General features: G+C 64.4%; 94 protein-coding genes, 6 tRNA genes, 1 other RNA gene and 3 pseudogenes (1 of these 104 only partly in view). 58 read left to right on the forward strand and 46 right to left on the reverse strand.

Going from position 1 to position 91,281, the window contains the following annotated elements; all coding sequences use genetic code 11:
* The 4 genes in view from HK353_RS06570 to HK353_RS06585 are tightly spaced (each overlapping or abutting the next) and all read left to right on the forward strand, a layout consistent with a single transcriptional unit that may run on beyond the window.
* On the forward strand, nucleotides 1–137 hold the 3' portion of the coding sequence (locus HK353_RS06570; RefSeq protein ID WP_173154111.1) for a monovalent cation/H+ antiporter subunit D family protein. Its footprint begins 1,381 nt before the window's first position; 137 of the gene's 1,518 nt are visible here — the last part of the coding sequence; its start codon lies beyond the left edge, outside the window; its stop codon occupies nucleotides 135–137.
* Nucleotides 137–511, forward strand: coding sequence for a Na+/H+ antiporter subunit E (locus tag HK353_RS06575; protein ID WP_173154437.1), 375 nt, complete (start codon nucleotides 137–139; stop codon nucleotides 509–511). The genes HK353_RS06570 and HK353_RS06575 overlap by 1 nt, the downstream gene beginning before the upstream one ends.
* Nucleotides 508–768 (forward strand): monovalent cation/H+ antiporter complex subunit F, encoded by a 261-nt coding sequence (locus tag HK353_RS06580; RefSeq protein WP_173154114.1) that lies wholly within the window; start codon nucleotides 508–510, stop codon nucleotides 766–768. The genes HK353_RS06575 and HK353_RS06580 overlap by 4 nt, the downstream gene beginning before the upstream one ends.
* On the forward strand, nucleotides 768–1,157 hold the full coding sequence (locus tag HK353_RS06585; protein ID WP_173154117.1) for a cation:proton antiporter: 390 nt from the start codon (nucleotides 768–770) through the stop codon (nucleotides 1,155–1,157). The genes HK353_RS06580 and HK353_RS06585 overlap by 1 nt, the downstream gene beginning before the upstream one ends.
* Before the next feature lie 45 nt (nucleotides 1,158–1,202).
* Here the strand turns inward: HK353_RS06585 and HK353_RS06590 are convergent, their stop codons facing one another.
* Both HK353_RS06590 and HK353_RS06595 read right to left on the reverse strand, forming a co-directional pair.
* A complete protein-coding gene (locus HK353_RS06590) occupies nucleotides 1,203–1,925 on the reverse strand; it encodes an alpha-ketoglutarate-dependent dioxygenase AlkB family protein (RefSeq protein ID WP_173154120.1) in 723 nt (240 codons plus the stop codon).
* Between the two features lie 82 nt (nucleotides 1,926–2,007).
* Nucleotides 2,008–3,219: an NAD(P)/FAD-dependent oxidoreductase gene (locus HK353_RS06595; RefSeq protein WP_173154123.1), complete on the reverse strand. Its 1,212-nt coding sequence runs from the start codon at nucleotides 3,217–3,219 to the stop codon at nucleotides 2,008–2,010.
* A 162-nt stretch (nucleotides 3,220–3,381) separates the two neighbouring features.
* On the opposite strand from HK353_RS06595, the gene HK353_RS06600 reads away from it, so the two are divergent.
* The 3 genes and pseudogenes from HK353_RS06600 to HK353_RS06610 all read left to right on the forward strand — a co-directional run.
* Nucleotides 3,382–3,454, forward strand: a tRNA-Ala gene (locus tag HK353_RS06600).
* 115 nt (nucleotides 3,455–3,569) lie between these two features.
* The gene (locus HK353_RS06605) at nucleotides 3,570–3,926 is read left to right on the forward strand and encodes a DoxX family protein (RefSeq protein ID WP_245395829.1); all 357 of its coding nucleotides are present in this window, start codon (nucleotides 3,570–3,572) and stop codon (nucleotides 3,924–3,926) included.
* Nucleotides 3,927–4,128: 202 nt separating this feature from the next.
* Nucleotides 4,129–4,443, forward strand: a pseudogene (locus tag HK353_RS06610) (family 1 glycosylhydrolase); the annotation flags it as partial.
* Nucleotides 4,444–4,555: 112 nt separating this feature from the next.
* Here HK353_RS06610 and HK353_RS06615 read toward each other — a convergent pair.
* From HK353_RS06615 to HK353_RS06630, 4 genes are all read right to left on the reverse strand, one after another.
* Complete coding sequence (locus HK353_RS06615; protein ID WP_173154126.1) at nucleotides 4,556–5,098, reverse strand: YdeI/OmpD-associated family protein; 543 nt, start codon at nucleotides 5,096–5,098, stop codon at nucleotides 4,556–4,558.
* A 112-nt stretch (nucleotides 5,099–5,210) separates the two neighbouring features.
* The gene (locus tag HK353_RS17425; protein ID WP_173154129.1) at nucleotides 5,211–6,743 is read right to left on the reverse strand and encodes a 3-hydroxyacyl-CoA dehydrogenase NAD-binding domain-containing protein; all 1,533 of its coding nucleotides are present in this window, start codon (nucleotides 6,741–6,743) and stop codon (nucleotides 5,211–5,213) included.
* A complete protein-coding gene (locus tag HK353_RS06625; RefSeq protein WP_173154132.1) occupies nucleotides 6,740–7,651 on the reverse strand; it encodes a beta-keto acid cleavage family enzyme in 912 nt (303 codons plus the stop codon). The genes HK353_RS17425 and HK353_RS06625 overlap by 4 nt, the downstream gene beginning before the upstream one ends.
* Nucleotides 7,648–8,655 carry a TetR family transcriptional regulator C-terminal domain-containing protein gene (locus HK353_RS06630; protein WP_173154135.1) on the reverse strand — a complete coding sequence of 336 codons (1,008 nt, stop codon included), beginning with the start codon at nucleotides 8,653–8,655 and terminating at the stop codon, nucleotides 7,648–7,650. Before HK353_RS06630 ends, HK353_RS06625 begins: the two co-directional genes overlap by 4 nt.
* Before the next feature lie 193 nt (nucleotides 8,656–8,848).
* Here HK353_RS06630 and HK353_RS06635 point away from each other — a divergent pair, with 193 nt between their 5' ends.
* Nucleotides 8,849–10,222 carry a pyridoxal phosphate-dependent decarboxylase family protein gene (locus HK353_RS06635; protein ID WP_173154138.1) on the forward strand — a complete coding sequence of 458 codons (1,374 nt, stop codon included), beginning with the start codon at nucleotides 8,849–8,851 and terminating at the stop codon, nucleotides 10,220–10,222.
* A gap of 59 nt (nucleotides 10,223–10,281) precedes the next feature.
* On the opposite strand, the gene yczE is transcribed toward HK353_RS06635, so the two are convergent.
* The gene (gene yczE / locus HK353_RS06640) at nucleotides 10,282–10,977 is read right to left on the reverse strand and encodes a membrane protein YczE (RefSeq protein WP_173154141.1); all 696 of its coding nucleotides are present in this window, start codon (nucleotides 10,975–10,977) and stop codon (nucleotides 10,282–10,284) included.
* A 108-nt stretch (nucleotides 10,978–11,085) separates the two neighbouring features.
* Between yczE and HK353_RS16970 the strand changes: the two genes are divergently transcribed.
* The 6 genes from HK353_RS16970 to HK353_RS06665 all read left to right on the forward strand — a co-directional run bounded on the left by HK353_RS16970 (nucleotide 11,086) and on the right by HK353_RS06665 (nucleotide 16,560).
* Nucleotides 11,086–11,670 carry a GntR family transcriptional regulator gene (locus HK353_RS16970; RefSeq protein WP_245395830.1) on the forward strand — a complete coding sequence of 195 codons (585 nt, stop codon included), beginning with the start codon at nucleotides 11,086–11,088 and terminating at the stop codon, nucleotides 11,668–11,670.
* 37 nt (nucleotides 11,671–11,707) lie between these two features.
* Complete coding sequence (locus HK353_RS16975) at nucleotides 11,708–12,601, forward strand: aminotransferase-like domain-containing protein (RefSeq protein ID WP_342589833.1); 894 nt, start codon at nucleotides 11,708–11,710, stop codon at nucleotides 12,599–12,601.
* 13 nt (nucleotides 12,602–12,614) lie between these two features.
* Nucleotides 12,615–13,394: a YggS family pyridoxal phosphate-dependent enzyme gene (locus HK353_RS06650; protein ID WP_173154144.1), complete on the forward strand. Its 780-nt coding sequence runs from the start codon at nucleotides 12,615–12,617 to the stop codon at nucleotides 13,392–13,394.
* 122 nt (nucleotides 13,395–13,516) lie between these two features.
* A complete protein-coding gene (locus HK353_RS06655) occupies nucleotides 13,517–14,434 on the forward strand; it encodes an arsenic resistance protein (protein WP_173154147.1) in 918 nt (305 codons plus the stop codon).
* A gap of 32 nt (nucleotides 14,435–14,466) precedes the next feature.
* The gene (locus HK353_RS06660) at nucleotides 14,467–15,924 is read left to right on the forward strand and encodes a DNA-3-methyladenine glycosylase 2 family protein (RefSeq protein WP_173154150.1); all 1,458 of its coding nucleotides are present in this window, start codon (nucleotides 14,467–14,469) and stop codon (nucleotides 15,922–15,924) included.
* Between the two features lie 63 nt (nucleotides 15,925–15,987).
* Nucleotides 15,988–16,560, forward strand: coding sequence for a methylated-DNA--[protein]-cysteine S-methyltransferase (locus tag HK353_RS06665; RefSeq protein ID WP_281063451.1), 573 nt, complete (start codon nucleotides 15,988–15,990; stop codon nucleotides 16,558–16,560).
* A 103-nt stretch (nucleotides 16,561–16,663) separates the two neighbouring features.
* On the opposite strand, the gene HK353_RS06670 is transcribed toward HK353_RS06665, so the two are convergent.
* Together HK353_RS06670 and HK353_RS06675 are read right to left on the reverse strand one after the other, a co-directional pair.
* Nucleotides 16,664–16,736, reverse strand: a tRNA-Ala gene (locus HK353_RS06670).
* Nucleotides 16,737–16,922: 186 nt separating this feature from the next.
* Nucleotides 16,923–17,150, reverse strand: a complete 228-nt coding sequence (locus tag HK353_RS06675; RefSeq protein ID WP_173154154.1) for a hypothetical protein — start codon at nucleotides 17,148–17,150, stop codon at nucleotides 16,923–16,925.
* 863 nt (nucleotides 17,151–18,013) lie between these two features.
* On the opposite strand from HK353_RS06675, the gene HK353_RS06680 reads away from it, so the two are divergent.
* Together HK353_RS06680 and HK353_RS06685 are read left to right on the forward strand one after the other, a co-directional pair.
* The gene (locus HK353_RS06680) at nucleotides 18,014–18,919 is read left to right on the forward strand and encodes a universal stress protein (protein ID WP_173154157.1); all 906 of its coding nucleotides are present in this window, start codon (nucleotides 18,014–18,016) and stop codon (nucleotides 18,917–18,919) included.
* 1 nt (nucleotide 18,920) lies between these two features.
* Nucleotides 18,921–19,796 carry an alpha/beta fold hydrolase gene (locus tag HK353_RS06685; RefSeq protein ID WP_342589834.1) on the forward strand — a complete coding sequence of 292 codons (876 nt, stop codon included), beginning with the start codon at nucleotides 18,921–18,923 and terminating at the stop codon, nucleotides 19,794–19,796.
* Between the two features lie 94 nt (nucleotides 19,797–19,890).
* On the opposite strand, the gene HK353_RS06690 is transcribed toward HK353_RS06685, so the two are convergent.
* A complete protein-coding gene (locus tag HK353_RS06690) occupies nucleotides 19,891–20,121 on the reverse strand; it encodes a hypothetical protein (protein WP_173154163.1) in 231 nt (76 codons plus the stop codon).
* A gap of 72 nt (nucleotides 20,122–20,193) precedes the next feature.
* Nucleotides 20,194–20,613 (reverse strand): phage holin family protein, encoded by a 420-nt coding sequence (locus HK353_RS06695; RefSeq protein WP_173154166.1) that lies wholly within the window; start codon nucleotides 20,611–20,613, stop codon nucleotides 20,194–20,196.
* A 252-nt stretch (nucleotides 20,614–20,865) separates the two neighbouring features.
* On the opposite strand from HK353_RS06695, the gene HK353_RS06700 reads away from it, so the two are divergent.
* Both HK353_RS06700 and HK353_RS06705 read left to right on the forward strand, forming a co-directional pair.
* Nucleotides 20,866–22,176, forward strand: coding sequence for an MFS transporter (locus HK353_RS06700; protein ID WP_173154169.1), 1,311 nt, complete (start codon nucleotides 20,866–20,868; stop codon nucleotides 22,174–22,176).
* A 147-nt stretch (nucleotides 22,177–22,323) separates the two neighbouring features.
* On the forward strand, nucleotides 22,324–23,793 hold the full coding sequence (locus HK353_RS06705) for a peptide MFS transporter (RefSeq protein ID WP_173154173.1): 1,470 nt from the start codon (nucleotides 22,324–22,326) through the stop codon (nucleotides 23,791–23,793).
* 338 nt (nucleotides 23,794–24,131) lie between these two features.
* Here HK353_RS06705 and HK353_RS06710 read toward each other — a convergent pair whose 3' ends face one another.
* On the reverse strand, nucleotides 24,132–24,989 hold the full coding sequence (locus tag HK353_RS06710; RefSeq protein WP_425350539.1) for a CPBP family intramembrane glutamic endopeptidase: 858 nt from the start codon (nucleotides 24,987–24,989) through the stop codon (nucleotides 24,132–24,134).
* Nucleotides 24,990–25,100: 111 nt separating this feature from the next.
* On the opposite strand from HK353_RS06710, the gene HK353_RS06715 reads away from it, so the two are divergent.
* Together HK353_RS06715 and HK353_RS06720 are read left to right on the forward strand one after the other, a co-directional pair.
* Entirely contained in the window at nucleotides 25,101–26,318 is a 1,218-nt protein-coding gene (locus tag HK353_RS06715) for a molybdopterin molybdotransferase MoeA (RefSeq protein WP_173154176.1), read from the forward strand.
* A gap of 32 nt (nucleotides 26,319–26,350) precedes the next feature.
* Complete coding sequence (locus tag HK353_RS06720; RefSeq protein ID WP_173154179.1) at nucleotides 26,351–27,565, forward strand: ThiF family adenylyltransferase; 1,215 nt, start codon at nucleotides 26,351–26,353, stop codon at nucleotides 27,563–27,565.
* 32 nt (nucleotides 27,566–27,597) lie between these two features.
* Here the strand turns inward: HK353_RS06720 and HK353_RS06725 are convergent, their stop codons facing one another.
* Together HK353_RS06725 and moaA are read right to left on the reverse strand one after the other, a co-directional pair.
* Nucleotides 27,598–27,843, reverse strand: a complete 246-nt coding sequence (locus HK353_RS06725; protein WP_173154182.1) for a MoaD/ThiS family protein — start codon at nucleotides 27,841–27,843, stop codon at nucleotides 27,598–27,600.
* A complete protein-coding gene (gene moaA, locus HK353_RS06730; protein WP_173154185.1) occupies nucleotides 27,844–28,932 on the reverse strand; it encodes a GTP 3',8-cyclase MoaA in 1,089 nt (362 codons plus the stop codon).
* Between the two features lie 41 nt (nucleotides 28,933–28,973).
* Between moaA and HK353_RS06735 the strand changes: the two genes are divergently transcribed.
* The 13 genes from HK353_RS06735 (at nucleotide 28,974) to gluQRS (ending at nucleotide 40,523) form a co-directional block, all read left to right on the forward strand.
* Complete coding sequence (locus HK353_RS06735) at nucleotides 28,974–30,182, forward strand: molybdopterin molybdotransferase MoeA (protein ID WP_245395832.1); 1,209 nt, start codon at nucleotides 28,974–28,976, stop codon at nucleotides 30,180–30,182.
* Complete coding sequence (moaC, locus tag HK353_RS06740; RefSeq protein ID WP_173154449.1) at nucleotides 30,179–30,649, forward strand: cyclic pyranopterin monophosphate synthase MoaC; 471 nt, start codon at nucleotides 30,179–30,181, stop codon at nucleotides 30,647–30,649. Before HK353_RS06735 ends, moaC begins: the two co-directional genes overlap by 4 nt.
* A complete protein-coding gene (locus tag HK353_RS06745; RefSeq protein WP_173154188.1) occupies nucleotides 30,646–31,077 on the forward strand; it encodes a molybdenum cofactor biosynthesis protein MoaE in 432 nt (143 codons plus the stop codon). The genes moaC and HK353_RS06745 overlap by 4 nt, the downstream gene beginning before the upstream one ends.
* On the forward strand, nucleotides 31,074–31,475 hold the full coding sequence (locus tag HK353_RS06750) for a TOBE domain-containing protein (protein ID WP_173154191.1): 402 nt from the start codon (nucleotides 31,074–31,076) through the stop codon (nucleotides 31,473–31,475). Before HK353_RS06745 ends, HK353_RS06750 begins: the two co-directional genes overlap by 4 nt.
* A 95-nt stretch (nucleotides 31,476–31,570) precedes the next feature.
* A complete protein-coding gene (gene modA, locus HK353_RS06755; RefSeq protein WP_173154194.1) occupies nucleotides 31,571–32,323 on the forward strand; it encodes a molybdate ABC transporter substrate-binding protein in 753 nt (250 codons plus the stop codon).
* A gap of 2 nt (nucleotides 32,324–32,325) precedes the next feature.
* Nucleotides 32,326–34,059 (forward strand): ABC transporter permease, encoded by a 1,734-nt coding sequence (locus HK353_RS06760; protein ID WP_173154210.1) that lies wholly within the window; start codon nucleotides 32,326–32,328, stop codon nucleotides 34,057–34,059.
* Nucleotides 34,060–34,087: 28 nt separating this feature from the next.
* Nucleotides 34,088–35,779, forward strand: coding sequence for an AMP-binding protein (locus HK353_RS06765; protein ID WP_173154212.1), 1,692 nt, complete (start codon nucleotides 34,088–34,090; stop codon nucleotides 35,777–35,779).
* Between the two features lie 127 nt (nucleotides 35,780–35,906).
* Entirely contained in the window at nucleotides 35,907–36,656 is a 750-nt protein-coding gene (locus HK353_RS06770; RefSeq protein ID WP_173154215.1) for an amino acid ABC transporter ATP-binding protein, read from the forward strand.
* Nucleotides 36,657–36,701: 45 nt separating this feature from the next.
* Nucleotides 36,702–37,601 (forward strand): glutamate ABC transporter substrate-binding protein, encoded by a 900-nt coding sequence (locus HK353_RS06775; protein WP_173154218.1) that lies wholly within the window; start codon nucleotides 36,702–36,704, stop codon nucleotides 37,599–37,601.
* A 70-nt stretch (nucleotides 37,602–37,671) separates the two neighbouring features.
* The gene (locus tag HK353_RS06780) at nucleotides 37,672–38,334 is read left to right on the forward strand and encodes an amino acid ABC transporter permease (RefSeq protein WP_173154221.1); all 663 of its coding nucleotides are present in this window, start codon (nucleotides 37,672–37,674) and stop codon (nucleotides 38,332–38,334) included.
* Nucleotides 38,331–39,173, forward strand: a complete 843-nt coding sequence (locus HK353_RS06785) for an amino acid ABC transporter permease (RefSeq protein ID WP_173154224.1) — start codon at nucleotides 38,331–38,333, stop codon at nucleotides 39,171–39,173. Before HK353_RS06780 ends, HK353_RS06785 begins: the two co-directional genes overlap by 4 nt.
* Nucleotides 39,174–39,267: 94 nt before the next feature.
* Nucleotides 39,268–39,588 (forward strand): GNAT family N-acetyltransferase, encoded by a 321-nt coding sequence (locus HK353_RS06790; RefSeq protein ID WP_173154227.1) that lies wholly within the window; start codon nucleotides 39,268–39,270, stop codon nucleotides 39,586–39,588.
* Entirely contained in the window at nucleotides 39,585–40,523 is a 939-nt protein-coding gene (gluQRS, locus tag HK353_RS06795) for a tRNA glutamyl-Q(34) synthetase GluQRS (RefSeq protein WP_173154230.1), read from the forward strand. Before HK353_RS06790 ends, gluQRS begins: the two co-directional genes overlap by 4 nt.
* A gap of 44 nt (nucleotides 40,524–40,567) precedes the next feature.
* Here the strand turns inward: gluQRS and HK353_RS06800 are convergent, their stop codons facing one another.
* Together HK353_RS06800 and HK353_RS06805 are read right to left on the reverse strand one after the other, a co-directional pair.
* Entirely contained in the window at nucleotides 40,568–41,779 is a 1,212-nt protein-coding gene (locus tag HK353_RS06800) for a glycosyltransferase (protein ID WP_342589844.1), read from the reverse strand.
* Nucleotides 41,780–42,691 carry a DMT family transporter gene (locus tag HK353_RS06805; protein ID WP_342589836.1) on the reverse strand — a complete coding sequence of 304 codons (912 nt, stop codon included), beginning with the start codon at nucleotides 42,689–42,691 and terminating at the stop codon, nucleotides 41,780–41,782.
* Nucleotides 42,692–42,947: 256 nt separating this feature from the next.
* On the opposite strand from HK353_RS06805, the gene HK353_RS06810 reads away from it, so the two are divergent.
* Nucleotides 42,948–43,020: transfer RNA gene (locus HK353_RS06810), tRNA-Asn, on the forward strand.
* A gap of 110 nt (nucleotides 43,021–43,130) precedes the next feature.
* Nucleotides 43,131–43,373, forward strand: a complete 243-nt coding sequence (locus HK353_RS06815; RefSeq protein ID WP_173154233.1) for an LLM class flavin-dependent oxidoreductase — start codon at nucleotides 43,131–43,133, stop codon at nucleotides 43,371–43,373.
* Nucleotides 43,374–43,417: 44 nt separating this feature from the next.
* On the opposite strand, the gene HK353_RS06820 is transcribed toward HK353_RS06815, so the two are convergent.
* Entirely contained in the window at nucleotides 43,418–43,807 is a 390-nt protein-coding gene (locus HK353_RS06820; RefSeq protein ID WP_042529932.1) for a heavy metal-responsive transcriptional regulator, read from the reverse strand.
* A gap of 106 nt (nucleotides 43,808–43,913) precedes the next feature.
* On the opposite strand from HK353_RS06820, the gene merA reads away from it, so the two are divergent.
* Both merA and HK353_RS06830 read left to right on the forward strand, forming a co-directional pair.
* The gene (gene merA / locus HK353_RS06825) at nucleotides 43,914–45,338 is read left to right on the forward strand and encodes a mercury(II) reductase (RefSeq protein WP_061225165.1); all 1,425 of its coding nucleotides are present in this window, start codon (nucleotides 43,914–43,916) and stop codon (nucleotides 45,336–45,338) included.
* A gap of 49 nt (nucleotides 45,339–45,387) precedes the next feature.
* Nucleotides 45,388–45,690, forward strand: coding sequence for a hypothetical protein (locus tag HK353_RS06830; protein ID WP_081275423.1), 303 nt, complete (start codon nucleotides 45,388–45,390; stop codon nucleotides 45,688–45,690).
* A gap of 18 nt (nucleotides 45,691–45,708) precedes the next feature.
* On the opposite strand, the gene HK353_RS06835 is transcribed toward HK353_RS06830, so the two are convergent.
* The 7 genes and pseudogenes from HK353_RS06835 to HK353_RS06865 all read right to left on the reverse strand — a co-directional run bounded on the left by HK353_RS06835 (nucleotide 45,709) and on the right by HK353_RS06865 (nucleotide 51,871).
* The gene (locus HK353_RS06835) at nucleotides 45,709–46,596 is read right to left on the reverse strand and encodes an ABC-2 transporter permease (protein WP_038989747.1); all 888 of its coding nucleotides are present in this window, start codon (nucleotides 46,594–46,596) and stop codon (nucleotides 45,709–45,711) included.
* A 412-nt stretch (nucleotides 46,597–47,008) separates the two neighbouring features.
* Nucleotides 47,009–47,470, reverse strand: a pseudogene (locus HK353_RS17565) (relaxase/mobilization nuclease domain-containing protein); the annotation flags it as partial.
* Nucleotides 47,467–47,682, reverse strand: coding sequence for a hypothetical protein (locus HK353_RS17570; RefSeq protein ID WP_173154239.1), 216 nt, complete (start codon nucleotides 47,680–47,682; stop codon nucleotides 47,467–47,469). The gene HK353_RS17570 and the pseudogene HK353_RS17565, both read right to left, overlap by 4 nt.
* A gap of 369 nt (nucleotides 47,683–48,051) precedes the next feature.
* Entirely contained in the window at nucleotides 48,052–49,473 is a 1,422-nt protein-coding gene (locus HK353_RS06850) for a Rep family protein (protein WP_173154242.1), read from the reverse strand.
* A 318-nt stretch (nucleotides 49,474–49,791) separates the two neighbouring features.
* Nucleotides 49,792–50,040: a hypothetical protein gene (locus HK353_RS06855; RefSeq protein ID WP_173154245.1), complete on the reverse strand. Its 249-nt coding sequence runs from the start codon at nucleotides 50,038–50,040 to the stop codon at nucleotides 49,792–49,794.
* Nucleotides 50,040–50,252 (reverse strand): hypothetical protein, encoded by a 213-nt coding sequence (locus HK353_RS06860; protein WP_053446998.1) that lies wholly within the window; start codon nucleotides 50,250–50,252, stop codon nucleotides 50,040–50,042. The genes HK353_RS06855 and HK353_RS06860 overlap by 1 nt, the downstream gene beginning before the upstream one ends.
* A 182-nt stretch (nucleotides 50,253–50,434) precedes the next feature.
* Entirely contained in the window at nucleotides 50,435–51,871 is a 1,437-nt protein-coding gene (locus tag HK353_RS06865) for a recombinase family protein (protein WP_173154248.1), read from the reverse strand.
* Nucleotides 51,872–51,908: 37 nt separating this feature from the next.
* Between HK353_RS06865 and HK353_RS06870 the strand changes: the two genes are divergently transcribed.
* From HK353_RS06870 to HK353_RS06885, 4 genes are all read left to right on the forward strand, one after another.
* Nucleotides 51,909–52,697, forward strand: coding sequence for an LLM class flavin-dependent oxidoreductase (locus HK353_RS06870; RefSeq protein ID WP_173154251.1), 789 nt, complete (start codon nucleotides 51,909–51,911; stop codon nucleotides 52,695–52,697).
* 92 nt (nucleotides 52,698–52,789) lie between these two features.
* Nucleotides 52,790–54,211, forward strand: a complete 1,422-nt coding sequence (locus tag HK353_RS06875) for an MFS transporter (protein ID WP_173154460.1) — start codon at nucleotides 52,790–52,792, stop codon at nucleotides 54,209–54,211.
* Between the two features lie 120 nt (nucleotides 54,212–54,331).
* On the forward strand, nucleotides 54,332–55,615 hold the full coding sequence (locus HK353_RS06880) for an EAL domain-containing protein (RefSeq protein ID WP_173154254.1): 1,284 nt from the start codon (nucleotides 54,332–54,334) through the stop codon (nucleotides 55,613–55,615).
* A 92-nt stretch (nucleotides 55,616–55,707) separates the two neighbouring features.
* Nucleotides 55,708–55,781, forward strand: a tRNA-Ile gene (locus HK353_RS06885).
* Between the two features lie 95 nt (nucleotides 55,782–55,876).
* Here HK353_RS06885 and HK353_RS06890 read toward each other — a convergent pair.
* Together HK353_RS06890 and HK353_RS06895 are read right to left on the reverse strand one after the other, a co-directional pair.
* Nucleotides 55,877–56,185, reverse strand: a complete 309-nt coding sequence (locus tag HK353_RS06890) for a hypothetical protein (protein ID WP_173154257.1) — start codon at nucleotides 56,183–56,185, stop codon at nucleotides 55,877–55,879.
* 42 nt (nucleotides 56,186–56,227) lie between these two features.
* Nucleotides 56,228–56,377, reverse strand: coding sequence for a hypothetical protein (locus HK353_RS06895; protein WP_173154260.1), 150 nt, complete (start codon nucleotides 56,375–56,377; stop codon nucleotides 56,228–56,230).
* A 158-nt stretch (nucleotides 56,378–56,535) separates the two neighbouring features.
* Here HK353_RS06895 and HK353_RS06900 point away from each other — a divergent pair, with 158 nt between their 5' ends.
* Nucleotides 56,536–57,027, forward strand: a complete 492-nt coding sequence (locus tag HK353_RS06900) for a DUF3145 domain-containing protein (protein WP_173154463.1) — start codon at nucleotides 56,536–56,538, stop codon at nucleotides 57,025–57,027.
* A gap of 315 nt (nucleotides 57,028–57,342) precedes the next feature.
* On the opposite strand, the gene HK353_RS06905 is transcribed toward HK353_RS06900, so the two are convergent.
* From HK353_RS06905 to aceE, 6 genes are all read right to left on the reverse strand, one after another.
* The gene (locus HK353_RS06905; RefSeq protein ID WP_173154262.1) at nucleotides 57,343–58,587 is read right to left on the reverse strand and encodes a beta-ketoacyl-[acyl-carrier-protein] synthase family protein; all 1,245 of its coding nucleotides are present in this window, start codon (nucleotides 58,585–58,587) and stop codon (nucleotides 57,343–57,345) included.
* A gap of 67 nt (nucleotides 58,588–58,654) precedes the next feature.
* Nucleotides 58,655–58,906 carry an acyl carrier protein gene (locus tag HK353_RS06910; RefSeq protein WP_025776743.1) on the reverse strand — a complete coding sequence of 84 codons (252 nt, stop codon included), beginning with the start codon at nucleotides 58,904–58,906 and terminating at the stop codon, nucleotides 58,655–58,657.
* Nucleotides 58,907–59,025: 119 nt separating this feature from the next.
* Nucleotides 59,026–60,027, reverse strand: a complete 1,002-nt coding sequence (locus HK353_RS06915) for a beta-ketoacyl-ACP synthase III (protein ID WP_173154265.1) — start codon at nucleotides 60,025–60,027, stop codon at nucleotides 59,026–59,028.
* Between the two features lie 18 nt (nucleotides 60,028–60,045).
* Nucleotides 60,046–60,951, reverse strand: a complete 906-nt coding sequence (locus HK353_RS06920; protein ID WP_173154268.1) for an acyltransferase domain-containing protein — start codon at nucleotides 60,949–60,951, stop codon at nucleotides 60,046–60,048.
* Between the two features lie 34 nt (nucleotides 60,952–60,985).
* Nucleotides 60,986–62,206 carry a PucR family transcriptional regulator gene (locus tag HK353_RS06925; RefSeq protein WP_173154271.1) on the reverse strand — a complete coding sequence of 407 codons (1,221 nt, stop codon included), beginning with the start codon at nucleotides 62,204–62,206 and terminating at the stop codon, nucleotides 60,986–60,988.
* Nucleotides 62,207–62,332: 126 nt separating this feature from the next.
* Nucleotides 62,333–65,095, reverse strand: a complete 2,763-nt coding sequence (aceE, locus tag HK353_RS06930; RefSeq protein ID WP_173154274.1) for a pyruvate dehydrogenase (acetyl-transferring), homodimeric type — start codon at nucleotides 65,093–65,095, stop codon at nucleotides 62,333–62,335.
* 293 nt (nucleotides 65,096–65,388) lie between these two features.
* Between aceE and HK353_RS06935 the strand changes: the two genes are divergently transcribed.
* The 3 genes from HK353_RS06935 to HK353_RS06945 all read left to right on the forward strand — a co-directional run bounded on the left by HK353_RS06935 (nucleotide 65,389) and on the right by HK353_RS06945 (nucleotide 66,765).
* The gene (locus tag HK353_RS06935; protein WP_139467151.1) at nucleotides 65,389–65,832 is read left to right on the forward strand and encodes a DUF3052 domain-containing protein; all 444 of its coding nucleotides are present in this window, start codon (nucleotides 65,389–65,391) and stop codon (nucleotides 65,830–65,832) included.
* Nucleotides 65,829–66,296: a redoxin domain-containing protein gene (locus HK353_RS06940; protein WP_173154277.1), complete on the forward strand. Its 468-nt coding sequence runs from the start codon at nucleotides 65,829–65,831 to the stop codon at nucleotides 66,294–66,296. The genes HK353_RS06935 and HK353_RS06940 overlap by 4 nt, the downstream gene beginning before the upstream one ends.
* Nucleotides 66,297–66,360: 64 nt before the next feature.
* Entirely contained in the window at nucleotides 66,361–66,765 is a 405-nt protein-coding gene (locus tag HK353_RS06945) for an HIT family protein (RefSeq protein WP_173154280.1), read from the forward strand.
* Between the two features lie 15 nt (nucleotides 66,766–66,780).
* On the opposite strand, the gene HK353_RS17435 is transcribed toward HK353_RS06945, so the two are convergent.
* The 3 genes from HK353_RS17435 to HK353_RS06955 form a co-directional block, all read right to left on the reverse strand.
* A complete protein-coding gene (locus HK353_RS17435) occupies nucleotides 66,781–67,098 on the reverse strand; it encodes a TipAS antibiotic-recognition domain-containing protein (RefSeq protein ID WP_342589845.1) in 318 nt (105 codons plus the stop codon).
* The gene (locus HK353_RS17440; protein WP_342589841.1) at nucleotides 67,007–67,210 is read right to left on the reverse strand and encodes a MerR family transcriptional regulator; all 204 of its coding nucleotides are present in this window, start codon (nucleotides 67,208–67,210) and stop codon (nucleotides 67,007–67,009) included. The genes HK353_RS17435 and HK353_RS17440 overlap by 92 nt, the downstream gene beginning before the upstream one ends.
* Nucleotides 67,211–67,281: 71 nt before the next feature.
* Nucleotides 67,282–68,463 carry a trans-sulfuration enzyme family protein gene (locus HK353_RS06955; RefSeq protein ID WP_173154283.1) on the reverse strand — a complete coding sequence of 394 codons (1,182 nt, stop codon included), beginning with the start codon at nucleotides 68,461–68,463 and terminating at the stop codon, nucleotides 67,282–67,284.
* A gap of 109 nt (nucleotides 68,464–68,572) precedes the next feature.
* Here HK353_RS06955 and HK353_RS06960 point away from each other — a divergent pair, with 109 nt between their 5' ends.
* Both HK353_RS06960 and HK353_RS06965 read left to right on the forward strand, forming a co-directional pair.
* Nucleotides 68,573–69,049: an Lrp/AsnC family transcriptional regulator gene (locus tag HK353_RS06960; RefSeq protein ID WP_173154286.1), complete on the forward strand. Its 477-nt coding sequence runs from the start codon at nucleotides 68,573–68,575 to the stop codon at nucleotides 69,047–69,049.
* 17 nt (nucleotides 69,050–69,066) lie between these two features.
* Nucleotides 69,067–69,495, forward strand: a complete 429-nt coding sequence (locus tag HK353_RS06965) for a DUF1801 domain-containing protein (RefSeq protein WP_173154289.1) — start codon at nucleotides 69,067–69,069, stop codon at nucleotides 69,493–69,495.
* Between the two features lie 28 nt (nucleotides 69,496–69,523).
* Here the strand turns inward: HK353_RS06965 and HK353_RS06970 are convergent, their stop codons facing one another.
* The gene (locus HK353_RS06970) at nucleotides 69,524–70,114 is read right to left on the reverse strand and encodes a DUF2249 domain-containing protein (protein ID WP_342589842.1); all 591 of its coding nucleotides are present in this window, start codon (nucleotides 70,112–70,114) and stop codon (nucleotides 69,524–69,526) included.
* Nucleotides 70,115–70,236: 122 nt separating this feature from the next.
* Between HK353_RS06970 and HK353_RS06975 the strand changes: the two genes are divergently transcribed.
* Nucleotides 70,237–70,584, forward strand: coding sequence for a cupin domain-containing protein (locus HK353_RS06975; RefSeq protein WP_173154294.1), 348 nt, complete (start codon nucleotides 70,237–70,239; stop codon nucleotides 70,582–70,584).
* A gap of 134 nt (nucleotides 70,585–70,718) precedes the next feature.
* Here the strand turns inward: HK353_RS06975 and HK353_RS06980 are convergent.
* A tRNA-Val gene (locus HK353_RS06980) sits at nucleotides 70,719–70,792 on the reverse strand.
* Between the two features lie 94 nt (nucleotides 70,793–70,886).
* Nucleotides 70,887–71,384: a TetR family transcriptional regulator gene (locus HK353_RS06985; RefSeq protein WP_173154297.1), complete on the reverse strand. Its 498-nt coding sequence runs from the start codon at nucleotides 71,382–71,384 to the stop codon at nucleotides 70,887–70,889.
* Nucleotides 71,385–71,466: 82 nt separating this feature from the next.
* Between HK353_RS06985 and HK353_RS06990 the strand changes: the two genes are divergently transcribed.
* Nucleotides 71,467–71,543: transfer RNA gene (locus HK353_RS06990), tRNA-Pro, on the forward strand.
* Between the two features lie 309 nt (nucleotides 71,544–71,852).
* Here the strand turns inward: HK353_RS06990 and HK353_RS06995 are convergent.
* Nucleotides 71,853–73,319 (reverse strand): uracil-xanthine permease family protein, encoded by a 1,467-nt coding sequence (locus tag HK353_RS06995; protein WP_245395834.1) that lies wholly within the window; start codon nucleotides 73,317–73,319, stop codon nucleotides 71,853–71,855.
* A gap of 316 nt (nucleotides 73,320–73,635) precedes the next feature.
* Here HK353_RS06995 and HK353_RS16985 point away from each other — a divergent pair.
* Nucleotides 73,636–73,827, forward strand: a pseudogene (locus HK353_RS16985) (biotin synthase BioB); the annotation flags it as partial.
* A 282-nt stretch (nucleotides 73,828–74,109) separates the two neighbouring features.
* On the opposite strand, the gene HK353_RS07000 reads toward HK353_RS16985, so the two are convergent.
* Entirely contained in the window at nucleotides 74,110–75,651 is a 1,542-nt protein-coding gene (locus tag HK353_RS07000; RefSeq protein ID WP_173154300.1) for a fatty acyl-CoA synthetase, read from the reverse strand.
* A gap of 117 nt (nucleotides 75,652–75,768) precedes the next feature.
* Here HK353_RS07000 and HK353_RS07005 point away from each other — a divergent pair, with 117 nt between their 5' ends.
* On the forward strand, nucleotides 75,769–76,623 hold the full coding sequence (locus HK353_RS07005; protein WP_173154312.1) for a Nif3-like dinuclear metal center hexameric protein: 855 nt from the start codon (nucleotides 75,769–75,771) through the stop codon (nucleotides 76,621–76,623).
* A gap of 14 nt (nucleotides 76,624–76,637) precedes the next feature.
* Nucleotides 76,638–77,366 (forward strand): zinc ribbon domain-containing protein, encoded by a 729-nt coding sequence (locus HK353_RS07010; RefSeq protein WP_173154315.1) that lies wholly within the window; start codon nucleotides 76,638–76,640, stop codon nucleotides 77,364–77,366.
* Nucleotides 77,367–77,423: 57 nt separating this feature from the next.
* Here the strand turns inward: HK353_RS07010 and HK353_RS07015 are convergent, their stop codons facing one another.
* Nucleotides 77,424–78,200 carry a peroxide stress protein YaaA gene (locus HK353_RS07015; RefSeq protein WP_173154318.1) on the reverse strand — a complete coding sequence of 259 codons (777 nt, stop codon included), beginning with the start codon at nucleotides 78,198–78,200 and terminating at the stop codon, nucleotides 77,424–77,426.
* Between the two features lie 141 nt (nucleotides 78,201–78,341).
* On the opposite strand from HK353_RS07015, the gene rnpB reads away from it, so the two are divergent.
* Nucleotides 78,342–78,710: RNase P RNA component class A (gene rnpB, locus HK353_RS07020), an RNA gene on the forward strand.
* Nucleotides 78,711–78,738: 28 nt separating this feature from the next.
* Here rnpB and ppgK read toward each other — a convergent pair.
* Both ppgK and map read right to left on the reverse strand, forming a co-directional pair.
* Nucleotides 78,739–79,572 carry a polyphosphate--glucose phosphotransferase gene (ppgK, locus tag HK353_RS07025; RefSeq protein WP_173154321.1) on the reverse strand — a complete coding sequence of 278 codons (834 nt, stop codon included), beginning with the start codon at nucleotides 79,570–79,572 and terminating at the stop codon, nucleotides 78,739–78,741.
* A gap of 1 nt (nucleotide 79,573) precedes the next feature.
* On the reverse strand, nucleotides 79,574–80,482 hold the full coding sequence (gene map, locus HK353_RS07030) for a type I methionyl aminopeptidase (protein ID WP_173154324.1): 909 nt from the start codon (nucleotides 80,480–80,482) through the stop codon (nucleotides 79,574–79,576).
* Nucleotides 80,483–80,607: 125 nt separating this feature from the next.
* Here map and HK353_RS07035 point away from each other — a divergent pair, with 125 nt between their 5' ends.
* A complete protein-coding gene (locus tag HK353_RS07035; RefSeq protein ID WP_173154328.1) occupies nucleotides 80,608–81,333 on the forward strand; it encodes a FadR/GntR family transcriptional regulator in 726 nt (241 codons plus the stop codon).
* Nucleotides 81,334–81,410: 77 nt separating this feature from the next.
* On the opposite strand, the gene ald is transcribed toward HK353_RS07035, so the two are convergent.
* A complete protein-coding gene (gene ald, locus HK353_RS07040; RefSeq protein WP_173154331.1) occupies nucleotides 81,411–82,529 on the reverse strand; it encodes an alanine dehydrogenase in 1,119 nt (372 codons plus the stop codon).
* Nucleotides 82,530–82,847: 318 nt separating this feature from the next.
* On the opposite strand from ald, the gene HK353_RS07045 reads away from it, so the two are divergent.
* From HK353_RS07045 to HK353_RS07055, 3 genes are read left to right on the forward strand one after another with little or no spacing between them, the layout of a single operon-like run.
* Nucleotides 82,848–83,051, forward strand: coding sequence for a hypothetical protein (locus HK353_RS07045; RefSeq protein WP_101547427.1), 204 nt, complete (start codon nucleotides 82,848–82,850; stop codon nucleotides 83,049–83,051).
* A 4-nt stretch (nucleotides 83,052–83,055) separates the two neighbouring features.
* Nucleotides 83,056–84,414, forward strand: coding sequence for a type I glutamate--ammonia ligase (gene glnA, locus HK353_RS07050; protein WP_173154334.1), 1,359 nt, complete (start codon nucleotides 83,056–83,058; stop codon nucleotides 84,412–84,414).
* Nucleotides 84,414–87,455: a bifunctional [glutamine synthetase] adenylyltransferase/[glutamine synthetase]-adenylyl-L-tyrosine phosphorylase gene (locus tag HK353_RS07055; protein WP_173154336.1), complete on the forward strand. Its 3,042-nt coding sequence runs from the start codon at nucleotides 84,414–84,416 to the stop codon at nucleotides 87,453–87,455. Before glnA (HK353_RS07050) ends, HK353_RS07055 begins: the two co-directional genes overlap by 1 nt.
* A 73-nt stretch (nucleotides 87,456–87,528) precedes the next feature.
* Here the strand turns inward: HK353_RS07055 and HK353_RS07060 are convergent, their stop codons facing one another.
* Both HK353_RS07060 and glnA (HK353_RS07065) read right to left on the reverse strand, forming a co-directional pair.
* On the reverse strand, nucleotides 87,529–88,995 hold the full coding sequence (locus HK353_RS07060; protein WP_173154339.1) for a mycothione reductase: 1,467 nt from the start codon (nucleotides 88,993–88,995) through the stop codon (nucleotides 87,529–87,531).
* 150 nt (nucleotides 88,996–89,145) lie between these two features.
* Nucleotides 89,146–90,570, reverse strand: coding sequence for a type I glutamate--ammonia ligase (glnA, locus tag HK353_RS07065; protein WP_173154342.1), 1,425 nt, complete (start codon nucleotides 90,568–90,570; stop codon nucleotides 89,146–89,148).
* A 143-nt stretch (nucleotides 90,571–90,713) separates the two neighbouring features.
* Between glnA (HK353_RS07065) and HK353_RS07070 the strand changes: the two genes are divergently transcribed.
* On the forward strand, nucleotides 90,714–91,154 hold the full coding sequence (locus HK353_RS07070) for an RDD family protein (protein ID WP_173154345.1): 441 nt from the start codon (nucleotides 90,714–90,716) through the stop codon (nucleotides 91,152–91,154).
* Nucleotides 91,155–91,281: the final 127 nt, after the last annotated feature.

A 91,281-nucleotide genomic window follows, 5' to 3' on the forward strand; every position in this document is an offset into this window, starting at 1 on the left:
TGGTGCCCGCCACGATCATGATCGGGCTGTCCGTTGCGCTCTTCTGCTTCCCGGAGCCTCTGCTCGCCCTCACGCATCGGGCAGCCGAAGGTCTGCTCGATCACAGTGACTACATCGAGGCGGTGATGGCACCGTGATGCGAGTCATCCACGGCATCTCATACGTCGGCTTCATCGTCTGGGCGATCATCACGGGCTCGGCGACCATCATCTCCCGACTCTTCCGCAGGGACTACGCCCAGCCGATGATCGTCGAACTGCCGATGCGCTGCGCCACCGACCTCGAAGTCACGCTCTTCGCATCGTCGATCACCATCACTCCCGGCACCCTGGTGACAGCGATCGCCGCCGGCACGTCGACGACCCCGCCGGTGATCTTCGTCCACGCTCTGTTCGAGGAGTCGGAGGAATCCGCTCTCGACGGACTCATCGATATGGAATCCCGACTGCTGTCCATGACCCGCGGACGAGCACCGGGGCCACACGCCGATCCGCAGGGAGGCCGCCCGTGATCGTCATCGCAAGCATCTGTGCGGTCATCCTCGCCGCCGCCATCATCATCGGCCTCATCCGCGTGCTCACTGCTCGCGATCAGGGCTCACGCGCGGTGGTCTCGGACCTCATCTACTTCTCGGCGATCGCCATCGTCACCATGCTCGGCATCACCGTGTCCTCGTCGATCGTCCTCGATGTGGTCTTCCTGTCGTCCATGGTGGGCATCCTCGCCACGATCGCTCTGTCCCGGATCCTCACGAGGGGGCACCGCTGATGAATGAAGCACTCGCCACCACCCTCGTCGGGATCTTCGGGATCACCGGCTCCCTGCTGCTGCTCGGCTCCGCTCTGGCGATGTTCAGGGTCCGTGATGCCCTGTCTCGGATCAATGTGTTCTCTCCGGCCACCGGACTGGGCATGCCGTTCATCGTCATCGCGGCCTTCATCTACGACCTCTACGCGTCCGGGTTCTCCTGGAGTTCGCTGATTATGGCGGTCATCGCCGTGCTGTGCCTGATCATCGTGTCCTCGGTTGCGAGCAACACCCTGGCCAGGTCGGTGGTGCTGTCCGGACAGCCGGTGTTCCGGAAGACGTCACCGAATCGGCTGGCAGCGCCGCCCGAAGGGGTTGTCGACATCGACCCCGACGCGAAGGACTCCTGAGCCGACTCAGTCAGTTGGGTCTGCCCGGCCATTGATCACGTGAGCTCAGTTCCGTCCGGTCGTGCGCATCGTGATGTTGATCCTGCCCCCGCCGAGGTGGTTCAGCCGTCCCGCATCCGGTGCAGTTCCCGGCTGGATCGACCTGACCCCGTGGTAGGCGAAGCGGGCAGGACCGCCGAAGACGAAGGCGTCACCCGAGGCCAATCGCAGATCCTCGAAGGGACGGTTGCGTGTCTCCGTGTTCCCGAACCGGAAGAGGCACGTATCGCCCAATGACAAGGAGACGACAGGGGCAGGATCGAATTCGTCCTTGTCTTGGTGCATACCCATCTTCGCGTGCTCGTCGTAGTAGTTCACGAGGGCCACATCCGGGTGGTAGTCGGCGGGGTCGAATCCCCACGCGGCGGCGGTACCCGGGGCGAGATCCGGTGCGGCCTCGACGACCGCTGCTGTGGACTGCAGAACCTGGCGGCCCAGACGGGTCATCCAATCGGGGAAGGGCAGCACCACCTTGTCGTTGACGTCGACGCCGCGGCGGTCGTAGCGCCCGGGCTGCCAATGCCAGCCCAGCCCGATCGTCGTGACACTCATCGGATGCCCTGCGATCGTCGTCGCATGGGGAGGAACCGGACCGGACTGCCAATCGGCATAGCGGGCGATGATCCACTGCTGCGCCTCGGCGCTGAGGAAACCCGGTACCCAGACCGCGCCGGGGGCGACTATTCTCGGTCGGCGGTCGAAGGCCTCATCGGCGAAGAGCGAATCCATGTCTACCAGGATGCCAGAGCGGGATCTAGAATGATCACGAGACCCGAGGAGACACGATCGGCGAGTCCGCGAGCCCTCGGCTTCAGAGCTCGTCGACGGGCACCTGTTCGTCGGCGAGACGGTCGGCGCTGACTTCCTTGCCGATGAGGGCGCGGAGCTCGTCGCCGTAGTCCCAGACATTGACGTTCATGGCCGCGGTGACCTTGCCGCCTCGGTGCCAGAAGACGATGAATTCGCCGCTGGACTTGTCGCCGCGGATGACGACGTCGTCCTCGGATCCGCCTCGACCGACGTATTCCATGCCGAGGTCGAACTGGTCGGTGTAGAAATACGGCTGCCAGTCGCAGAACTTGGTTCCGCCGCTGATCGTCGAGGCTGCGACCGCGGCCTGGCGAACTGCATTGTCCCAGTGCTCGACGCGCAGACGTTCACCGCGCAGAACGTTCTTCGCGTTCGCGATATCGCCGATGGCAAGGATGCTGCCATCAGAGGTGCGCATCCGTTCGTCGACGATCACGCCGTTCTCGGTCGTCAAACCCGCCGAGGAGGCCAGATCGACGGCGGGATCCGCGCCGATTCCGATGACGACGAGATCGGCGGGAACACTTCCGGCAGACGTTTCGACGGCCTCGACAGCGGAGTCACCGGTGAAGGCTGTCGTGTCCGCGTTCTTGAGGAAGTTCACTCCGTTCTTTCGGTGCAGGTCTTCGAAGTACTCTCCGAGCTCCTGCCCGAGGACACCGGAGAGTGGGGGAGCATCGGTGTGGAGGATGACCGTGACATCGCAGCCGTGAGATTTCGCTGCGGCCGCAACTTCGAGGCCGATCCAGCCGCCGCCGATGATCGCGACTTTCTTGCCCTCGCCGAACTGGGACCGGATGGCCACTGCATCCCCGGCGTCGCGGAGAGTGTGGATGTTGCCCAGTTGAGCGCCGGGGACATCGAGAGTTCGGGGCACCGATCCGGTCGCGAGGATCACCTGACCATAGGACAGGTCACCGCCGTCGTCGAGAGTGAGGGTCTGAGCATCTGTGTCGACCGCGGTCACCGAAGTGCCGAACAACGTCTCGACGTCGTGGGCCGAGTACCAGTCTTCTCCTCGGAGGGCCGAGTCGGCGGGATCCGAACCCTCGATCATCACCTTCTTCGACAGGTCCGGGCGGTAGTACGGAGCCGCGGGATCGGTGCCGACGAGCGCGATCCGAGCGGTGTAACCGGCATCCCGCAGCGATTCGACCACGGTGCCTCCTGCCAGGCCTGCGCCGATGACGACTGTTCCGAATTCTTCTGCCATTGTCGGTCCTTTCGTAGAGGGGACTCTCTTTCGAGAGTACTCGCCGAGTTCAAGTGGCTCCACCGGGCCCGCCCCAGGTGACACACTGTGCCTTACGAGGTCCCATACCGCTCGTGCGATTTTGATCAAGGGCAGGGGGCAGGCGTAAGCTGAAGTCGAAAAGGGGCTATAGCTCAGTTGGTAGAGCGTCTCGTTCGCAATGAGAAGGTCAGGGGTTCGATTCCCCTTAGCTCCACCCATCTCTCCGTCGACTCGTTCGAGGCCGAACACTGCGTTGGACCTCATGCAATCGAAGCCGGACGTCGGGTCAGGCGGCGCGTCGAAGCGAGCAGAGTCAGGACGGACGTGGAATGAAGACGAAGACGGCGATCATGACCGGCGTCCTGGGCCTTGCCGGGGTTGCCCATTTCGCCCGACCCAAGCTCTTTGACTCCATCGTCCCGCCTCGGTTGGGCAATCCACGTTTCTGGACCATAGCCAGCGGCGTCGCCGAACTCGGTTGTGCAGGGCTGTTGGCCAACTCGGCCACCCGACGCCTCGGCGGTGTCGCTTCTGCCGCGCTCATGGTCGGCGTCTTTCCGGCCAACATCTACACAGTGGTCAAGCAGTGGGACAATCCGAAGGGCCGAGCCATCGCCTGTGCGAGACTGCCTCTGCAGATCCCGCTCGTGTGGGCGTCGGCGGCGATTGCCGCCGATGCCGACTGATTCTCTTCCTGCACACCCGATCCTCCCGCCGCGATCAGTCCTGAGCTGACAGTTCGCGACGCCCCTGCGCGCCGCCCGTCGTCCTCGCATAGCGAAGACCTGGCTGCAAGGTTCCGCATCATCTGTTGCAGGCCCTCACCAACAGTGACATATTCGACTCATGGTGGGGAATCTTCCAAGCAATGTCGAGACTTTGGCCGGAATGCACTTCTCTGCGGCCACAGCTGCCTTCCAGATCGTAGGGGCGCGCAGCGCAGATGGTCGCGGCCGCAGCATGTGGGATGACTTCGTAGACACGCCCGGCAACATCACCGACGGCAGCACGGCCGAACCCGGTTCCGATAGCTACCGCCGCCTCGATGACGACGTCGCGATGCTTGCCGACCTCGGTGTCGACCGGTACCGGTTCTCCATCTCCTGGACCCGTGTCATTCCGAATGCCGGGACGGACGCCTCGGTGAATTCGGCGGGGCTCGACTACTGCGACCGCCTTGTCGACGGACTGCTCGCCGCCGGGATCACACCCGAACCGACTGAGGCTGACTGTGCACCCGTCACGCGCCGTGCTGCGGGCTCCGCAGCCGGACTGACGGGCGCCGGGCGGGTGAGTCGGTCGAATGGTTCCTGGCTCAGGCCAGCCCGAGCAGCTTTCCGCTCTTCGACAGTTCCGGGTCCGTACATGAGGACAGATCGAAGCAGCAGGGACGACGTTTGCCGGACTCGAGCTTCGAGATTGCGACGTCGACACGGCGTGCCCGTGTATCGGCGTTCTTCGTCGACTTGATCCAGCGCACCCATTCCCACCGGGCCATCGGGGTCAGTCCGGCCCAGACATCGTCGAGATCACCGGGGCCGTCGAGAGCCGCACGGAGGTCCGAGGGAACCTTCACCTCCGGCCAGTTCTTCGTCGGCGTCAGGCCGACCTCGATCCCCGCTCCTTCTCTCTTCCCAAGCTTCTCCCACTGGTCGTCATCGAGACTGATCCAATGACCGCGACGTCCGTCGGGTTCGATGACAGTGCTGAATTCGCTGCCATCGAGGGTGCCCGTGACTGCGACCTGTCCGCGTGAGGGCAGCTGATCGCTGGCATCCTGAGGCAGGCGCAGAATTGGCCGGTCGTAGAGCAGCTCGGCGTTCGCAGTGAAAGTGACGTCGACAGTCGTGGCGGTCATGGTGACTCCTCATAGTACGGATGCTCGGCTCGGGGCACTCGGCTTCTGTTGAACCAATGACTTTCAGAATAGTGGCACGAGGCGGTGCCGGCTTCTTGATTCCTGACGTATCTCAGCCGATCGCCCGACCGACCCAATCAGGGCGCTCCATGTCGATCTGTGAGATCCGTTCCGCCACGCTGTCCGGGAAGGGCACGACTCGATCCTTCGCCTGGTCGACGTGGAGGGCCATGATCTCTTCGGTTGATACGAGCCGGTCACCGACGTACATCTCATAGGCCAGGTGCAGCTTCTTCTCAGCGGCACTCACGAGGTGCGGGACGACGGTGAGCCTATCGCCGAGGGTCGCCTCGGCGAGGTAGCGGATATGGGATTCGACGGTGTACAGGGACGCCTTCGCGCTTTCCCGGTAGGCGGCATCGAGGCCGAGCTGATCCATCACCTGATCGGTCGCGAAACCGAACACGAGGACATAGAAGGCCTCGGACATGTGCCCGTTGTAATCGATCCACTCGGACACGACCTCGGTGCTGTACGTGCTCAGCTTCGACGCCGAGGCGGTCCACGCCGGCGATGCAGATGCTGGGGGAGCGGCGACAGAGGGTGGGGGAGAGACCGCCGGGCCTTCTGCCGACTCACCGCCGACGGAGCCAGCCGTGGTGGGGGCCAACTGGTCGGTGAGCCGACGCAGGGCGATGATTCCGGCATCACGATGCGCCACGAGGTCGGCGATGGAGCGGTCACCGGCCTCGATATCGCAGCCGGCCACGACATCATCACGCAGCCGTTGACTGAGCTCCGGGGCGGTCAGCCGCGTCCACGGAGACTTCAGTGAGGGGCCGAAATGGTCGAGCATATGCGCCATTCCGCCCTCGCCGCCGGCGAGGTGGAAGGTGAGCATCGGTCCCTGGAACGGCCACCGCAGACCGGGGCCGTCGGTGATCGAGCGGTCGATCTGCTCGACCGTGGCCTCTCCCTGGTCGACCATGTACAGGGCCTCGCGCCACTGAGCCTCCTGCAGACGGTTGGCGATGAAGCCCGGCACTTCGCGGTCCATGCGGATGACGGACTTGCCGATATGGCTGAAGAAGCCGGCCGCCCAGTCGACAGCGGCAGCTGAGGTGGACTGGCCGCCGACGACCTCGACCAAGGGGATGAGGTAGGGCGGGTTGAACGGGTGGCCGACGACGAGTCGTTCGGGGTGGGTCGCCTCGGTGGCCATTTCGGTCATGCTGTACCCCGAGGTCGACGAGCTGATCACGATATTCGGCGGGCAAGCCGCGTCGACCTGGGCGAGCAGTCCGCGCTTGAGCGCGAGGTCCTCCGGTGCGGACTCCTGGACGAATCCGGTGCCGGCGACCGCCTCAGCGAGGTCGGTGTGGATCGACCAGGCGGTGCGGTCGGCTGACTCGACCATGTCGAGTTCGGCCAGGGCCGGCCAAGCCGCATCGAGGAGGCGCGCGAATTTCTCGCCGGCGTCCGGAGCCGGGTCCCAGATCTTCACCCGGTAGCCCTGTGCGAGGAAGTATGCGGCCCAACCGCCGCCGATCGTCCCAGCGCCGACGCAGGTAACGGTGTCGATCGCGTCGAAGCCGATGAACTCCGGCGTGTCGGAAAGGGGCGCGGCGGGGGTGGAGTCGTTCACAGCTCGCCTCCGGTGATGGTCGGTGTCTGCACGCGCAGATCGAGGATCTCGCGGGCCTCGTCAGGAGTGGCCACGGATGCGCCGAGGCCGGTGATGATGTCGACGGCGCGAGCGGTGAGGTCGGCGTTCGTGGCCTTGACGCCCTTGGACAGGTAGAGGTTGTCCTCGAGCCCGACGCGGGCGTGACCGCCGGCGAGCACGGAGTGGGCCACCCACGGCAGTTGGTTGGCGCCGATGGCGAAGGACGTGAACTGCGCACCTTTGGGCAGCATGTTCACCATTGCAGCCAATAGGCCAGGGTCGGCTGGAGCACCGTAGGGGATGCCCATGCACAGCTGGTACAGGGGCGGAGCGTCGATGAGTCCCTCCTCGACCAGCACATTGGCGAACCACAGATTTCCGGTGTCGAAGATCTCCAGCTCGGGACGCACGCCAAGGGTCTGGATGCGCTTCGAGCCTTCGCGGAGCATGTCGGGGGTCGAGACGTAGAGGTTCGACCCTTCGCCGAAGTTGAGGCTGCCGCAGTCGATCGTGCAGATCTCGGGCAGCAGCTCCTCGACGTGGGGGAGACGGTCGAGGGCGTTGATGAGGTCCGTGCCGGGCATCGTGGTCAGCGGATCCTGTGGGTCGATGACGAGGTCGCCGCCCATTCCGGCGGTGAGGTTGATGACCGGGTCGACATCGGAGGCGCGGATGCGGCGGACGACTTCGCGGTAGTAGGCGACCTCCCGTGAACCCTGTTTGGTCTCGAGGTCGCGGACGTGGATGTGGACGACCGACGCCCCGGCTCGGGCAGCCGCGATGGCATCGTTCGCGATCTCTTCGGGGCTGACGGGAACGTGTTCGCTCTTGCCGGTGGTGTCTCCAGCTCCTGTGACGGCACAGGTGAGGATAACCTTGCGGTTCATAATGACTCCTTCAGTCGTTCGGCGGATGTGGCGGTTGTGGGTTCTGTGTCGGTCGTGGGTTGTTCTGCGGCGGACGGCGCGGCTGCTGTGCTCGCAGCGGTCGACGTGGATGCTGCCTGCGACGGATGCATGATGGCGCGATCGAGATAGGAGTGCAGACGCTGGGAAAAGACCTCGGTGTCCATCACTCCGGTGAGCACCTTGATGCCGAGGCCGTCGAGAAGGGAGGTCAGCTCATCGGCCATGGCGCGCGGATCGCCGGCTCGGAAGCAGCCGGTCCGCTGACCGTCCTCGATCGTGGACTGAACGGTGCGCGACCAGCGTTCGTAGCTGGGCGGATAGTTCGTCAGTGTCGAGCCTTCCAGGGCCATTCGGGCCCAGGCCTGCAGCCAGATCGACCATTCGCCGCGTTCCGTGCGCCCCAGCGGCGACTGCAGCTTCAGCAGGCGTTCGAGCCTCTGTGCAGGGTCCGCAATGTCATCGAGCCACGCGATCTGGCGGTCGAAGGCGAGTTTGACCGAATAGTCGAGAGCGGCATCGAAGAGGTCGGATTTGTTCGCGAAGTAGTAGTGGATGCTCGGGGCTGAGACTCCGGAGACGGCCGCGATATCGGCGATGCGCACGTCGTCGAAGCCGTGCCGGCCGAACAGCGTCCATGCCGCCTCGGCGATGCTGCGTTTAGGATTCGCATCCTCGTCGCCGCCTGGAACGGTCGCCGTATTCGGCGGAGGCGCGGAGACCTGTGACTCGTCGCCGAGCAGCCACCGTACGGTCACGCCGGTGGCGGTGGCGACGCCGAGGAGCTCATCGGCGGTGAAGCGGCGGCGACCTGACAGTGCCTTGGACAGCTTCGTCTCGTCGATGCCGATCGCCGAGGCGATCTTGCGCTGCTTCAATCCGGACCGCCGGATGGCGTCCCGGACGCGGAGTCCGGTGGCCTCGGAACCCTTGCCGACCGTGCCGCGGGTATAGTCCCCGGAGTCGGTCGTCTGTCCACCTGTCATGGCCCCGAAGCTACCTCAGCCACGAGCATGTTCGCAAGTAAACATGAATAGGAATCAAAACTTGCGATTGGTGTTCGTGGAGGGGAAGTCGTGTCTATCCGAATCATCCGAGGCACCACAAATCGGTTCTATGCGGTTAGTCTCGTAATCGGTGGGCGATCCCCATCACCATCGACCGCGCCGAGGAGCCCCAATGACCGACAGTCTTCATTCCCGCATGCACGTTGTCTCCGATGAGACCCGAAACCTTGTCAACCTCGTGCTCGAGTACTCGCGTCGCCGGACTTTGGCCGAGGACACTCCGCTCGACCATCCCACGTCCGAACCCGAGCTGCGTCGACTGGCCGGTCCCACCGTCACCGAGGAGGGGCTGGGGTCAGCTCGGGCGCTGGCGATCTTCGAACACATCTTCGCTCCCGCCTGCATCTCCACCGACCATCCGAAGTACCTCTCGTTCATTCCCAGCGCCCCCACGAAGGCGGCTGTGGCCTTCGACCTCGTCGTCTCCGCCAGTGCCCTCTACGGCGGTTCGTGGCTTGAAGGTGCCGGAGTCGTCCACGCCGAGAACGAAGTCCTGCGCTGGCTGGCGGGAGAATTCGGGCTGCCCGCAGGAGCCGGGGGAGTCTTCGTCCAAGGCGGCACGATCGGCAATCTCTCCGCGCTCGTCGCCGCCCGCAACGCACAGAAAGAGAAGCTCGGTGAGACTCGGCCGGGACGCTGGGTGATCGTGTGCAGCGCCGAAGCCCACTCCTCGGTCGCTTCCGCAGCCGAGGTCATGGATGTCGAAATCGCCCCGGTGGCCACCGGCGAGGACGGTATCCTGCGACCCGACGGCGTGCGTGAGGCCCTGCTCGAACACGGGGACGCTGTGATTGCGGTGGTCGCCACCTCGGGGACGACGAACTTCGGCACCATCGATGACATCGCCGGCATCGCCGCTCTCAAGGACGAATTCGACTTCTGGCTCCACATCGACGGTGCCTACGGTCTGGCCGCGATGCTCTCACCGCAGGCACGCCACAAGTTCGCCGGAGTGGAGAAAGCCGATTCGCTCATCGTCGACCCCCACAAATGGCTCTTTGCCCCCTTCGACGCCTGTGCGCTCATCTACCGCGATCCGAATTCGGGACGGCGAGCGCACACGCAGAAGGCCGAATACCTCGATACGCTCACCGACGCCCAGGATTGGAGCCCATCGGACTTCGCCATCCAGCTCACGCGGCGGCCGCGCGGGCTGCCGCTGTGGTATTCGCTGGCGAGCTATGGTGCCGAAACGTATCGGGAGGCGATCGGCCATTCGATCGATCTTGCTCGTGAGATCGCCACGGAGATCAAGCATCGTGAGCGTCTGCGGCTCGTGCGCGAACCCGAACTCTCGGTCGTCGTGTTCGAACGCGACGGATGGCAGCGGTCGGACTATGACGCATGGTCGGATCGTCTGCTCGAGGACCAGCGCGCCTTCGTCGTCCCGAGCTCGCACCAGGGGCGGCCGAATGCCAGATTCGCGATCGTCAATCCGCTGACGACGTTCGACGATCTCACCGACATCCTCGATTCGATGGAGTGACGGTTGCGTCTGGGGTCGATCTCACCCTGAACTGAGCCTCATTCGGGGGACACGGTGCCTCATTCCTCGGGGGCATCCTCGGCGGCGTTGGTCGAGGTGGGGCGGGGACGGAGTTCGACGGTGAACGTCGGCAGCAGCAGTTGGGTGATCGGGCCGATGCCCAGCGCATAGAGGACCGTGCCGATGCCGACGACCCCGCCGAGCAGCCAGCCGACGGCGACGACGGTGACTTCGATGAGGGTGCGCACCAGTCGGATCGAGCGGCCGGTGACCCGGGAGATCCCAGTCATCAGACCGTCGCGGGGACCCGGTCCGAATTGGGAGCCGATGTACATCGCCGAGGCGGCCCCGTTGAGGATGACGCCCGTGACCATGAGCGCGATGTTCCATCCGAGCTCTTCTGGCCGGGGCAGGAACAGGCGGGTGAGGTCGAGCGCCGGCCCGACGAGGAGCGCGTTGAGGATCGTGCCGATGCCCGGCTGCTGGCGCAGGGGGATCCAGATGAGCAGTACGAGGAACGCCAGAATGGTGACGATGGTCCCGAAGGTCAGCGGCACTTGGTTCTGGATGCCGGAGTGGAGGACGTCCCACGGCATCATGCCCAAACCGGCATTGACCATCATCGCCATCGAGGCACCGAAGAGGTAGAGGCCGAGGATCAGCTGGGGGAGACGACGCCACAGCCGTCCGCCGCGCAGCTGTGCGATGGGACCGACGTTGGCCAGCTGACGCTTCGGGGCTCTCATCTTCGTCATGCGGTGGCTTTCTGAGGAGTGCGATCACAGGGACAGATCCATCTTGACCCAAATTGGTCTTGTGCGAAATAGCCACTTGCTGGAAAGCGGTCACATGAGGTCAGAATCATGAGCACACCGGTCCTGGGAGCCAAACGACTCATCGGCATCATCGGAGACGGACCGTGGAAGGCGCCCGTATACGAATCGCTGGCAGCTGCGGTGGCCGCGGCGATCACCGACGGCCGGCTCCCGGTCGGCACGAGGCTGCCGAGCGAGCGCGAACTCGCAGCCGCGTCCGGTCTCTCGCGCACGACGACGGGACGGGCCTACGCCCAGCTGCGGGAACAGGAATACATCCCCACTCGCCGAAGCTCCGGCAGCATCGTTCAGCTGCCCAGTGTCCCCGGCGGGCGCATCGACCACCTGCTCTCACCCGCCGGCGGCGACGAGTCGGAGGTCGACCTCACCTGCACCGCTCCGGTCGCACCTCCGGATATCCTCGACGCCTACGACCGGGCACTGTCACGTTTGGGTGCCTACCTGCCCGGCACCGGGTACTATCCTTCCGGGCTGCCGGTGCTGCGGGAGATCATCGCCGATCGCTTTACCCGGCGGCGCCCCGACCGACCCCGATCAGATCCTCATCACCTCCGGGGCCCTCGGCGGTGCAGCCATCGCGGTCCGCGCCCTCCTCGACGTCGAACCCGATGAGTCCGCGCGCCTCGGCGGGGCACGGTCGACCTCGCGGGTGCTCATCGAAAGCCCCACCTATCCGAATGCGATCGCCACACTCGAAGGCGCGGGCGCCGCTCTCGTGACCTACCCCCTCGAGTTCGGTACTCAGGGGCACCATTGGGACATCGACGCCATGGAGCAGCTGATGGGACAGACGCGTCCGCGCAGCGCCTATCTCATCCCCGACTTCCACAATCCGACCGGCGCACTGCTGCCCGATGCCCAGCGCAGTGAACTCGCGGAGGCTCTTCGTCGGCATCGAGTCGTCCCCGTCTTCGACGAATCCCTCGTCGAACTGGGACTCGAGGACGGCAGGATGGCCACCCCGATGTCCGCGCTGATCACGGACTCGGTGACAGTGGGCAGTGTGAGCAAGATCTATTGGGGAGGCCTGCGCATCGGATGGATGCGCATTCCCCGCCACCGGATGGGTCATTTCGCGTCCTCCCGGCTCGGACTCGACCTGGGAGCACCGGTCCTCGAACAGCTCGTCACAGTCGAACTCATGAGCAATCACGATGGTGTCGTCGCCGACTGCCGCTCCCGACTCAGAGCCGCCCGCGACCTGCTCGCCGCACAGGTGAGGACATGGCTGCCCGAGTGGAAGCTCATCGTCCCATCCGGTGGAATAGCGCTGTGGGCCGAACTGCCGGAGGCACGTTCCGGGGTGCTCTCGATCGCTGCCAGAAACCATGGTCTCCGTCTCGTCGCAGGGCCGAACTTCGCCCCCGCCGGTGGACTGGATCGGTGGGTGCGCCTGCCCTATACGGTGACGGAAAGCGAACTGCAGCAGGTGGGGCCGCGACTGTCCGCAGCCTGGGAGGAAGCCACGTCGATGATCGGCGTGGACCGACCGACCTGGCCCGCATCGTGGCGTGAACACCACGGGAACGCGGGGAAAACCTGAGTACGATGACCGTATGGGAGACGACAGCGGACTCAGTCAAGATGAGCAGTATTCGACGGCGACGACCGTCGGGGAGTTCCGAGCCAATATCGCCGAGGTGGAGCGCCGAATCGCCGCTGCGGCCGAGCGCGCCGGTCGGGACCGGGCCGACATCGAGCTGCTTCCGGTGAGCAAGACCGTACCCCAGGAACGCATCCGCCTCGCGGTTGCCGCCGGTTGTGCGAAGTTGGGTGAGAACAAGGTTCAGGAGGCCCACCGCAAATCCGAGGAGATGGCCGATCTCGACATCGATTGGGCTGTGATCGGACACCTCCAGTCGAACAAAGCCAAGGACGTGGCGAAGTTCGCCAGCGAATTCCAGGCGCTCGACCGACTCAAGGTCGCCAGAGCCCTTGACCGTCGGCTCGAAGCGGAAGGACGCTGCCTCGATGTGTACGTCCAGGTCAATACTTCCTCGGAAGACTCCAAATTCGGCATGCCGCCGGAAGAGCTCCTCGACTTCCTCAAGGAGGTGCGAGCATTCGATACGCTCAAGGTCCAGGGGCTGATGACGTTGGCAGTCTTCTCCTCGGACATCGACCGTGTCCGTCCCTGCTTCCAGCTACTGCGCGGTCTGCGCGACCAGGTTCGCGAGACCGATCCTGACCTTCTCGGACCGGGGCGGCTGTCGATGGGCATGTCCGGTGACTTCGAAGTGGCCATCGAAGAGGGCGCAGACTGCGTCCGTGTGGGTCAAGCCATCTTCGGTCGACGAGCGCTGCCGGACTCCCACTACTGGCCCGAAGCCGACTGATCGGCCGATCGACTGTGCCTCCTTCCCTCCCGGAATCCGGACGTGACAAGCCGTCGGCTCAGACGAGTTCGGACGCCGTTCGAAGCCCCTCGACACAGACGCTCTGGTGGTTCGGCGGTGCCGTGCTCGGTGTCATCCTCGGTGCCGGAGTCTCCGGATTCGCCGCTCTGGCCGAAAGCGCCCTGACGCCGTGCCTCATCGCTCTGCTCTTCCTCACGTTCCTCGACATCCCCTTCGAAACGGGCCTGCGTGCGGTTCGCGATCTGCCTCTTCTTGCCGTGACGGCGGCGTTGAACTTCCTCATTGTCCCGCTGGTCGTCGCCGGTCTCATATCGGTCTTCGACATTGCTGATCCGCTGCTGCCGGCTGTGCTCATCGTGCTGCTGTGTCCCTGCATCGACTACGTCATAGCGTTTACGCGCGCGGCCGGAGGCGCCGCCGATCGGCTGCTGATGCTCACTCCTGTGCTCATGATCGCTCAGCTGCTGTTGCTGCCAGTGATGCTGTGGGCGGTCACTGGAGAGCGGCTGAGCATCGATCTGCCTGTTCGCCCACTCGTCGGCGCACTGGTGCTGTTCATCATCATTCCCCTTACGGCTGCCGTCGTCGTTCGTCGCCTTGCCCGTCACACGCCACGATTGGAACGACCCCTCGCCGTGAGCGCGCGTCTGATGGATCCGGTCATGACGCTGACGCTGCTCGTCATCGCTGCCTCGGTCACCCCGAGGATCGCCGGTTCCGCCGGACAATTGGGGACCGTGGCCGTCGTCTTCTTCGTCTTCGCCGTCTTGATGACCATGATCGGATGGGGCGTCACCCGGACTCTGCACATCGGTCCGCAGCGATCGCGTGCTGTGATCTTCTCCGCCGTCACGCGCAATTCCCTGGTCATGCTTCCGATCGTTCGAGCGATCACCGGGGAGGGCATCGGCCCTGCAGGGGTCGTGACGCAGACCCTCATCGAGCTTCTTGTCCTGATCGTCCTCGTGCGCGTCCTCCCTCTTCTGGTGCCAGCCACTGCCGTGACCGAAAACCGCTAGTAATGGTTCTCCTCGGAGCGGACAATGGAACTATGCTCACCTCCGACCAGTGCTATCAGGCAGTCACTTCCCGCGACCGCCGCTTTGATGGAATGTTCTTCACCGCGGTGCGTACCACCGGGATATTCTGCCGTCCGTCGTGTCCGGCGAGGACTCCGCTGCGGGAGAACGTGGACTTCTTCGTGACCGCGGCGGCCGCAGCAGATGCGGGTTTTCGGGCCTGCCGACGGTGCCGCCCGGACGCCAGTCCGAATTCGCCCCAATGGGATACCCGCGGAGACGTCGTGGCCCGAGCCATGCGCCTCATACGCGACGGCGCCGTCGACCGCGGGGGAGTCGCAGCCCTCGCCGCCGAACTCGGGTACAGCACTCGCCAACTCGGGCGCCTCATCCATTCCGAGCTCGGTGCCGGACCTCTGGCGCTGGCTCGCACCGAAAGGGTACGAACCGCCAGGACGCTCATCGAGGCCACCTCGATGCCGATGAGCGAGATCGCCTTCGCCGCCGGCTTCTCCAGTATCCGACAGTTCAACGACACCTTCCGCGCGATGTATTCGATCAGCCCACGACAGCTGCGCAGAGACGGTGCCGAACATTCGGTGACCGACGAAGTCGTGCTCCGGTTGGCGTATCGCCCGCCGTTCGACTTCGCGCATCTGCTCGTGTACCTCGAGGCAAGAGCCGTTGCTGGGATCGAGAACGTCTCGGACGGCGCTTATACCCGGTCGATGTGGCTGGCTCACGGTCCCGCCGTGATCACGGTGAGGCAAGGGGACGGGGACTGCGTTGACTGTCGTCTCCGTTTGGCCGACACCCGGGACCTCGGCAGTGCCGTCGCACGGGTCCGGCGCCTCTTCGACCTCGACGCCGACCCCGTGGCGATCGCCGATACACTGCGGTCGGCGGGGTTGCGCCGCCCCGTCGACGAACATCCGGGACTTCGTTCGCCGGGCCACAGTGACCCTGTCGAACTGGCTCTGCGGACAGTCCTCGGACAGCAGATCTCCTTGGCCGCCGCCCGCACCCATCTGGAACGCCTCGTCGCAGGTGTTGGAGAATCACTGCCGGAGGAGCTGAGCTTCGGCGGAGTCGACAGGGTCTTTCCCACCGCCGAGGCGATCGCCGCTGTCCCCGCATCCGAGTGGGCGTTGCCTTCGAGTCGGATCAGGACGATTCAGACACTGTCGCAGGCGTTGGCCGAGGGCAGTGTGGACCTCGGCGCGGGCAGCGACCGCGAGGAAGCGAGCCGGAATCTGCTGGCACTGCCCGGAATCGGTCCGTGGAGCAACGGCTATATCCGGATGCGCGCCCTCGGAGATCCCGACGTCTTCATGGACTCAGACCTCGGCGTGAAGAAAGCCATCGCCGATCTCGATGCGAGTTCAGCGGCACCTGTCGATTGGAAACAGGTCGCCATGAACTGCAGTCCCTGGCGCTCCTACCTCAACCACCTGCTGTGGGCACATCACGCCCGCAGCCCAGCAGCCTGACCGACCGACATCGAGCAACGAATGAATCGATCCATGACTCACCCACACGAAGGACACGCAGACATGACCACGCCGACGACGACCCAACCCGACACCGCACGGAAGTTCACCGATGCCATGGAGCTGCCGACCGCCTCGGCGCCGGTATATACGACGATCCTCGATATGGACCTGGGACCTCTCCTGCTCACCTCGGATGGGACCCACCTCACCGGGCTCTATCTCGAGGTCTCCGAGGCGATCGATGCTCGACTCGACAGAACGTTCGGAGTCGAACCGACTCCGGCAGGCGACCTGGAGATCTTCCACCGCGCTGAGGCACAGCTGGGGGAGTACTTTTCAGGCCGGCGCACACAGTTCGACCTGCCGTTGGCGGCAAAGGGAACGGAATTCCAACGCTCGGTGTGGCAGGCGCTGACACAGATCCCCTACGGCAGCACAGCAGGTTACGGTGAGCTGGCCGAGATGCTGGGACGACCCGGCGCGGCACGTGCTGTGGGGGCCGCCAACGGAAAGAACCCCATCAGCATCATCGTGCCCTGCCACCGAGTCATCGGAGCAGACGGATCCCTGACCGGCTACGCATGGGGAGAAGAAAAGAAACGCCATCTCCTCACCCTAGAAACCCGCCCCTAATTGCTACCTGACGGGGGCCCAGCAACCTGGCGCGAGGTAGCTGGGCCCCCGTCAGGTAGCAAGAAGGGCGGGGATCCTTGTTTGGATCCCCGCCCTTCAGCGGTGGAGGTAAGGGGATTCGAACCCCTGACCTTCTCCATGCCATGGAGACGCGCTACCAACTGCGCCATACCCCCGCTTGCTTGATCAATATTACCCACCTGCGGGTGAGAGACCAAATCGGCGGAGAGTGACGCTCGCCACAAGGGCGGGAATGCTGGAACCCCGTGTTCAGGCACTGATCGGAAGTGACCCCGCGGCCCGAGTCCCATGAACTCGGGCCGCGGCGAGTCAGCTATCCGCCGAGGATTCTCCACGGTGGATCAGATGAACGGCCGGACCTGGCTGAGGTAGCGCACGATATCCCGCTCGCGCAGTTCACGTACGCGCTGCTCGCGAGCGTGTTCGCGCAGGCGAGCCTGCTGACGACGGGTCGCCCTCAGGCGGCGGGACTCAGGTGTTGGGGCTGGGCGGCGCGCCCACCGGATGAGCTTCATTCCGGTGCTCAGGGCCCAGCGTCGTGGATAGGTGAATGGGAATGTGGTGGACACAATTCTTCCTCGTGGTTTTCGGGCAGGGGATATCCGCAAATGGGCAGGAGATATCCCGGAATGACGGTCAGATAAACAATTGCCGAAAAAGCCGTGACAATGACAATGAATCGCCCGTATAAGGGTGCATATGATGAAGGCGGCTAAATGCCAATATGGCTATAGGTCATTGAGATGACAGTTTCACTGAGACGGCGACGGAATTCTATGGCGATGAATCCGAGCCGTTCGACCGCATAGCGGAAGTCGCCCGGTGGTGCGGCGCTCACTAGCGAATGCAGCGGATCGGACCGAACTCAATGATGTCGGCGTGAAGCGGCCGGATCAGTTGAGGCAACTTGCGGTGCTACAGCACAGCACGGATGCCGAAGGTGATCTGGACACAAGCCAGGCGTGAAGAATGCCGGATATCAGGCAACCGGTGGCTCAGAGGACAACGGTGGCCGGAAGCCAACCGGTGGAAAAGACGTGGGAGACGGCTGTGTCAGCCGACGAGTCCTTGTCCGCCAATCGGGCAGGCAGCGCATTCATGCCAAGGCGTTCGAAGGTCAGGGCCTGCAAGAAAATTCATCATCGTAACTGCTCTCCTTTCATGGTCGTGGATCTCGTGGGGACGGCGTCAACGTCCGCTGTTGTCAAAGTGCAATCAGGGTGGTGTCTGCGAATCCGTAATTGCACTGTCGAATTTAGCACAGCTTTCATTGCGTGTGGGAGTTTTGTTCATTATTTTCGCAAATATTTTCACTTCCCCTGTTCGGGTTTGAAAGACGGTTCGTGAAAACTGTTGGTCGAAGCGCTGTTTGGGCCGACGTAGAATCAGAGGGGACGTGCATCAGTCGGACACGCAGCTTGAGGAGTTGAGGATGTCAGAGACCGCCACCACCAGACGTCTGGTCGTCGGATACATCGCCACCGATCGGGGCCGGGATGCCATCTCGCTGGCCATTTCGATCGCGCGGTCCATCGACGTCGAACTCGTGGTCACCATCGTCCGTCCGGAATCATCGACGATTCTGGCCGGCAGCGCCGTACCCAGGGACGGGGCCGGGATCGTGGCCCAGCAGATCGACGACTGGCTGGACGAAGCCCTGGCACTCATCCCCGATGACATCCGCGCCAGAGGCTGCATCCACGTCGCCTCGAACGAATCCAAGGGCCTCATGGAGGTAGCCGAGCAGGAAGGCGCACTGGGCATCATCATCGGCGCACGGGCCACCACACTGATGCGCCAACTGCGCATCGGCACGGTCGCTTCGTCGCTGCTGCACTCGTCGACGGTACCCGTCGTGCTCGCCCCCTCGGGCAGATCCGACATCGGGCCGATCTCGCGCGTGACCGCACTCTACGGTGCTCGCCCAGGTGCTTCGTCACTCATCGGAGCGGCCATCGAATCGGCTGTCGCACTCGGAGTCGATCTCAGACTGCTGTCCCTGATCGAGAACGACGGACTCTATGAAGACGAAGTCGCCGAGATCACCGAATTCGCCGAACAGTACGGCGGAGCGGTGCTGGCAGACCAAGCCTCGGAGATGCTGGCCTCGGGCCGTGCGACCGTGAGGACCAAGGCCGGAGCCGATATCGAAGAAGCCGCCGAAACCATCGACTGGCAGCCCGGCGATCTTGCGTTCATCGGCTCGAGCCGCCTGGGCCGCGGCGGCACGGTGGCGATCGGTGCGCGAGCCCGCCGCCTCCTGCGTGTTCTGCCCGTTCCGGTCGTGGTTGTGCCCCGCCGTGCCGCGAGTCGACTGCACACCACCGAAACCGACTGAGGTGCGGATACGAGAATCACAGCGGACCGACATCCGGCTGGGCTCCCACAGCACGGCCGCGTGGAACTATCCGGGTGACCGGCGTCGGCGTCCGCTGCTGATGGTGCATGGCTTCCGTGGGGACCACCATGGAATGGATCTCATCGCCGGCAGCATCACCGACCGCGAGGTGATCGTGCCCGACCTGCCCGGGTTCGGGCTCACGGCTCCGCTGGGCTCGGGTTCGTCGCTCTCTGCCTTCGTCGATCATCTCCTCGCTCTGCTCACTGAGGTGGGCAGGCAACGGGGCGTGACACCGATCCTGGTGGGGCACTCCTTCGGATCGATCCTGGTCAGCCACCTAGCGGCCTCCCACCGGGACGTCATCGACGAACTCGTACTCATCAATCCGATCACCAGCCCCGCCCTCGAAGGACCCGCGCGCTTCCTCACCGCGGTCACCCGCGCCTACTATGCCCTCGGCGCGCGGCTGCCCGAACGAGTCGGTCGCTCCCTGCTGAGCAACCGCGTGATCGTCCGCGCCATGAGCGTGGCCATGGCCACGACCCGCGATCCCGGCCTGCGTTCGTACATCCATGATCAGCATTCGCGGCACTTCTCGTCGTTCGCCGACCGCACGTCCCTGTCAGAGGCCTTCGCGACGTCCGTCGCGCACACCGTCACCGAGGTGGCCGACCACCTGAGTATGCCCACGCTCGTCATCGCCGGCGATCAGGACGCCATCGCCCCGATCGGCCCGACCCGGGCGTTCGTGGAGAAGCTCCCCGACGTCGAATTCGTGGAACTAGATGGGGTGGGCCACCTCGTGCACTATGAACGGTCGGAGGAAGCCGCCTCGGCGATCATGGATTTCTGCCACCGGCGAATCGACCGGTGATTCAGCGCGTGACAGGCCGAAGGCAGATACGGTGAATCGACGAAGGGCCGCTGCGCATCAGCGCAGCGGCCCTTCTCTTAAACCGTGTTGGAGATCAGCGGCGGGAGTCGCGTGCCCAGCGGTAGAGGATCGGCACGAGGAATGCGAAGCACGACGCGAGCAGACCACCCCAGAACACCCAGAATTCGGTTCCCTCAGGCGACGAGAACGAGGCTCCGAAAAGGTAGAGACCGAACAGGAAGAGCGCGAAGGCAAAGACGAAGACGATGACATCGGCGAACGATGCTGAATTGCGGGTTCTCTTCGGTGCAGCGATATCGGACATGGTCTCCTCCGGCGATGTTTCTGGTGGTCAGCTGACTCTCAGCAACAGTCTACATCGCGTAGAGGACTTTGCTCATCCCCGGTCGTGGTCGGCGCTTCGCTCCGGGACCAGCCAACCGAGCAGTGCGGAGACGATCGAGACGATGATCGCGGCGAAGATGGCGGAGAAGAAGAACGAATCGATGGTGAACTCGAACGGCGTGAACCCGCTGAGCCAACTCGTCAGCGCGAGCATGATCGCGTTGATGACGATGGAGAACAGTCCCAGGGTCAGACACGTGATCGGGGCCGAGACGAAGCTGAGGATCGGTTTGATGAAGGCATTCGCCAGCCCGAAGATGAGACCGATGACGAGGTAGGAGATGATCATCGCCGGAATGGTTCCGGCCTGCTCCTCGACGACCCGATTCCCTGTGATCGTCACACCCGGCAGAATCCAGGCGGCCACCCAGATCGCACAGGCGTTGACGATGACGCGAGACAAGAAGTTCATAGCCGTCATCCTCGCAGACCGATCTGCGTTCTTTCTGAGTCGAGGATGGGAATGAGGTCCGTGCCATGGTGATCAAACTCAACGTCGCTTGGTGCACTGGCACTCGAATCGGATCGCCAAACACAGTAGCCTGAAGGTGAACCCCTCGGTTCGACTTTCTCAGACCAACAGCGTGCACCTACCGAGTGATTTGATCCAGGTCACCACGGCGGCACGACCTCCCGGACGAGCGGGAGCAGAAACTGGATTGATATGACAGACAGCGACATACCCGCCTCGGCTCGGCGCACCACCGCGCAGCAGTCCTCACCGACTCTGTTCTCGGCAGTCGGCCGCAGCTACTTCCCGATAGCGTTCGTCGCGCGCATGCCGTTCGCCATGATCGTCGTCGGTGTCCTCACCCTCGTCGTGGCCGGCCGCGGATCGCTCAGCCTCGGCGGAATCAACTCCGCCATGGTCGGACTGGGCACCGCCCTGTTCGGGTCCTTTATCGGGGCCGCCGCCGATCGCTGGGGACAGCGCTACGTGCTGCTCGTCGCCGGGATCCTCAACTGTGCGGCGTTGACCTTCATGGCATGGGTCGTCTTCAGCCCGCTGCCGGATTTCGTCGTGTTCATCGCAGCCTTTGCGATCGGTGCCACCTCACCTCAGGTCGCGCCGATGTCGCGGTCTCGCATCGTCGACATCGTCATGTCTGTGCTGCCCTTGGCGAGGCGGCCGAAGGTGCTCAATGCCACGATGGCCTACGAATCCGCCGCCGACGAGGTCATCTTCGTATTCGGGCCCTTCCTCGTCGGACTTCTGGCGACTTTCTTCACACCGGTCGCGCCCATCATCGGAGCGATTGTGATGACGCTCGTCTTCGTCTCCGCCTTCGCGCTCCACCCGACGGGGCGGGCGCGGCAGACAGGGACGTCGAGCAGGCTCGGCGAGCGTGCTCCGGCCATGGACATGTTCACCGCCGGTGTCTTCGTCATCATCCTCGGCGTCTTCGGCGTCGGGATGGTGTTCGGATCTACGCTCACTGCGCTCACCGCGCTGACCAACGATATCGGCCGACCGGAGGAAGCCGGTCTCATCTACGGAGTCATGGGCATCGGCTCTGCGGTGCTGGCGATCTCGGTGGCGCTGTTCCCCTCTGCGTTCGCGCTGTGGGCGCGACTGCTGTGCTTCGCGCCCATCCTGGTCGCGGGATCGGTCATCCTCGCGTCGACGGAGTCGATGCCGATCATCGTCATGGCGCTGCTGCTCATGGGCACGGGAATCGGTCCGAGCCTCGTCACCCTCTTCAGCCTTGCCGCCGAACGCGCGCCGCTCGGTCGGTCGGCGACGGTGATGTCGATGGCGGGATCGGCGATCATCGTCGGCCAATCGGTGTCCTCGGCGATCAACGGAATCCTCGCCGAGGATCAGGGAACGGCCGTGGCGATGGCCGTCCCGGTGGCCGCCTCGGCGATCGTCCTGTGTGCCGGTGTCCTCAATCTGTTCGTCGGAAGGCGCCGCGATCGGAACCCTGACAAGCCGACACGGCAGCGCGTCAACGGAGCCGAAGAAGAGATCTGAATCACTCCGACTTTCCGCTTTTCGGGACGTCGTGTCCCAGGCATTGCCAGGTATGACCACGGCAAAACCGAGGAGTAGGATGTCCGCTGGTCCATCGTGAAGTGCGCCACGGATCGTGGCCTCTCACACCACTACGGAAAGCACACAATGTCTTCAAGCACCTCGACGACCGAGGCCGTCCGCAGCGATACCCGCTTCTTCGGACACCCTCTGCCGCTCATGCAGCTGTTCAGCCTGGAACTGTGGGAGCGATTCTCCTACTACGGGATGAATGGCATCCTTGCCCTCTACCTCTACTTCAGCGTCACTGACGGCGGCATGGGGATGGAGCAGGGTACGGCATTTGGGATCGTCGGTGCGTATGGCGGCGCGGTCTTCCTCGCCACGATCCTCGGCGCCTGGGTCGCCGACCGGCTGGCGGGAGCGGAGAAGGTCCTCTTCTACTCAGCCGTCATCATCATGGTCGGTCACATCTGCCTGGCTTTCATCCCCGGCTTCGGGGGAGTGGCGGTCGGCCTCATCCTCGTCGCCCTCGGATCCGGCGGTCTCAAGGCGAACGCCTCGGCACTGGTCGGTGAACTCTACGAAGAGAAGGACCCGCGTCGTGACGCCGGCTTCACCATCTTCTACATGGGCGTGAACATCGGAGCCTTGTTCGGACCGCTCATCACCGGTCTGCTGCAGTCGAACATCGGCTTCCACTTCGGATTCGGGGCCGCCGCGGTGGGCATGGCACTCGGTCTCGTCATCTACCTCACCGGCCGCAAGAATCTGCCGCCGGAGTCGCGCGTCGCGGTCAACCCGCTGCCGAAGAACAAGCTCTACCTCTTCATCGTGGCCGTCGTGGTCGTCATTCTGCTCGCCGTCATTCTGTGGATGACGAAGATCGCCAACCCCGAGAACCTCGATTGGTGGATCGCCGGAATCTCTGCCGGTGCGGCCGCCTGCTACTTCATCGTCATGTACACCTCGTCGCAGACGAATGGCGACGAGCGCTCCCGCGTCCTCGCCTATATCCCTTTCTTCATCACCGTCGTCATCTTCTGGTCGATGTACCAGCAGATCTTCGGAGTGCTGACCGGGTACTCGGATACCCAGCTCAACCGGTCGATCTTCGGATGGGAGATGCCGATCAACTGGATCCAGCTGATCCCTGCGTTCTTCGTCATCGTCTTCGCCCCGCTGTTCGCGACGATGTGGATGAGGCTCGGACCCAAGCAGATCTCGACACCGGTCAAGGCCGGACTGTCTCTCGTGCTCATCGGCATCGGCTTCCTCATGTTCCTGCCCTTTGCTGAGGCCGGCCCCAATGAGACTCCGCTGCTGTGGGTGGCTCTCACCCTGGCAGTGTTCGTCTTCGGTGAGCTGCTCATCTCGCCGGTGGGCCTGTCGTTCTCCACCAAGGTCGCTCCGAAGGTCTTCCAGTCGCAGATGATCGCCGTGTTCTTCCTCGCCTCGGGTGTCGGCACGGCACTGTCCGGTGTGCTCGGCGGGTACTTCGACACCGCCAACCAGACACCGTACTGGCTGTCGGTCGGCGGATCGTCGGTCGTGCTCGGCCTGCTCGCTCTGACGCTGACGAAGCCGATGCTGGGGCTGCTGCGCGGAATCCGCTGATTCAGTAGCTTCGCGCATAGCCAGCGCAGCTCGAAAGGCCCCTGGGAGCCGCCGACTCACGGGGGCCTTCGGCGTCTCCGGGCGGACTTTCCTCGCCCGCAGTGTCGATTCAGCGTATTGCAGCCCGAGGGTGTGGTCGGACGGGTGAGGGGTGCCGGAGCAACGGTGTGCATTGATGCTAGTGGGAGGCCGTGCGGCCGACGGGAGGGCGTGCTGCCGACGGGAGGGCGTGCTGCCGACGGGAGGGCGTGACGCTGGCTGGGCGAATCGCAAGCACAGCGCCGCACAACGGCGGCGAGCGCGTGTGACCCGACCCCCGAGGCAGACGCCGATGAAGATCAGACGCCGATGAAGATGGGCAGCGCGTCAGGGTGGTGGGCGTGGACGATCGTGAGGAACACGAGCGCGTCGAAGAGCAGATGCACCGTGACCGTATAAGGCAGCGACTTCGTGCGGGTGAAGATGAAGGCCTGCACGAGCGCGAAGGGGATCGTCAGCAGCGGACCGATCGACCGGTAGCCGAGTTCCCAGAGGAACGAGACGAAGATGATCGTGGTGAATGCGTTCGCAGTCCAGAACGAGAAGTGTTTGCGCAGGAGCGCGAAGACCGTGCAGATGAAGAACAGTTCGTCCCAGATGCCTACGGCGTTGACCCCGAAGAACAGACGGATGATCTCTGACCAGTTCGTCAGCGGAGGCCAGTTGAGGTAGACCCCGGTGCGCATGAAGTATTGCGGCAGCACTGCCCACGCGACCACAACGACGAAGACCAGCCAAGCCCACTCCAGCCGCGACCACGGCCGGCCGCGACGCAGCGGAAACTGGATCGTCTTGTCTTCGAACACGTAACGAGTCACGAGCCAAGGTCCGATGACGACGGCGGAGAGCACAACGCCCATGCGTGCGATGTTCGACCACGAGATATCGGCCTCGACCGATATCGCCGAGATGAGAGCGAGACACGCGGCGATGATGCTGAGGTCTCTGGCGAAACTCCGATTGACACTCCACACGATGATCAGCGCCACGAGCATCGGGACGTACCCGAAGGCACGGACCTGCGGAAACGTCGATCCCACACCGAAGAGCACAACTGCCGAGACCGCCAGCAAAGCAGCCGCAACGGCCTCCCAGCTGAGCGGTTTCAACTGCGAGGATTCGATGGTTACTGCTCGGTCAGTGTCCACGCTCCACACTGTAGACGAACCCGGCCCGAGCCGCACCGGATCTTCGGCAAGTGCCGCACCGGATCTTCGCGTCCGGCTGGGCCGAATCACCAGTAGGATCGGAGCGAGGGAAGGACATCATTGGACCCAGAGGACTACTCCGAGCTCATCGCCGAACTGGCACCGAATCGCCACACCGAGACGACGTCGGTACGCGGCGCCGTCGGTCGCACCACGGCAATGGACATCAGAGCTCCGCGATCGGTGCCCGACTTCGCCGCTTCGGCGATGGATGGTTTCGCCCTCGACGGCGAGGCCTTGAGCTCCGCCCGCGACGGGAATGCCATTCGAATCGTCGGTGACACTCCCGCCGGACATTCCGCCGTCGCGCTCCAGACGGGATGCGCTGTGCGCGTGATGACAGGTGCTCCCGTTCCCTCCGGCGCCGAGGCGGTCGTCCCCGTCGAGCTCACCGACGCTCAGCAGACCGGGCCGGCTCCCGAAGCCGTCCGAATCGACTCCCTTCCCGAGTCAGTGCCTCCTGAGTGGAACATCCGCGCGATCGGCGAGGACATGAACCGAGGGGACATCATCCTGACCGCCGGGGAGCGGATCACCTCGGCCGGGGTCGGCGTGCTGGCGATGCTCGGCATCACCGAGATCGACGTTGTCCGCAGACCCCGCATCGGTCTGGTCGTCACCGGAGACGAAATCCAGGGCACCGATCAGACAGGCGAGAGCCGCACCGAGGCGGCCGCCGCCGCGATCTTCAACTCGAACCTGCCGATGCTCGCCGCCGCAGTCCGCGGTTTCGGAGCCGAACCCATCGAAGCCACGTGCAGCGACGACGGCGACGAGCTGCGCGGTGTGCTCACGACGATGAGCACCGAGGCCGACCTCGTGGTGACGACCGGAGGTATCAGCGCCGGTGCCTTCGAAGTCGTCCGTCAGGTCCTGGAACCCGATTATTCGACATTCCGCCGACTGGCTATGCGACCCGGATCTCCTCAGGGATTCGGGCGCTTCGGCACACTGCCGCTCATCCATCTGCCCGGCACTCCACAGGGAGCATTCGTCGCCTTCCACCTCTTCGTCGGTTCGCTGCTGGCCGGGAAGAGTCTGCGACAGAGATGGCGGAAGGGAATTCTCGCAGGCACCGACCTGCGACCACACGGAAACGCCGTCACCTTCCGTCCCGGCACCTTCACCGAATCGGGTGAGATCCTTCCCGCCGACCAGGCCAGGCTTCCGAACTTCGCCACGGCCGATGTGATCATCAGAATCCCTGCCGGCACCGATACCCCGCATGGTTCAGCAGACCTGTGCGCAGCCACGGCGGTCGACTACCTCGAGTGCTGATGCCGTCCGCCCTGTCGGATTATGATGGGGCCATGTCCACTTCATCGCTCGGCACTGCCGACCGGACCCGATACGTTCGGCAGATCCGACTGTCCGGATTCGGCGAAAGAGCGCAGGCGGCGCTGCTCGACTCACACGTGCTCGTCATCGGTGCCGGGGGACTCGGCGCTCCGATTCTCAGCTATCTTGCGGCCGCGGGCATCGGCACGATCACCGTGGTCGACCCCGATGTCGTCGAACTGAGCAATCTGCATCGGCAGGTCATCCACGCCGAGGCGGCCATCGGCACTCGTAAGATCGATTCCGCTCAGCAGCGGATGACCGGGATCAATTCGTCGATCGAGGTCCGCACGATTCCGCAGCTGCTCACTCCGGTCAACGCTCTCGAACTCTTCGAAGGCGTCGACATCGTCGTCGACGGCAGCGACAACTTCGCCACCCGCTACCTCGCCAATGATGCCTGTGAGATCCTCGGAATCCCTCTCGTCTGGGGCACGATCCTCGGCTTCGACGGCCAGGTCGCCGTCTTCGACGCCGAACGCGGCGCCACCCTGCGCGATCTCTATCCCGAGGTTCCCGCTCCGGGCAGTGTGCCCGACTGCTCGGTCGCCGGAGTCCTCGGGCCCCTGTGCGGAAGCATCGGATCGGCCATGGCGATGGAGGCCATCAAGGTACTCACCGGAATCGGCACACCGCTCTACAACAGCGTGGCCGTCCACAGCAGCCTCGACGCGGGCTGGGAGACTGTCCCGGTCCGGCCGATTCCCGGCAGGCCTCCGGTCACCGACCTCGAGCAGCATCGCGGCGACTACGCCCAGCACACGTTCGACTCTTTGAGCACCGACTACGACACGGCAGAGAGTGCAAAAGGCTCGACCTCAAGGGAGAACCTTCTGGGACCGGCCACCGTCACCTGGGCGGAGGCCGAAGCCGACTCCATCCTCGTCGACATCCGCGATGACGATGAGGTCGCCTCGGGGATGGTCCCGGGTGCCGTTCACATTCCGATGGACGAACTGCTCGCCGACCCGAGCCGGCTGCCGAACCTCGAGGCGACGAACACAACTGACGTCTCCGCCTTCTCTGATGCCGCCCCAGCACAGTCGCACGGTATCGCCCTCTATTGCCGGTCGGGAGTGCGCTCGGCGAAGACCGCCGCGCAGCTGCGCTCGCACGGCACCGCGGTGACCTCGGTCAACGGCGGATATCTCGCCTATCTGTCACAGGCGCCTCCACAGCAGAGCTGACGAGGCTTCAACCGACCTCGCCGCTCAAGGTCCTACCCGCCGGCGAACGGCGGGAGGACATCGACGGTGTCACCGTCGGACAGTTTCACGGACCGATCGGTGGCTGCCACCGAATTGACGAGGAAGCTCGAGCGCGACAGCACGGTCGCGGCTTGGGGGTCGGCCGCCTCGGCGAGGGTCGTGACGAGCTCATCGACGGACCCGGCACGGACCTGTGATTCTCGGGCGCCGAAGGCCTCCCGGGCTGCGGCGAAGAACCGAACGGTGATGGTGGGCACTTATCCTCCGATGGCGCTCATGGGTCGTTGTGGCTGCTCGAATGATTCCGTGTCCATCCCATGACCGGCGAGCTTCTTCCAGTGCGCACCCTTCCACAGGTTCGCAATCGATTCGTCGGAGGCGCCATCGCGCATCGCCGTGAGCAGATCGACCTCGGTGCGGGAGAACAGGCAGGTGCGCACACGTCCCTCCGCGGTCAGCCGGGTGCGAGTGCAGTCTGCGCAGAAGGGGCGCGTGACCGAAGCGATGACGCCGACAGTGCCGAGGATCGAATCGGGACGGCGTCGATCGGCGACGAGGAACTTCTCGGCCGGGGCCCCGTTCCGCGGGGCCGAATCCGGGGTGAGCACGAATCGGGGTTCGAGGAGGGCGAAGATGTCGGCGGCGGTGATCATCGACGTCCGCTCCCAGGAATGTCCGGCGTCCAGGGGCATCTGTTCGATGAACCGCAGGCTGAGATCCTGTTCGAGACACCACTGCAGCAGATCAGGAGCCTGTGCATCGTTGACTCCCGGCAGCAGCACGGCGTTGATCTTCACAGGGCTGAGGCCGGCGGCTTTCGCCCCGTCGATGCCCTCGAGCACACGTTTGAGGAACGGGCGCCGGGTCATGGTCGCGAAGGTCTCCGCATCGATCGTGTCGAGAGAGACGTTGATGCGATCCAGTCCCGCCTCTTTCAGCCCCGCGGCGCGTTTGTCCAGACCGATCGCGTTCGTCGTCAGGGCGATGTTCGGTCGCGGTTCCAGTGCCGCGACACCGGCGATGATCTCGTTGATGTCCTTGCGGGTCAGGGGTTCGCCGCCGGTGAATCGGACCTGGTCGACGCCGAACTTCTCCACGGCGATGCGGACGAAGCGGACGATCTCGTCGCCGGACATTGCGGAGTCGCGGGACATGAACTCGACGCCCTCTTCCGGCATGCAGTAGGTGCAGCGCAGATTGCAGAAGTCCGTGAGGGAGATACGGAGGTCGCGGGCCCGGCGATCGAAGGTGTCGAGCAACGAGTTCTCATTGTGAGCGGTGAACTCCTCGCCCGGGTCGACCGTCGGAGTTCTCAGCACCGGCATGGGCAGGCCGATCTTCTCCATTGCGTCATCCTCCTTGAAAAGCGTGTCGATATCATCGTCCCATGACTACTGCGAAGATGCATCGTGAGCGGATATCCGAGATCATAGCGCCACTGACCGGTCCGGTGAGGCTGCCGCTGAGTTCGCTGCTGGAAGCGCCGAGGCGGCTGGCCGCCGACGTGGAATCGCCGATCGATGTGCCCGGCTTCGACAATTCGAGCATGGACGGCTACGCCCTGGCCGCCGCCACCGTGGAAGAGATGGGGCAACGCCCGATTCCCGTGCGCGGTCGCGTCGCAGCGGGGGCCCGTGGTGAGACAGTCCAGCCAGGCACCGCGGTGGAGATCATGACCGGGGCACCGTTGCCGGCGGGCACCGATATGGTCGTCAAGATCGAAGACACGTCACCGGGACGCTTCGGTGCCGAATCCATTACGCTCGACGCTCGTATTGAAGCACGCCCGGGAACATTCGTCCGCTCCTGCGGCTCCGACGTGCGGGCCGGTCAGACCGTGCTGAAAGCGGGCACCATGCTGACGCCCGCCCACCTCGGCGTGGCCGCCGCGTGTGGAGTGAACGAACTGCCCGTTCTCGGCCTGCCGCGTGTCCTCGTCGTGAGCACGGGTGATGAGATCGCCGCCGAGGCGGCCGCCGGGATCAACGACGCGAACTCCGTGACGCTCAGCTCCGGGCTCCGCCGCCTCGGCGTCGACACCGAGGTCGCGTTCGTCCCCGACGACCCGCAGCAGCTGCTCGATCGAGTCGGCGACAGCGACGCTCAGCTGGTGATCTCGACCGGCGGCATCTCGAAGGGAGCGCACGAAGTCGTCAAACTCGCTGCCGATCTCGATGCGGACTCTTCGATGACCTTCGAACCGATCGCCATGCAACCGGGGGGACCGCAGGGATGCGGACGCCTGGCCGACCACGCGTGGGTCGCGCTGCCCGGCAACCCGGTGAGCACACTCATCAGCTTCGAGCTCTTCATCCGCCCCGCCCTGCTCGGTCTGACCGATCATGAGGCACCCAGAGAAGTCGCCCACCACCGACTGGCTCACGGATTCGACGAAGCCCCTCCAGCCGGAAAGCTGCAGGTCCGCCGCGCCAGACTGACTGAGGCTGGCCTCGAATTCGTCGGCGACTCCCGATCCCACCTGCTCCACAGCTACGCCGACGCCAGCCACCTCGTCTTCGTATCGCCCGAGGACGCAGGCGCAGGCGATCCGTTCTCAGCTGTGGGAGATAGGCTGATGACGTGGAAGATCGCATGAAACTCAGCCACGTCGACGCATCGGGGACAGCCCAGATGGTCGATGTCGGCGACAAGGACGTCACGAAGCGCCGGGCCGTCGCGTCCGGCCTCATCACCACTCGGTCCGAGGTCATCGACCTCATCGCCGAGGCGGGACTGCCCAAGGGCGATGCCCTGCCCGTGGCCCGCATCGCGGCCGTGATGGGCGCCAAGCGCACCAGCGACCTCATCCCGCTGTGCCATCCGCTGCCGCTGACGGGAATCGATGTGGAGTTCGAGCTCCGCGAGGATGCGGTTGCCATCACCGCCGCGGTCAAGACCGTGTCGAAGACCGGCGTCGAAATGGAAGCGCTGAACGCTGTGACCACGGCGGCGCTGACGATCTTCGACATGATCAAAGCCGTCGACAGTCGAGCCGTGATCGGCGACATCAAGGTCATCGAGAAGAACGGCGGAAAGAGCGGCGATTGGGCACGAGAGTCATGAGCACCGGAACCGTCGTGACCACAGGAGTCGTCGAGACCCCGATTTCGACCCAGGAGCTCGAACCCGGGGTCCTCACCGACGCCTGTGGTGCCGCCGTCAGCTTCTCCGGTGTCATCCGCGACCACGACGAAGGCCGTGGAGTGAGTCGACTGCACTATGAATCCCACCCCCTGGCCTCAACTCAGATCGCCGAGGTGGCGGCAGACGTCGCTGCCCGTCATCCCGCGGTCAGGCTCTCCGTCGTCCACCGCGTCGGTGACCTCGAGATCGGCGACGTGGCCCTGGCCGCGGTCGTCGCCTCCGCTCACCGGCAGGATTCCTTCCGCGCCTGCTCCGAGCTCATCGACGAGGTCAAGGCCCGGGTCGCGATCTGGAAGCACCAGCACTTCAGCGATGGCACTGACGAATGGGTAGGAGCCCTCGAATGACCCGACTGCGTATCAGCGATGCGGCACGCTTCCTCGGAGTCAGCGATGACACGGTGCGACGGTGGGTCGCCGATGGTCGTCTGTCCCAACTCAAAGACGCGTCGAACCGGGCGGTCGTCGAAGGCAGTGAGCTCGCCGCTCTTGCCCAATCGTCGTCCGGTGCTCTGCCCGACCCCAGCGGAGTCGTGAGCTCCTCGCGCAACCGCTTCGCCGGACTCGTCACAGACGTCAGCATCGACGGAGTGATGGCCCAGGTGAGCATGCAGTGCGGTCCTTTCCGCGTGGTTTCGCTGATGTCGGCCGAAGCCTGTCGCGAACTCGAGCTCGAACCGGGAAGTCTCGCGACCGCCTCGGTGAAGGCGACGATGGTGTCGATCGACACCGTTCCGGGTTCATGAGGGTCAGCCGACTCTTCCCCGCTGCACGAACTCTCCGAGTCTCATAATCGGAACTGAAGTAGACATGGAACCGCATCTGCGGGTTCAATGGGTGTATGAAGAAAACCCTGGTGGGGCTCTGCACCGTCGCAGCCCTGACCCTGACCGCCTGTTCCTCGGGACCCGACTCGGAACAACCGGAAGAGATCACCGTCTTTGCCGCCGCTTCGCTCACCGAAGTATTCGACGACATCGCCGATGAGTTCAAGGCCGCCGATCCGAACGCACCCGATGTGAAGTTCTCCTTCGCCGGATCGTCCGACCTGGTCTCCCAGATCTCCGAAGGCGCCCCCGCCGACGTCATCGCCACCGCTGATGAGAAGACGATGGACACGCTGGAGAAGGATGACCTGCTCGCAGGCGAGCCTGAGATGTTCGCTTCGAACACGCTCACCCTGGCTGTGGCCGACGGCAATCCGAAGGCGATCAAGAGCTCCCAGGACTTCTCCGGCAACGACCTCGTCGTCTGCGCACCTCAGGTACCATGCGGCGCCGCGACGGAGAAGTGGGCCGAGACCAATGACGTCGAACTCGATCCGGTCAGCGAAGAGAACTCGGTCACCGATGTCCTCGGCAAGGTCGGCGCCGGACAGGCCGATGCCGGAATCGTCTACGTCACCGACATCGCCCGTGGCGACGGCAAGGTCGAACAGGTCGATCTCGACGGCGCAGACAAGGTCATCAACAAGTACCCGGCCGCCACCGTCAATGCCAGCGAGAACCAGGACCAAGCCGATGCTTTCGTGAAGTTCCTCGGCTCCGACACGGCGCAGAAGCTGCTGCGCGACGCCGGTTTCGCCGCAGGCTGACAATGCCCGCGCAATCTTCGACCCGTTCGGCGGCGTTCCCGCCCCGCCGATCGAGGCGGCTCAGATCGGATCCGCTCATCCCCGGCTGGCTGTGGCTGCCGGCCGTCATCGGGATCGTCTTCCTGCTCCTGCCGATCATCGGCATGCTCACCCGGGTCGACCCGCAGGGTCTGCTTGCCGTGATCACGGTCGAGGAATCCCGACTGGCGATGAAGCTGTCCCTGCTGACCTCGGTGACCTCGGCCCTCATCAGCGTCCTCATCGGCTTTCCCCTCGGGTACCTGCTCGCCACCCGAACGTTCCCCGGCCAACGCATCGTCCGCACCCTCATCCTGCTGCCCCTCGTGCTGCCACCGGTGGTCAGTGGTCTCGCTCTGCTCTACACCTGGGGGCGGTCGGCCGTCCTCGGCGGAGGACTCGAATCGGCGGGACTCAGCCTCGCCTACACCACCTCGGCGGTGATCATGGCTCAGGTCTTCGTGTCCCTGCCGTTCATGGTCATGTCCGTCGAGACCGCCACCGCTGGGCTCGGCCGCCGCTATGAGCTCACCGCCGCCGAACTCGGCGCGAAACCCAACCGCGTCTTCTTCACCGTCACCCTGCCGCTGCTCCGACACGGGATCATCACGGGTGCCGTGCTGTGCTTCGCTCGCTCGCTCGGCGAGTTCGGGGCGACGCTGACCTTCGCCGGGTCGCTGTCCGGCGTCACCAGGACGATGCCGCTGCAGATCTACCTCGTGCGCGAATCCGACCCGCAGGCAGCCATCGGCCTCTCGCTCCTGCTCATCGCCATCGCTGTGCTCATCATCATCCTCGCCTACCGGTCCCCGCACGCTCCGCGCCTGAAGTCCCCGCGCAGTTCCCCGGCACCCACTCCCGTCGACACGGTCCCGGCTGCCGCCCCCGCCGAGGCGGCCCGGCGCTCCTCGACCGACGTATCCGAACGTGGGGGAGCGGAGAACACAGACGCGCAATCCGCGGACCCCGAGCAGGGCATCAGTGCCGAAATCCGACTCAGTGCCCGTGGAATCGCACTGGATCTCAGTTCCCCTCGACCGGGAACCACCGCGATCATCGGTCGCAACGGGGCCGGAAAATCCACCCTGTTCCAGGTCCTCACCGGAGCCCTCGTGCCCGACTCCGGACGACTCCGCATCGGAGAGCACACGGTGTTCGATATCGCTGCGGGTCTGTGGCCACCCGTCCACGATCGCGGCATCGTCCATCTCGCGCAGAACCCGCTGCTGTTCCCGCACCTCAACGTCATCGAGAACGTCAGCTTCGGACTGCGGGCTTTGGGCGCGTCTCGCGGCGCCGCACATGAACGCGCGCAGGCGATGCTCGACCGCCTCGGCGTGGGGAACTGCGCGAACCGCAGACCGGACGCCGTCTCCGGCGGGCAGGCCGCCCGCATCGCCCTGGCTCGTGCTCTCGTCGTCGAACCGAAGCTGCTGCTGCTCGACGAGCCTCTCGCCGCCCTCGACGTGGATGTGGCAGTCGAAACCCGGCATGTGGTGGCCCGACTGCTCAAGGGACGCAGTGCACTGCTCGTCACTCATGACGTCGACGATGTCGCCGCCTTGGCTGATTCCCTAGTCGTGGTCGAGAACGGAACCGTCGCCCACTCGGCTCCCATCGGGCAGGTCGACCCCGAAGCCGCAGGTGAGGGCGCTGAATTCCTCCTGAGCTTTTGCATGCGGGACCGTGACGGAATAGTGTGCAATCAGTCACAGTGAAAATTGGCATGCAAGGGAGCACACCGCAGTGTCCGAATTGTCTTACTCGTCGGGAACTTCGACGGAACCGCTGCTCGGGATCACCATCGCCGAGCACATCAAACGCACCGCAGCCGAGAATCCCGAAGCGCTGGCATTGGTCGATCGGCATTCGAAACGGAGGTGGACGTACACCGACTTCGATCGCGACACCGACGCACTGGCCATCGCCCTTCTCGAACGCGGGGTGAAGAAGGGCGACCGCGTCGGCATCTGGGCGCAGAACGTCGGCGAATGGGCACTCGTCCAGTACGCCACGGCGAAGATCGGGGCGATCCTCGTCAACGTCAACCCCGCCTACCGCAGCCACGAACTCGAGTACGTCGTCGAACAGTCCGGAATGAGCCTGATGATCTCGCAGATCGTCGCACCTCCGCACTCGGACTTCCATGCCATCGCCACCGAGGTGGCGGCCAAGATCCCCGGACTCGACCTCGTCTTCCTCGACACTGTCACCGAGGACCTCATCGGCGGTGTCACGGTGGGTGAGCGCGAATCCTTCGCCCACCTCATCGGGCAGGGTCGCGAGATGCTCGACGACGAAGGGGCGAAATACGCGGTGCGGCTGCAGCAGCTCATCAACGACCTCTCGGCCGATGACCCGATCAACATCCAATACACGTCCGGAACGACCGGATTCCCCAAAGGCGTGACGCTCAGCCACCACAACATCCTCAACAACGGCTTCTTCATCGGCGAGATGCTCTCGTACACCCCCGCCGACACCGTGGTCGTTCCCGTGCCGTACTACCACTGCTTCGGCATGGTCATCGGCAACCTGGCCGCACTCAGCCACGGTGCAGCGATCGTGCTTCCGGCTCCGGCCTTCGACCCGGTGGCGACGATGCGGGCGGTCACCGAGGAGAAGGCCACATCGCTCTACGGTGTGCCGACGATGTTCATCGCGGAACTCGAGCATCCGCAGTTCGCGGAATTCGACTTCTCGTCGCTGCGCACCGGCGTCATGGCCGGTTCTCCCTGCCCGGTCAATACGATACGCCGAGTCATCGACGATATGAACATGTCCGAAGTCGCCATCTGCTACGGCATGACGGAGACCGCGCCGGTGTCGATGATGACGCGAGTGGATGACTCACTGGAGAAGCGCACCGAGACGGTCGGTCGAGTCATGCCCCATCTGGAGATCAAGATCGTCGACCCCGTCACCGGACAGACCGTTCCGCGCGGCCAGAAGGGCGAATTCTGCACTCGCGGATACGCTGTCATGCTCGGCTATTGGAACCAGCCGGACAAGACGGCTGAGACCATCGATGCGGCTCGCTGGATCCACACCGGCGACCTGGCCATCATGGACGACGATGGGTACGTCGACATCTCCGGACGGATCAAGGACATGGTCATCCGCGGAGGCGAGAACATCTATCCGCGCGAGGTCGAAGAATTCCTCTACCATCATCCCGCGATCCGCGACGTCCAGGTCGTCGGCGTCTCCGATGAGAAGTACGGCGAGGAGCTCATGGCGTGGGTGATCCTCAAGGACGGATTCGACTCGCTCGCTGCCGACGAGGTCCGGGCGTTCTGCTCCGGCAGACTCGCTCATTTCAAGATCCCCCGCTATGTCGAAGTCCGTGAGTCGTTTCCGATGACCGTCTCGGGCAAAATCCGCAAGATCGAGCTGCGCAGAGAAGGCGAGAAGCTCGCTCACACGGCCGACGCCTGAGGGCGACGGGCACATCCCGGCAGAAACTGCAGCCGGATGAGTGCTTGAGGTCACAAGTCGGTTGCAATTCTGTCTGCCCGGGGCGTGCCGTTCTTCTGCCCGCCTATATTCACTAGGATCACAACATATGACAGCTGAATCACCACCACTGGTTGCCTTGAGCAATGTCGAGAAGCACTACGGCGACTTCCACGCGCTGAAGAACGTCAACCTCGATATCGCCGAACGCGAAGTCGTCGTCGTCATCGGACCCTCCGGCTCGGGCAAATCGACCCTGTGCCGGACGATCAATCGGCTGGAGACAATCACCTCCGGCAGCATCACGATCGATGGCAGGGACCTGCCTGCCGAAGGCGCTGCCCTGGCTCAGCTGCGCTCCGACGTCGGCATGGTGTTCCAGGCCTTCAACCTCTTCGCCCACAAGACGATCCTTGAGAACGTCACTCTGGGACCGATCAAGGTGCGCAAGATCCCGAAGGCCGAGGCGGACAAGCAGGCGATGGCGCTGCTCGAACGCGTCGGCGTCGCTCACCAGGCCGACAAGTATCCGGCTCAGCTCTCCGGCGGTCAGCAGCAGCGAGTTGCCATTGCCCGGTCCCTGGCGATGAAGCCGAAGGTGATGCTCTTCGACGAGCCCACCTCGGCGTTGGACCCGGAGATGATCAACGAAGTCCTCGACGTCATGGTCGGACTCGCCGAGGAGGGAATGACCATGGTCGTGGTCACACACGAGATGGGCTTCGCCCGCAAAGCCGCCCATCGCGTGGTGTTCATGGCCGACGGGGAGATCGTCGAAGTCGCCGAACCCGAGGAGTTCTTCACGAATCCCCAGAGCGCCCGAGCCAAGGACTTCCTGTCGAAGATCCTCACCAACTGACACCACCGCTTTCAATCAGCACTACCTCACTCACAAGGAGAGACCATGAAGAAGCTCAGACTGGCGGTCGCCTCGGTGGCCATCGGAATGCTGGCACTCAGCGGCTGCGGCCAGGGCGGAACCCCGGACGCACCCGCCGACGGCGACGGAGGCAAGGCAGAAGCGCCCGAATACACAGTCAACGAGAGTGCGGACATCGCCGACTCGAAGACGTGGAAGGCGGCGAAGGACGCAGGCGAGATCACCATCGGCGTGAAGTACGATCAGCCGGGCCTCGGCAACGTCTCAGCCGGATCGAAGACGCCCGAGGGGTTCGATATCGAGATCGCGAAGATGGTCGCCGCACAGCTCGGATTCAAGCCCGACCAGATCAAGTACACGGAGACCGTCTCGGCCAACCGTGAGCCGTTCCTGCAGCAGGGCAACGTCGACATGGTCGTCGCCACCTACACGATCAACGACGAGCGCAAGAAGGTCGTCGACTTCGCGGGGCCGTACTACGTTGCCGGTCAGGATCTGCTCGTCGCCGAGGACTCCGATATCGCCGGCCCCGAGGACCTTGACGGCAAGAAGGTCTGCTCCGTCGACGGTTCGACTCCGGCGCAGAACATCAAGGACAAGTACAAGAAGGCCGAACTCGTCACCTACGATGCCTACTCGAAGTGCGTCACCGACCTGCAGTCGGGATCCGTCGACGCGGTGACCACCGATGACGCCATCCTGCGCGGCTATGCCAAGCAGTACGAAGGCGAATTCAAAGTCGTCGGCAAGCCTTTCACCGAAGAGCCCTACGGCGTCGGACTGCCTAAGGACGACAAGGCCCTGCGGGACGCGGTCAACGATGCACTGGAGAAGGGCATGGACGACGGCGATTGGAAGAAGGCATTCGAATACACGCTCGGATCCACCGATGGTGTCGACATGCCCAAGGTCGACCGCTACTGACCCAGTCCACAGATTGACATGATGCGAGGGCACCGGCCGCGGTGCCCTCGCATCGATTAAGGAATCTGCCATGGATTTCCTGGAGCTTCTCCAGATGTTCCTCTCCGGCGCGTGGGGAACAATCAAACTCTTCACCGTCGCCCTGATCGGATCGATGATCCTCGGTACGGTACTCGCCGCCATGCGAGTCTCACCGACCCCGGTGCTGCGCATCGCCGCATCGACGTACATCAACGTCGTCCGGAACACTCCGCTGACGCTCGTGATGTTCTTCTGCGCATTCGGACTGCCGTTCCTCGACATCCGATTCGGTTCGACGAGTTCTTTCAACTCCTTCATCTACGCCACGATCGCTCTCATCGCCTACACCGCGTGCTTTGTTGCGGAGACGCTGAAGTCGGGAATCTCGACGATTCCCGTCGGACAGGCCGAAGCCGCCCGCGCAGTGGGCCTGAGCTTCGGGCAGACCTTGAGCGAAGTGGTTCTGCCGCAGGCCTTCCGAACGGTCATCCCGCCCCTGGGCAGTGTGATCATCGCGATGCTCAAGAACACCTCGATCGCTTCGGCGTTCAACAACCGAGAGCTGATCTCCGCGATGCGCAATGCCATCGAGATCCGCGGTGACCTCGTCATCCCGATTCTGTTCGGCACCGCAGTGGCCTACCTGATCCTGGCTCTGCTGCTCGGCCGTGTCTTCGACTACCTGGAGAAGAAGCTGGTGATTCTGCGATGAGCGCACCCACTCAAGTGCTGTTCGACGAACCGGGGCCGAAGTCCCGCCGGAACAACATCATCCTCTCGATCGTGTCGTTGATCGTGCTGTTGGCTCTTGTGGCGTTCGTCATCTGGAAGTTCGCCGACGCCGGTCAGCTCGAACCCGAGAAGTGGTACCCTTTCACCTTCGCGCAGATTCAGACCGTCCTGCTCCAAGGCATGTTCGCGACCCTCAAGGTCGCGGTCGTTGCATCCGTCCTCGCATTGGTCGTCGGAGTGGTATTCGCTCTCTTGCGCTTGTCGAGCAAGAAGGTCATCTCGGTTCCCGGAACGATCGTCCTCGAATTCTTCCGCGGCGTGCCCGTGCTGTTGCTCATCTTCGCGATGTTCCTCCTCTTCGGCAATGAGATCGGTGCCTTCTGGTCGGTCGTCTTCGGCCTGACCCTCTACAACGGAATGGTGCTGGCCGAGATCATCCGGGCAGGCATCCTCGCCGTCCCCACCGGGCAGCGTGAAGCGGCGATGGCGATCGGGCTGCGCTCTGGACAGGTGATGAGCCTGGTGCTCATGCCGCAGGCGCTGCGAGCGATGATGCCGACGATCATCGCCCAGATCGTCGTGCTCCTGAAGGATTCGGCCCTGGGTTTCATCGTCACGTATCAGGACCTGCTCTACCAGGTGAACCTCATCGGCCGCGAGTACAACAACCTGCTGCCGACGTTCATCGTCGGTGCGGCCCTGTTCATCATCATCAATATGATCGTCGCCGGGTTCGCCCGCTGGCTCGAATCCCGACTCCAGCGCAAGACCACCGCCGACACCGAGGCCGACGGCCTGACCTCGAAGATCGTCGACTGATTCCGCGGTTGAGAACAGGGCCCGGTCGACAGCGACCGGGCCCTGTTCGACCATGTATCGTTCACATAGGAGTCGGCCATGAAGGAGTGCATCAATGCCACAGCCTCAACTCAGCCCCACACCGGTTCGTGTGGTGAAGAACATCGACCGCGAAAGGTACGAGCTGTTCACCGATGAGACCCCGGGAGAGTTCATCGGGTTCCTCGCCTACCAGGTCATCGATGACCACACCCTGGAACTCCAGCACACGATCATCTCCGAAGGCTTCTCCCGACGAGGCTTCGCCCGTACCCTCGTCACCCAGGTGCTCGACCTCATCCGGGCCGACGGGTCGACCATCGTGCCGACCTGTTCGTACGTGCAGGACTACCTCTCGCGGTTCCCGCAGTACGGCGATCTCGTGGCCCATCAGTGACGGAGAGACATCGAGGGTCCGGAGCGGGCCGTTTCGCTCCGAGCCCGAGCGGAGACCTCCACATCGGCAATATCCGCTCCGGACTGCTCAGCTATGTGCGTGCCCGGCAGACGGGCCGCCGGTTCCTGTGGCGGATCGAAGACCTCGATCGAGTGAGGGCCGGTGCCGCCGACTCACAGCTTGAGGTCTTCACCGAGCTCGGCGTCGTCCCAGACGAAGCTCCTATGGTCCAATCCGAACGCACTGCCGAATACGCCGCCGCGATTGCGAAGCTGGAGGCGGACGGACTCGTCTACGAATGCTATTGCTCACGCAAGGACATCGCTCAGGCCCCCAGCGCACCGCACGCACCACCCGGAGCATACCCGGGGACCTGCCGCCGCCTCGGGGAAGAGGAGCGCGAATCCGCCCGGCTGAGGCTCGAAGCGAACGATCGGCGGCCGGCGCTGCGTCTGCGCGCGGACAATCGAATCCACAGCATCGACGATGCGCTGCTCGGCCGGGTGGAGGCGGTCGTCGACGATCTCGTGCTGCGGCGAGGTGACGGTGTCTTCGCCTACAACCTCACCGTCGTCGTCGATGACGCAGCGACCGGAATCGACGAGATCCTACGCGGGGACGATCTCGCTTCTTCGGCACCCAGGCAGGCGTATCTGGCACGGCTGCTTGGTCTGCCCGAACCGGGCTGGGTGCATGTTCCACTGGTGCTCAACGAGGGCGGTCAGCGGTTGGCCAAACGTGATGGAGCGGTGACTTATCAGCAGCTGCGCGGCCTCGGATGGACCAATGAGGACCTCTTCGCCTGGATGCAGCAGTCACTGGGATTCGACGGAGACAGTGGCCCGTGGAGATCCGTCGACGATATGGTCAGCGGCGTCGACTTCGCTCGGATGGCCACGACGCCGGCGGTCTTCATCCCGCCTGCGGGTTCCTAGGGTTGATTCCGCTCAGGTCGGTTCCTCGTCAGGCCGCTTCTTCATCAGGCTGCGGACGAGTCGACGACGTCTCGGATGACTCCGTCGTAGATCGCTTCGAACGTGTCGAGGGTGTATTCGATGTCGTGTTTGGCCACGACGTCGAGCGACGCCTTCGACATGGCATCGAGTTCATCATCGGGCATCCGGCAGATGCGGGTGAACCGGTCAGCCAGCGCATCTGTGTCGCGCGGCGGGAACAGGTACCCGTTGACTTCGTCGCGGACGAGGTGCGGCAGAGCCACCGCATCGGCGAGGACCACAGGTTTGCGCGACGCCAGCGCCTCCAGCGTAGCGATGGACTGCAGCTCAGCGGTCGAGGGCATGCAGAAGAAGGTGCAGCGCTGGTAGGCCTCCATGAGCGCCTTGTCACTGATCTTCCCGAGCACATGCACACGATCGGCGATGCCGAGTTCGGCAGCCAGCTGCTTCAGCGGCTCCTCCTGGTCACCGCCGCCGACGATATCGGCTTCGAACCCCAGCGCGGGATCGGTCTTCGCCACGGCCTCGACGATGTCGGCGGCGTGCTTCTCCGAGGAGAGTCGGCCGACGAAGAGAACACGTGGGGGAACGGCCCGCGACGCAGCGCAGTCGAGTTCGCGCAGATGAGCAAAGCGTTCCAGGTCGATCCCGCAGGACACCGCCCTGATGGGCGAGGAGAACCCGTTCTCGGTGAGCAGATCAGCGGCCAGCTGCGTAGGAACCGTGATGAAATCGGCGGCTTGGAACTTTCGGCGCAGATCCCACCAGGCGATGGCGGTGCCCCCGTCGAGAACGGCCTTCGGAGCTTTGAGATAGGGGCGGACATTGTCGGGCATGAAGTGGTTCGTGGCCACGACAGGGATTCCGCGCCTGATCGATTCGGAGAACGCATAACGGCCGATGACGAAGTGCGCCTGAGTATGCACGACATCGGGACGGACGCTGTCGAGAAGTCGCGAGAGCTCGGGCTTCGTCTCCCACGGCATGCAGATCATCCACGTCGGGTGCAGGGGCCACCTGTGAGCGGTGAGCCGGTGAACGGTGACCCCGCTCTCGACACTCACCGAGGGTTTGCCCGTGGCCGAGGGGCATGCGACGTGGACGTCATTGCCACGTGCGGCGAGACCTTCGGCCAAGCGTTCGGCGAATTTCGCGGCACCGTTGACTTCGGGGGCGTACGTCTCCGCCGGGATGAGGATGCGGCGTTTCGGGGTGGGACGGTGCGCAGACAGGATTCAGCTCTCCTCGGTGTCGGTCATGGTGTCGGAACGCCGGGCGTTCCTGCGCTGAGCTTCTCGATCTCTGACATCGGGATGATACCGCGACAATACAACGACGGCTGCGCAGGCCACCAATCCGGTGAGCGAGATGAGGATGATGAGCCAGACGGGGGAGTGAGCCGCCTCGCCGAGGACGACGGTGCCGAGGATGACGGCACCGATCGGGTCGATGACGGTCAGACCGGCGATGACCATCTCCGGGGGGCCCGCGGCATAGGAATTTTGGACGAACAGTGACCCCAGTGCCACTGCCGCCAGCAGGGCGGCGACGTTGATCCAGGTGACCTGATCGAGTCCGGCTTGGAGGAACTGGACGCTGACCAGGTGAGCGTTCGTCGCCACACAGGCGAACAGCAGACCGGCGGCGATGATGAGCACGAGCTGAGGGGCGTGGCGGAAGACCACCACGATCACCAGGCCGACCGCCACCGCGACGGCAGTGATCCAGAACAGCGGCATCGCATCGGCTCCGAGGTGGACCTCCGATTGTGCCGTCGTCGCCGAGAGCGCGACGAAGAGCGTCACCCCGGCGGTGCACCAGACGACTGACTGGACGAGTCGCCTGTTGACCTTGAGCCCGCGGTGACGGACGCCGAGCAGCACCGAGACGATGAGTGAGAACGCTCCGATCGGCTGCACGACCATCACCGGAGCCAGCGCCAGGGCTACGAAATTGCCCGCCGTTCCCACTCCGAGGATGATCAGTCCGAGCAGCCACCGACGATTGCGCAGCAGGTCGGTGAAATGGGCCCAGCTGAGTCCGTTGTGGGAGTCATCCTGCCCGGCGACCGCATCGTGCTGATACAAGGCGCCATAGGCCAGTGCCACGGCCGCGATGACGGCGAGGGCGATTGCAACTATGGTCACGATGAGTCTTCCGGTGTAGACGGTGTGGATGTGGGGAGCGGATCGCTTCGAGTCTATCGCGCGGGGCGGCGGCGAAGATGGCCGCAGACTGTGTTTGTCCTGACTGTAAGGCAACCCTGCGGCGACTGGTTGGGAAACCCTCAGCGCTGTGGCTGAAGCACCCTCAATGCTGTGAGCTAAAGCACTCGTTGCGGTTTTGTTCGCCGGCCAGGGGATTTGCTAAGCTGGAACACAGGTCCGCAGGAAACTGCGGCATTCCTCCGTAGCTCAGTTGGCAGAGCATTCGACTGTTAATCGAAGGGTCGCTGGTTCGAGCCCAGCCGGGGGAGCAACCAAGGCCCCGTCCGTTAGGACGGGGCCTTCGTCGTTGCCCGACACCACGCTCGGTGCCGACTACGCGGCTGGGGAATAGGCTCTGCGCGCGGCGGGTTCATCTGACATGAAGTCTTTCGGATTCCTCAGTTTCGGTCACTACGACAACGGCGGCGACCTCGACGCCGGGCAGATGCTGCGCGATGCGGTGGAGATCTCCGTCGGTGCCGACGAGCTCGGCGTCAACGGCGCCTACTTCCGCGTCCACCATTTCGCGACCCAGGCGGCCTCTCCCATTCCGCTGCTGTCGACGATCGCCGCGAAGACCAACAGGATCGAAGTCGGCACCGGAGTCATCGATATGAGGTAGCGCATGTTCGTGTTATGGCTCTCGTTTTCTCGGTCCGCGTCCCTCTACAGGTACCGGCAGACCTGGTCTGGGCTGCATGTGTCGGGGTCCGGGTGCGCGGCGTCGTGCCGGAGGTCGGCGATGGTGCCGTGCAGGGCGGTGAGCTGGGCGATCTGCTGCTCGATCTCGGCCAGGCGCGCGTCGAGGAGGTCTCGCACGTGCTCGCAGGGCGCGTGGCCGCTGTCGCGGATGTCGAGGATTTGGCGGATCTGGGCGAGGGTGAGGCCTGCGGCCTGGCCACGGTGAACGAAGTCGATCCGGGCGACGGCGTCGGGCGCGTAGTCGCGGTACCCGGATGGCGTCCGGTCGGCCGGGGGCAGCAGTCCCTGCTCTTCGTAGAACCGGAGCGTCTTCGAGGTGGTGCCCGCGCGTTCGGCGAGTTCTCCGATGCGCATTGCGGCCTCCGATCATTCGGCAGGGGCCACGCTTGACCTTCCCCTGCACTGGAAGGTCCAGTATGGCTGAAACGGAACAGAAGTCCAAGCCTTGACGGGAGCAGCGATGCCTACGAAGTACGATCTCGCCATCATCGGATCGGGCGGCGGAGCGTTCGCCGCCGCGATTCGCGCGACCATGCTCGGGAAGTCGGTGGTGATGATCGAGCGTGGCACGCTCGGCGGCACCTGCGTGAACACGGGCTGCGTGCCGTCGAAGGCCCTCATCGCCGCCGCCGATGCACGGCACGTCGCCGCCGACGCCGCCGACCGGTTCCCGGGGATCGCGACGACGGCAGGCCCAGTGGACATGCCCGCGCTGATCGCCGGGAAGCAGGCGTTGGTCGAGACGATGCGGGGCGAGAAGTACGCCGACGTCGCCGATTCATACGGGTGGCACGTCCGGCGGGGAGACGCCGGGTTCGCGGGCACCCCGGACGCGCCGGTGTTGGAGGTCACCGCCGCAGACGGAGCGGTCGAGACGATCGAGGCCGAGCACTACCTGGTCGCCACCGGTGCGCGGCCGTGGGCTCCGCCGATCGACGGCCTGGACGAGGCCGGGTACCTGACCTCGACCACGGCGATGGACCTGACCGAGGTCCCCGAGTCGATGCTGGTGCTCGGCGGCGGCTACGTTGCCCTGGAGCAGGCGCAGCTGTTCGCCCGCCTCGGCTCCCAGGTCACCGTGCTGGTGCGGTCCCGGCTCGCGTCGAAGGAGGAGCCGGAGGTGTCCCGGACACTGCAGGAGGTGTTCGCCGACGAGGGCATCCGGGTGGTCCGCCGCGCGGTGCCGACCCGGGTGTCCCGGGACGCGGCGACCGGGCAGGTCGTGGTTACCGCGGACGTGTCCGGCGGCTCGCAGGAGTTCCGCGCCGACCAGGTGCTCGTCGCCCTCGGACGCCGTCCCGTCACCGACGGCTTGAACCTCGATGCGGTCGGGGTGAAGACCGGGGACTCCGGCGAGGTGGTCGTCTCCGACCATCTGCAGTCGTCGAACCCGCGGATCTGGGCCGCGGGCGACGTGACCGGGCACCCGGAGTTCGTCTACGTCGCGGCCCACCACGGCACCCTCGTTGCCGAGAACGCGTTCGCCGACGCCGACCGGTCCGTCGACTACTCCCATCTGCCGCGGGTGACGTTCACCGGACCGGCGATCGGCGCGGTCGGGATGACCGAGAAGGAGGTCGTCGCCGCGGGGATCCGCTGCGACTGCCGCGTGCTGCCCCTGGAGTATGTGCCCCGGGCGGTGATCAACCGCGACACCCGCGGGTTCATCAAGATCGTCGTGAACGCCGATACGAGCGAGATCCTCGGCCTCACCGCCGTCGCCAAGGACGCCGGGGAACTCGCCGCCGCAGGCGTCCACGTGCTCGGCAAGACCATCGCCGAAGTCGCCGACGCCTGGGCCCCCTACCTGACCATGACCGAAGGCATCCGGATCGCCGCGAAGTCCTTCACCACCGACCCGTCACTGCTCTCGTGCTGCGCATGAACGGCAACGCATGCAATCGGGGAGATCTCATCCGGAAGAGGTGCAGACGATGAGCGCCGATCACGACCGCGACGAACGGCGCGCCGGTCCCATCGTCGCCGCAGGGACCGGGCTGCTCCTACTGGCATGCTGCGCGCTTCCGTTGCTGCTCTGCTGCGGCCTGCCGCTCATCGCGGCGGGCGGAGCACTCGCAGGCGTCGGAGGGCTCCTCGGCAATCCCTGGATCATCGGTGCCGGGATCGCCGTCGCGATGGCCGTCACGGCCGGGATGCTCGTCAGGCTACGGCGGCGGCACCGAGGCCGCAGGACTGGCTGCTGCGAAAATCCTTCGACTGCTGATCGGAACCGGTAGCTCGATCGGATCCAGCCATCACCGCCAACGGGGCCACCTCGGCATCCCGCGGCCCTTCCAGGTCTCCACGAGACCGGCGACCCAGCGGACGGACGCGAAGAGTCCGTAGCCGGCCCCGGCGAGGCCCATGGAGACCACGAGCCAGCGACCGATCCCGAGCCACACGCTCCCGTCCACGTCGAGGGCCCACTGAGCGCCCGTGATAAGCCCGGCGACGGCCATCCAAACACCCGCGACGATCACTGCGACCGGCAGCAGCGCGAGGCACATCGACGCGGCGACAGACCAAAGCTGACGGGCCTCCAGCTTCGCCGTTGTGGCGATGATCTTTTCGGCCCGCTCGTTCGCGGCGTCAATCTTGGCTGTTGCCACGGCCCCGGCGTCGGCAGCGGCCCTCTCGATCGACTGCACAGCCTGATCCCGGGCCGTGCTGATCGCACTCGTCGCCTCGGCGCTGGCTTGGGTGATCGACTCCCGCCAGGCCTTCTGCGCACCGTTCGCGGCCCGCTCGAACTTAGCCCGGCTCTCATCGAGATGCTTGGCGGCAGCCTCGGACTTAGAGGCTGAGCCCTTCAGACTCTCCCCGTTGAGGTTCACGCTCATACCCGCGAGAGTGGACGCGATTCCGGCGAGCAGTTCGCTGTTCTCGTTCGACTCCGGCGGCGGCGACGTTGAGGTCAGCTGATGCGAGATCGCGGAGAGCTGCTTCTCCTGCTCCTCGCTGTCCACCTTCACGAACCCCGCGAGCTTCTTCTGCTGCTCGGTCAGCGTGGCGATCCTCGTATTCTGCGCCTCGACGGCGGCGAGGATCGAGGTCAACAGCTCCATCGTCTCCGGACTGCCGAGCGGTTGCGGCGACTGCACGGGCCCGTTCTGCTGCTTCAGCCTGTCGAGTGCTGCGCTCATGTTCCTGCTCCTTCTGCTGCTGGTGGTAGTCGAAGAACGCCTGCGCGCCCTCCGGGGTGAAGTCCGCCGAGAGTGCGCTCGTGCGCTTGCGGCGCTCGGCACGCCCGGACTCGCCGCGGCGGTCCTCGATGTAGAGCGTCCAGGTCTCCTGCCCGGCGCGTTTGCCCTTCTTGCTAACGGGGCTGTGCAGCCGCATCCGTGGCACCCGATCCCCGTCATCACCGAGCTGCTGGTTCTGCTCCTCGATCACCGAGACCAGACCGGCCTTGTCCACCGCGCGGGGATCGGCCAGCGCCGCACTCATCCGGTCGCCCATCTCGCGGTCGAGCGACCCATCGGCGAAGTCTTCGCGGCGCAGCTCCCAGTCCTTCGGCGCGTGCTCCAGCCGCTTCACGACCGAGAGCCCGTGCTCGCGCATCAGCTCGTCGTTCGCCGACTGCACGCCCTTCTGATTCCCGGCCTTGCGGTCGTGGAACGTGCGATAGTCCGAGAGCGCCTTTCCCGTGCGGTTGTTGTGATTGAGAACCAAAATATGGTTGTGCGGCTTCTTTCCCCGCCCATCCACATGACTGACGACGAGGCAGTCGGAATCCGGGTGCATCTTCTTGGCGAGCTGGTAGCCCAGGTCGTTCACCCGCTGCACGTGTTCGGGGTTCTTCGGGTCGAACTCCTCGTCGCTGAACGACTGGCGGTAGTGCAGCGCCTCGACCTCGCGCGTCGTGTTCTGCGTGAGCGCCCGAGCGCGCGCCGAGAACGCGCCGGGGCCTCCCGGCACATCGCACGTGATCGCGACGCCCCGCTCGTCCTCCTTGCCCCGGATATAGCGCTCCGTGTCGGCGGCGCTGGCGCTCGGGCTGTAGTGCGTCGTGCTCATGACGCCGTCCGATCACCGAGCAGGGCGCGGACCTCGCGCAGCAGCTCGATCAGCTCGGGCACCTCCGACGACAGCGCCACCGCCTCACCGGCACGTGCTCGGTGGTCCAGGTCGTTGACGTTGATCGCCAGCGGGCGGATCTGCGCGGCCAGCTCGCGCGCGTCCGCCGACACCTGCGCGCGCGCCTCGACGCCGAGCAGGTGCGCGGCCACGGCGGCGTCCAGCTCCTCGCTCCGAGAGGCGTGGAGGGCATCGCGCACGACGGCCCGCACCCACGTGCTCGGAGCCAGCCCGAGCCGCTTCGCACGAGTGCGAAGCGCCGAGCGTGGCCTCTCCGAAGTCGGTATCGAGCTTCGCGCGGCCCCCACGACGACGCTTCGCGCCGCCGTGACTCTGCCGCACAGCCTCCGCATCAGCCCGACCCGTGTTCACCTGGGAGTCGGTCTGCTGCTCCACCTGTACGCCAGAGTGGCAAGCAGTAGGCATGTCGGACACATCGCTGACGCTCGTGTCCTCCATGTCTGCTTGCGAGGGGCCTCCGGCCCCCTCGACCCCCTGGAAGAGCGCGTCCAGTTCGGTGCTCATGCGGCACCTCCGATCAGTGCCAGCGGCACGTCCGGACTCCGCACGGCGAGCCCGCTCAGCAGCTCCGCGACCGCGCCGTCCGCGTCGTGGTCGGCCGAGGTCTCCGGACCGTAGGTCAGTTCCCGCGACCCGGCGTTCCGGTGGTACGCGTTCCCGTACATGCCGGGCGTGTGCGCGGCGGCCGGAACGCTGCACTGATGCCACTCGTAGGGCTCGATCCTTCCGATGTGCTGCACGAGGTAGCGGTTGATCTCGTCGGCACGGTAGACCTTCACGACCGAGGCCAGGCGGCGGATGAACTGGTCCAGCGCCTCGTCCACGTTGCCCTTCTGACGGGCGTAGTAGAAGAACTCGACGGGCTCGATCGTCGCCGTGATGACGATGAGACGCGGGGCCACCTCGCCCTTGTTCTTATAGCGCGCCTTCGCCGGGGAGGCGTTGTACGGATCGAGCAGCAGCAGCCAGTCGTTCGCGTCCATCGCCGAGGCGCGCAGATCGTCGAGCAGCAGCACTTCCTCCCCGCGCCAGTCATCGAGGGGGTTCCCCGTGGCGGCCCGGTAGACCTGCCACCGCTCGCCGTGGGCGTTCGCCGCGTTGATCGCCTCGGTGATGAAGTCCGTGGCGAACCGGGTCTTGCCGATACCGGCATCCCCGTGCACGAATACCACGTGCGTCGAGAACTCACCGGCGCGGAGCTTCGCCGCCGCCCGGTACGCGCGGCGTTGACCGTAGGCGGACAGGGCATCGTCGATCTCCCGCTGATGCCGCGAGTAGATGTCGAACAGTTCATCGGTAAGCATGATCTGATCGCGCGTGATCTCGCCCTGGAGCACGCGCTCGCGCATGTCCTCGAAGTTCTCGGCGACGACCTTCTTCTTCACGTGGGCGCGACCCTTGAGCCACGTCTCCCGGCGCTGGGCGTCGATGCCGAGGTAGTCCGGCCCGCGCACCGTGGCGACCTCCGAAGGCGCGTACTGGTGCTTGTCCGCGTACTTCACGTGCGTCAGGTACGAGAGCATGTTGTCGAAGGCGTACCGCCCGCGACCGGGCTTCTCGACGTACTGCGGTTCGACGCCGATGCCAAACGCGAGCCGATCCAGAGGCGCGCTCTTCGCGCGGCTGGCGAACTTGATCACCGCGTGCAGGTGATCCGGCTTCGGCTCGACCACGAGGGTCTTCTCGGTGTCGCTCCAGACCTCGCGCTCGTCCTTGTCGTGCACGATGCCGTAGGCCTCGACGACCTCACAGCCGATCGCCTCGAGCCGCTGCACCACGTAGGCGAGGATCGCCCCGGCTCCCTGCTGGAGCAGCGCGGCCCCGTTCGCGTCATCGGCGGCCCAGGTCCAGTACGACGGATCGAGGTACTGCGTGAGCCCGATGCTCGTCGGGTTGTTCTCCTGCTTAGCCACGGCGACCACCGCCCAGGACGTCGGAAGGAGCGTGCGGCGCCTTAAATGACCCCCTATTGACCCCCAAATGATCCTGCGGGGTCACGCGGTGGAGCGAAGGCGAAACCGGCAGCTGACCAGGCATGTTGTTGCATGGCGCGGCAATCGACAAGCCCTTGCCGCGCCCGTAGGAACGGATGAGGCTTCCAGAACTCTTGGAGTGCGGAGCACGGATGAGGACGGGCATCACGACGACGGGCAGCCCGCCTCCGGCGGATGCCAGGCCAGGCCCATCGGTCGGGCTGGTCAGGTCAGCGGGAGCGGTGGCGCTGGTGCGTTCGGCGGCGTTCATCGGGCACCACCCTTGCGGTAACGCTTGATGACGGCCTGATGCGTGACGCCGAGGGCGTCGCCGATCTTGGCCCAGGTCACCCCGTCGGCGCGGGCATCGGCGACGGCCTTCTCGACGGCCTCCTCCAGCACGGAGCGGAGCACGCCGAGGTCGTAGAGGTGCGCTTCGCTGTCGGCGAGGGTGGGGTCGCCCACACGCCAGCGGAAGCCGTTCACGTGGGCGAAGGCGGCGGAGTTGGCGCTCATCAGCGATCACCACCCATCACGGCGGCGACCGCGGCCCGCTGGCGCGGAGTCAGCGGCGTGCGGGCCAGGCGCTCACCAGCTCGGCGACCGGCGGCGAGGGCGGCAGCGATGACGGGATCGAGCCCATCAGCCTGCGGATCGGGGGTCGAATCCTGGTCGAGCCCAGGGCAGTCCAGCGCAGATGCGCGGGGAGCGTCGATAACGACAGACATCGGAAGTCCTCAAACATGAGTGTGCTTCCGGTTCCCCGCCACGGTAATTGGGCTGTTTGACCGGCTACTCATCCGGGAGTAGTACCGCCAGCTTCAAAGTCTGGCCCCCGGTGGGATCTTCTTGTCTGCAACCATTCTCCCACGAGTCGACTCACCAGTCCACTGACGAGTCGACTCGCGTGTCAGTCGCGACGCGGCTCTATACGAATGAGGTCGGGGTCGAACTTCACGTGACCGGGCGCGATGGGCTCGATGGTCACCGTCACCAGCTCGTCCACGAGCATCCGGCGGCGGTCCACGTCCAACGTCTTCCACTTCGCCTCGACCACCTCGCGGCGCTCCGCGGTGCCGACCGGCTCGTCCACGTCCGCGAGCAACTTCGCCGCCACCGACACCGAACGGTCGAGCAGCTCCGCGTCGATCTCATCGATGCGGGCCTTCACGTCGTTGATCGCCGCCGTGATCTCCAGGACCGGCTGATGGATGTCACGCAGCAGCGGGCTCAGCTCCTTCACCCGCTCGACCAGGGCGTTCCGCTCCGTCAGCAACTCCTCGTGATCTGGCCCATCGTCCTCCTGCGGCATCACGAGGTTGTGCACATCCACCGAGGACAAGCGGGTGAGCACCGCCTCGGTCACCATCGCATCGACGGGCTCGCGCTGGCGGGTGAGATGGAACTGCTCGCCGCAGCGGTACGTCGGCTGCTTGCGACTGTTCGTCCCGGAGACGAGCGTCGCGCCGCACTTCCCGCACAGCCCGATCGTGGACAGAAGGTACTTCGGCTGGTTACCCTGCCTCGCCGACCTTCGCACGTTGTCCTCCAGCTTCGCCACCGCGGCCCGCCACGTTTGCTCGCCGACGATGGGCGGGAACGCGTCGCCCTGCACCGGGTACAGCTCGCCCGACGCGTAGTGCTTGATGTAGCCAGCGTAGAGCGGGTTCGCCAGGAGGTAGCGCACGGCATCGACTGAGAACTCCGACCCGCGGGCGGTGAGATGACCGGCACCGTTCAGATCCTCGCGGATTCGCCGGATCGACAGCGACGGCTCGCCGAGGAACGCGGCGAAGGCCCGCCGGACGGCGTCGGCCTCCTCCGGGATCAGCTCGCCCTCTCGCGTCCACCCGAACGCCTTCCAGGCGCTCGTCGGGATGCCCTCGAAGCGTCGGCGCTCGTTCGACCTGATCTGACGCTCCGCCTTACGCCTGGCCTCGAACCGGGCCAGTGCCGCGAGCATCGTCGCTCGGAACTCACCGTCGGCCGTCGAGAGGTCGATCTCGCCGTCCACGGTGACGACCCGCAGCCCCAGGTCAATCAAGGTGTTGAGGTCCTTCGTGCTGCGCAGCAGCCGGTCCATGTCCACCGCGACCACCATCGAGAAGCGGCCCGCGCGGGCGTCGTCCAGCATCTCGGCCCAGCGGGTGCCAGCGCGGCGCTTCTTCGTCGCCGACACGGCGTTGTCCTCGTAGACCTCGACGACGTTCCAGTCCTTGGCCTCGGCCAGCGCCCTGATCTTCCTCAGCTGCGTATCGACCGTCCAGCGGTCGCCCTTGCGGTCCATGGAGGCGCGGACGTACGCGGCCACCTCGGTCGTCTTCCTCAGCGCTACCAGTTCGACCATGCAACCAAGCTTACGAAACGAGTGTCACAACCGCGACATGCTCTATGAGAACCCTCTTTACCTCGCCGAGGAGGCCGCCGCCCTCGATCTGCTCTCCGACCAGCGAGTGGCGTTGGGCATCAGTCGCGGATCCCCGGAGCCGGCCCTGCGCGGATGGGAAGCCTTCGGCTACGAGGATCCCACCGAGTCGAAGGCCGCGAACATGGCCAGAGAGAAGTTCGATCGGTTCCTTCGGGCCGTCCGCGGCGAGGAACTTGCCCCGGCCGATCCGCAGCAGTTCGGTCCGGGGAGGCGTCTGCGCATCGAACCGCATTCCCCTGGCCTTGAACGCCGCATCTGGTGGGGAGCTGGATCCGCCTCCACCGCCGAATGGGCGGCACAGCAGGGTGTCAATCTGATGAGTTCGACCCTGCTCACCGAGGCGACCGGAGCCGCATTCGGAGACCTGCAGGCCGAGCAGATTGCCAGGTACCGTCAGGCGTGGAGCACCGCGGGGCACGGATGGACTCCGAGAGTGTCCGTCAGCCGCAGCATCTTCCCGATCACCACCGACCTCGACGACCTCTATTTCGGTCGGCGTGGGGCCGGCCAAGGGGATCAGATCGGCATCATCGACGACACACGCTCGACGTTCGGCCGTACCTACGCGGGTGAACCGGACAAGCTGATCGACGAGCTCAAGGCTGACGCGGCGATCGCGGCAGCCGACACCCTCATGCTCACCATCCCCAGTCAGCTCGGCGTCGACTACAACCTGCACATCCTCGAGTCCTTTGCCCAGCACGTTGCGCCGGCGCTGGGCTGGGTTCCTGCCGGACAGAGCTGAGACGCGGGGCCGAACCGAACTGCACGAACGTAGGATGAGACGAGGCAGAGACGACGAACAGCTGAGGGGGCCGCGTGAGCGAGAGCACGAAGATGACGCAGACGCAGAAGCGCATCCTCCTCATCGGCCTCGTTCCCCTCTTCATGTCCCTGCTGTCGGTGTCCAGCATCAACGTCGTCCTGCCCTCGATCGCTGCTGATATCGACGCCTCCACTTCGGCGCTGCAATGGGTGCTCACCGGTTATGCGCTGTCCTTCGGTGTTGTCCTCGTCGCCGCCGGACGTGCCGGAGACGTCTTCGGCCGCGGACAGCTGTTCGTCATCGGAGTCGGTCTGTTCGGGCTGTCCTCGCTGGTGGCCGGAATCGCCCCTGATCCGCTGACGCTCAACATTTCCCGAGTGACCATGGGGCTGGGCTCCGGATTCCTCAACCCGCAGGTCGTGGGCCTGTTGCAGCAGTACTTCCAGGGACCGCCGCGCGGTCGTGCATTCGGACTGATGGGTACCACCGTCGGTTTGTCGGTGGCCATCGGCCCTGTGCTCGGCGGTGCCCTCATCGCACTGTTCGGCAGCGACCTCGGATGGAGAGCGACCTTCCTGGTCAATGTCCCCTTCGCTATCGCCTCTCTCATCCTCGCCCGGGCCTGGCTGCCTGCCGGAGCATGGCGACCTGCCGTCGACCAGGATGCGAAGAATTCCGATGGCGGCAAGGATCTCGACCCCGTGGGGGTCATCCTCCTCGGCGTCGGCGTCCTGCTCATCCTTCTGCCCTTCGTCGAATCATCGCTGGGCGGGTTCATCTGGCTGTCCCTGCCGATCGGCATCGGCATGATCTGGGTGTGGGCCCGGTGGGAACGTCGGTACGCGCGTCTGGGCCGTCCCCCGATGGTCGATCTCGATCTCTTCCGCATCCGCAGCTTCAGCAACGGTTCGATCATCATCGCCCTCTACTTCCTCGGTGTCACCAGCGTCTGGGTCCTCGTCGCCATGTATATGCAGCAGGGGCTGGGACACACCGCCTTGGCCGCGGGAATGATCGGTCTGCCGGCCGCGCTGTGCTCGGCGGTCTCAGCCGATGTGTCCGGACGGTTCGTCTTCCAGATCGGGCGCCGCCTCGTTGTCTGGGGGATCGCGCTGTGCCTCGCCGGCCTGGTGGCCACGATCGCCGTCGTCGCGCTGCTGTCCCAGGGCATCGGCAGCGAGTGGTGGATGCTGCTGACCCTGGCGTTTATCGGCACCGCACAGGGTATGGTCATCAGCCCCAATCAGACTCTCACCCTGCAGGAGGTCCCCCTGAGGTACGCCGGGTCCTCGGGAGGAGTGCTCCAGACCGGGCAGCGCATCGGCACTTCGATGGGGCTGGCGATCATGACCGCGCTGGCGTTCTCGATCACCGCGGTGAGCAATTGGCATTGGGGGATGATGGGGGCGTTCGTCGCGATCGCCGTCATCGTCATCCTCGCCGGAATCGTCGGTCTCATCGAGGTTCGCCGAGGCGGCTCCCGCCGGGCCTGAGGGCCGCTCGGGGCTCGCCCGGCCGAGTCAGGCAATCGTCAGCTGTCAGCGCAATAATGTTACGGAATTTAGACAATCCGCTGTGTCCGAATGTGGAAGACTGTGAACGCACATCAGCCCATGGAAGGAAACACAGTGGTCGAGGCCGTACCCGATGACGAGCTGGAGCTCGAGGAACTCGTGCGCTCGGGCGGGATAGAAACCTATTTCGCCCCCGTCGTCGACGCACTGACCTTCCAGCGGGTTGGCCACCAGATTCTGCAGGCTCCCACGGGTTCCCCGGAGTTGGGTCGTGCCGAGTCGGAGAACCTGCGTCACGCCATGCGCGCCTCGACGATCACGGGTGATATCGACGCCTCTCTGCGTGACTCTGCGCTGCGCACGGCAGAAGGTGCCGGACTGCCGAAGTCGAACCGCCTGTTCCTCCACGCCGAAGCTGAGTCTTTTGCGACCCTCGAGGACCGCACCGGAGAACCCGACCGCTCCGTCATCCTCCAGCTCGATGCCACCCGGGTCGCCTCGTCCCCGGCCTCAGTGCTGCGCTCGGTGCGCTCCGCACGCGCCATGGGATGGGGAGTCGGCATGTCTTCCGTGGGCGCCGACCTGCGCAGCACCGCCTTCGTCCCGCTGGTCAACCCTTCGGTGGTCGGACTCCACCCGGACGTTCTGCGCATCGACTGCGACTCTCATCTCGCGGAGCTCAACCGTCTTCTCCACGCCCATCTCGAACGCACCGGTGCGGTTATCCTCGCCGACGGTGTCGAGACCGAGGACGACCTGGACCGCGTGCGGGCGCTCGGGGCGGGGTTCATGTCCGGACCCTACTTCGGCGAGGCCACGAAGGAGCCGCAGGCGTTCTCCGAGCCGAGCGAAGACGCCCTCGTCTCTCACTACTCTCGCAATCTGCCGGCACTGGGCACCCCGTATTCGATCTCTCAGGGACTGCGGCGCGAGCCTCTGGTGATGAACCGCGAACTCCTCGTCGCTCAGATCGCTGCATTGGAGGAACGTGCTCTGGCATCGGGTACCGCGACCATCACCCTCGGAGTGTTCGGAGAGGACGACGAATTCTCCGAGGCGACGCGACTCCGGTACGAGAAGATCCGGGACACCGTGGGGCTCACGGCGATGTTTTCCGGCGGCTTCGACGGACCACCGATTCCCGGAGTGCGCACCGGACTCGTCGACGCGTCCGATCCCATCCGCAACGAACACGGCGTCGTCGTGGTCGGACCGGACTGGTCGGGCATGGTTGCCGCGTCGAAACGCAACGACCCGGGCAGCGACGGACAGACCGTCTTCGATGTCTACATCACGACCGACCGATACACATGCGTCGACGCCGCACGCAGCGTTCTCACTCGCGTCGCACCTCTCACCGCAACGGCGAACCAGCGCGCCTGAGCGGTGCGCGTCCGGGTGTCTCGACTCCGCAGAACCCACGTGTGATCCGAATGGGGAAGCGGACTCCGATGGTGCTAATGTTGTCTCGGCTGGCCCCCGTAGCTCAGCTGGTTAGAGCAGGGAACTCATAATTCCTTGGCCGTCGGTTCAAGTCCGACCGGGGGCACCGTGAACCATCAAACCGGTTCGGACGACCTGCCTACACGGATGAACAGGTTCGACTGAGCTGAAGCGACGTCGCCAATGCTCCCTTGGCGAGTTCTAGGCCTGCCTGGTGAACCTGAAGACGGTCCCGGACAACGGAGCGTAGGCAGTCCACTCTCCGTCGGGTTCGTTCCTGACGAGTTCGGCAATTCTGCGGTCGTCTGCGTCCGCCTCGTCGAACAGCCGTGTGAAAGCTGCTTCCGCCTTCGGGTTCTCGGCGGAATGCTCGGCCCGTATTCGCATTGCCTCGGTGTCGTCATCGTGCGACGAGAACTCGACGACGAATTGCGGACCGACTTCGGCGGAGACCAATCGGGCGAGCCGTACGCCTTCCTCAGTGAAGGTGCGCGCAGCCGTCTCCGGCACCCAATCGAAGTCGGAATCCAGCGAGTCGTAGTAGGACTGCTCCTACGCCTGCAGCTCCGCGACGAGCCCGCCGGACAGCCCTGTGTCCTCGTGCTCGATCGGCATGCTGATCCACAGCACCGTGCCCGCATAGTCGGGGAACATGCGGATGGTCCGCGGCGGTCGTTCGCCGGTCATCTGCTCCTCGGTCATGGCGCCAGCCTAACGCCGGTCATTCGCTCGTCACAGACACCCGACGCCACCAGCATCTTTGATGCTTGGCTGCACGCCGAACATCGACTATCATGTGGTCAGCACCTCCTTTCGGATCGTAGGGGAAGACGTATCCGAGGTAGGAGGCAGAAATGGATATGACTCAGGGCGTACTCTTCGTCCACTCAGCACCTCGTGCGCTGTGCCCTCACATCGAGTGGGCAGCGGGCGGGGCCATCGGCGCACAGGCACGCTTCGACTGGACACCCCAGCCGGCAGCACCAGGTCTGGTGCGCGCAGAAGTCTGCTGGCGCGCGCCCGCAGGCTCCGGAGCTCGCATCGCATCCGCCCTGCGCGGCTGGGACTCACTCCGCTACGAAGTCACCGAGGGGCCCTCGGCCGGAGTCGACGGCGGCCGATGGAGCCACACACCTGATCTGGGCATCTACCACGCTGTTACCGACACGGCCGGCAACATCCTCGTCCCTGAAGACCGCATCCGCTCCGTGATGGAACGCGCTGCCGGGGACCCGGCGAAGTTCTCCTCGGAGATGGCGATCGCCCTCGGAGAAGCCTGGGATGAGGAACTCGACGCGTTCCGCCACGCAGGTGAAGGCGCACCGGTGCGCTGGCTGACGAAGGTCGGCTGAGCCGCTCCCTTCACCGCCGAACTGCACTCAGGTGTGAGAGTTCGAGCGTTCACAAATGCCGATGGGCACACCTTCCTACCTCGGGTGTGCCCATTTCGCACGCTCTCGCGCCTGAGCGCCATGCGCAGGAGGCTCTGCACCGACCACCCTCCTGGGCGCCTTGAGCAGATTGCTCCGCACAAACCACCTTCCCAAGCACAGACTACGTCCTGCGTTCTCATGGAAACGGCCCACTCTGAGTCGGAAAGCACAGTTTCAAAACCGTGCTTTCCGACTCAGAGTGGGCCGTAGCGCTGTCTGAGTTCGCTCAGGACCTCAGACTGAGCGGAACGCGACGACGGCGTTGTGACCGCCGAAGCCGAACGAGTTCGTGATCGCTGCGATATCGCCGGCGGGCAGATCCGCAGGTGTGTCACGGACGATGTTGATCCCCTTGACCTTCGGGTCGACTTCGTCGATGTTGATGGTCGGGGGAGCGGTGCGAGTCTGCAGCGCCTTGACCGTGAGGATCGCCTCCACGGCACCCGTACCTCCGAGGAGGTGTCCGGTCATCGACTTCGTGGCCGAGACCAGTGCATCGGAGACGTTGTCACCAAGGAGTTCGCTGATGGCCAGCGATTCCGGGATGTCTCCGACCGGAGTCGACGTGGCATGCGCGTTGACGTGCTTGATTTCGGCGGCGGTCAGCCCGCCGGCGTCGAGTGCCTGCTGCATGGCGGCCAGCGCGTGCTTGCCCTCCGGCTCTCCGCCGGTGATGTGGTAGGCGTCGTTCGAGATGCCCCAGCTGGCCACCTCGGCGTAGATCTTCGCTCCACGAGCCTTCGCATGTACCTCGGTCTCGAGGATGAGCGTGCCCGCACCTTCGCCCATGACGAAGCCGTCGCGGTCGACGTCATAGGGACGCGAAGCGGTCTCGGGCGAATCGGTCCGACGTGACAGCGCCTGCATCGAATTGAACGCGGCAAGAGTGATCGGGTGGATCGCTGCTTCTGAACCGCCGGCGATGATGATATCGGCCTTGCCAGAAGCCAGAACGTCATAGGCGTGGCCCAGGCTCTCGGTCGATGAGGCGCAGGCGGAGACCAGGGTCTGCACACCGGCACGAGCCTTGAATTCCATGCCGATGGCGGCCGCAGGTCCGTTGGGCATGAGCATGGGAACCGTCAGGGGCATGACCCGGCGAGGGCCTTCTTCCTGCAGGGTGTCCCAGGCGTCGAGCAGAGTCCAGACTCCGCCGATCCCGGTGGCCCAGGAGACGGCGGTGCGTTCCGGGTCGGTCTCCTCGAGACCGGCGTCGGCCATGGCTTCACGAGCAGAGATGAGAGCGAACTGGCTCGAAGGATCGAGGCGTTTGGCCTGGACCCGTTTGAGATTGTCGGGCACGACCTGTGGGTCGACCTGCGCTGCGAAGTCCACGGCGAGGCCGTACTTCTCTGACCAATCGTTGTCCATTGTGTGGACGCCGGACTGACCGGCCAGAATGGCTTCCCAAGTGGCATCGACAGTCGCGCCCAAGGGGGTTACCGCACCGATTCCGGTGACGACAACTTTAGATGTCATGGTACAAACCTCGTCGATAGTGTGGACACGGCCCGTCTGTGGACGGGCCGTGTTGGGCTGCTGTGGCTCAGGCTTCCTGAGCCTTGTTGATGTAGTCGACAGCGTCCTGAACGGTGACGAGGTCCTTGACGTCGTCATCGGGGATCTTCACCCCGAACTTCTTCTCAGCGTTGACGACGATGGTCATCATCGAGATGGAGTCGATGTCGAGGTCATCGGTGAACGACTTGTCGGCTTCGACTGCTTCGACAGCCAGGCCGGTCTCTTCGTTGACGATCTCTGCCAGCCCAGCGAGGACTTCAGCTTCGGTGAATGCCATTTCTTTCCTACTTTCTGATTTCGGTCGAGGGTTTTTCGACCGTTTGAGGAACTTTTCGACGAGTGTCCCGCCGAATATCTTAGGACATTCACGGAGAGTTTTCCGTGAATGGGTGTGTCTCAGGGCAGGCGCACGACCTGAGCACCGTAGACGAGTCCCGCACCGAAGCCCATCTGCAGGGCGAGACCGCCGCTGAGTTCGGGTTGTTCGCGCAGGAGCCGTTCGGTGGCCAGTGGGATCGACGCCGCCGAGGTGTTCCCGTTGTCGGCGATGTCACGTGCGATGACAACGGACTCGGGGAGCTTCAGCTGCTTGGCGAGTTCGTCGATGATGCGCATGTTCGCCTGGTGCGGGATGAAGGCAGCGAGATCCTCGGCCTCGATGCCGGAAGCAGCGAGAGCCTCCTTGGCCACCTCGGCGCCGTCCCACACGGCCCAGCGGAAGACGGTCGGTCCGTCCTGACGCAGGGTCGGGAAGGGCAGTTCGCGGTCGTCGCGGATGTCGTAGAGGGAATCCGTCATCCGGATGGTCGACCAGTTCTCGCCCTTCGAGCCCCACACCGTCTTCGAGATGCCGGGTTCGTCGGAGGAGGACACGACGACCGCGCCGGCGCCATCACCGAGGATGAACGAGATCGAACGGTCCTCGGGGTCGATGACCTCGGAGAGCTTCTCGGCTCCGATGACGAGGACATTGTCGAGCGTGCCGGCACGCACCAGCGCATCGGCCTGCGAGATGCCGTAGCAGTAGCCGGCACACGCCGCGCTGATGTCCCATGCCGGGATCGGCCCGGTCGCCAGCCGTGCGGTCAGGGCCGCAGCCGCTGAGGGCGTGAAGTACTCGAACGTGACGGTCGAGATGATGATGGCGCCGATGTCCTCCGGCTTCAGCCCCGCCGAGGCGATCGCCTCGAGCGCGGCTTCCTCGGACATGTCGAGGACGCCGACGTCTTTGCTGGCACGACGGCGAGTGACGATGCCCGTGCGCTGCCGGATCCATTCGTCGGAGGAGTTGATGGGTCCGGCGATATCGTCATTGGTGACGAGGTTCTCCGCACGGTAGGCACCGATTCCGGCAATGCGGGAGAAAGTGCCGAGTTCTGCAGTCTTGAGTGTAGGCATGGCGTCTTCTTTCGATTCTCAGGCGTGGGCTGCCGCGAACTCACGCGCGCCGTCGATGTCGGCGGCCGATTTGATGGCGAATGTCTCGACGCCCTTCATGGCACGGCGAGCGATTCCGGTCAGCGTTCCACCGGGGACGAGTTCGATCATTCCGGTGACACCGGAGTTCAGCAGCGCCTCCTGGCACAGATCCCAGCGCACCGGGTTCGTGACCTGCTTGACCAGGCGGTCGACGTACTCGCGACCGGCCTCGACCGCGGTGCCGTCGGCGTTGCTGAGGATCGAGACGGAGGGGTCGGAGACCTCCAACGCCGAGGCGGCGGCAGCGAGATCGGCGGTGGCGGCAGCCATGAACTCGGTGTGGAAGGCGCCGGCCACTGCCAGCGGGATGACCCGAGCCCGCTCCGGCGGGTTCTCGGCCAGGGTCTCGAGCGCCTCGAGTGAGCCGGCTGCCACGGTCTGGCCTCCGCCGTTGACATTGGCGGGGCTGGCCCCGGCGGTCTCGATCGCGGCGAGAACATCCTCGGGCTGGCCGCCGACGACGGCGGACATGCCGCTCGGAGTGGCGGCGGCAGCGGCGGCCATTCCATCGGCACGGACTTTGACGAAGGCCATGGCGTCGGCCGGGGTGAAGATGCCTGCGATCTGTGCGGCTGCGATCTCTCCCACGGAATGGCCGGCGACGACGGCAGGGCTGACGCCGAGCTCTGCGGCGCAGGCGATGGCGGAGGCGACGAGCAGCGGTTGTGCCACCGCGGTGTCCTTGATCGTCTCGTCATCGGATTCGGTTCCGTGCAGACGCAGATCGATTCCCGAGGCGGTCGAGAGTTCGTCGATCTGTGCCGAGAAGGTGTCGAGTTCGAGGAACGAACTCAGGAAACCGGTCTTCTGGGCTCCCTGGCCCGGACAGGTGATTGCAAGCACTCAGTTCTCTTTTCGTTGGGTTCCGTTGATCAATCTAATGGACACTGGACCGTTCTCGGTGAGATTTGTCGTTTGTCGACAATACGCCGTCCTCGGACAGTCGCCCATACACCAAGGCGATGTGGATGACGAAAGCATCACGCGAGGTCGTCGGATCGAGCCCGATGGCGTCGGTGATCTTCCGCAGTCGGTAGCGCACAGTATTCGGGTGCACGGACAGTGCCTTGGCCGTGGCTTCGAGCGAGGACCCGAATTCGACATAGGCGCTCACGGTCTTCAGCAGTTGACCCGTTCCCGAGGTCAGCGGTTCGTAATAGCGTTCGATGAGTTCGGTCAAGGCGATCTGGTCCCCGGACAGAGCGCGCTCGGGCAGCAGATCATCGGCTTTGACCGGGCGCGGGGAGTCGGGGCGGGCGGTCGCCGCCTTGAGTGCGCGGATCGCCGCCTTCGCCGAGGTGGCCGCTTCGGCAAGCCCCGGCACTGCCGGTCCGACGATGACTTCGGAGGGCCCGAAACAGTCCGAGAGATCCTCGACGGCATCGTCGAGTTCCGTCACTCCGCCGAGGACGATGAGCAGCCGGTTGTCGTGGATTCCGACGAGCGCATCATCGGCCCACCGGCTGGCCCTGCGGCGGATGCCGTCCAACCCCTTCTTCGCCGAGCGCTGTGGGGCGCGGCCGACGATGACGCACACGGGCCCCTCGGACTGCCAGCCGAAGGCGGCAGTACGGCTTGCGAGCTCGTCCACGGAATCTCCGCGGACGAGGGCGTCGACGACCATCGCCTCGAGCCTCGCGTCCCAGCTGCCTCGAGCCTCGGCGGCCCGGGCATAGACGTCGGCGGCGGCGAACGCGATCTCACGGGAGTAGACGAGCACGGCCTCGCGCAGCGCCGGCTGCTCGACGGGGCGAGCGATGTCCGGGACGCGCTCCTCGACGACCTCGACGACGATCTTGAGCAGCTGGAGGGTCTGCTGCAGGCTGATGGCGCGGATGAGGTCGCGTGGTGCTGTCTTGAAGATGTCGGAGACCACACGCAGATTCGTATCGGGCTTGCGGTACCAATCGACGAATGAGGAGATCCCCGATTGGGCAAGCAGTCCCACCCAGGAACGATCGGACGACGACATCGATCGGTACCAGGGCAGCTGAGCTTCCAGCCGCTGCAGAGTCACCGAGGACAGGACGCCCACCCCGGCACGCAGTCGGCGAGCGGTTTCGGCGCGACGGCGCAGGGTCTCGGCATCAGACATCATGAGCACGAGTTTAGATGAATCAGAACAATCCGGTTGTCAGCGACATACAAAGAGTCGAAAAAGGTGACAAATATGGCCGAAGTCTTGGAGACTCCGGCCATATTCGCCTTCAGCGTGCGGGCGAGGTCAGGCGCCTGCCCCCTCGGTAGAACCCGAGCTGCCGGCACGGACATCGTTGAGCTGGTACTTCTCAGCCGCCTCGGCGGCCTTGTCGATCGAGATCTTCCCAGTATCGGCCAGAGAGATGAGCGCCTGCGTGACCACGGACGGACCATCGACGAGGTAATAGCGACGTGCCGCCGGACGGGTGTCCGAGATTCCGTATCCGTCGGTTCCCAAAGAGGTGAAGTGGCTGGGCACGTATTGACGGATCTGATCGGGAACTGCGCGCATATAATCCGAGGTCGCGATGACCGGGCCCTCCGTCTCGGCCATCTTCTCGGTGACATACGGAGTCCGCGGTTCGGATTCGGGGTTCTTCAGACGCTCGTTCTCAGCGTCGAGTCCGTCACGGCGCAGCTCTGTCCACGAAGTCACCGACCAGACATCGGCCGAGACGCCCCAGTCCTGATCGAGCAGCTCCTGTGCTTCGAGCACCCACGGCACACCGACGCCGGAGGCCATCAGCTGAACCTTCGGGCCGCCATTGTCGGGACCCTTCTTCAGCAGGTAGAGGCCCTTGATCACGCCCTCGACGTCGAGATCTTCCGGTTCGGCCGGCTGGACCATCGGCTCGTTGTACATCGTGATGTAGTAGAGCACGTCGGAGTCCCGCTCATCGGCAGGATCGTACATCCGGTGGATGCCGTCCTTGACGATATGCGCGATCTCATAGCTGAAGGCCGGGTCATAGGAGACCACCGACGGGTAGGTCGAGGCCAGCACGTGCGAATGTCCGTCGCCGTGCTGCAGGCCCTCGGCCACCAGAGTGGTGCGCCCCGCGGTGGCGCCGAGGACGAAGCCGCGAGCCATCTGATCTCCGGCGGCCCAGAAGAAGTCACCGGTGCGCTGGAACCCGAACATGGAGTAGAAGATGTAGAACGGGATCATCGGTTCGCCGTGCGTGGCGTACGAGGTGCCGACCGCGGTCAGCGCCGCGGTCGCTCCAGCCTCGTTGATGCCGACGTGGAGCAGTTGACCGTCCGTAGCCTCCTTGTAGGCCAGGAACAGGTCACGGTCGACGGAGATGTAGTTCTGCCCGTGGGGATTGTAGATCTTCGCCGTCGGGAAGAACGAGTCCATGCCGAAGGTGCGAGCCTCATCGGGGATGATCGGCACGATCCGGTGACCGAAATCCTTCTCCCGCATGAGGTCCTTGAGCACGCGCACGAAGCCCATCGTGGTGGCGATCTCCTGTTTGCCTGATCCACGACGACCGGCCTGGTAGGCCTTGTCCGAGGGCATCTTGAGATCGATATGGGTCGATCGACGCTCGGGAGAGTAGCCGCCGAGCTCCGCGCGGCGCTCCTGCATGTACTTGATCTCGGGTGCGTCGACGCCCGGGTGGTAGTACGGAGGCAGCTTCGGGTTGTCTTCGAGTTCCTTGTCCGAGATCGGGATCTGGAAGTGGTCGCGGGCGAGCTTGAGATCGTCGACCGTGAGCTTCTTCATCTGGTGCGTGGCGTTGCGGGCCTCGAAGTGCGGTCCGAGGGAGTAGCCCTTGACCGTCTTGACGAGGATGACGGTGGGCTGTCCGGTGTGCTCCATCGCGGCCTTGTAGGCGGCGAAGACCTTTCGGTAGTCGTGGCCGCCGCGCTTGAGGTTCCAGATCTGCTCGTCGCTGTAGTCCTCGACCATCGCCTTCGTCCGCGGGTCGCGGCCGAAGAAGTTGTCGCGCACGAACCCGCCGGACTCACCCTTGTAGGTCTGGTAGTCGCCGTCGGGGGTGGTGTTCATGAGGTTGACGAGTGCGCCGTCGCGGTCCTTGGCCAGCAGCGCGTCCCATTCGCGTCCCCAGACGACCTTGATGACGTTCCAGCCGGCACCGCGGAAGTAGGACTCGAGCTCCTGCATGATCTTGCCGTTGCCGCGGACGGGTCCGTCGAGACGCTGCAGGTTGCAGTTGATGACGAAATTGAGGTTGTCGAGCTCTTCGAAGGCAGCGACGTGGAGCATGCCGCGGCTCTCCGGCTCGTCGAGCTCGCCGTCACCGAGGAAGGCCCAGGTCTGCTGCTGGGAGGTGTCCTTGATCCCACGATTGTGCAGGTATTTGTCGAATTGTGCCTGTGCGATCGCATTCATCGGGCCCAGACCCATGGACACCGTCGGATGCTCCCAGAAGTCGGGCAGCTGGTGTGGGTGGGGGTAGGACGGCAGTCCCTGCGGCTTGCCGTCGATGAAGTGCGACTGCTGCTGACGGAAGCCGTCGAGCTGTTCTGCGCTCATCCGGCCCTCGAGGTAGGCGCGCGCATACATGCCGGGGGAGGCGTGGCCCTGATAGAAGATGTGGTCGCCGCCGCCTGGATGGTCCTTGCCGCGGAAGAAGTGGTTGAGACCGACCTCGTAGAGGGTCGCCGAGGAGGCGTAGGTGGAGATGTGCCCGCCGACCTCGACGCCGGGACGCTGGGCCCGGTGGACGAGCATGGCGGCATTCCAGCGGTTCCAGCGACGGTAGCGGCGTTCGACCTCTTCATCTCCGGGGAACCAGGGTTCGTTCTCCGGACCGATGGTGTTGACGTAGTCGGTGGCAGTGAGGCTGGGCACGCCGATCTGCTTCTGGCGAGAGCGCTCGAGCATGCGCAGCATGACATAGCGTGCTCGAGTCCGACCGCCCTCGTCGATGAGGCCATCGAGGGAGGCCAGCCATTCAGCGGTCTCCTCCGGGTCGATGTCGGGCACCTGGCTGGGCAGCCCGTTGAGGATGGGCCCGCCCTGATTCCGATTGTCCACGATGTGGTCCTCTCTTCAGCTCCACGATCTTCTTTGGTGTAGAGATCATGACCATCGGATGGTGTGTGCTCCGCAGGTTGTCTGAGCCCAGAGGCCACCCGATCTACTTGTCAGCCTAGTACTCCCAGCCGAACTTCGCGCTCTCGCGAAGTTGTGATCTCTCTGACGCATCTGCACACTGTGCTGACAGGCTCACAGTCGGGTGTGCTGATTGAGTGCCGTTTGAGTGCGCGTGCCGCGCGCGGGCGCGCCGATATTTGCACCTTGACCACTCTTGGCGGAAGAATACAGGCATGAGCAACTCCGCTTCTGAAAGGACATCCTCCACTTCGACCCTCGCAAACGAGCTGGGACACAACCTCGGCTTGAAAAAGGGCGACTATGTGCAAGAGGTCGGCTATGACGACGACGTCGATCAGGCACTCTGCGAGGCGATCGAGAACATCATCGGAGACAAGATCGCCGATGGCGAAGAGGATGACGTCTACGACGTGATCCTCATGTGGTGGCGGTCGGACGACGACGACCTCGTCGACGGTCTCGTCGACGCCCAGACCACACTGAAGGAGGGCGGAGTCGTGTGGCTGCTCAGCCCGAAGGCGAACCGTCCGGGACACATCAGCCCCGCCGACATCTCCGAAGCGGCTCCCACCGCCGGAATGCACGTGACCTCCACGGTCAGCGCCGCCGACGATTGGGCCGGATTCCGGCTCGTGGGCAAGAAGAACTATTCATGATCCTGCGGCCCGGTGATCGGGCCCCGGATCTCACCCTTCCCGATCACCTCGGATCGGTCATCACCCTCACCGAGGCGGCTCCACTTACCGCTCGTGTGCTCGCATTCGTTCCGTTCGCCTTCTCTCCGATCTGCGGAGACGAACTCGCCGCTCTCGAACAGTGGCAGGAACGGATGCGAAAGGGCTCCCATGCCGTCGACATCGTGGTTGTCTCAACCGACTCCAAGTACACTTTGGCAGCGTGGGCCCGGCAGACGAGGGTCGACGTCACTCTTGCATCGGACTTCTGGCCCCACGGTGAGGCGGCTCGCGCGTTCGGCGTCTTCGACGAGGTCCACGGTGTCGCCGAACGAGGAGTCTTCGTTCTCTCACCTGCGGGTACGATCGTGAGTGGCAGGCATGTCGCCCGCACCGAGACTCGGGACTTCTCCGAGGATTTCGCCACGGCGCTTTCCAGCCTCTGAGAATCGAGCCCCCGCCGAAGAACCGATCGACGGCACCTTCGGCGCCTGTTGAGGAGGACACCTTATGGCTACGCTGTTCACGAAGATCATCAACGGAGAGATCCCCGGCACCTTCGTCCATCAGGATGACAAGTGCGTCGCATTCCTCGATGTCGCTCCGATGACCGAGGGTCATGTGATGATCGTCCCGCGCGACGAGATCTCCCACTGGATTGACGCCGACGCAGAGCTTCTCGCCCACCTCACCGCAGTGGCGAAGAGGATCGGAGAAGCCCAGAAAGCGGCCTTCGACTGCGAGCGTATCGGCCTCCTCATAGTCGGCTACGAAGTGCCCCACATGCACATCCACGTCCTGCCGACGAACTCCATGGATGACTTCGACATCTCCGACCGTGCTCCGATGCAGACACCGGAGCAGCTGGAGGCGCCCGCCGAGAAGATTCGGCAGGCGCTCTCCGAACTGTCCTGATCCGGTGCTGCCGGCTCAGATCGACTCAGAGGCCTTTGGCCTCGAGGTAGTGGTCGAGTGATCATCTGCGGGCGTGCCCGGAACTGCTCGCAGCCATTCGATATGGCGTCGGGCGAGGTCCTGGCAGCGGTCCGATTCGGGACGCGCCCCCGCCTCGGCGGCGGCGATCCAGTCCTCGGAGAGGGTGGAAACGAGGGCTTTCCACTCCTTCTTCCCCTCAGGCGATCGGCTGGACCACCATTCATCTCCTCGTCGGTAGGCGTCGGCTCCCCAGCTCCTTGAGCAGCAGGATGCGCTGGAGGCGCACCAGGGCTGCTTCGTCGTAGCAGCGATAGCCGCTGGCGGCGCTGGAGGTCGGAGGCAGCACACCGATGGCGTCATAATGACGCAGGGCTCGGCTCGTCGTTCCCGTCAGCCGTGCGGCTTCCTGAATGGACCAGTCCATGCCTGACAGCTTAGAAGTTGACGCTGCGTCAAAGTCAAGAGTCGGTTGAGACGTTCGACGGGTGAGCGGTGTCAGGCCGCTTCGCGAATCGCGTCCAGCGCCGTGAACAGGTCGCGGGCGAGGTCGTCGACATGTTCGAGCCCGACCGAGAGGCGGACGAGGCCGTCTCCGGGCTTCGCCGTCGCGGCTACGGGCCGGTGTGTGAGCGAGGCCGGATGCTGGACGAGGGTATCGGTGCCGCCGAGCGAGACCGCGTGCACGATGAGGTCGCAGTGTTCGACGAAGGTGCGGGCCGCTTCGAATCCACCGGCGAGTTCGATGGCGATCATCGCCCCTCCGCCGCGCATCTGCGAACCGACCAAGCCTCGCGGATCGGACCCGGCGAGACCGGGGTAGTGGACCTGGCCGACCTCGGGGCGCGTCTGAAGACGACGAGCGAGCTCACCTGCGGTGGCCTGAGCTGCGCGCATCCGCACGGCCAGCGTCCGCAGCCCGCGATGGAGGAGATAGGCGCCCATCGGGTGCAGGAGGGCCCCTGTGATGGCGCGGACCCGGCGCAGACGCATGGTCCATTCGGTGTTCGTCGCGATGATTCCGCCCATGGCGTCGCCGTGACCGCCGAGGTATTTCGTGGCGCTGTGGAGAACGAGCGCGGCCCCGTGGTCGATCGGCCGTTGGAGCACCGGGGTGCAGAAGGTGTTGTCGACCAGCACCGGCACATCTCCCGCTGCGGTGACGACCGAGCCGATGTCGACGAGGTCGAGGCTGGGGTTCGCCGGTGTCTCGACGATGACGAGCCCGGTGTCGTCACGAATCGCCTCGGCGATCTGGTCCTCCTCCACCCAGGTCACCGACGTGCCGAGAAGGCCTGACTCGAGCAGGTGGTCACTGCCGCCGTAGAGGGGACGGACGGCGACGATATGGGGAGTTCCGGCTTCGACTGCAGCGAGGAGTGCGGCGGACAAGGCGGCCATTCCCGTGGCGAAGGCGACAGCAGATTCGGCGTTCTCCAATTCGGCGAGCGCGGATTCGAACCGCGCCACACCGGGCTGCCACAGACGTTGGTAGACGGGGGAGTCCCCTTCTTTCAGAGGATGTCCGCCGGCGAGGCTCTCATAGGAATCTCCTCCCGTGCGGACGTCGTTGACCGGGTTGGTGGTGGAGAGGTCGATGGCGGGGACGTGGACGCCTGCGGCCGCGAGACCGTCCATTCCGCCGTGAACCATACGGGTCTCAGGGTGCATAGAAGTCATAAGCGCATTCAATACACTTCTCCCGGTCTGTGCAATGAACGCGCAATATCCTCCAAGTATTCGGCCGTTTCGGCAATAGTCTGCGATCAGATATGGGAGACTGTGACTCATGTCGCAGAACGTCTCACTCGATGACACCGATCTTCGCCTTCTGCAGGAGCTCAACGCTGATGCGCGGGCCTCAGGTGCGGTCTTGGCTGCAGCCGTCGGGATCTCCGAATCGACGGTCTCCCTGCGTCTCAAGAGACTGAAGTCGCTCGGCGTCATCCGCGGCTTCCATATCGACGTCGATCCGACTGCGCTCGGGGTCGGACTGCAGGCGCTCGTGTCGATCCGGCTGGCCAAACACGATCGGGCCGAAATCGACGCATTCACGACGGCTGCGCCGAAGTTCCCGGGGGTGGTGCGGATGTACCACATGGCCGGAGCCGATGACTACCTGCTGCATATCGTCGCCACTGACACCGCTGCGGTGCAGTCCTTCGTCCTCGACTACCTCACCCGATACCCCGCTGTCGCACATACGCGCACGAACCTCATCTATCGGGTCGAAGACGGTTCTGCTTGGATTCCTTCGGAGGCCTGAACTTCCATACTGGCTTCATGGCAGAGTGCAAGACCCAGCCGACCGATGCCGATGTCACCGCATACCTCGATTCGGTGACTCCAGAGAAGCGTCGCGAGGACGGGATCGCTCTCGATGCGATCTTCCGAGACGTCACCGGTGAGGATCCTGTGATGTGGGGACCCTCGATCGTCGGCTACGGTCGGTCCCACTATCGGTCGCCCGTGAACCCGCGCAACCACGGTGAGTGGCCGGCCACGGGATTCTCCCCGCGCAAGAGCCAACTCTCGCTGTACGGACTCAAGGACCTTCCCGAAGGAGCAAAGCTGCTCCCGCAGCTCGGAAAATACACCGAGGGGGCCGGTTGCGTCTACGTGCGTCGTCTGGAGCACATCGCCGAGGCGGTGCTGCGCAGGCTCATCGCGATCGCCGATGCCCGTCCGGATGATCCGGAGCCGGGAAGCTGATCACCGATCCGGGTGTCCAGCCCATTCATCAGCTGCGAGCCGTGATACTCAGCCCCTGTTTGCGCTGATGGACCGAGAAGTACTGCAGTCCCGCCTCGGAGTCGGCCAGGAAGCGACGGCGGGAGCGACGGGGCAGCCACACGATCTGGCCGGGGGACAGGTCGATCGTCCCGGTTTCAGTCTCAAGGGTGCCCCCTCCGGCGAGGACGTGGATGAGGACGTCGAGAGACGGGCCGGTGTGTTCGCGGATCTCGCCACCCGGAGCGAGCGCGATGACATTCGCATCGAGGTCACGGTGCTGCGTCGGCAGCTGCCAGACGGACCCGGAATCCTCGACAGTCTCGCTGAGTTCGGCGACGTTGAGGACGACGCGAGGCGCAGGGGTGAACGCACGGCGGACGATGCGCACCCGGACCTCATCCTCGGTGCCCTCCAGGGGCTCCCATCCGACCGACTCGGCGAACTCGCGTGCCAACTCCGCACGCAGACCCTCGGGCGGGTGGTCATTGATGAGGATCAGGCCTGTGCCGACTTCGAGATCTTCATAAGCTTTGATGATGAGGGGATGTCTCTCCGGCTTCGGTATGGTCCGGACGTCGATGACGGGTTCGTCTGCCACAGCATGTCCTCTCACTTGCTTCTCTGATTCCTCTTCGAAGCTATCACCACAGATCGAAAACGAGGCTACCCTGAGGCGAGGAGCAAGCATCAGGACTGCAGGCAACTCAGGAGGAGCTTACGATGACCAATCAGGTGTCCGCACAGAATCTGGAGACCCTCAGCGCAGAGCTGTTGGAGAAGGCGCGAGGGGCACGCGGCGGAAGGGCCGCCAAGGGTGTTTTCGCCGGAACCTATCTCCGGCAGGCCCTGCTGACTCTGCGAGCGGGTGCAGAACTCGCAGAACATGATGCTCCACCGGAAGCGACGTTGCACATCGTCACGGGCCAGGTGCGGATGGTGACTGCCGACGAATCGTGGGAACTGGGTGCGGGAGAACTCATCGCTATTCCCCCGCAGAAGCACTCGGTGGAGGCGTTGACCGATGCGGCGTTCCTGCTCACGATCCGCACAGAGATCGACAGGGGGTGATCGACCCCGTGGTCGCCTCGGCGAGTTTCGGGGCGGCGGGCTCGGACCTGCGTGGATCGGACCTGCCGATCTGGGCTGGTGAGTTGGGTCGGAACACGGAAAAGGCACCCCATGAACATGGGATGCCTTGACGGTGGGCCCAGAGGGACTCGAACCCCCGACCCTCTCGGTGTAAACGAGATGCTCTAGCCAACTGAGCTATAGGCCCCACCTGCGTCGTCGACCACTGCGACAGCGCTTGATCAGTATGCCACATCCCGAGGTGAGCGGCGAAACGGAAGCGACGGCGATGAGTGTGCCGGTCAAGGCAGTCTCCGGGAGGATCGGAGCAGCCGTGCCGCATTGGCAGCGAAATTCTCAGCTGCCTCTGCGGCGTCGACATCGAAGATCATGCGATTCTGCTCAACGGCTACGGCACCGAGAGTCAGGGTGAGGATTCCGTGGGAGAGTTCGGCGCCCAGGCGATCGGCTCCCAGAGCCTGAGGGGCAACGTCTGTCGGAGCGATCGAATACCCCAGCAGTACGATCTCTGCTCCATCACGGTATTTCAGCAGCACCTCGCGCAGAGACATTGCCGCGGCGAGCGGGTCGGCAGTGGCGGGACAGAGGGCATCGACTTCGGCTTTGAGCGAACGTGAAATGAGGATGAGCAGTGACTGCTTGTCCTTGACGTGCCAGTACAGCGCAGACGGCTGAACGTCGAGTTCGCGGGCGAGCCGGCGCATGGACAGATCGCCCAGACCGTACTGCGAAAGGATGCTCAATGCAGTGGTGGTGATGCTTTCGGCTGTCAGTGCCAATGAGACATACCTTTCATTCTCGAACAGAGGTCCTTCCCGATTTTTCAGATCGCGTTCCCCTCGCTATAGTAGTTCCTGGTCACGGGATATAGCGCAGCTTGGTAGCGCGCCTCGTTCGGGACGAGGAGGTCGTGGGTTCGAATCCCGCTATCCCGACCAAGGGAAAGTGCCGCAGCATCGCTCAGGAGAGGCTGCGGCACTTCTGCATTCCCGGACCGTTGCGCCCGGCCGGAGACCACTCTGCGTCCAAACCATCAAGACGCGAGCAGACGCCCAGGACGAGAAGCAGCGCACGGCCGCACCGAAAGTGGTCCGGTGCGTTCTCGCCGTGGTGCAGGACTAATCGAGTTCTGACCAGATGATCGAGTTTGAACCCGATGACTGGTCCAGAACTCGATACTGAAATGCACAAAGGCGATGGGGTGCACTGCTCGAAACGGCAGCACGCCCCATCGCCTCAACTCGTGCTCAGGCCGGTGAGCCCGGCTCTTGGGAGGCGCCGTCCGTCACGTCGGAAGCGAACGGGTGGGTCGCCCGGCCCGGTCGAGGAGCCTGCGGCGCATCGGTTCGGTCGGCCGCCTCGGCGAAGTTCTCTGTCACGTTGTCAGGGTCTGTACCCCGCCACCGGGCGATCGCCTTCATCACCTGATAGATGATGATCGCCGAGGCGGTGCCCAGGGCGATGCCTTCGAACTGCAGTCCGCCCGGGGTCCAGGTGAAGTTCGCGATGGCGACGATGAGCGAGACCGCGGCAGTGTTGAGATTGATCGGATTGGAGAAGTCGACCTTGTTCTCCACCCAGATGCGCACGCCGAGCATGCCGATCATTCCGTAGAGCACGGTCGCCGCTCCGCCGAGCACTCCGGGAGGGATCGTGGCGATGATCTCGCCGAACTTCGGCAGCATGCTGAGGATGAGGGCGATGATCGCCGCACACAGGTAGGCGGCAGTGGAGAAGACGCGCGTGGCTGCCATGACGCCGATGTTCTCGGCATAGGTCGTCGTTCCCGAACCGCCGCCGGATCCGGCGAGGATGGTGGAGAATCCGTCGGCGAAGAGCGTCCGGCCTGTCAGGTGATCGAGGTCGCGGCCGGTCATTGCGGCGACCGATTTCACATGGCCGATGTTCTCGGCGATGAGGACGAGGACGACGGGCAGGAACAGGCCGAGGTAGCCGAGATCGAACGCCGGTGCATGGAACGCGGGCAGTCCCACCCAGTCGGCTTTCGAGACGGTGGAGAAGTCGAGCTCACCCTGCAGCCATGCCTCACCATAGCCGACCAGGACGCCGATGAGGATCGAGAGTCGGCCGAGCATCCCGCGGAAGAGCACCGTGGTCAGCAGGATCGCGACGATCGTGATCACGGCGGTCAGGGGAGCGGCCTTGACCCAATCCCAGGCGGCCGGGGCCAGATTGAGGCCGATGAGGGCCACGATGGCCCCGGTCACCACCGGTGGCATCGTCACTTCGATCCATCGGACGCCGACGAAATGAACAACGAGCCCGACGAGCGCCAAGGTGACTCCCACCGAGATGATTCCGCCCTGGGCCAAAGCCATGGCATGAGGCTCGAGAGCCTCTCCGGACGTCGCCGAGAACCCCGTGACCGCCCCGATCGGAGCGAGCAGCCCGAACGATGAACCGAGATACGAGGGCATCATGCCCTTCGTGATGAGCAGGAACAGCAGCGTGCCGATGGCGGTGAAGAACAGTGTCGTCGACGGCGGGAACCCGGTGAGAAGGGGTACGAGGAACGTTGCGCCGAACATTGCCACGACGTGCTGTGCGCCGATGCTGATGGTCCGCGGCCAACTCAGACGCTCTTCCGGCAGAACCCTCTCACCGGGAGCGATCGTCCGCCCGTTTCCGTGCAGCCGCCAGCCGCGGCGATTGCCTGTTCGTTTGTGGGTGTCCGTGGGTGCCGACTCCGCCATCGTGTTCTTCGTTCCGTTCTTCCCTGTACTGGGTCGTTTGCCGGCGGCCGGGCAGCCCTCCGGCCCAGCGAAAGAATTCTATGCTCCAGCTCGTCCGCACGCCGACTCGACGACTGACGAACTGGTTTCGGCTGCATGGGATCCGAGCCTGCCCCAACGACTCGGGGCAGTGTTCTGATAGCGCACTGAGCAGCGTTCAGGAGATCTGACTGGGACCGACTCTGACCATGTCCAATCGCACGGAGACGAAGGACCAATCGATGACGACCTTGAACCTTGACCAGCACGTGAACCCGGACCGACTCGCGGAGTCCCTCTGAATCGCCCCGGGAATACGGCCACTGAATCCGACGCACTCGCGCTCCTGGCTACGTCGGATGCGGAGCTGTTCGGTCTCGTCCATGCCGGATCGCGACTCCGCCGAGAGCACTTAGGCATGACGATCAAGTTGAACTATGTCGTCAACCTCAAATCGGGACTGTGCCCGGAAAGCTGCACCTACTGCAGCTGGCCAACTCGATCTTCTTCGGCGACTACCTCACCGCCGAGGGCCTAGCCGCCGACGACGACCTCACCATGATCCGCGACAACGGATTCACATCCTCGGCCAGGAGACCGGGGAGGGAGGGGAGGCCCGAACCGACGAATCCGCTGAAGGATGCGGTGGGGAAGCCGGCTGCTGTTCCGATTCGCAGACCACCGCCGAGGCGGCCACCCACACCGATCCCGTCATCCGCAGGCGCGGCGCAGGCACCGCTGAAGTCGCCAACGCCTGAGCGGCCGCATGCCCTCAGGCTTGGCGCAGGCTCCGCTTGAGGATCTTCCCGGCCGAGTTCTTCGGCAGTTCGGCAACGAACTCCACCCGCTTGGGCACCTTGAATCCGGCCAAACGGGACTTGACATGACCGATGACCTCTTCGGCCGACAACGGCGGCTGGCCGTCCTTGAGGACGACGAAGGCGGCGACCGCCTCGATCCACTTCTCATCGGCAATCCCGACCACTGCCACCTCGGCGACCTGGGGCAGTTCGAAGACGGCGTCCTCGACTTGGCGGCTGGCGACCAGCACGCCGCCCGTGTTGATCACGTCCTTGACCCGGTCGACGACCTCGACGAAGCCTTCCTCGTCGACCTTGACGAGGTCCCCGGAGTGGAACCAGCCATTGTCGAACGCCTCGACGGTGGCCTCGGGCCGGTTCCAATACCCTTCGCACAGCTGCGGCGACCGGTAGAGGATCTCGCCCTCCTCGCCTGGGCCGACGTCGTCACCGCCGGTGTCGACGACGCGGGTCTCGACGAACATGACCGGGCGACCGGCTGAACCCGGATGATCGTCATGTTCTTCGGGACGCAGCACAGTGCACAACGGCCCGAGCTCCGACTGGCCGAAGCAGTTGTAGAAGCCCAGCTGCGGAAGCCGCTGGCGCAGGCGCTCGAGGATCGGCCCGGGCATGATCGAAGCACCGTAGTAGGCCTTGTGGAGGCTGTCGAGGTTGCGGGTCTCGAGGTCGGGGCTGTTCGCCAGTGCCACCCAGACGGTGGGGGCGGCGAAGAACGAATTGATCTCCCGTTCCTCGAAGATGGCGAGCAGCTGCTCGGGCACGGGAGCGGGGACGATGATGTTGTGCGCGCCGATCGACAGAAGCGGCAGCAGGAAGACGTGCATCTGCGCTGAGTGATAGAGCGGCAGGGCGTGGACGGTGCGATCTGTCGCAGCGAAGTCGAGGGACATGAGGGACGACAGGTACTCGTGGAGAAGGGCGCGATGGGTCATCACCGCACCTTTCGGCGCCGAGGTGGTGCCGGAGGTGTAGAGCAGCTGAGCCACGTCCGTGTCGTCGACGGAGAATTCTGCGTTGCCTGCAGGGGCGATCTCCTCTGCGGTGGCGACCGGAACGAGATCGGCGAAGTCGATCACCTGCGCCTCGGCTCCGGTCGGGGTTGAGGTGACGGCGGACTTGAGGTCGGAATCGGAGAAGACGATCTCGGCACCGGAGTTGCTGAGGATGTAGTCGAGTTCGTCGTTCTTCAGCTGATAGTTGACCGGCACGTGGATGAATCCGGCGCGTGCGCAGCCGAGATAGAGGAGGACGAAGAGGTCGGAGTTCTTCCCATAGGCGGCGACACGGTCGCCCTTCGTCACGCCGAGACGGACGAGTTCGCGGGCCACCGCGGTCACGGCAGAGTCAAGTTCTGCATAGGTCCAAGTTCGGTCCCCGAATTCGAGGGCTGTGTCGGTGGGGAAACGGCCGGCGCTGCGGCGGATGAGATCCGAGACCGTGGACGAGTTTCTGATGACGGGTGATTCGGAGGAGATGCGTGTAGATGTCATGATCCAAATATATGAGTCAGATCACGTTCTCCGAAAATCGTCCGTCGATCTCTGGACAGGGTCCTCGGTCCCGCGGCGCTGGCGATGTGCCCGGACCCGATGTAATAGTGTGGGGGCATGAGACATCCGAAGGTGAGTGACTGCGTAGAAGTGTTCGACTCACTGTGGCCACCGGCCCTGGCCGAGTCCTGGGATTCCGTGGGCCTGGCCGTCGGCGACCCCGACGCCGAGGTCAGGTCGATCCTCTTGGCTCTCGACCCGATGGACGCCGTGATCGCCGAGGCCGTCGTTCTCGGTGCGGATCTGGTGTTCAACCATCATCCGCTCATGCTCAAACCCGTGAAGTCGGTGAACGCCGCAACTTTGAAGGGCGGAGCCGTGCACACGCTCATCAGCAACGATATTGCACTGTTCAACGCGCATACGAACGCTGACTCGGCCCGCGGCGGAGTCTCCGATGTGCTCATCTCACTCATGGGCATCGAGGGCGCGCAGCCACTGTCCCCGCATGACGAGGCTGATGATTCGGGACGCGGCTCGCTGCCGACCGGAATCGGTCGCGTCGGCGACCTCGACCGGCCCACACCGGTCCGGGACCTTGCCAGGCGACTGGCTGCGCAGCTGCCTGGCACCACGACCGGTGTGCGCATCGCCGGCGACCCCGCTGCGTCAGCGACCCGTGTCGCGGTCTGCGGCGGCGCCGGCGACTCGCTGTTCGACGAGGTCCGGGCCAGCGGCGCCGACGTCTACGTGACCGCCGACCTCCGCCATCACCCGGCCACCGAGGCGCTTGATGCGGCGAATCGTCGAGAGAGCGGACTCTCGCTCATCGACGTCTCCCACTGGGCGTCTGAGACAGTCTGGCTGAGTGCGGCGGCCGAGGCACTCGAGACCGAATTCGCGCGGCGCGGGTTCACTGTCTCGCTGCAGCACTCGGCAGTCAACACCGACCCCTGGGTCGAACGGTACTGACAAGGAGACCGACGATGCTCATCACCGACAGCCAGAGAACTGCGCTGCAGACCCTCATCGAACTCACCGCCCACGGGCGCGCCCTCCAGTTCGAACATGACAACCCGAAGAGAGCAGAGGAGCTGCAGGACCTCATCTCCCGCCACAAGGAGCTCGGAGAGAAGCGGACCGAGGCCGCCGCTGTCGTCGACGGCCATCAGGACGCCATCACCGAAGCCACCGGACTCATCGAAGCACAGCGATCGAAGATCGAGAAGAAGACCGCCGAGCTCAACGACGGAACCGGTCTGACCAGCAAGGATATGGTGAATCTGCAAGAAGAGATCGCCGGTCACGAAGCTCGGGTCGCCGAACTCGAAGAATCGCAGCTGGAGGAGATGGAGAAGCTCGAAGCCGCTGAAGACGAACTCGCGGCGGTCGATGACCGAATCGCCGAAGTCACGGCCTCCGGCAAAGAGGTGCAGACCGCGGTGAAGGACAGGAAGACCGAGCTGCGGGAACTCATCACCGAGAACGAGGCCGCGGCGTCGGGCTCGAGGAGCGAGCTGCCGCAGCAGCTGCTCACGACATTCGATGCCAATGTCCGGCAGGGCGGTCCCGGTGCCGCCCTGCTCAACGGTCCGAACTGTCAGGCGTGCGGACAGGAGATCGGCGGTGCGGTCTGGCACGGAATGCTCGGCGCCGATGTCAACGAAACCTATGAATGCGAAGAATGCGAGGCGGTGCTGCTGCGTCGCAGCTGATCCTGTCTCGACTGATCTCGTCAACCTTGGCGGACGGGTTCGTTGTTGACGCGTGTCTCAGTCGCGGAGGACGATCATGAGGTTCGCCGGCTTCGAGCTCGTCGAGGCTGTGAATTCAACCTCATAGAACTCCTCGGCCCGGGACACAAGGTCTTCAGCAGTCTCCGGCAGGGCCCGATCATCGGAGAGCAGCCGACCGGCGAACTCGCCTCGGTAGAACTTCGCCCAGTGGGAGACGACGCGACGTTTCCCGCCGCTGACGGACACGGCACCCATGGTGACGACCTGATCGGTGGGACCCGGCCACACGGACCGGTAATCGCTCGAGCGGCAGTCGAGGGCCACCTCGGCGGGGTCGAGGGAGCAGGATTTCGCCAGAACCGGCTTCCAATAGGATGTCAGCTTTCCCAAGGTCTCCAGATCGGTCTTCATCGCCAGTCGGTAAGCGGGGATCTCATCGAGTCCGTGCACCCGGCCGAACAGGGCCGAGAATACGTGAACGTCGTGGAGGCGGTCCCGCAGCTGATCGTCATCGTTCGACTGCGCCACCAGCTCGCTGGCGCCCATAGCCTCATAGAGCACACCGGAATAGGTGAGCAGCGCGGGGGCACAGTGGATCTCATCGAGGACGGTATTCCGTTCGACGTCAGCGGTGAGTGACGCGCCGACGCCGAGCTTCTCGAGGGCATCTCGGCGCTTCGAGACCTTCTTCAGGGCAGCGAGCACACGCTTGCGCTTCGTAGTGAGCTCCGGAGCCGAGAGACCATCGAGATCGAGCGTGGGACCGGTCGGCGACGGAGTCTTGCCCTCGGAGGGCGGCAGCAGGATCTTCACCACCCCATCGTATGATCACGCAGTGACGGGGCTGGGACCGGGTGGGGATGAGGTTGATCACGTTCGGTCTCCGGCCTCCGCTGCGTGCGGGGGCTGTGTGCGTGGGGGAGTCGCGAAGCGACTACACTGGGATGCCTGAGGACAGGTCACCAGACGGTCGCGGCTCTCTTCGTGAGAGCTGAGGAACGTCCGGGCTCCACAGAGCAGGGATGGTGGGTAACACCCACCCGGGGCGACCCGCGGGCCAGTGCAACAGAAAGCAGACCGCCCAGTTCCGACTGGGTAAGGGTGAAACGGTGGTGTAAGAGACCACCAGGGCGGCGGGTGACCGTCGCTGCTGGGTAAACCCCATCCGGAGCAAGATCAGACAGACGACGTTCGAGGCTGCTCGCCGAGTCGTCGGGTGGATTGCTTGAGGCCGGTGGCAACATCGGTCCCAGATAGATGACCGTCAGGCGAGAAGGGCAACCGACTCGTCGACAGAACCCGGCTTATCGGTGGCCTGTCCTCACCTTCGTCCTCCGTCGCGACGCGTCTTTCAGGACGGACTGCGACGAACCTTCGCCTTACCGCCGTTGACCGCGATCATCGCAGCTCCCACGATTCCGGCGTTGTTGTAGAGTTTCGCGGGCTTGAGTTTCGCCCGTGTCTCGATGAGCGGCAGGAACTGGTCATGGGACTTCGAGACTCCGCCGCCGACGATGATGACGTCGGGTGCGACCAGCAGTTCGATCTGCGAATAGTACTGCTGCAGACGAGCCGCCCACTCCGGATAGGTCAATCCCAGCCGAGTCCTGACCGATTCCGCGGCCTGCGTCTCGGCATCGGCGCCGTTCATCTCGATATGGCCGAGTTCGGTGTAGGGAACCATCCGGCCGTGAGTGAACAGGGCGGTTCCGATTCCGGTGCCCAGCGTCGTCAGCAGCACCGTCTTCTTCCGGTGCTTGCGTCCGGCCCCGAACGTCATCTCGGCCAGTCCGGCGGCATCGGCATCGTTGAGGAAGTACACGGTGCGGCCCGTGCTCTCGCCGATGATGTCGGCGATGGGCGAACCGATCCAACTCTGGTCGAGGTTCGCCGTGTATTCGACGAGTCCTTCGCGGATGACACCGGGGAATCCGCAGCCGACTGGAAGGGAGTCGATAGCGGCACGGTCGGCGACGAGTTCGAGTTCGACGGCACGTTCGCTCAGCGCATCCAACACCGTGGCGATCGTCGCAGCCACGGCCTCCGGGGTGCTCGGCTTCGGGGTGAGCTCGCGCAGCCGCTTGAACGGCAGCTTGCCCGTCACCGTGTCGACGAGTGCCACTTTGATCCCGGTGCCGCCGATGTCGATTCCGATCGCAAAGCGTGGTGAGGTCTCCGCGCTCATCTCAGCTCTCCTCATGTGCGGGTCCGGCGGCAATCGCGGTATCGACATCGGGCAGAGTCAGGATATCGGCGCCGGACTCAGTTACCACCAGAGTGTGCTCGAACTGAGCGGAGCGCTTGCGGTCCTTCGTCACCACGGTCCAGGAATCATCCCAGACGTCCCAGTCGATCGTACCGAGGTTGAGCATCGGTTCGATCGTGAAGATCATTCCCGGTTCCATCGTCTCCGCGTGGGCGGGAGCCGCGTCATAGTGCGGGATGATGAGCCCAGAGTGGAATTCGCGTCCGACTCCGTGCCCGCTGTAGTCGCGCACGACTCCGTAGTCGAAGCGCTTCGCGTACTTCTCGATGACTCGTCCGATGACGTTGATCTGACGGCCCGGTTTGACCGCCTTGATTCCTCGCATCATCGATTCGTAAGTGCGTTCGATGAGGAGACGTGACTCCTCATCGGCGTCACCGGCGGTGAATGTGTAGTTCGTGTCTCCGTGCATGCCCTGGTAGTAGGCGGTGATATCGACATTGACGATGTCGCCGTCTTCGATGACAGTTGAGTCGGGGATGCCGTGGCAGATCACCTCGTTGACGGAGGTGCACACGGATTTCGGGAACCCGCGATAGCTCAGCGTCGACGGGTACGCTCCGTGATCGCACATGAACTCGTGCGCCACCCTGTCGATGTCGTCGGTCGTGACGCCGGGGGCGATCATCTCGCCGACGGCGGCCAGGGCATTGGCTGCGATCCGACCGGCCGCCCGGACCACCTCGACTTCCTCGGGGCTGTAGAAATTGTTTCCCCGGCCTTCATCGGCGTCGGCACGACCGACGTACTCCGGGCGGGGGATGTCCTTCGGCACACCGCGTTCGGGCGAAATGGTGCCGGGCGTGAGCAGGCGAGTGTGAACAGTCATGATGGTGTCGATCCTATGCTGGAAACGCGGCTTTGTCCCGCTGCCCGGTCGCCTGTCGATGCCGCGGTGCAGGACCTGTGGAGTCTAGAATCGGAAGCAGCCGTGCCAAGGAAGCGGGAGGCAGATTGAGCGACGACACGACATCGGCGGGCCACGAGTTCGCTGGACTGGGCGAAGTGGTGAGCCTGACGAGCGCACCGCAGCAGATCGCCGACCACATCCTCTCCGGAATCGCCGTCGGAGCGTTGCCGGAAGGCACCCTGTTGCCGGGCGAACGGACGTTGGCCGCAGATCTGCAGGTGTCCCGCTCGAGCGTGCGCGCAGCCCTGCTGCGGTTAGAGCGTCTCGGAGTCGTCGAGCGCCGCCGCGGCCGCGGGGGAGGGACGTTCGTCAAGACCGCCCGCCCCGAGGCGCTGGCTCCCATGGCCGGCAGAATCGGCGAGTTCCATGCCGAGAGGCGGAACCTGCTCGACGCCCGCGCGGTCTTCCAGAATTCGCTGGCGGCGACCGCGGCCCTGCGACGCACCGAGGAGGAGCTGAGCGAGCTCCGCGAACTGGCCGAAGTCTATTCCCAACGCGCCGAAGCGGCCGCCGCGCGCACCGCGGACGCGCAGTTCCACTTCGCCATCGCCCGTGCCGGTCACAACCCGGAACTCGTGCGGATGGCCATCGACCTCGATACGAAGATCAACGCCGGTTTCCGTCACGACCCGTTCTCGGCAGAGCTCTTCGATCACGCCGTGGACGACCACGCCGCGATCGTCGAGGCGATCGCGGCCGGAGACGCAGAAGCTGCGGGACGACTCTGCGAGGAGCACTTCAGGTACACGACCATCGTCCCCCGCCCCTGACCCAATTACTACCTGACGGCGGCCCAGCAACCTCGCGCGAGGTTGCTGGGCCGCCGGCAGGTAGTAATCAGGGTTCTTCAGTTGGCTAGGGCGTGGGCCACGGACACGGCTTCGTAGCCGAACGCCTCGGCGACGTTGTCGTTGGTGACATGCCCGTTGTGGATGTTGAGGCCGCGGGCCAGGGCCGAATCGTTCGACAGTGCCTTGTGCCAGCCTTGGTCGGCGATCTTCACGGCAAAGGGCAAAGTCGCATTCGTCAGCGCCGCCGTAGCTGTGTTCGGCACCGCACCGGGCATGTTCGCCACACAGTAGTAGACAGAGTTGTGCACGGTGAACGTCGGATCATCGTGCGTCGTCGGTCGCGAGTTCTCGAAGCAGCCGCCCTGATCGATGGCGATATCAACGAGGACGGAGCCCGGCTTCATCCCGGAAACCATGTCATCGGTGACGAGCTTCGGCGCCTTCTTGCCCGGGATCAGCACCGAACCGATCACGAGATCGGCCGAGGCCAGAGACTTCGTGATCTCGTACTTGTTCGACACCTTCGTCCCGATGGCGCCGGCGAAGGTCTCATCGATCTGCCGCAGGCGCGGAATGTTGATGTCGATGACTTCGACGGTCGCTCCGAGACCGAGGGCCATGCGGGCGGCGTTCGTCCCGGCCACACCGGCACCGATGACGACGACATTCGCACGTTCGACGCCGGGGACCCCGGAGAGCAGGATGCCGCGACCACCGTTGGCCTTGAGCAGGCTGTGGGCGCCGACCTGAGTCGACAGGCGACCGGCGATCTCACTCATCGGCGCCAGCAGCGGAAGACCGCCGCCGTCGTGCTGGACGGTCTCGTAGGCGATGGCGGTGGTTCCGGCCTCCATCAGAGCCTTCGTGAGTGCCTCATCGGCGGCGAGGTGGAGGTAGGTGAAGAGGATGAGATCCTTACGCAGGAACCCGTATTCCTGGGCGATCGGCTCTTTGACCTTGAGCACGAGATCGCCGGCGGCCCAGGTGGAGGCCGCGTCGGGGGCGATCGTCGCTCCGGCTGCCTCGTATTCGGCATCGATGATGAAGGAGCCTTCGCCGGCTCCCGCTTGGACGGTGACCTCATGGCCGTGGGCGACGAGTTCGTTGACGCCGGCAGCGGTGATGGCGACTCGGAACTCGTTGTTCTTGACCTCGGTGGGCACTGAAATGCGCATGTGTGTCCTTCTCTCCTGGTGATGTGCCGCAGGGGCGGAGGCGACCGACCTCTCCGTCGGCCGTCGATGGTGCCAACTCTATTCCTTTGAAGGTTTGGAGAGCAAACCTTTAAACCTGTTTTCGTTACCAGTGATGCGAAATCAGTGCGTCTGGGTGCCAGACAAAGCGGAAAACATGATTCCAGTCGAGCTCAGACTGCACCAAAGATGCAGAGAGGGCGCTTCCGACGCATCAGCGAAACGTGCCGTCAGTTCGCGACTTGAAACGGTAAGCTGAAAGCGTCAATGCAGAACCCCGCAGAGGAGAGAAGGCTCGCCATGGGACTCTACGAAGATATCGACGACCCGAACTCGAAGTACTACTTCAACCTCGAGACGAACACCGTGGAAAAGGGCCTGGTCAGCGACTGGGCCCACCGCATGGGGCCCTACGAGACCGAGGAAGTCGCCCGGGCCGCCCTGGAGAAGGCGCGTGAACGCAACCAGCAGTGGGACGAAGACGACGAGAAGTGGAACGGCTGAATAGATGTCGCGTCAGGAGGAATTCGTTCTCAGGACTGTCGAGGATCGTGAAGTGCGATTCATCCGACTCTGGTTCACTGATGTCCTGGGTCAGCTGAAGTCCGTGGCCATCGTCCCCGCCGAACTCGAAGGCGCCTTCTCCGAAGGCATCGGATTCGACGGCTCGGCAGTCGAAGGACTGTCCCGGGTGTTCGAGGCCGATATGGTGCTCAAACCCGACCCCTCGACGTTCTCTCTGCTGCCCTGGCGCGGAGAGATCGAACCGACTGGGAGGATGTTCTGCGATATCCATGTGCCCGGGGGAGAGCCAGCGCCGGCCGATCCGCGCAACGTCCTCAAACGCACTCTGGCCAAAGCCGCCGAACGCGGCTTCACCTTCTATGTGCATCCTGAGATCGAGTTCTACCTCTTCAAGACCGACAATCTCGACCCTGTGACCGGGATCAGCGACGGCTCAGCGCCGATGCCCGTCGACACAGCAGGCTACTTCGACCATGTCAATGGGGGAACGGCCAATGACTTCCGCCGCGAAGCAGTCACCATGCTCGAAGCCATGGGACTGTCGGTGGAGTTCTCCCACCATGAGGCCGGACCTGGTCAGAACGAGATCGACCTGCGCTACGCCGACGCGCTGACCATGGCCGACAACGTCTTGACGTTCCGGTCGGTGATCAAAGAGGTCGCGATCTCCCAAGGCGTCTACGCTTCGTTCATGCCCAAGCCGATGGCCGATCACCCAGGCAACGGGATGCACACGCATGTCTCCCTGTTCGAGGGCGAGAACAATGCCTTCTTCGAACCGGGGGCCGAATATCAGCTGTCGAAGACCGGCCGACAGTTCATCGCCGGACTGCTCACCCACGCCGCCGAGATTTCGGCAGTGACCAACCAGCACGTGAACTCCTATAAACGTCTCTGGACCGGCCATGAAGCTCCGTCGTACATCTCGTGGGGCCACCGCAACCGATCTGCTCTCGTACGGGTCCCGCAGTACAACTCCGGAAAGTCCTCGTCCGCTCGTGTCGAGTACCGTGCGCTGGATTCCTCCGCCAACCCGTACCTGTCGTATGCGCTCATGCTCGCAGCGGGACTCAAGGGGATCGAAGAGGGCTACGAACTGCCTGAAGAGGCCGAAGACAACGTCTGGCTGCTCTCTTCCACCGAACGGCGGGCGATGGGGATCGAGGCGCTGCCGCGCAGCCTTTCCCATGCCCTGGAGCTGATGGAGGGATCGGATCTCGTCGCCGAGACCCTGGGAGAAGAGGTGTTCGACTTCTTCCTGCGCAATAAACGGCAGGAATGGGCCGACTATCGCGCGCAGGTGACTCCATACGAACTCGCCAAGCACTTCACCTCGATGTGATGGCCGCAATCACCTCACGCACGGCTAGCGTCCCGGAGGCCACCGCTCGGTTCCTCCACGAGCTCGATGAGCTCCTCGGCGTCCCTCTGGCCACTGATTCGCGGTTCGTTGATCTCCTCATGGCAACCCCGGACCCGCACGGAGCGGCGCTGGGTCTGTTGCGCGTGGTCGAGGCCGCGGGGGAGGGTTCCGCGGCCCTGCTGGACGCAGTGAGGACCGGATCGAAGAGCGAGCTGGCCGAGGACGAACTCAACCGCCCCCTCCTGGCCCGGCTCCTCGCGGTCGTCGGCACTTCGGAGGCGATGGTCGACCATCTGGTCCGGCATCCCGACTCCCTGCCGCTGCTGCTCGTCCCCGACCCGTTCCTGCTGATCTCCACGCCTGCCGCCTCGGCGGTGTCCCTGAGATCAGAGATGCTCTCGGCCCTCGGTGCGGACCCCGAGGATCCGGCTCCGCGCGCCGCGGTGACCGGAGATGACGGGGTCAAGGCGCTGCGACGGAACTATCGAGATGCGGTGCTTCGTCTCGTCGCCGATGATCTGTCGGCGGAGTCTCCGGACGAAATCGTCGACCATGTCATGGCTGTCCTCTCCGACCTTGCCGCCGCTGCCCTCGACGCGGCCCTGGCCATCGCACGAGCCGAACTCGACGAGGCGGCCGACATCCGACTGGCGGTCATCGCCCTGGGCAAGACCGGTGCACGAGAACTCAACTACGTCTCCGATGTCGACGTCGTCTTCGTCCTCGACTCCGCCGAGACCGAAGGTGCCAGGAGCCTGGCCACCGATCTCGCCCAACGTATGCGCAGCATCCTCTCGGACGCCGGAGGCGAGCCTGCACTGTGGGAGGTCGACACCGCACTGCGTCCCGAAGGAAAAGCCGGAGCCCTCGTGCGCACGCTGTCGGAATTCGAGCACTACTATGCCGATATCGCCGAGAACTGGGAGTTCCAGGCCCTCCTCAAGGCCCGACCCGTCGCCGGCAACAGCGAGGTGGGACAAGCCTTCTCCGAGTCTCTCCTGCCGTTGGTCTGGCAGGCGGCCAGCCGTCCTGGCTTCATCGACGGAATCCGGGCGATGCGTCGCCGCGTCGTCGACCTCATCCCGGCGACCGAGGCCCCACGCCAGATCAAACTGGGTCGCGGCGGGCTGCGGGACGTCGAATTCTCCGCTCAGATGCTCCAGCTCGTCCACGGACGCAACGACGAAGACATCCGCACCCCGAATACACTCGTTGCTCTCGGTGAGCTAGGAGAACACGGCTATATCGGCCAGCAGGATGCATCCGTCTTCTCCACCGCGTACCGCTTCATGCGCGTTGTCGAACACCGCGTCCAGATCCCGAGGATGATGCGCAATGCGCTCATTCCCGACGATGAGGCCAAGCTGCGAACGTTGGCCCGTTCGGTCTTCCGGTCAGGTTCACGGACCGGCGATCGCCTCGAACAGGCTCGCCGCGATTATGCGAAGCAGGTCACCCGCCTCCATGAGCAGATCTTCTATCGGCCCATCCTCGAGGCGGCCGTCGGCGTCCACGGAGCCGTCGTGGACGCGCAGAAGCGGGGTTCGAGCCTGCAGGCGGCCGCCGATCGTCTCCAGGCTTTCGGTTATGTGGACCCGCAGGGTGCTTTGAGCCATATCAAGGCCCTGACCACAGGGATGTCACGCACTGCCATGGTCATCAAGCAGGTGCTTCCGGCGCTGCTCGACTGGTTCTCCGACGGTGTCGAACCCGATCGAGCACTGCTGGCCTTCCGACGACTCAGCGAATCGCTGTCATCGTCCGGGTGGTTCCTCAAGATGCTTCGCGACTCCGGCCTGGCCGCCAAATCGGTGGCCGAGGTCCTCTCCCTGTCCGGGTATGCGACGGAGCTTCTGCTACGCCGGCCCGCCGCTGTCGCCTGGCTGGACCGTCATGCGAATCTCGAAGCTCGTGACCTCTCGATCCTCAACGCCGAGGTCGACGGGCTGCTCAAGCGCCATGGCGCCGATGCGGTGACTTCGATCCGCGAGACGTACAGCCGTGAACTGCTGCGGATCGCTCTGCGCGACGTCCTCAACGTCGGCGAACGCACCGAGATACCCGGTGATCTCTCCGATCTCATGGACTTGGCGGTCAAAGGGGCCCTGCAGGCAGTCCGAATTGACCTCGACGGTCCTGACACTCCGAACTACGAATTGGGGATCATCGCTATGGGCCGTTGGGGCGGTCGGGAGATCGGCTATTTCTCTGACGCCGATGCGATGTTCGTCTACCGCCCCGTGTCAGACGATCTCGACGCCGAGGCCCGCGGAAAACTGAGCAAACACGTGACGAAGGTGGCGCTCCAACTGTCATCGCGACTCAAAGCCAGCGAAGGAGCCCAGGGGGTCGACCTCGATGCTGATCTGCGTCCGGAAGGTAAGAACGGGCCGTTGGTACGCAGTCTCTCGTCCTACCAGGCCTATTACGCGAAGTGGTCCCAGCCATGGGAGGCACAGGCGCTGCTGCGGGCGCGCCCAGTGGCCGGCGATGACGGTCTCTTCAAGGCATTCCTGGCACTCATCGATCCATTGCGCTATCCGGAGGAGATGCCGCAGAAGGCGTTGACACAGGTGCGCACGCTCAAAGCGCGAATGGAAGACGAACGGCTGCCCCGCAATGCCGATAAGCGTCGACACCTCAAACTCGGCCGAGGCAGCCTCTCCGATGTCGAATGGACCGTGCAGCTCCTGCAGCTCCAACACGCCCATCGGGTGGAAGGCCTGCAAACCACCTCGACTCTGGCGGCTCTCGACGTGGCCACGCACGAGAATCTGCTGCCGGCTGAGGACGCCGACCAGCTGGCGGCGGCCTGGCAGTTGTCGACCGATGTGCGTTCGGCCGTGATGCTCTTCCGCGGACGCATCGCGGAATCGCTGCCTGTCGATCACACCGAGCTCGAAGCTACGGCCCGACTCCTCGGCTATCCGGCAGGCGCGGGCCATGACCTCGAAGACGATTATCTGCGCACCACCAGGCACGCACGTTCCGTGATGGAACACCGCTTCTACGACTTCTGACTCGCCGGCGGCGACAGCCGCCGGCGTGCGGACTCTCTCGGTCATGGGACGAATCGGCAGTCGGCGGATGTGCTCAGTCGTCGAATTCGAGTCCGAGCAGGGCGTTCTCAACGACCTCGGGCAGTGCCGGGTGGATCCAATACTGCCCCGTGGCCACCTCGTCGGCCTTCTGCCCGAAGGCCATGGCCTGGATGAGCGGTTGGATGAGCATCGACGCTTCGTGCCCGACGATATGGGCGCCGAGGATGTGCCGGGTGCTCCGATCGGCGATGATCTTCACGATTCCCGGGTCATCGGCCATCGCCCAACCGTAGGCGACATCGGAGAACCTCTGCACCTTGATAGTGACGTCGTGTCCGGCCTCAGTGGCCTCTGCCTCGGTCATGCCCACATAGGCGACCTGCGGGGAGGAGAAGACGGCACCGGGAACGGCGTGGTGATTGACTGCGGCGAGGTCGTTCGCCCGAGCACTGCCGGGCGACCCTGCGGCAACGTCTGCGGCAAGATTGCGGCCGACGATCTTCGCTTCGTGGTTGGCGACGTGTTTGAGCTGATGGGGTGAGGAGATGTCTCCGAGAGCGAATACTCCGGGAACGGGCTGACCGCCCGAAAGGACTCTTTGGTGCTCGTCCACGGACAGGCGGTTGCCGTCCGTGATGTCGAAACCGGCGGCCTCGACGTCGAGCTCAGCGGTGTTGGGAACCCTTCCTGTGGCCACGAGCACTCCGTCGGCAGTGATCGTCTCCGGCAGGTCCGCCTCGGCGAGGCGGCCGCTGGGTTCGAGGGTCAACGTGACTTCACCGTCGGCGATGTCGATCTGCTTGGACTGGGCACCGTGGAGGACGGTGTGGGAGGAGTCGAAGATGCGGGTGAACTCGTCGGCGGCCTCCTCGTCGATCTTGCCCAGGAGGCGGGGGCCGCGGGCGAGGACGGTCACCTCGGTGCCGAGGGCGGCGAAGACGTGGGCGAATTCCATGGCGATGATCCCGGAGCCGATGATGACCAGTCGCTTCGGCTGTGCGGCGCGGCGCATCACCGTGTTCGATGTGAACACCGGATAGTCATCGGTGTCGATGCGGGCGGTGTCGAGCCCGGCGATGTCGGGGATGATCGGGTGGGCGCCGGCGGCGATGACGATGCGTTCGGCGGTGATCTCCTCACCGGAGGCGGTGCGCACTGTCTTCTGCCCGGTGAAATGAACATGTTCGGGGACGACGGTGATATTGGGCTGACGGTCGCTGCTGCGGTACTCGCGTCCTCCGGATTCGATCGCGTCGATGCGGGAGAAGATACGGTCCTGGAGTCCGGCCCAATCCACTTTCGGGTGGGTCGGGGTGAGGTTGTAGCGGTCGGCCTCGGTGGCTTGTTCGGCGAGGGTGGCGGGGTAGACGAACATCTTCGTCGGGATGCATCCGACGTTGAGGCAGGTACCGCCGAAGTGCCATTCCTCGGCGATGGCGGTCTTCAGTCCGGCGAACCGCTTGTCGAGGAACATGTTTCCCGATCCGGTGCCGATGAGCAGCAGGTCATAGTGCGTCAAAGTCCATCCCTCCGATGGTGCGTGATCCGACCGGCCGCGTCGACGGCCGCAGAGCCGAAAGGGCGCCACGGGTGAAAACCCGTGACGCCTTCACTCTATTCCCCTCGGCTGCAGGATCTCAGCTCGGCTGAGGTCGGCCGCCGGCCGAGATCAGAGTGCGTAATAGAGCTCGAACTCCGTCGGTGTCGGACGCAGGCGAGCGACATCGAGTTCGTTCTCACGCTTGATGCGGATCCATGTCTCGATGAGGTCGGGGGTGAACACGTCCCCGGCGGTGAGGAAGTCGTGGTCCTTCTCCAGCTCGATGAGAGCCTCGTCGAGGGTGCCGGGGACGAGCTTGATGTCCTTGGCCTCCTCTGGCGGGAGCTCGTAGAGGTCCTTGTCGATGGGCTCCGGGGGCTCGATGCGGTTGCGGATGCCGTCGAGTCCGGCCATGAGCTGCGCCGAAAACGCGAGGTAGGGGTTCGACGAGGGGTCGGGTACGCGGAACTCGAGGCGCTTGGCCTTCGGCGAGGATCCGGTCACAGGAATGCGGATCGCGGCCGAACGGTTGCGTGCCGAGTAGACGAGGTTGACCGGAGCCTCATAGCCGGGCACGAGTCGACGGTAGGAGTTGATGGTCGGGTTCGTGAAGGCGAGCACGGCGCCGGCGTGCTCGATGAGGCCGCCGATGTACCAGCGGGCGAGGTCGGAGAGCCCGCCGTAGCCGTTCTCGTCGTAGAACAGGGGCTCGCCGTTCTTCCACAGCGACTGGTGGCAGTGCATTCCCGATCCGTTGTCGTCGAACATCGGCTTGGGCATGAAGGTCGCAGACTTGCCGTTGGCGAACGCAGTGTTCTTGATGACGTACTTGAAGTCGAGCAGCTGGTCGGCGGCGTGCTGGAGGGTGTTGAACTTGTAGTTGATCTCCTGCTGACCCGCGGTGCCGACCTCGTGGTGGGCCCGTTCCATCTCGAAGCCGATCTGCTCGAGCGTCAACGACATCTCGTCACGAATATCAGCGAAGTGGTCCTGTGGAGACACGGGGAAGTACCCGCTCTTGTGCGGAGTCTTGTAGCCGAGATTGCCGCCGGCCTCATCGGCGCCGGTGTTCCACGCTGCTTCCTCGGAGTCGATGCGGTAGAAGCTGTTGCCGGGAGTGTTCTCGTACTGGACGGAGTCGAAGAGGTAGAACTCCGCCTCGGCGCCGTAGAAAGCCGTGTCGGCGATGCCGGTGCTCTGCAGGTAAGCCTCGGCTTTGGCCGCGACCTGCCGGGGATCACGGGAGTACGGCTCGTCGGTGAAGGGGTCGACGATCGAATGCGTGACGACCAGAGTCTTCGCCTCCCGGAACGGATCGATGTAGGCGGAGGTGACATCGGCGAGCAGTTTCATGTCGGACTCGTGGATGCCCTGGAAGCCTGTGATGGAGGACCCGTCGAAGAGCAGACCTTCGGTGATCTCCTCGGTGCAGTATGAGGCGGCGGGGAGGTTGAAGTGCTGGACCACACCGGGCAGGTCGCAGAACCGGACATCGACGAATTTGACGTCATTGTCCGATATGTAGTTGACGAGTTCTTCAGCAGACGAGAACACTTAGGTCTCCTAGTTCGTGTACGGTGGCCGTTTGTCCTGACCATGGTCAATCTTAGTCGCCGAAGAATGAAGTGGTGATGTCGACCATGTTTCGGGCATGTTTCCTGAGGATCCACTCAGGCCGGATTTCGTAGGCTGGGGCAGTGATCAATCGTGACGACCTTGGTTCCTGGCTCGAAGGACCCCGGTTCGACAGGGATGACGACGACTGGCCCGGAAAGCGGCTCGGTCTGCCTGTCAACGGCTCGCATTCTCTGGCCCCGGCGTGGAAGCGAATCCTCGCCCTACTCGTCGACTGGCTGATGTGTCTGGCGATCGCCAATCTCATCGATCCGGCGAATCCGGTTCTGGCTCCCGCCATCTTCGCACTCGAGAATTTCGTGCTCGTGGGCACTCTCGGCTACTCGGTGGGGCATCGCCTCTTCGGTATCGAGGTCCGCCGCCTCGACGGCCATGTGCCGGGACTGCTCAAGTCGCTCATCCGCGCCGTTCTCGTCGTGCTCGTCATTCCGGCGCTCATCTTCAACCGCGACAACCGCGGAGTCCACGACCTCGCTGCCGGTACCGTCATCCTCCGCCGCTGACCCTCCAATTACTACCTGACGGCGGCCCAGCAACCTCGCGCCAGGTTGCTGGGCCGCCGTCAGGTAGTAAGAGGGGAATGGGAAGCGGCGCCGCCACACGTTTGGTAGGCGCCCCGTGACCCTTGCC

It is taken from the genome of Brevibacterium permense (genome assembly GCF_013280495.1).
Classification (GTDB): domain Bacteria; phylum Actinomycetota; class Actinomycetes; order Actinomycetales; family Brevibacteriaceae; genus Brevibacterium; species Brevibacterium permense.

Coding starts and splice junctions, on each gene's coding strand:
- HK353_RS06700 (WP_173154169.1), top strand. CDS start 20,866: ATGACAGACAGCGACATACCCGCCTCGGCTCGGCGCACCACCGCGCAG.
- HK353_RS06905 (WP_173154262.1), bottom strand. CDS start 58,587: ATGACATCTAAAGTTGTCGTCACCGGAATCGGTGCGGTAACCCCCTTG.
- HK353_RS06965 (WP_173154289.1), top strand. CDS start 69,067: ATGGCAGAGTGCAAGACCCAGCCGACCGATGCCGATGTCACCGCATAC.
- HK353_RS06585 (WP_173154117.1), top strand. CDS start 768: ATGAATGAAGCACTCGCCACCACCCTCGTCGGGATCTTCGGGATCACC.
- HK353_RS06720 (WP_173154179.1), top strand. CDS start 26,351: ATGTCCACTTCATCGCTCGGCACTGCCGACCGGACCCGATACGTTCGG.
- HK353_RS06745 (WP_173154188.1), top strand. CDS start 30,646: ATGAGCACCGGAACCGTCGTGACCACAGGAGTCGTCGAGACCCCGATT.
- HK353_RS06665 (WP_281063451.1), top strand. CDS start 15,988: ATGACCACGCCGACGACGACCCAACCCGACACCGCACGGAAGTTCACC.
- HK353_RS06875 (WP_173154460.1), top strand. CDS start 52,790: ATGACGCAGACGCAGAAGCGCATCCTCCTCATCGGCCTCGTTCCCCTC.
- HK353_RS06705 (WP_173154173.1), top strand. CDS start 22,324: ATGTCTTCAAGCACCTCGACGACCGAGGCCGTCCGCAGCGATACCCGC.
- HK353_RS06790 (WP_173154227.1), top strand. CDS start 39,268: ATGCCACAGCCTCAACTCAGCCCCACACCGGTTCGTGTGGTGAAGAAC.
- HK353_RS06760 (WP_173154210.1), top strand. CDS start 32,326: ATGCCCGCGCAATCTTCGACCCGTTCGGCGGCGTTCCCGCCCCGCCGA.
- HK353_RS06870 (WP_173154251.1), top strand. CDS start 51,909: ATGCTCTATGAGAACCCTCTTTACCTCGCCGAGGAGGCCGCCGCCCTC.
- HK353_RS06995 (WP_245395834.1), bottom strand. CDS start 73,319: ATGGCGGAGTCGGCACCCACGGACACCCACAAACGAACAGGCAATCGC.
- HK353_RS06955 (WP_173154283.1), bottom strand. CDS start 68,463: ATGACTTCTATGCACCCTGAGACCCGTATGGTTCACGGCGGAATGGAC.
- HK353_RS06785 (WP_173154224.1), top strand. CDS start 38,331: ATGAGCGCACCCACTCAAGTGCTGTTCGACGAACCGGGGCCGAAGTCC.
- HK353_RS07010 (WP_173154315.1), top strand. CDS start 76,638: ATGCTCATCACCGACAGCCAGAGAACTGCGCTGCAGACCCTCATCGAA.
- HK353_RS06625 (WP_173154132.1), bottom strand. CDS start 7,651: ATGAACCGCAAGGTTATCCTCACCTGTGCCGTCACAGGAGCTGGAGAC.
- HK353_RS06695 (WP_173154166.1), bottom strand. CDS start 20,613: ATGAACTTCTTGTCTCGCGTCATCGTCAACGCCTGTGCGATCTGGGTG.
- HK353_RS06945 (WP_173154280.1), top strand. CDS start 66,361: ATGGCTACGCTGTTCACGAAGATCATCAACGGAGAGATCCCCGGCACC.
- HK353_RS06595 (WP_173154123.1), bottom strand. CDS start 3,219: ATGGCAGAAGAATTCGGAACAGTCGTCATCGGCGCAGGCCTGGCAGGA.
- HK353_RS06750 (WP_173154191.1), top strand. CDS start 31,074: ATGACCCGACTGCGTATCAGCGATGCGGCACGCTTCCTCGGAGTCAGC.
- HK353_RS06880 (WP_173154254.1), top strand. CDS start 54,332: ATGGAAGGAAACACAGTGGTCGAGGCCGTACCCGATGACGAGCTGGAG.
- HK353_RS07000 (WP_173154300.1), bottom strand. CDS start 75,651: ATGACATCTACACGCATCTCCTCCGAATCACCCGTCATCAGAAACTCG.
- HK353_RS06940 (WP_173154277.1), top strand. CDS start 65,829: ATGATCCTGCGGCCCGGTGATCGGGCCCCGGATCTCACCCTTCCCGAT.
- HK353_RS06590 (WP_173154120.1), bottom strand. CDS start 1,925: ATGGATTCGCTCTTCGCCGATGAGGCCTTCGACCGCCGACCGAGAATA.
- HK353_RS16970 (WP_245395830.1), top strand. CDS start 11,086: ATGAGCACACCGGTCCTGGGAGCCAAACGACTCATCGGCATCATCGGA.
- HK353_RS06635 (WP_173154138.1), top strand. CDS start 8,849: ATGACCGACAGTCTTCATTCCCGCATGCACGTTGTCTCCGATGAGACC.
- HK353_RS06835 (WP_038989747.1), bottom strand. CDS start 46,596: ATGAGCGCAGCACTCGACAGGCTGAAGCAGCAGAACGGGCCCGTGCAG.
- HK353_RS06690 (WP_173154163.1), bottom strand. CDS start 20,121: ATGTCCGATATCGCTGCACCGAAGAGAACCCGCAATTCAGCATCGTTC.
- HK353_RS07045 (WP_101547427.1), top strand. CDS start 82,848: ATGGGACTCTACGAAGATATCGACGACCCGAACTCGAAGTACTACTTC.
- HK353_RS06770 (WP_173154215.1), top strand. CDS start 35,907: ATGACAGCTGAATCACCACCACTGGTTGCCTTGAGCAATGTCGAGAAG.
- HK353_RS06830 (WP_081275423.1), top strand. CDS start 45,388: ATGAGCGCCGATCACGACCGCGACGAACGGCGCGCCGGTCCCATCGTC.
- HK353_RS06960 (WP_173154286.1), top strand. CDS start 68,573: ATGTCGCAGAACGTCTCACTCGATGACACCGATCTTCGCCTTCTGCAG.
- HK353_RS06820 (WP_042529932.1), bottom strand. CDS start 43,807: ATGCGCATCGGAGAACTCGCCGAACGCGCGGGCACCACCTCGAAGACG.
- modA (WP_173154194.1), top strand. CDS start 31,571: ATGAAGAAAACCCTGGTGGGGCTCTGCACCGTCGCAGCCCTGACCCTG.
- HK353_RS06895 (WP_173154260.1), bottom strand. CDS start 56,377: ATGACCGAGGAGCAGATGACCGGCGAACGACCGCCGCGGACCATCCGC.
- HK353_RS06915 (WP_173154265.1), bottom strand. CDS start 60,027: ATGCCTACACTCAAGACTGCAGAACTCGGCACTTTCTCCCGCATTGCC.
- HK353_RS07005 (WP_173154312.1), top strand. CDS start 75,769: ATGAGACATCCGAAGGTGAGTGACTGCGTAGAAGTGTTCGACTCACTG.
- HK353_RS06615 (WP_173154126.1), bottom strand. CDS start 5,098: ATGACCGCCACGACTGTCGACGTCACTTTCACTGCGAACGCCGAGCTG.
- HK353_RS06935 (WP_139467151.1), top strand. CDS start 65,389: ATGAGCAACTCCGCTTCTGAAAGGACATCCTCCACTTCGACCCTCGCA.
- HK353_RS06975 (WP_173154294.1), top strand. CDS start 70,237: ATGACCAATCAGGTGTCCGCACAGAATCTGGAGACCCTCAGCGCAGAG.
- HK353_RS06900 (WP_173154463.1), top strand. CDS start 56,536: ATGACTCAGGGCGTACTCTTCGTCCACTCAGCACCTCGTGCGCTGTGC.
- HK353_RS06680 (WP_173154157.1), top strand. CDS start 18,014: ATGTCAGAGACCGCCACCACCAGACGTCTGGTCGTCGGATACATCGCC.
- moaC (WP_173154449.1), top strand. CDS start 30,179: ATGAAACTCAGCCACGTCGACGCATCGGGGACAGCCCAGATGGTCGAT.
- HK353_RS06925 (WP_173154271.1), bottom strand. CDS start 62,206: ATGATGTCTGATGCCGAGACCCTGCGCCGTCGCGCCGAAACCGCTCGC.
- ppgK (WP_173154321.1), bottom strand. CDS start 79,572: ATGAGCGCGGAGACCTCACCACGCTTTGCGATCGGAATCGACATCGGC.
- HK353_RS06575 (WP_173154437.1), top strand. CDS start 137: ATGCGAGTCATCCACGGCATCTCATACGTCGGCTTCATCGTCTGGGCG.
- HK353_RS06630 (WP_173154135.1), bottom strand. CDS start 8,655: ATGACAGGTGGACAGACGACCGACTCCGGGGACTATACCCGCGGCACG.
- HK353_RS06650 (WP_173154144.1), top strand. CDS start 12,615: ATGGGAGACGACAGCGGACTCAGTCAAGATGAGCAGTATTCGACGGCG.
- HK353_RS07055 (WP_173154336.1), top strand. CDS start 84,414: ATGGCCGCAATCACCTCACGCACGGCTAGCGTCCCGGAGGCCACCGCT.
- HK353_RS06860 (WP_053446998.1), bottom strand. CDS start 50,252: ATGTCTGTCGTTATCGACGCTCCCCGCGCATCTGCGCTGGACTGCCCT.
- map (WP_173154324.1), bottom strand. CDS start 80,482: ATGACTGTTCACACTCGCCTGCTCACGCCCGGCACCATTTCGCCCGAA.
- glnA (WP_173154334.1), top strand. CDS start 83,056: ATGTCGCGTCAGGAGGAATTCGTTCTCAGGACTGTCGAGGATCGTGAA.
- HK353_RS06815 (WP_173154233.1), top strand. CDS start 43,131: ATGAAGTCTTTCGGATTCCTCAGTTTCGGTCACTACGACAACGGCGGC.
- merA (WP_061225165.1), top strand. CDS start 43,914: ATGCCTACGAAGTACGATCTCGCCATCATCGGATCGGGCGGCGGAGCG.
- HK353_RS06775 (WP_173154218.1), top strand. CDS start 36,702: ATGAAGAAGCTCAGACTGGCGGTCGCCTCGGTGGCCATCGGAATGCTG.
- HK353_RS17440 (WP_342589841.1), bottom strand. CDS start 67,210: ATGGACTGGTCCATTCAGGAAGCCGCACGGCTGACGGGAACGACGAGC.
- HK353_RS06910 (WP_025776743.1), bottom strand. CDS start 58,906: ATGGCATTCACCGAAGCTGAAGTCCTCGCTGGGCTGGCAGAGATCGTC.
- HK353_RS06865 (WP_173154248.1), bottom strand. CDS start 51,871: ATGGTCGAACTGGTAGCGCTGAGGAAGACGACCGAGGTGGCCGCGTAC.
- HK353_RS06735 (WP_245395832.1), top strand. CDS start 28,974: ATGACTACTGCGAAGATGCATCGTGAGCGGATATCCGAGATCATAGCG.
- yczE (WP_173154141.1), bottom strand. CDS start 10,977: ATGACGAAGATGAGAGCCCCGAAGCGTCAGCTGGCCAACGTCGGTCCC.
- ald (WP_173154331.1), bottom strand. CDS start 82,529: ATGCGCATTTCAGTGCCCACCGAGGTCAAGAACAACGAGTTCCGAGTC.
- HK353_RS06605 (WP_245395829.1), top strand. CDS start 3,570: ATGAAGACGAAGACGGCGATCATGACCGGCGTCCTGGGCCTTGCCGGG.
- HK353_RS06660 (WP_173154150.1), top strand. CDS start 14,467: ATGCTCACCTCCGACCAGTGCTATCAGGCAGTCACTTCCCGCGACCGC.
- moaA (WP_173154185.1), bottom strand. CDS start 28,932: ATGGAGAAGATCGGCCTGCCCATGCCGGTGCTGAGAACTCCGACGGTC.
- HK353_RS06780 (WP_173154221.1), top strand. CDS start 37,672: ATGGATTTCCTGGAGCTTCTCCAGATGTTCCTCTCCGGCGCGTGGGGA.
- HK353_RS06855 (WP_173154245.1), bottom strand. CDS start 50,040: ATGAGCGCCAACTCCGCCGCCTTCGCCCACGTGAACGGCTTCCGCTGG.